This window comes from Rubritalea marina DSM 17716, from assembly GCF_000378105.1.
In the GTDB taxonomy this organism is placed as follows: Bacteria; Verrucomicrobiota; Verrucomicrobiia; order Verrucomicrobiales; family Akkermansiaceae; genus Rubritalea; species Rubritalea marina.
The window spans coordinates 113,406-227,482 of the sequence record NZ_KB899249.1; the positions used below are offsets into that span (position 1 = coordinate 113,406).

92 protein-coding genes and 2 tRNA genes (1 of these 94 only partly in view) are annotated in these 114,077 nt (G+C 50.4%); 52 read left to right on the forward strand and 42 right to left on the reverse strand.

All coding sequences use genetic code 11. The features are described 5' to 3' along the window. The 4 genes from rpsM to F454_RS0103235 form a co-directional block, all read left to right on the forward strand. Nucleotides 1-82, forward strand: the 3' portion of a protein-coding gene (gene rpsM / locus F454_RS0103220) for a 30S ribosomal protein S13 (protein ID WP_018969183.1). Its footprint begins 287 nt before the window's first position; only the last 82 of its 369 coding nucleotides appear in the window; the start codon falls outside the window, past its left edge; its stop codon occupies nt 80-82. Between the two features lie 19 nt (nt 83-101). Next, nucleotides 102-641 carry a 30S ribosomal protein S11 gene (rpsK, locus tag F454_RS0103225; RefSeq protein WP_018969184.1) on the forward strand — a complete coding sequence of 180 codons (540 nt, stop codon included), beginning with the start codon at nt 102-104 and terminating at the stop codon, nt 639-641. A 31-nt stretch (nt 642-672) separates the two neighbouring features. Continuing rightward, nucleotides 673-1,284: a 30S ribosomal protein S4 gene (gene rpsD / locus F454_RS0103230; RefSeq protein ID WP_018969185.1), complete on the forward strand. Its 612-nt coding sequence runs from the start codon at nt 673-675 to the stop codon at nt 1,282-1,284. 102 nt (nt 1,285-1,386) lie between these two features. Continuing rightward, the gene (locus tag F454_RS0103235) at nt 1,387-1,887 is read left to right on the forward strand and encodes a hypothetical protein (protein ID WP_018969186.1); all 501 of its coding nucleotides are present in this window, start codon (nt 1,387-1,389) and stop codon (nt 1,885-1,887) included. Nucleotides 1,888-2,004: 117 nt separating this feature from the next. On the opposite strand, the gene F454_RS0103240 is transcribed toward F454_RS0103235, so the two are convergent. Together F454_RS0103240 and F454_RS0103245 are read right to left on the reverse strand one after the other, a co-directional pair. After that, entirely contained in the window at nt 2,005-2,442 is a 438-nt protein-coding gene (locus F454_RS0103240; RefSeq protein WP_018969187.1) for a RidA family protein, read from the reverse strand. Nucleotides 2,443-2,664: 222 nt separating this feature from the next. Beyond that, nucleotides 2,665-4,197 carry a sulfatase family protein gene (locus tag F454_RS0103245; RefSeq protein ID WP_018969188.1) on the reverse strand — a complete coding sequence of 511 codons (1,533 nt, stop codon included), beginning with the start codon at nt 4,195-4,197 and terminating at the stop codon, nt 2,665-2,667. A 150-nt stretch (nt 4,198-4,347) separates the two neighbouring features. Here F454_RS0103245 and hisC point away from each other — a divergent pair, with 150 nt between their 5' ends. From hisC to F454_RS0103295, 10 genes are all read left to right on the forward strand, one after another. Continuing rightward, complete coding sequence (gene hisC, locus F454_RS0103250) at nt 4,348-5,442, forward strand: histidinol-phosphate transaminase (RefSeq protein WP_018969189.1); 1,095 nt, start codon at nt 4,348-4,350, stop codon at nt 5,440-5,442. Between the two features lie 35 nt (nt 5,443-5,477). Continuing rightward, on the forward strand, nt 5,478-6,827 hold the full coding sequence (gene mnmE, locus F454_RS0103255) for a tRNA uridine-5-carboxymethylaminomethyl(34) synthesis GTPase MnmE (protein ID WP_018969190.1): 1,350 nt from the start codon (nt 5,478-5,480) through the stop codon (nt 6,825-6,827). A gap of 112 nt (nt 6,828-6,939) precedes the next feature. Next, on the forward strand, nt 6,940-8,274 hold the full coding sequence (locus F454_RS0103260; protein WP_018969191.1) for a dipeptidase: 1,335 nt from the start codon (nt 6,940-6,942) through the stop codon (nt 8,272-8,274). 25 nt (nt 8,275-8,299) lie between these two features. Continuing rightward, nucleotides 8,300-9,325: an aldose epimerase family protein gene (locus F454_RS13970; RefSeq protein ID WP_018969192.1), complete on the forward strand. Its 1,026-nt coding sequence runs from the start codon at nt 8,300-8,302 to the stop codon at nt 9,323-9,325. A 46-nt stretch (nt 9,326-9,371) separates the two neighbouring features. Further along, a complete protein-coding gene (locus tag F454_RS0103270) occupies nt 9,372-9,806 on the forward strand; it encodes a DUF5069 domain-containing protein (RefSeq protein WP_026292675.1) in 435 nt (144 codons plus the stop codon). A 125-nt stretch (nt 9,807-9,931) separates the two neighbouring features. After that, nucleotides 9,932-10,948, forward strand: coding sequence for a dihydroorotase (gene pyrC / locus F454_RS0103275; RefSeq protein WP_018969194.1), 1,017 nt, complete (start codon nt 9,932-9,934; stop codon nt 10,946-10,948). A 79-nt stretch (nt 10,949-11,027) separates the two neighbouring features. After that, the gene (locus tag F454_RS0103280; protein ID WP_018969195.1) at nt 11,028-12,059 is read left to right on the forward strand and encodes a hypothetical protein; all 1,032 of its coding nucleotides are present in this window, start codon (nt 11,028-11,030) and stop codon (nt 12,057-12,059) included. A gap of 188 nt (nt 12,060-12,247) precedes the next feature. Continuing rightward, nucleotides 12,248-12,324: transfer RNA gene (locus F454_RS0103285), tRNA-Met, on the forward strand. 132 nt (nt 12,325-12,456) lie between these two features. Next, on the forward strand, nt 12,457-13,413 hold the full coding sequence (locus F454_RS0103290) for a SphA family protein (RefSeq protein WP_018969196.1): 957 nt from the start codon (nt 12,457-12,459) through the stop codon (nt 13,411-13,413). Nucleotides 13,414-13,434: 21 nt separating this feature from the next. After that, nucleotides 13,435-15,021 carry an arylsulfatase gene (locus F454_RS0103295; protein WP_018969197.1) on the forward strand — a complete coding sequence of 529 codons (1,587 nt, stop codon included), beginning with the start codon at nt 13,435-13,437 and terminating at the stop codon, nt 15,019-15,021. Here F454_RS0103295 and F454_RS16265 read toward each other — a convergent pair. Next, the gene (locus tag F454_RS16265) at nt 15,018-15,224 is read right to left on the reverse strand and encodes a hypothetical protein (protein WP_156817110.1); all 207 of its coding nucleotides are present in this window, start codon (nt 15,222-15,224) and stop codon (nt 15,018-15,020) included. The two genes, F454_RS0103295 and F454_RS16265, sit on opposite strands and share 4 nt — an antisense overlap. Before the next feature lie 137 nt (nt 15,225-15,361). Here F454_RS16265 and F454_RS13975 point away from each other — a divergent pair, with 137 nt between their 5' ends. The 3 genes from F454_RS13975 to F454_RS0103315 all read left to right on the forward strand — a co-directional run bounded on the left by F454_RS13975 (nt 15,362) and on the right by F454_RS0103315 (nt 19,964). Then, on the forward strand, nt 15,362-17,692 hold the full coding sequence (locus tag F454_RS13975) for a sulfatase family protein (protein WP_018969199.1): 2,331 nt from the start codon (nt 15,362-15,364) through the stop codon (nt 17,690-17,692). Next, complete coding sequence (locus tag F454_RS0103310; protein ID WP_018969200.1) at nt 17,689-18,486, forward strand: hypothetical protein; 798 nt, start codon at nt 17,689-17,691, stop codon at nt 18,484-18,486. The genes F454_RS13975 and F454_RS0103310 overlap by 4 nt, the downstream gene beginning before the upstream one ends. 122 nt (nt 18,487-18,608) lie before the next feature. Continuing rightward, nucleotides 18,609-19,964 carry a sulfatase family protein gene (locus F454_RS0103315; protein WP_018969201.1) on the forward strand — a complete coding sequence of 452 codons (1,356 nt, stop codon included), beginning with the start codon at nt 18,609-18,611 and terminating at the stop codon, nt 19,962-19,964. Between the two features lie 21 nt (nt 19,965-19,985). Here F454_RS0103315 and F454_RS0103320 read toward each other — a convergent pair whose 3' ends face one another. Then, on the reverse strand, nt 19,986-20,267 hold the full coding sequence (locus tag F454_RS0103320; RefSeq protein WP_018969202.1) for a putative quinol monooxygenase: 282 nt from the start codon (nt 20,265-20,267) through the stop codon (nt 19,986-19,988). Between the two features lie 194 nt (nt 20,268-20,461). On the opposite strand from F454_RS0103320, the gene F454_RS13980 reads away from it, so the two are divergent. Beyond that, nucleotides 20,462-21,325, forward strand: coding sequence for a ThuA domain-containing protein (locus F454_RS13980; protein WP_018969203.1), 864 nt, complete (start codon nt 20,462-20,464; stop codon nt 21,323-21,325). An 87-nt stretch (nt 21,326-21,412) separates the two neighbouring features. Here F454_RS13980 and F454_RS0103330 read toward each other — a convergent pair whose 3' ends face one another. After that, a complete protein-coding gene (locus tag F454_RS0103330) occupies nt 21,413-23,005 on the reverse strand; it encodes a SulP family inorganic anion transporter (protein ID WP_018969204.1) in 1,593 nt (530 codons plus the stop codon). A 208-nt stretch (nt 23,006-23,213) separates the two neighbouring features. On the opposite strand from F454_RS0103330, the gene F454_RS0103335 reads away from it, so the two are divergent. Further along, nucleotides 23,214-23,290 (forward strand) — tRNA-Arg (locus tag F454_RS0103335). 54 nt (nt 23,291-23,344) lie between these two features. Here the strand turns inward: F454_RS0103335 and F454_RS0103340 are convergent. The 12 genes from F454_RS0103340 to F454_RS15500 form a co-directional block, all read right to left on the reverse strand. Continuing rightward, a complete protein-coding gene (locus F454_RS0103340; RefSeq protein WP_018969205.1) occupies nt 23,345-24,103 on the reverse strand; it encodes an SDR family NAD(P)-dependent oxidoreductase in 759 nt (252 codons plus the stop codon). 193 nt (nt 24,104-24,296) lie between these two features. Continuing rightward, nucleotides 24,297-25,082 (reverse strand): hypothetical protein, encoded by a 786-nt coding sequence (locus F454_RS15495; protein WP_018969206.1) that lies wholly within the window; start codon nt 25,080-25,082, stop codon nt 24,297-24,299. Nucleotides 25,083-25,099: 17 nt separating this feature from the next. Next, the gene (locus F454_RS0103350) at nt 25,100-25,480 is read right to left on the reverse strand and encodes a VOC family protein (RefSeq protein WP_018969207.1); all 381 of its coding nucleotides are present in this window, start codon (nt 25,478-25,480) and stop codon (nt 25,100-25,102) included. A 40-nt stretch (nt 25,481-25,520) separates the two neighbouring features. Further along, on the reverse strand, nt 25,521-25,811 hold the full coding sequence (locus F454_RS0103355; protein ID WP_018969208.1) for a hypothetical protein: 291 nt from the start codon (nt 25,809-25,811) through the stop codon (nt 25,521-25,523). Nucleotides 25,812-25,841: 30 nt separating this feature from the next. Beyond that, nucleotides 25,842-26,657, reverse strand: coding sequence for a thymidylate synthase (locus F454_RS0103360; protein WP_018969209.1), 816 nt, complete (start codon nt 26,655-26,657; stop codon nt 25,842-25,844). Nucleotides 26,658-26,725: 68 nt separating this feature from the next. Next, nucleotides 26,726-27,655: a hypothetical protein gene (locus F454_RS0103365; RefSeq protein ID WP_018969210.1), complete on the reverse strand. Its 930-nt coding sequence runs from the start codon at nt 27,653-27,655 to the stop codon at nt 26,726-26,728. Between the two features lie 65 nt (nt 27,656-27,720). After that, nucleotides 27,721-28,953, reverse strand: coding sequence for a DNA polymerase Y family protein (locus F454_RS0103370; RefSeq protein WP_018969211.1), 1,233 nt, complete (start codon nt 28,951-28,953; stop codon nt 27,721-27,723). An 87-nt stretch (nt 28,954-29,040) separates the two neighbouring features. Further along, nucleotides 29,041-30,870: an acyl-CoA dehydrogenase family protein gene (locus F454_RS0103375; protein ID WP_018969212.1), complete on the reverse strand. Its 1,830-nt coding sequence runs from the start codon at nt 30,868-30,870 to the stop codon at nt 29,041-29,043. Between the two features lie 9 nt (nt 30,871-30,879). After that, entirely contained in the window at nt 30,880-32,832 is a 1,953-nt protein-coding gene (locus F454_RS13990) for a 3-hydroxyacyl-CoA dehydrogenase NAD-binding domain-containing protein (protein WP_018969213.1), read from the reverse strand. A 1-nt stretch (nt 32,833) separates the two neighbouring features. Next, a complete protein-coding gene (locus tag F454_RS0103385; protein WP_018969214.1) occupies nt 32,834-34,099 on the reverse strand; it encodes a thiolase family protein in 1,266 nt (421 codons plus the stop codon). A 16-nt stretch (nt 34,100-34,115) separates the two neighbouring features. After that, nucleotides 34,116-35,567 carry a phenylacetate--CoA ligase family protein gene (locus tag F454_RS0103390; RefSeq protein WP_156817111.1) on the reverse strand — a complete coding sequence of 484 codons (1,452 nt, stop codon included), beginning with the start codon at nt 35,565-35,567 and terminating at the stop codon, nt 34,116-34,118. Then, entirely contained in the window at nt 35,527-36,576 is a 1,050-nt protein-coding gene (locus tag F454_RS15500) for a patatin-like phospholipase family protein (RefSeq protein WP_018969216.1), read from the reverse strand. Before F454_RS15500 ends, F454_RS0103390 begins: the two co-directional genes overlap by 41 nt. A 267-nt stretch (nt 36,577-36,843) precedes the next feature. Here F454_RS15500 and rnr point away from each other — a divergent pair, with 267 nt between their 5' ends. Both rnr and F454_RS0103405 read left to right on the forward strand, forming a co-directional pair. Next, nucleotides 36,844-39,093, forward strand: a complete 2,250-nt coding sequence (gene rnr / locus F454_RS14000) for a ribonuclease R (protein ID WP_169334305.1) — start codon at nt 36,844-36,846, stop codon at nt 39,091-39,093. A 49-nt stretch (nt 39,094-39,142) separates the two neighbouring features. Next, entirely contained in the window at nt 39,143-39,583 is a 441-nt protein-coding gene (locus F454_RS0103405; protein ID WP_018969218.1) for a hypothetical protein, read from the forward strand. An 81-nt stretch (nt 39,584-39,664) separates the two neighbouring features. Here the strand turns inward: F454_RS0103405 and F454_RS16270 are convergent, their stop codons facing one another. After that, nucleotides 39,665-39,811 (reverse strand): hypothetical protein, encoded by a 147-nt coding sequence (locus F454_RS16270; protein ID WP_018969219.1) that lies wholly within the window; start codon nt 39,809-39,811, stop codon nt 39,665-39,667. Here F454_RS16270 and F454_RS0103415 point away from each other — a divergent pair. From F454_RS0103415 to F454_RS0103430, 4 genes are all read left to right on the forward strand, one after another. Next, the gene (locus F454_RS0103415) at nt 39,806-40,675 is read left to right on the forward strand and encodes a PEP-CTERM sorting domain-containing protein (protein ID WP_018969220.1); all 870 of its coding nucleotides are present in this window, start codon (nt 39,806-39,808) and stop codon (nt 40,673-40,675) included. The two genes, F454_RS16270 and F454_RS0103415, sit on opposite strands and share 6 nt — an antisense overlap. 214 nt (nt 40,676-40,889) lie before the next feature. Then, nucleotides 40,890-42,659: an assimilatory sulfite reductase (NADPH) flavoprotein subunit gene (locus F454_RS0103420; protein WP_018969221.1), complete on the forward strand. Its 1,770-nt coding sequence runs from the start codon at nt 40,890-40,892 to the stop codon at nt 42,657-42,659. A gap of 51 nt (nt 42,660-42,710) precedes the next feature. Beyond that, nucleotides 42,711-44,432 carry an NADPH-dependent assimilatory sulfite reductase hemoprotein subunit gene (locus F454_RS0103425; protein ID WP_018969222.1) on the forward strand — a complete coding sequence of 574 codons (1,722 nt, stop codon included), beginning with the start codon at nt 42,711-42,713 and terminating at the stop codon, nt 44,430-44,432. Nucleotides 44,433-44,540: 108 nt separating this feature from the next. Continuing rightward, nucleotides 44,541-45,269, forward strand: a complete 729-nt coding sequence (locus F454_RS0103430; protein WP_018969223.1) for a phosphoadenylyl-sulfate reductase — start codon at nt 44,541-44,543, stop codon at nt 45,267-45,269. 63 nt (nt 45,270-45,332) lie between these two features. On the opposite strand, the gene F454_RS0103435 is transcribed toward F454_RS0103430, so the two are convergent. From F454_RS0103435 to F454_RS0103450, 4 genes are read right to left on the reverse strand one after another with little or no spacing between them, the layout of a single operon-like run. Beyond that, complete coding sequence (locus F454_RS0103435; protein ID WP_018969224.1) at nt 45,333-45,596, reverse strand: hypothetical protein; 264 nt, start codon at nt 45,594-45,596, stop codon at nt 45,333-45,335. A gap of 41 nt (nt 45,597-45,637) precedes the next feature. Continuing rightward, on the reverse strand, nt 45,638-46,096 hold the full coding sequence (locus F454_RS0103440; protein ID WP_018969225.1) for a YchJ family protein: 459 nt from the start codon (nt 46,094-46,096) through the stop codon (nt 45,638-45,640). Beyond that, a complete protein-coding gene (locus F454_RS0103445) occupies nt 46,093-49,245 on the reverse strand; it encodes an efflux RND transporter permease subunit (protein WP_018969226.1) in 3,153 nt (1,050 codons plus the stop codon). The genes F454_RS0103440 and F454_RS0103445 overlap by 4 nt, the downstream gene beginning before the upstream one ends. Before the next feature lie 20 nt (nt 49,246-49,265). After that, nucleotides 49,266-50,477 (reverse strand): efflux RND transporter periplasmic adaptor subunit, encoded by a 1,212-nt coding sequence (locus F454_RS0103450; protein ID WP_018969227.1) that lies wholly within the window; start codon nt 50,475-50,477, stop codon nt 49,266-49,268. Nucleotides 50,478-50,858: 381 nt separating this feature from the next. Here F454_RS0103450 and F454_RS0103455 point away from each other — a divergent pair, with 381 nt between their 5' ends. The 10 genes from F454_RS0103455 to F454_RS0103500 all read left to right on the forward strand — a co-directional run bounded on the left by F454_RS0103455 (nt 50,859) and on the right by F454_RS0103500 (nt 61,503). Continuing rightward, a complete protein-coding gene (locus F454_RS0103455; RefSeq protein WP_018969228.1) occupies nt 50,859-51,698 on the forward strand; it encodes a hypothetical protein in 840 nt (279 codons plus the stop codon). Between the two features lie 92 nt (nt 51,699-51,790). Then, complete coding sequence (locus tag F454_RS0103460) at nt 51,791-52,438, forward strand: hypothetical protein (RefSeq protein WP_018969229.1); 648 nt, start codon at nt 51,791-51,793, stop codon at nt 52,436-52,438. A gap of 27 nt (nt 52,439-52,465) precedes the next feature. Next, entirely contained in the window at nt 52,466-53,533 is a 1,068-nt protein-coding gene (locus tag F454_RS0103465) for a hypothetical protein (RefSeq protein ID WP_018969230.1), read from the forward strand. Between the two features lie 15 nt (nt 53,534-53,548). After that, nucleotides 53,549-54,373 carry an aminotransferase class IV gene (locus F454_RS0103470; RefSeq protein WP_018969231.1) on the forward strand — a complete coding sequence of 275 codons (825 nt, stop codon included), beginning with the start codon at nt 53,549-53,551 and terminating at the stop codon, nt 54,371-54,373. Between the two features lie 228 nt (nt 54,374-54,601). Next, complete coding sequence (locus F454_RS0103475; protein ID WP_026292679.1) at nt 54,602-54,919, forward strand: HU family DNA-binding protein; 318 nt, start codon at nt 54,602-54,604, stop codon at nt 54,917-54,919. Between the two features lie 132 nt (nt 54,920-55,051). Further along, nucleotides 55,052-55,528: an arsenate reductase/protein-tyrosine-phosphatase family protein gene (locus F454_RS15505; RefSeq protein WP_018969233.1), complete on the forward strand. Its 477-nt coding sequence runs from the start codon at nt 55,052-55,054 to the stop codon at nt 55,526-55,528. Nucleotides 55,529-55,647: 119 nt separating this feature from the next. Next, nucleotides 55,648-58,314: a valine--tRNA ligase gene (locus F454_RS0103485; protein WP_018969234.1), complete on the forward strand. Its 2,667-nt coding sequence runs from the start codon at nt 55,648-55,650 to the stop codon at nt 58,312-58,314. Between the two features lie 97 nt (nt 58,315-58,411). Beyond that, nucleotides 58,412-59,398: a hypothetical protein gene (locus F454_RS0103490; RefSeq protein WP_018969235.1), complete on the forward strand. Its 987-nt coding sequence runs from the start codon at nt 58,412-58,414 to the stop codon at nt 59,396-59,398. A gap of 61 nt (nt 59,399-59,459) precedes the next feature. Continuing rightward, nucleotides 59,460-60,140 carry a hypothetical protein gene (locus F454_RS0103495; protein WP_018969236.1) on the forward strand — a complete coding sequence of 227 codons (681 nt, stop codon included), beginning with the start codon at nt 59,460-59,462 and terminating at the stop codon, nt 60,138-60,140. Continuing rightward, nucleotides 60,085-61,503, forward strand: coding sequence for a hypothetical protein (locus tag F454_RS0103500; protein ID WP_156817112.1), 1,419 nt, complete (start codon nt 60,085-60,087; stop codon nt 61,501-61,503). Before F454_RS0103495 ends, F454_RS0103500 begins: the two co-directional genes overlap by 56 nt. A 9-nt stretch (nt 61,504-61,512) precedes the next feature. Here the strand turns inward: F454_RS0103500 and alr are convergent, their stop codons facing one another. Next, nucleotides 61,513-62,631, reverse strand: a complete 1,119-nt coding sequence (alr, locus tag F454_RS0103505; protein WP_018969238.1) for an alanine racemase — start codon at nt 62,629-62,631, stop codon at nt 61,513-61,515. Nucleotides 62,632-62,689: 58 nt separating this feature from the next. Between alr and mutL the strand changes: the two genes are divergently transcribed. Further along, nucleotides 62,690-64,561, forward strand: a complete 1,872-nt coding sequence (mutL, locus tag F454_RS0103510; RefSeq protein WP_018969239.1) for a DNA mismatch repair endonuclease MutL — start codon at nt 62,690-62,692, stop codon at nt 64,559-64,561. A 28-nt stretch (nt 64,562-64,589) separates the two neighbouring features. Here the strand turns inward: mutL and F454_RS0103515 are convergent, their stop codons facing one another. Both F454_RS0103515 and F454_RS0103520 read right to left on the reverse strand, forming a co-directional pair. Then, nucleotides 64,590-65,240, reverse strand: a complete 651-nt coding sequence (locus tag F454_RS0103515; RefSeq protein WP_018969240.1) for a response regulator — start codon at nt 65,238-65,240, stop codon at nt 64,590-64,592. Continuing rightward, on the reverse strand, nt 65,230-66,957 hold the full coding sequence (locus tag F454_RS0103520) for a sensor histidine kinase (RefSeq protein ID WP_205618980.1): 1,728 nt from the start codon (nt 66,955-66,957) through the stop codon (nt 65,230-65,232). Before F454_RS0103520 ends, F454_RS0103515 begins: the two co-directional genes overlap by 11 nt. Nucleotides 66,958-67,500: 543 nt before the next feature. Between F454_RS0103520 and F454_RS0103525 the strand changes: the two genes are divergently transcribed. The 6 genes from F454_RS0103525 to murJ all read left to right on the forward strand — a co-directional run bounded on the left by F454_RS0103525 (nt 67,501) and on the right by murJ (nt 78,176). Beyond that, a complete protein-coding gene (locus F454_RS0103525) occupies nt 67,501-68,187 on the forward strand; it encodes a PEP-CTERM sorting domain-containing protein (protein WP_018969242.1) in 687 nt (228 codons plus the stop codon). 117 nt (nt 68,188-68,304) lie between these two features. Beyond that, entirely contained in the window at nt 68,305-70,890 is a 2,586-nt protein-coding gene (locus F454_RS15510) for a sulfatase-like hydrolase/transferase (RefSeq protein WP_018969243.1), read from the forward strand. 57 nt (nt 70,891-70,947) lie between these two features. Continuing rightward, nucleotides 70,948-73,506, forward strand: a complete 2,559-nt coding sequence (locus tag F454_RS14015) for a DUF7133 domain-containing protein (RefSeq protein WP_083912877.1) — start codon at nt 70,948-70,950, stop codon at nt 73,504-73,506. A gap of 27 nt (nt 73,507-73,533) precedes the next feature. Further along, nucleotides 73,534-75,411 (forward strand): ThuA domain-containing protein, encoded by a 1,878-nt coding sequence (locus F454_RS0103540; RefSeq protein ID WP_018969245.1) that lies wholly within the window; start codon nt 73,534-73,536, stop codon nt 75,409-75,411. Nucleotides 75,412-75,523: 112 nt separating this feature from the next. Further along, nucleotides 75,524-76,564 (forward strand): L-threonylcarbamoyladenylate synthase, encoded by a 1,041-nt coding sequence (locus F454_RS0103545; protein ID WP_018969246.1) that lies wholly within the window; start codon nt 75,524-75,526, stop codon nt 76,562-76,564. Between the two features lie 64 nt (nt 76,565-76,628). After that, nucleotides 76,629-78,176: a murein biosynthesis integral membrane protein MurJ gene (gene murJ, locus F454_RS14020; protein WP_018969247.1), complete on the forward strand. Its 1,548-nt coding sequence runs from the start codon at nt 76,629-76,631 to the stop codon at nt 78,174-78,176. 431 nt (nt 78,177-78,607) lie between these two features. Here murJ and F454_RS14025 read toward each other — a convergent pair whose 3' ends face one another. The 3 genes from F454_RS14025 to F454_RS0103565 are packed head-to-tail and all read right to left on the reverse strand — an operon-like array spanning nt 78,608 to nt 82,642. Then, entirely contained in the window at nt 78,608-80,695 is a 2,088-nt protein-coding gene (locus F454_RS14025; RefSeq protein WP_018969248.1) for a response regulator, read from the reverse strand. 5 nt (nt 80,696-80,700) lie between these two features. Further along, nucleotides 80,701-81,240 carry a heme NO-binding domain-containing protein gene (locus F454_RS0103560; RefSeq protein ID WP_018969249.1) on the reverse strand — a complete coding sequence of 180 codons (540 nt, stop codon included), beginning with the start codon at nt 81,238-81,240 and terminating at the stop codon, nt 80,701-80,703. A 46-nt stretch (nt 81,241-81,286) separates the two neighbouring features. Beyond that, nucleotides 81,287-82,642: a sigma-54-dependent transcriptional regulator gene (locus F454_RS0103565; RefSeq protein WP_018969250.1), complete on the reverse strand. Its 1,356-nt coding sequence runs from the start codon at nt 82,640-82,642 to the stop codon at nt 81,287-81,289. 376 nt (nt 82,643-83,018) lie between these two features. Between F454_RS0103565 and F454_RS0103570 the strand changes: the two genes are divergently transcribed. Then, nucleotides 83,019-83,849 carry a glycosyltransferase gene (locus F454_RS0103570; RefSeq protein ID WP_018969251.1) on the forward strand — a complete coding sequence of 277 codons (831 nt, stop codon included), beginning with the start codon at nt 83,019-83,021 and terminating at the stop codon, nt 83,847-83,849. Nucleotides 83,850-84,298: 449 nt separating this feature from the next. Further along, nucleotides 84,299-85,132, forward strand: a complete 834-nt coding sequence (locus tag F454_RS14030; protein WP_018969252.1) for a glycosyltransferase family 2 protein — start codon at nt 84,299-84,301, stop codon at nt 85,130-85,132. 132 nt (nt 85,133-85,264) lie between these two features. Here F454_RS14030 and F454_RS0103580 read toward each other — a convergent pair whose 3' ends face one another. Both F454_RS0103580 and F454_RS14035 read right to left on the reverse strand, forming a co-directional pair. Beyond that, the gene (locus F454_RS0103580; protein ID WP_018969253.1) at nt 85,265-86,734 is read right to left on the reverse strand and encodes a DUF1501 domain-containing protein; all 1,470 of its coding nucleotides are present in this window, start codon (nt 86,732-86,734) and stop codon (nt 85,265-85,267) included. A gap of 4 nt (nt 86,735-86,738) precedes the next feature. Further along, nucleotides 86,739-89,741, reverse strand: coding sequence for a PSD1 and planctomycete cytochrome C domain-containing protein (locus tag F454_RS14035; protein WP_169334308.1), 3,003 nt, complete (start codon nt 89,739-89,741; stop codon nt 86,739-86,741). 174 nt (nt 89,742-89,915) lie between these two features. Between F454_RS14035 and F454_RS0103590 the strand changes: the two genes are divergently transcribed. Continuing rightward, the gene (locus F454_RS0103590; RefSeq protein ID WP_018969255.1) at nt 89,916-90,776 is read left to right on the forward strand and encodes an AraC family transcriptional regulator; all 861 of its coding nucleotides are present in this window, start codon (nt 89,916-89,918) and stop codon (nt 90,774-90,776) included. Nucleotides 90,777-90,846: 70 nt separating this feature from the next. On the opposite strand, the gene F454_RS0103595 is transcribed toward F454_RS0103590, so the two are convergent. The 11 genes from F454_RS0103595 to F454_RS0103645 form a co-directional block, all read right to left on the reverse strand. Next, nucleotides 90,847-91,770, reverse strand: a complete 924-nt coding sequence (locus F454_RS0103595) for a beta-propeller domain-containing protein (protein ID WP_018969256.1) — start codon at nt 91,768-91,770, stop codon at nt 90,847-90,849. 130 nt (nt 91,771-91,900) lie between these two features. Beyond that, on the reverse strand, nt 91,901-93,316 hold the full coding sequence (locus F454_RS0103600) for a hypothetical protein (protein ID WP_018969257.1): 1,416 nt from the start codon (nt 93,314-93,316) through the stop codon (nt 91,901-91,903). Then, on the reverse strand, nt 93,309-94,643 hold the full coding sequence (locus F454_RS0103605) for a hypothetical protein (protein WP_018969258.1): 1,335 nt from the start codon (nt 94,641-94,643) through the stop codon (nt 93,309-93,311). Before F454_RS0103605 ends, F454_RS0103600 begins: the two co-directional genes overlap by 8 nt. Next, entirely contained in the window at nt 94,633-95,622 is a 990-nt protein-coding gene (locus F454_RS0103610) for a prenyltransferase/squalene oxidase repeat-containing protein (RefSeq protein ID WP_018969259.1), read from the reverse strand. The genes F454_RS0103605 and F454_RS0103610 overlap by 11 nt, the downstream gene beginning before the upstream one ends. Further along, a complete protein-coding gene (locus F454_RS0103615; protein WP_156817113.1) occupies nt 95,619-96,275 on the reverse strand; it encodes a hypothetical protein in 657 nt (218 codons plus the stop codon). Before F454_RS0103615 ends, F454_RS0103610 begins: the two co-directional genes overlap by 4 nt. Beyond that, nucleotides 96,272-98,905 carry a hypothetical protein gene (locus F454_RS0103620; protein ID WP_026292682.1) on the reverse strand — a complete coding sequence of 878 codons (2,634 nt, stop codon included), beginning with the start codon at nt 98,903-98,905 and terminating at the stop codon, nt 96,272-96,274. The genes F454_RS0103615 and F454_RS0103620 overlap by 4 nt, the downstream gene beginning before the upstream one ends. Nucleotides 98,906-99,099: 194 nt before the next feature. After that, nucleotides 99,100-101,628, reverse strand: a complete 2,529-nt coding sequence (locus tag F454_RS0103625) for an AsmA-like C-terminal region-containing protein (RefSeq protein WP_018969262.1) — start codon at nt 101,626-101,628, stop codon at nt 99,100-99,102. Nucleotides 101,629-101,640: 12 nt separating this feature from the next. Then, nucleotides 101,641-102,063, reverse strand: a complete 423-nt coding sequence (locus F454_RS0103630) for a hypothetical protein (RefSeq protein ID WP_018969263.1) — start codon at nt 102,061-102,063, stop codon at nt 101,641-101,643. Beyond that, nucleotides 102,027-102,479 carry a phage holin family protein gene (locus tag F454_RS0103635; RefSeq protein WP_018969264.1) on the reverse strand — a complete coding sequence of 151 codons (453 nt, stop codon included), beginning with the start codon at nt 102,477-102,479 and terminating at the stop codon, nt 102,027-102,029. Before F454_RS0103635 ends, F454_RS0103630 begins: the two co-directional genes overlap by 37 nt. 81 nt (nt 102,480-102,560) lie before the next feature. After that, complete coding sequence (locus F454_RS14040) at nt 102,561-102,968, reverse strand: ElaB/YgaM/YqjD family protein (RefSeq protein ID WP_018969265.1); 408 nt, start codon at nt 102,966-102,968, stop codon at nt 102,561-102,563. Between the two features lie 151 nt (nt 102,969-103,119). Further along, complete coding sequence (locus tag F454_RS0103645; RefSeq protein ID WP_018969266.1) at nt 103,120-105,084, reverse strand: ABC-F family ATP-binding cassette domain-containing protein; 1,965 nt, start codon at nt 105,082-105,084, stop codon at nt 103,120-103,122. Between the two features lie 132 nt (nt 105,085-105,216). Between F454_RS0103645 and F454_RS0103650 the strand changes: the two genes are divergently transcribed. The 7 genes from F454_RS0103650 to proB all read left to right on the forward strand — a co-directional run bounded on the left by F454_RS0103650 (nt 105,217) and on the right by proB (nt 112,688). Next, entirely contained in the window at nt 105,217-105,921 is a 705-nt protein-coding gene (locus tag F454_RS0103650) for an alpha/beta fold hydrolase (protein WP_018969267.1), read from the forward strand. An 11-nt stretch (nt 105,922-105,932) separates the two neighbouring features. Next, complete coding sequence (gene menA / locus F454_RS0103655) at nt 105,933-106,808, forward strand: 1,4-dihydroxy-2-naphthoate octaprenyltransferase (protein ID WP_169334309.1); 876 nt, start codon at nt 105,933-105,935, stop codon at nt 106,806-106,808. Between the two features lie 3 nt (nt 106,809-106,811). Continuing rightward, nucleotides 106,812-107,774, forward strand: a complete 963-nt coding sequence (locus F454_RS0103660) for an enolase-like domain-containing protein (protein WP_018969269.1) — start codon at nt 106,812-106,814, stop codon at nt 107,772-107,774. Continuing rightward, nucleotides 107,771-108,856, forward strand: a complete 1,086-nt coding sequence (locus tag F454_RS0103665) for an AMP-binding protein (protein WP_018969270.1) — start codon at nt 107,771-107,773, stop codon at nt 108,854-108,856. Before F454_RS0103660 ends, F454_RS0103665 begins: the two co-directional genes overlap by 4 nt. 73 nt (nt 108,857-108,929) lie before the next feature. Beyond that, a complete protein-coding gene (rsgA, locus tag F454_RS0103670; RefSeq protein ID WP_026292684.1) occupies nt 108,930-110,042 on the forward strand; it encodes a ribosome small subunit-dependent GTPase A in 1,113 nt (370 codons plus the stop codon). Nucleotides 110,043-110,226: 184 nt separating this feature from the next. Then, nucleotides 110,227-111,930, forward strand: coding sequence for a putative manganese-dependent inorganic diphosphatase (locus F454_RS0103675; protein WP_018969272.1), 1,704 nt, complete (start codon nt 110,227-110,229; stop codon nt 111,928-111,930). Further along, nucleotides 111,927-112,688 (forward strand): glutamate 5-kinase, encoded by a 762-nt coding sequence (proB, locus tag F454_RS0103680; RefSeq protein WP_026292685.1) that lies wholly within the window; start codon nt 111,927-111,929, stop codon nt 112,686-112,688. Before F454_RS0103675 ends, proB begins: the two co-directional genes overlap by 4 nt. Nucleotides 112,689-112,696: 8 nt before the next feature. Here the strand turns inward: proB and F454_RS0103685 are convergent, their stop codons facing one another. Beyond that, complete coding sequence (locus tag F454_RS0103685) at nt 112,697-113,575, reverse strand: YihY/virulence factor BrkB family protein (RefSeq protein WP_018969274.1); 879 nt, start codon at nt 113,573-113,575, stop codon at nt 112,697-112,699. Nucleotides 113,576-114,077: the final 502 nt, after the last annotated feature.

Sequence of the window (114,077 nt, forward strand, 5' to 3'; positions counted from 1 at the left end):
CCTTCCAGTTCGCGGTCAGCGTACCAAGACCAACGCACGTACTCGTAAGGGTAAGAAGCGCACAATGGGTGCAGCCAAGTAAACTTTGACCTGTAAATACAATGTCTGAAGAAATTAAAGAAACAGAAGTTGCTGATGAAGCAACTCCAGCAACAGAAGCTCCGGTAGAGACACCTGCTACAGAAACTCCAGCAGCAGAAGCTCCACAAAAGGAAGAAAAGAAGCGCGACATTTTTGCCGAGCTTGCAGGTGGTGAAGAAGAACTCAAGATCCACAAAGCGAAGAAGTCGAAGAATGTTCTCACTGGTATCGTTCACGTGACTGCTACATTCAACAACACTCTCGTGAGCGTCACCGACTACAATGGTAATGCAATCGGTTGGTCATCTGCTGGTAAGATGGGCTTCAAAGGCTCACGTAAGTCTACAGCATACGCTGCACAGGTTGTTTCCCAGGACGCATGCCGCCAGGCAATGTCCCACGGTCTCAAGACTGTTGAGGTTCGCGTAAAGGGACCAGGTGCTGGTCGTGAGTCCGCTGTGCGTGCTGCACAAGGTCTCGGCCTCGAAATCACTGCAATCAAAGATGTGACTGCAGTACCACACAACGGCTGCCGTCCTAAGAAAGCACGTCGCGTATAATCATATTTAACTTACAAACTACTTTTTTATTATGGCACGTTATATTGGCCCTAAAGATAAAATCAGCCGCCGTTTCGGTGTAGCTCTCTTCGGTCCTTCAAAGGCACTCGAGCGTCGTAACTTCCCTCCAGGTCAGCACGGTCTCCGTGCAGGACGTCGTAAGAAGTCTGACTACTCAGTAGCACTTGGCGAAAAGCAGAAGCTTCGTTTCCAGTTCGGTGTTCTCGAAAAGCAATTCCGCGCATACTATGCAGAAGCAGTACGTCAGCGTGGTGTTACAGGTGACACACTTGTGCGTCTTCTTGAAACTCGTCTCGACAACGTATGCTACCGTCTCGGATTTGGTAACACACGTTCCGCAGCACGTCAGTTGGTAAACCACGGTCACATCCTTGTGAACGGCACTAAGACAGACGTAGCATCCTACCAGTGTAAGCCTGGTGACGTGATCGCTATCAATGATAAGCCATCCTCCAAGCAGCTCGGTCTTCGCGCACTCGACCTCACGCAGGCAGTGCCACTCAAAGACTGGCTCACTCTCGATCGTGAAAAGATGGCTGGTACCATCGCTCGCCTTCCTGAGCCGGACGATGCAGACCACGGTGTGAACGTTCAGCTCGTTGTTGAACTTTACTCACGTTAATCTCACTCAGAGATTTCCGATTTCAAAAGGCACAGAGTCGTCACAGACTCTGTGCTTTTTTTATTGCTCATTACGGCTGCATCTCCTACAGAATCCGAAGTCATGAATGAAGCCTGGGATGTCCAACTAACCGCACGTCAACATTGGAACAGCGTGAGCTGGTTCAAGCCAATGAAATGGCCATCTGGTCACCAAGTCGATCTCGGTGATGCGTTGCTGGAATTTGACTTTGATGCCTGTAGAGTCACGGAAATTAGTGACGGGGTAGAGCGTGAGGTCGCACGCTTCCCTGATCAAAAGCGTGGGACGCATCTCGGTTCGCTAGCCGGAGCGTTCCGCTGTGGGGAATTCATCGTCGAGCGCCACGCCTCGGATGAGGGGGATCCACTCAAAGTGACAGTAAAGGCGGCAGGCGGCAATGACTCGGTAGAGCTCATGATGCGAAAGGTGCATCAGCCTGTCCTCTGTGAAGGCGCGTTCGAGTTGAACTTCCTCAATGACAACAAGGATAGCCGTGTGGAAATCAAGAGCAGCAATGAAGCACGCGATGTTGCTGTGCTCGTGGCGAGCCTCTTGTTGTTCAATCGCTTTGCCTTAGCGTAGGGCAAAAAAGGCGGCCTGTTCGGCCGCCTCTAAGAGCATGCTTGGCTAGCTGAGCTTCTGCCGGAATGATTGAATCGCGTTGATTCGCATATTCTACTGCATTGCTGACAGTATGTTCTAAGCAGTCGAGGGAGATTGATTATACTCACTCAAAACAGCCACGGCATCTACCTCAAAGAGCATGCCGTCGAGTGCTAATCGAGGAACAGGTACTAGTGTCTGAGCGGGCAGGGCATCGCCGAACATTGCAACCAAGGTCTTGGTCATTATTTCGAGTTTTGATGGATCGTAATTGACAACATAGGTCGTTAACTTTGTGACTTGTTGCGGTTCTGCTTCTAGGCTCTCTAGTACGCTCTGAAGGTTGCAATATGCTTGCTTCACTTGATCCTCGAAGCTTGGAGATAAATGACCGTTCTTGGCTTCTCCTCCTTGGCCTGCAATGTAGGCCGTTGCACTAGCTCCAGTAGCAACAACTGCATGGCTATAACCGTTGGAGCTTGGATCATAGAGATTCGGTGGGTTGATGATGGTGGTTTTTACTGATTCACTCATTGTTTTGTTGGTTGTAGCAGGTGAGATTAATTATTCTGATTATTATTCCATCATCATAGAGAAAGGGGAGTTTTAAATTGGTTTGATCCATTACTAGTTCTGGCTTTAGCTATCCACTGCTTCCTGTACGGTGAACGGCGACAATCCATGGTTGATTAGCCCAATCTTATGTTGTGCGGATTCGAGGAACCATAGCCTTGATAGGGGGGGATTCTAGCCAATTTAATTCAGCTCTATGTCACGTATGCCATTCTCAGCTTCGAGGATATTACTGAGTGTCTGCTGCATCGCCTCAGCTTTCTCAGGGTGCTTCTGTAGAATATTGTCTTGCTCGCTCGGGTCCTTGGCTAGGTTGTAGAGCTCCACATGTTTATTCTTTCGTTTGTGAATGAGCTTCCATTGGTTGTGGCGCAGGGCGATTTGTTGGTGTGCTGCTTCTTGAAACGAGTACTCAAGCCCGGAGGAGGCTTCACGTTGTTTTCCTAAGAATGCAGCGAGGGTGTTGCGGCTATCGATGGCTTCATTCGCTGGGACTTCAATGTCAAGTAAGTCGGCGAAACTCGCAAGTAGGTCGATCTGGTTGACCATGGCATCCGATCTGCCTGGTTGGATGGCTGCTGGCCATTTGATGATGAATGGCACTCGGGTGCCGCCCTCGTAGATTTGGTACTTCCCGCCGCGGTAGATACCTGAACCATCATGTCCTTGGTCTGTTTCTTTTTGAGAGGTGAGGGTGATGGTGCCATCCTTGTAGCCATCGTCGTAGACTGGGCCATTATCGCTGGAGAAGATGATGATGGTATTCTCCTCCATGCCTAGCTGTTTGACATGCTCTAGGATCGCGCCGGTACTCCAATCAAACTGCACCATGGCGTCCCCACGGAATCCGGTATCGGTTTTTCCGTGAAAACGAGGATGTGGGGCGCGTGGTACGTGAATGTCTTGTGAAGCGAAGTATAGAAAGAATGGGGTGTCCTTCTTCGCCTGAGCGTCGAGATACTTTTTTGTCTGGTTGACGAATTCGTCCGCCATGGTCTCGCCATTCCAAAGTGCTGACTTGCCGCCGACTTGGGTGCCAATGCGGCCAATGCCATTGATCACCGAATGGTTATGACCATGGGAGGATGGATAGTAAGTCATCGCCTCCGGTGTCTTTCTACCATCGGGATAGACCGTGCTATTGTGTTCCTTAGGGATGTTTCTTCCTACGAAGAGCGGGTCTTTTGGATCTAAATTTACCACGTGATGGTTTTCAAGATACACGCAGGGTACGCGGTCGTTCGTGGAGGGGAGTAGGAAGGAATAATCGAAACCAATTTCAAGTGGTCCCGGCTTCACTGCTCCATTCCAGTTGGTTTTTACTCCCTTTTTACCGAGCCCTAAGTGCCACTTTCCAATCACCGCAGTGTCATAGCCAGCACTCTTGAATAGCTTTGGTAGTGTCAGTATGTTTGTAGGGATCAGTAATGGGGCATCTGGTGGTAGGATATTGGCATTGTGACGGAAGCCGTAGACGCCAGTGAGTAATGAGAAGCGTGAAGGAGTACAAGTAGCCGCTCCACAGTGGCCATCGGTGAAGACTAGTCCCTCGCTTGCCAGCTTGTCGATATGCGGGGTGGGAATCTTCTCTGAACCATAGACGCCGACATCACCATAGCCGACGTCGTCGCCGTAGATGATGATAACATTGGGGCGCGGCTCCGCAAGGGTAGCCAGTGAGCTCAGAAGTAAGGTTGTGATTGTGACTATTTTCATGGATGTAATCCATTAGTTCGTCATCGCTGGGGTGAATCTTTCAAATGGAATTTGTGCGTCTTACTGTCACGATCAGAACCGCACAAAATTTGTAGGCATGCATTGGGTTTCGGGCTTGCGAAGCTATTGCAGCCAGCTAAGTTCTTGTGCATGTCGATTCAGCAATTCGCCAACCAATTTGTGTGTGACCTCGTGGCCTACGAGCCAGGTAAGCCAATCACTGAAACTGCCCGTGAGCTTGGACTCGATCCAGAAGCTATCGTCAAGGTCGCTTCCAATGAGAACCCGCTCGGCCCGGCGCCGATGGCGCTTGATGCGATCCGCAATGCGGCTACTGAGATGCACATTTACCCAGATGGTGGTGGTTACAAGCTTCGCACCGCGCTCGCTGAAAAGTACGACCTAGGTCTCGAGAATGTGGTTTTAGGGAATGGTTCCAACGAAATCATCGAATTGCTCTGTCATTGTTTCCTCAATCCTGAGGCTGAGTTGATCGCGGCGGAGCACGCATTTGTCGTGTACAAGCTCATGGCGACTCTCTTCGGCGCAGGCTATGTGGAGGTGCCAGATCCGAACTTCGTGCACGATCTCGATGCCATGGCGGATGCAATCACTGACAAGACTCGTCTTGTGTTCATTGCCAATCCAAACAACCCGACAGGTACCATCGTTGGTGAGGAGGCGATTGAGCGCTTCATGGCGCGCGTGCCAGACCATGTGGTCGTGGTGTTCGATGAAGCGTACTTTGAATTTTTGCACGACGCTCCAGACACGCTGAAGTACGTACGTGAAGGTCGTAATGTGGTGGTGCTTCGCACCTTCTCTAAGGCTTATGGTCTCGCAGGCCTGCGCATTGGTTACGGTCTCGCAGCTCCGCAGGTGGCTGCTATCCTGCAGAAGGCCCGTCAGCCATTCAACACCAACGAAGTGGCTCAGCGTGCTGCTCTGGCATCACTGGAAGATACTGCGCACGTGAAGGCGACCGTCGACAACAATTCTGAAGGTCTCGCATTCTACGAAGCAGCCTTCCAAGAGCGCGGTATGAACTACGTGCCATCTGTGGCAAACTTCATCCTCGTGGAAGTGGGTGACGGCGACGCTGTCTTTGACGGGATGCTCAAGCAAGGAGTGATCGTGCGCGCGATGCGCGGTTACAAGCTTCCGGGTTGGGTGCGTATTTCTGTTGGTACCGCTGAGGAGAATCAGCGATGTCTCGAAGTACTCGATGCTGTGCTTGCAAATTAATTTCTATCAGACTCTAACGCGCCCTAACTGACTCTATGATTCTGCACGATACCGTTGCCGCCATTGCTTCCGCACCGGGAGTGGGTGCGGTGTCATTGATTCGAGTGAGTGGGCCGGATGCGGTCGACATCGCCGACAAGGCGCTGCGCTGCAAGGGTGGGCTGAAATCCCAGCCAGACCGCTACGCCGCTCTTGCGAAGGTGGTGAATGCCGAGGGGCTGGTGGTGGATGAGGTGTTGGCTACTTGCTTTCAAGGTCCTCGTAGTTTCACTGGCGAACATGTGGTGGAACTTGCGTGCCATGGCGGCGTGTTGGTCACGCGCCGCGTGCTCGAGCGCCTACTGGAATGCGGGGCGCGCTCGGCCGATCCCGGCGAATTTAGCCGTCGTGCCTTTGAGAATGGGAAGCTCGACCTGACCCAAGCCGAGGCGATCATGGATCTGATATCGGCGCAGACTGACATGGCACTGCGAGCTGCGCATGAGCAACTCACTGGTCGCCTAGGCGATCAATCAGAGGCATTGCGTGAGAACCTGCTCGGGGTGGTTGCCCACGTGGAGGCATACATCGATTTTCCCGAAGAAGACATCGATCCGGACACGGGAGCCGCGATGCTGAAGCGTATTGACGAAGTTCTTAGCGGCATTCGCACGATGCTCTCAACAGCCGAGCAAGGACGCATCATCCGTGAGGGGGTGCGTACGGTGATTTGCGGCGAGCCAAACGTGGGTAAGTCATCGCTTTTGAATGCTCTGTTGGGCTACGAACGTGCGATTGTTTCTGATGTGGAGGGTACCACACGTGATACCGTGGAAGAGGTGATCAATGTCAAAGGAATCCCAGTGCGTTTGATTGATACCGCGGGCGTGCGGGAGTCTAGCGACCAAATCGAACAACAGGGGATCGTACGCTCAGAGAAGCAAATCGAACTCGCAGACTTGATTTTAGAAGTGGTGGACGGCAGTAAGCCAGGTAAGCGGCTGCTCACCGACGAACAGATTGGGGGGCGCCATCACTTGTTGGTGGTGAATAAGTCCGACCTTGGCGAGTCCGATGTGTGGGCTGGGCATCATTCCGTGCGTGTGTCTTGTCGTGAAGAACATGGACTGGATGCTTTGGCGGACGCGATTTCTGATGAGCTCTTGTTAAGCGAATCCGCATGGGGTGGGCACGCCATGGCGATCAATGCGCGCCACCAAGATTGCTTAAAGAAGGCCGCGGAGTCGCTTGGCCACGCCAGAGAGGCAATGGAGCTTGGTACTGGGGTGGAGTTTGCAGCCATAGACCTTCGCGAAGCTCTTGACGCGATTGGACAGATCGCAGGTCGAGTGGATACCGAAGAAGTACTTGGAGTCATCTTTGGTAGTTTCTGCATTGGTAAATAGTTGGGTGATCGAGGAGGTGCTCATGTTAGCCACGTTGTTCTCAGCATATTCATTGCTTGAGCGCACGCTTTTACCTTGCCGAGTACTGCCTAGTTACGGCATCACTTAGGACATGGATTCCCATCTCGAAGACCTTTTTTCCTTCCTCCGATTTCCGAGCATTTCCACAGCAAGTGAGCACGCTAGTGATGTGCGTGCCTGCGCCGAATGGCTCCAACAAAAGTTAACAAATATGGGGCTCAATACTGAGCTGCATCCGACCTCTGGTCACCCGGTAGTGGTGGCGCGCAATGCGCATAGGGCTGATCGCAAGACGGTGTTGATCTACGGTCACTATGATGTGCAACCAGTGGATCCGATCGAGCTTTGGGATACCGATCCATTTGAGCCAGTACTCAAAGATGAACGGATCTGGGCCCGAGGGGCCACCGATAATAAGGGGCAGATGATGGCGCATGTGCTCGGCGTTGAGAAAACACTGAAAGAGCAAGGCGAGCTGCCAGTGAACTTGATCTTCCTTTTTGAAGGGGAAGAGGAAATTGGTAGCCCGAATTTGGTTCCATTTTTAGAACAACACAGAGAGGAACTTGCGTGTGACATTATCGCAGTTTCTGACACCGGCATGGTGGCACGTGGGGTGCCTACCATGGGGTATGGCCTGCGTGGGATCACATGTTGTGAAGTCACCGTGCGGGGGCCGAAAGGAGATCTTCACTCGGGAGTCTATGGTGGTGCAGTCGCCAACCCAGCCACCGCAGTGGCGCGCTTGGTTGCCAGCCTGCATGACGCCGATGGTAGGATCGCGATTGATGGGTTCTACGACGATGTGAAGCCATTAGAGCAATGGGAGCGCGACATGTGGGCGCAGGTTCCTGGTGTGAGTGATGCCGACATTGCGGATCAGACCGGAGTGTGTGAGGTATTCGGTGAGCCTGGCTACAGTTCCGCCGAGCGTCTCTGGGCTCGTCCGACAGCAGAGGTCAATGGCATCGGTTCTGGCTACCAAGGTGAGGGCTCTAAGACGGTATTGCCTGCCGAGGCTATGGCAAAGTTTTCCTTCCGATTGGTCCCGAATCAAGACCCTCAAGATATAGCAAAAAAAGTGGAAGCACATCTCAACAAGCACGCCCCACAAGGAGTGTGTGTCGAGGTTGAAGCTGGCCATGACGGCAAGCCATACTACGCTGATCCCAATAGTCCATTTGGGCAGGCTGCCCAGGGGGCCCTCCAACAAGCATTCGGAGCCACACCTGTACTGATTCGTGAAGGCGGCAGTATTCCGATCATCAAAGACATGCAGGATGTCCTAGGCTCAGATACTTTATTGCTAGGGCTTGCGCTTCCAGATTGTCAAATCCATGCGCCGAACGAGAATTTTTGGGTGGAGAATTTTGAATCAGGAATTCAAATGAACCAGATTTTGCTCCAGGAACTGGCAAAGGTTTGATCGATACCATCCACTGCATATTGCCATGACTGAGTTTTTCAACCTCGTATCTGACGACCCCAGTGGGATTCGGATACGCGTCTCCAATCATGGCGCCAGCCTAATCTCAGTCTGGGTGCCAGACCGAGATGGGAAGGTGGCGGATGTTGTGATTGGGCCAGAAACGGCTAGGCAATTGGAAACCAATACCGCATACATGGGGGCAACCGTGGGGCGTTTTGCCAATCGCGTGGGGTTTGGTCGCTTTGACTTGGATGGTGAATCTTACCAATTGAGCTTGAACCACGGGCGGCACCACCTTCATGGGGGTACTGGAGGGGTCCACCATCGTTGTTGGGATGTGCTGGAGCTGACGGGCTCCGAAGTCCTCTTTGGGCTGCGCGCCGCTGATGGTCTGGATGGCTACCCAGGGAATCTTGAAATGACAGCACGCTACCGCGTTGTGGATGCTGCTACTTTCACCGTGGAGTACGAAGCTCAGACCGATCGAGCCACCCCAGTCAATCTCGCCCAGCACGCCTATTGGAATCTCTCGGGTGAGCCCCAGACCACTGTGGCCGAGCACGAGGTCTTGAGTGATGCAGTGTCCTGGGTAGTAGAGATTGATGAGGACATGATTCCTACTGGGCAATTGCTGCCAGCAGCTGATGGCCCCTTTGACTTTAGACAGGCTAAACCTTTGAGTGCGGGATGGGATAGTGAGCATCCCACCATCCAAATCGCGGGGGGCTATGATCACGCCTTGGTTTTTCATGGCGGCCTTTCTGAGGAGCTTCAGAATCGAGTCACCGTGCGCGACCCGCAGTCAGGTAGGCAAATGCAGGTGCAGACGAATATGCCATCCCTTCAGCTGTATTCAGGGAACTTCCTAGATGGCACTCAGGTCGGCAAGGGCGGAGCGATCCAAAGTCGTACAGGCTTGTGCCTAGAAACCCAACACCTGCCTGATTCGATGAATCATGAGCACTTTCCATCGCCGGTTCTCCACCCAGGGGAGCTCTACTCCCATCACATGCGCTTCAGCTTTGCGCTATTGAGCGAGATTCATTGATTTCATAGGCGTTACTAGCTTGACGATTTAGCGGCTCGGGTGAAGCATGTCGGCGATGCAAGTCGACACTGTATATCCTCGCAGTACGAAGGATGAAATTGATGGTCTCCCTTATTTTTTACGCATGTGCCACAAGGTGCGCTTGCATGCAGCTGGTGAGCTTGGTGATGACTACCAAGCGAATCTAGGGAAGGGGATGGATCTGTGGACTTGCCAGTTGCTACAGGTGGAATACCAGGAGCTGGTTCACTTCATCACCGCGTCTGGTGCCGACGATCGAGCCGCTCTCGACTGGTGTTACGAAAATGGAACCAAACCTGAGTCACCAATTAAAGACTGGTGGTGTAGCTACATGCGCAACTGCGGATTCCAAGACGGCCTCTCAGAGCGTTTGCTGATGCGTGTCGCTGAAGCCGGCCTACAAAATAGACCTGATATCCATACATTCTTCGACTTTATCGATGCCGAAGAGGGTCGATAACTGGGGCATCAACATGGCCCTGAATTCCCTTAATAATAATACACTCGTTTGTAGAAAAATTGTACAATCTTGCTCTTTTTACGTGACAGTTATGAGCAACAGACTTCATCATAGAATACTTACCCATGCCTAGAGAAATCCAACTTCGTTCACCACTCGACATGCATTTGCACCTTCGAGATGAGGAAATGCTCAAGCTTGTCACCCCTTTGACAACAGAGACCTTTGCTGGTGCTGTGATCATGCCTAACCTGGTGCCGCCAGTGGATCATCTTGAGCGCCTGCTTGCCTACCGAGAGCGTATCATGGCTGCGTCTGATGGGCATCGCTTTGACCCATTGATGACACTGTTCTTCCGAAATTATACGGAGCAGGAGCTCGCTGAAGCGCGCGATCACATCATTGGCATCAAGCTGTATCCAGCCGGAGCGACGACGAATAGTGAAGCCGGGGTGAAAGCAATCGATGCCGTAGAACCAACATTCAGAATGATGGAAGAAATGGGCATCCCATTGCTGGTGCATGGCGAGACCCACGGCTTTGTCATGGACCGCGAGAAAGAATTCCTCGAGAGCTACGACTACCTCGCTACAAAGTTTCCAAAGCTCAAAATTACGATGGAGCACATCACCACCGCGGATGCCGTAGCAATGCTCGACAAACATGAAAACCTTAGAGCCACAGTGACGCTCCAGCACCTTGTGATCACGCTCGATGATGTGGCTGGAGGTATGCTAGACCCGCACCTCTTCTGCAAACCGATTGCAAAGCGTCCTGAAGACCGTGAGGCATTAGTCAATGCGGCTGTGAATGCGCATCCTAAGTTGATGTTTGGTAGTGATTCTGCGCCACACCCGATTGAGAAAAAAGAATGTTGTGGATGTGCCGCGGGGGTCTTCACTGCACCGCTTGCGCTGGCAAGGTTGGCACAACTCTTTGACAAATATGGTAAATTGGATAACCTTCAAGCATTCATCAGTGATACTGCACAGCAACAGTATCAGGTGAGCCCCCCAGAAAAAATAGTGACTTTAAGCAACGAACCTTTCCAAGTACCAGAAGCATACACCGGCTATGGTCAGCACGTTATTCCGATGCACGCAGGAGAATCTCTCGAGTGGACGGTAAGCAAGGTGCAATAAATTTTCCCACACAAACTCCACTGAATAACCCTACCTCAACAAAAAAACTTAGTAACCTTAGATCAGTATACCTAGCGCAATGAGCGAAGACGTTCTCAAACAAAAAGTTCAAATCCTCCTTACAGCCATGGAGACTGTGTTCCACCAAGAATGGAGGAAGACGAAGTTGAATATGGATCATGAAATGATTGAGCATTTCATTGACGCCAAGGGGTCATTTTTGCAACCAGAAGGTCCAACCACGGTGATCCCATGGCACAGCCGGGATGCACTTCTTGCAGCCTACCGCAGCCTACAAGAAGAACTGGGTGAATCCACTTCGGGGGTTCCTCTGACCACGCGTCAAGTGGTGCAACAGCCAGCTTCACCGATTTCTCAAGCTCAGGCTGCCGCTCCGGCTCAGCCAGCAAAGCAAGCTCCGACCCCGCCAGACAATGAACCATTAGCGGACACCCAGAGTTACCTCGATATTGTCAATGGTGTGGGAGTGGATGATGATCTCTCTAAATCTGCACAGCCAAGTCCTCAGAATCCAGCTCCTACAGAGCAGTTGGATGATGTGAAGAAACCTGAGTCAGCACCGGTAGAGGCTAAAACTGCACCCGAGGAGCCAGCGGTTCCGAAACCGCAAATGCCTGCTTCTGAGAATACCGGGTCACAAGCGATTCCTAAACCAGGTGATGTGCAGTGGCCGGGCCCAATGACGGCTCCGATTGGTATCCAACCCGCTGGAGCAGGTGCGCCAGGTTTCCACAACCCATTTGCCGCCGCGGTCACCAAGAAGGAACCTAAAGCCCCAGCCAGCATGGTTGGTCCCGACACTGGGAAGCCGCAAGTGAAGGCCGATCCTGCTACATTGCGGGCAATTGCCTCAAAGGAAAAATTTAGTCATCTCCTCAAAGATGTGAAGCATGAGGTCGTTCGTGACTTTATCCTCGCCGAAGGGACTCATTCTGGTACCGACAAACCAACGATCATCATTTACACGCTGGAAAATATTTGGCTGGATTTCGCCTTCCCTTACGAAGAAGGCCACCGAATCCTCAATAAATACCCACAGCGTGACCCAGAACTCATCGAGTTCATGAAAGCTTCAGGGCAGTCAGAATAGATACGACTGATTCAGTTACAGTCGTCTAGGGTGTGGTGTCTAAAACGACAGAACTGTGACGCAAATTAAATCCTAAATTAGTGTAGAATATGCTTGCGCAAATACAGGATCAGGGCTAGCTTTCGCCCGCACCCGGAAGGGTTCACCACCACGAGTTTAACCACTCAGGTGACTGGCAAATTTTCAATCGCGGGATGGAGCAGCCAGGTAGCTCGTCAGGCTCATAACCTGAAGGTCACAGGTTCAAATCCTGTTCCCGTAACCAATCTAAAGCGCTGTAACTGTATAAGGTTACAGCGCTTTTTTGTTTGAGGGTGGGACCTTGATCATCCTCTACAGCTGGGTTAATGAGAAATGCATTGTTTGATTCTATCTCAGTGTGTTAGCATTTTTCACTATGAGGGTTGGTCAATCTTGGGTCTTTGGCTTGTTGATGTGTTTTGGCGGGGGATTGGACTATTCCCTAGCTGAAGAGGGTGGCTCTGGCCATTATATGCCGGGTTCGATGTCGAGCTTTGTCGACTCGGTGGCACCGAAACCAACATTCTTGGCGCGTTACAATTTACTCAACTATTCTGGTGAGCGTTCTTTGAGTATGCCGATAGCTGGATTGACTGCTGAGACGGTAGATGCTGATTCTTGGGCCAATGGCTTGACCTTGTTTTGGCGTCCCGACTGGGGAAGTATCAATGACACGTGGGGTTATGCGATGTCTGTATCGATTCCCTACGTGAATATGAAGGTTAGCGCAGATGTGGAGGGTGGTGGAGGAGCTGTTCTGCGTCGGACCGACAGAGAGCAGGGCTTGGGTGATGTTATTTTTCAGCCATTGATGTTTAACCAGCACCTGAATGAGTCGCTAAACATCAACTACCGTTTGAGTGTCTATGCTCCCACTGGCGACTATAAAGTTGGACGCCTGGCGAACCCAGGAAAGAACTATTGGTCCATTGAGCCGACGGTAGGAGTGATGTATTTTAATCCATCCAATGGACGCGAATGTTCATTTTTCACCGGTCTGACGATCAATACAGAAAATGCTGCGACCCAGTATCAAACTGGCACTCAGTTGCACTTTGAAAACACAGTGGCTCAGCATTTTCCTCTGAAGGGGGGATTGGCCGGTATCGGATTCAATGCATTCTTTTACCAGCAAGTTGAAGGCGATCGAGGTGCAGGTGCGAGTTTTGGAGACTTTAAGGGTCGAAGCTATGGCGTTGGCCCAGTGCTGTCATACAGTACCAAGGTAGATGATCACCCACTGACTGCTGAGTTTAAATGGTTGCCTGAAATTGAAACGAAGAATCGATTGAAAGGGAATTCAGTATGGCTCAAAGTTCTCTACACATTTTAACCTTAAAATACCCCAAACCCCATGAAATCGTTGATTGCCCGTACCTTTATTCAAGGTGCTCTCGCTGTTGTTGTTGGCTCAGCTCATCTATCTGCTGAAGGATTTGATCGCTCTGTGCGTGCCGCTCCTAATTTCGAGCCAGCCATTCCCCGAGACGAACAAGATAAGGCAGCTGAGGCAAAAATCGCAGCTCTCACTCAAAAAACTGGAAAGCGTCCAAACATCTTGTGGATTGTGGTAGATGATATGGGCTATGGCGATCCTGGGTGTTATGGTGGTGGTGCCGCGATCGGTGCAGCTACACCAAATATGGATAAGCTAGCAGCTGGTGGTTTAAAGCTGACTTCTTGTTATTCGCAGCACACTTGCACGCCCACGCGCTCTGCGATTCTTACTGGTCGCTTACCGGTGCGCACTGGGCTCACTCGGCCGATTCTTGCAGGTGATACAATCACCAAAAACCCATGGGATGGTGAACATAGTCTCGCAGCATTGTTGAGCGAAGCGGGTTACTACACCTTGCTAACTGGTAAATGGCACATTGGTGAACCCAAGGGCATGCGACCACATGATGTTGGCTTTGATGAATACTACGGTTACTACCCAGCTCAGAAGGAAATCTCTCAGAGTAAGGATGAACGTCGCTACCCGGATTTGGTCATGAATCCAGAACGTATGAAGGACTTCGAATCGATCAAACCTGAAGATCACCTGACTCATGGCTTCAAAGGTGGAGAGACAAAGCAACTCACGCAGATCAAAACGACTGAAGACATGGGGCGCGCCGATAAGGTGCTTGCGGACTTCACGATTTCAAAAATCAAGGAAGCTGCAAAAGGGGAGAAGCCATTCTTCATTGAACATTGTTTCATGAAGGTGCACTGCGACAACTTCCCGAACCCGGACTTGGCACCATTGAGTGCTGCTCGGTACTATTATAAAGAAGCTATCGCAGAGGTGGATTTGCACGTGGGAGAGCTGATCAAGGCTCTGGAAGAAGCGGGAGTCGCGGAGAATACCTTTGTCTTTTTCACCTCCGATAATGGTCCACAAATGGACGGCTGGCCAGATAGTGGCTACACACCGTTTCGCGGAGCCAAGGGCACAACCTTTGAAGGCGGACCGCGCATTCCGGGGATTGCCTATTGGCCGGGAATGATCAGCCCTGGGCGCCAGAGTGATGGCCTCTTTGACTTGATGGACCTCTTTGGTGTGGCCTTAAATCTAGGTGCCGTGTCCACCGATAAATTACCGTCAGACAAGTACTATGATTTTATCGATCAGACATCTTTTCTGCTGATAGACGATGCTGAATCAAAGCGTGAAGCGATCTACTATTGGTGGGGGAGTACTTTGATGGCCTGCCGCATGAAGGAATATAAGGCGCACATCAAGGTAGTGCTTCCGCAGTCCACCCACATGCATATCGACTTTGCGACGATCCAAGATGTGGGTTTGGCTCCTTGGCTGTACAACCTCTATATCGACCCTAAAGAGCAAATGCCTGTGGGGCACCGCCGCAATGCATGGTTGGCAACCTTGGGCCAGAAACTGAAACAGCACGGCGCCACCTTCAAAAAGTTTCCAGCAAAGAATATCGGACTCTAATTGTAGCCGAGCTCCCGTTGCTTTTCTAGGACTTCTTGGCGTACCTTTTCATCACTTTCCCATGGAGTATGCACCTCAGGTTCCTGATAAATTACCTTACCAGTGGAGTCTGTAACTGTGCGTTGAACCACGCAGGAACTGAGCAATGCCATGCAGAGAAGACTGAAGATTCCTACGGTTCTAGATGTTCGATGCTGTGCCATAATTCATTTGGGGTCATGCTTGATGCCTAAATGGAGTATGCTGCGATGCATTCCAAAAATCGAAACAATTCTTTTTTCAACCCTAAAACTAACCTAATCTAATCAATACAATGAAAACCCCAATTCTCTTATTATCAATGGCTGGGCTAGCTCTAGCTGAAGCTCCTCGTGATGGATCAGTGCTGCCATTCCCACCTGAGGCAATGGCTGGAGTTACTGAGGAACGACTCCAAGATTCAACCATGAAGTGGCCCAAATTCCCCGAACGCTTGCCAGAGGATGCGCCCAACATAGTCTTCATCATGTTAGACGACGTTGGCTATGGTCTCTCTGAAGTGTTTGGCGGGGAAATCAAGACCCCAGCGTTTGCGAAGTTGGCCGAAGAAGGAATCATCTACAATGCGTTTCATACAACATCCATTTGTTCTCCGACACGGGCCGCGACATTGACTGGCCGAAATCACACGCGAGTGGGGTCTGGCACGATTGCCGAACGGGCAGTGGCATTTGATGGCTACACGGGAATTATTCCTAAGTCTTCAGCGACGATTCCTGAAATCTTGAAACATTATGGTTACCATACGGCGGCTTTCGGGAAGTGGCATAATACCCCCGCAGTAGAGGCCACATCGATTGGGCCTAAAGACCGTTGGCCGATTGGTTATGGGTTCGAGCGATTCTATGGATTCTTGGGTGGCGAGACATCGCAGTGGGAGCCTCGTTTGACAGACGATTCGATCTTTGTAGAGCCACCTGAGCATGACCCTACCTATCACTTCTCAGTGGATATGAAGGATAAGGCTCTCCAATGGGTCGATGACCGTCAGGCCTTTGCTCCAGACAAACCATTCTTTATTTGGTTCACACCAGGTGGCGCCCATGGACCGCATCACGTGTTCCCTGAATGGGCGGATAAGTACAAAGGAAAGTTTGACGACGGATGGGATGCGTACCGTAAACGCGTGCATCAACGTCAGTTGGAGCTAGGAATAATCCCTGAGGGTACTCAGCTTACCGAACGTGATGAAACTCTAGTCGGCTGGGATAGTATTCCCGAAGAACAGAAAGTATTCCAGACGCGACTCATGGAGGTCTTTGCTGGGTATGTTGAGCATACGGACTACCAGGTGGGCGAGCTGCTGAATGGACTCGAGCAACGGGGGCTGAAGGAAAACACTCTCGTGTTCTACTTATTTGGTGATAACGGCTCTTCTGCCGAAGGTCAAAATGGTTCTATCAGCGAGTTGTTAGCGCAAAATAATATTCCAAACACAGTTGAGCAACAAATGGCGGCGTTGGAATCGATCGGTGGGATCGAAGTTTTGGGAGGCCCAAAGACTGACAACATGTACCACGCTGGATGGGCTTGGGCTGGATCGACTCCTTTCAAAGGCACCAAGCTATTAGGCTCGTATTTTGGCGGAACTCGGAACCCAATGGTGGTTTCTTGGCCTGCGAAAATCAAAGCTGATGGAGTGGTGCGCCAACAATTTACCCATTGTGTGGATATTGCGCCGACAATTTATGACATTCTTGAGATCAAGCACCCTGAGGAAGTGAATGGGCTGCAGCAAGACCCGATGGATGGAGTCAGTTTTGCCTCGAGCTTTGCGACAGCGGATGCTGATACGGGCAAGTCAGTCCAGTTCTTTGACAACAACGGTAGCCGAGCGATTTACAAAGATGGATGGATGGCCTGTACATTTGGACCATTCATTCCATGGAATACACCGGCATCCGTATCACGTGTTGAGAATTGGGATTCCGCAACAGATGAATGGGAGCTCTACAATTTGAATGAAGATTTCTCGCAGGCGAATAACCTCGCGAAAAAACATCCAAAGAAGCTAGAGCAACTGAAAGCTGAATTCACAGCCCTGGCAAAAGACAATAAAGATTTTCCAATTGGCGCGGGGAACTGGTTGCGCTTGCATCCGGCTGATCGGGTGAAGACTGATTACACCGAGTGGGATTTCACGCAGAACACGCGTCGCATGCCCGAGTTTGCTGCACCGGGTATTGGGCGTGAGAGCAATCAAGTATCGATGGAGATTGAGGTTTCGGATGAGGCCTCTGGTGTGCTCTATGCGGTTGGTGGTGCTGGTGGTGGGCTTGCTCTCTACATGGACCAGGGACATTTGGTCTATGAATACAATATGTTCATTATCGAGCGCTACATCCAGAAGAGTAGTGAGCCACTGAAGGCTGGAGAATACACCATCACGATCGACACTGAGATCACTGCGCCAGGCAAGTCCGGCGAAGTGTCAGTGAAAGTCGATGGGAAGGAAGTGCTCAATGTTGCACTCAAGCAATCGGTGCCTGTTGCATTCACAGCGACTGAATCCTTTGATGTAGGTATTGATTTAGGCTCTCCGATATCTGTGCACTACGCCGAGCGTCGACCATTCGCCTTTAATGGCAAGATTAAGCGTATGCACGTCGCCCTAACACCAATTCACAAATGAAGTTTACGATCTTTAGCATCACCTTATTGGCTGCTGGTCTGCTATTCGGCCAAAGTGGTGAACCCGCAGTAAGCTCCGATGCTCTGGGCGGGCAATCGTTAGGCCAAGCAGCGAGTGATCCCACGGCTTCTTTGATGAATGTTCAGTTAGGGGTCTGGAGTACGGTAAATTACCACAATCTTCCCAACGAGAGTTCGCACACATTGAATGTGCGCTCCGCAGTGCCATTTCAGTTAGGTGGTACCAATCACATCATGCGTGTCACCGTGCCAGTGTTGTTGGATGGTGGGCTTACGTCTTCAGGTCTATCTGATATCACTGTGTTTGACCTGATGGTGTTCGATCAATCTTGGGGCAGGTGGGGCCTGGGTCCAGTGGCATTGCTTCCGACTGGAGGTGAGACGCGTGGGTCGGAAAATTGGGGACTTGGTCCAGCCATCGGCTTCACGGCCAAGACCGATAAATTACTTGCTGGCTTGTTTAATCAGAATGTCTTTTCAGTGCATCGAGAGGGAGCTAGGCAAGCGGTCAACGTGAGTATTATACAACCGATTGTGAGCTACTCATTACCAAAGCATTGGTCGCTCGGAGCATCAGAAATGAACATCACCTACGATTGGGAGAATGACCGCTGGAAGTCACTACCGATCGGCGTGAAACTTGCCAAGCTGCTGCATTTTGGCGAAGTACCTTGCCAGGTAAACCTACAGTACGAACACGACTTCGCCGACGATGAGTTGGGTGCTCCTGAGGACATCATTCGCCTGACGTTCAAGTTTTTGTTTCCGAAGTGATCGAAACATCAGGAAAGAATCCACTAGTGGCCAGTATCTAGCGGATCCTAAAAAAGGTGGTGATTTTTTTGTATAATCGTGAGTGGTGCGCACAGTACCTTTAGGCGAGTATTGAATAATTTATGAAATTGAAAATATATTTGAAGCATATTGCCTATCTAGTCAGCGCTACTATCATTGGAACGGCCACGCTATCTGCAGCGGATAGTCGGCCAAATGTGGTGGTGATTCTAAGTGACGACCAATCATGGGCGGACTATGGATTTATGGGGCATCCTGAGATCCAGACGCCGCACTTAGATCAGTTAGCTGATGAGAGTTTAGTCTTTGAACACGGCTATGTGGCTTCGCCATTGTGTCGACCTTCACTGGCATCGATTGTGACTGGGCGTCAGGTATTCGAGCATGGAATTACTGGGAATGATGTCAGATTGGCGAAGAAGCGAGATATCTTGGATCGCCCGATGCGCGAGAAGTTTCACCAGCTTCCTAGCTTTGTGAAATCACTGCGTGAGGCTGGGTACATTTCACATCAATCGGGCAAGTGGTGGGAGGGAAGCTATCAAGATGGTGGTTTCACCTACGGAATGACTCATGCGGATCCAGAGCGGGGCGGTCGACACGGCGATGATGGTCTCAAGATCGGCCGTGAGGGGATGGAGCCGATTCGTGACTTCGTGGATCAGGCAGTGGAGGAACAGAAGCCCTTCTTAGTATGGTATGCACCATTCTTACCTCACACCCCGCACAACCCGCCGAAGCGTCTATTGGATAAGTATTCGAAGCCTGGTAGAGAGGAAGATGTGGCAAAGTATTATGCCATGTGTGATTGGTTCGATGAAACATGTGGCGAGCTTGTACAGATTCTCGAGGACAAAGAAGTGCGAGACAACACGATCATTCTCTATATCTGTGACAACGGCTGGTTGCCCAAGTCGATGAATCAGGATGACCCGAATCAAAAGCTATGGCGTGGCGACTTTGCGCAACGCACCAAGACATCACCCTTTGAAAATGGGATTCGAACACCCATCATGGTATCCTGGCCTGGCCATGTGAAGCCGGAGCGTTCCCCTGACTTGGCGCATGCGATTGACCTGTATCCTACAATCGCAGCGGCTGCAGGTTTTGAGGCTCCTAAAGAGCTCAAAGGCATCAATCTGATGGATGCTCAAGCACGTGCTGAGCGTGATATTGTCTTCGGTTGCGCCCACGCGAGCCACAACATTGATACCGAGCAAAGCCACAACACGCTGCAGTATCTGTGGGCGGTGGAAGGTGATTGGAAGCTCATCATGCGCTTCCAAGGTGAGGATCTCACGATCTACAAGGTGCTACACACCTGGGATAAAGAGCCATTCAGACTCTACAACATCAAGAGTGACCCACACGAAAAGAACAATCTCGCCAATGAGCATCCTGAAAAGGTGGAAGCATTGCGCAAGAAAATTGAAGCTTGGTACCCAGCTCAAGGCTAGGGACCAAGCCAAAATGTTGGATTAGATTTGGTCCAGGCTGATGGACGACTTAGTGTCGATCAGTGCTGGGCCTTTTTCTTTGAACACGAGGAAGTGCGGTGTGGTTTTGTGGGCATCGAGGCACTCGGCATTTTCCCATTCTTCGATGATGTAGATTGAACCAGTATTGGCTGAGTTAGCGTAGGCGTCGTACTTCACGCAGCCGTTTTCGGCACGTGATGGCTCGACGAGTGATTGAACGAGTTCGAGAAGCTCGGCTTCTTTGCCTGCGACTGCTTGCACTTGGATTAACTTACGGATCATAATCCTTGGGATGGTATGGATGCAGGCCAAACTGACAAGCCCTCATCGTTGGATTTTTGCTACGAAGCGGGAGGCTCACCAAAAAATATGCTTACAAACGAAAGATACTTGGTGCTTGGGCGGGTAGGTATTCTTTAGGACCTTGATCAACATGTTGATTCTGGAGTCCCCAAATAATCCAAAGACCATTGCCCATGAAACCGTTCCACCATCATTCCGCTACGATCATAGCCGCTTTCAGTACTTGCGCACTAGCCCAGGCTGAACCTGAGCCACTCAAAGCTCTACTCATTGCAGGTGGCTGTTGTCACGACTACCAGGCTCAACAGAAAATTCTCTCTGAAGGGATCTCGTCTCGAGCCAACATCCGCGTGGATGTGATTTGGACCAAGGAAGGTGGCCACAATCCAGAGTTCCTAATTTTCAAAGATCCTGATTGGGCAAAAGACTATGATGTGATCATTCATGATGAATGCGCAGCTCTGAAGAAGGATGAGACAGAGCTGAAGAATATCCTTAATGCGCACAAGACCGTACCTGCTGTGCATTTACATTGCGCGATGCATTCCTTTCGTGGTTCGGAGAACGATTGGGCCAAGCACCTTGGTGTGAAATCCGACCGCCACGGCCCACATGTGCCGATCACCGTGGAGATCGTGAATCCTGAGCACCCAATCACAAAGCCACTCAAAGGCTGGGTGAGTGAAAAGGACGAACTCTACAACAATGTGGATATCTACGGAGCAGACCCTCTGGCACTGGGGACCCAGACATACCGAGGCAAGGATGGAAAGGAAGTCACCGACTCCGCCCTGGTAGCCTGGACTAACACGAAGTTTGGAGCCCCATCATTTTCGACATCATTGGGGCACTTCAACCACAATGTGGAAGATCCACGCTATCTTGAGCTCGTCACACGTGGAGCTCTCTGGGTTTGTGGCAAGCTAGACAATCAAGCCTACCATCAAGCATACACAGGTGAGAATTCAGTGCTTGAGATAGAAGAGAAACATTACAATCAAAAGCCAAAGCCGAATAAAAAACAGCCTGCGAAGTAACTCTCTCAACGTAGGTTTCCTTAAATAAAAAATGCTCTCAGCCAATCATGACTGGGAGCATTGGTGATTTTTAGAGGCTGAAGCCGTCTAGCTTTCCTTGGCGTCTTCCATTGGCACGTCGATGCGCGCTACTGAGTAGCTTGGATCGTCTGGTAGCACCTCGATGTCGATGAGGGATCCCGCACGCTTGAGGATGCTTCGGCAATCCGCAGATAGGTGGCGTAAGCGAAGATTTTTACCGACTTTGCGGTATCGTTCGGACATCGCGTGGATCGCCTCGATGCCTGAGTAGTCGCTGATGCGCGCATTTTGGAAGTCGATGACGATGTTTTCGTTGTCGCTTTTTGCTTGAAAATGGTCCGCGAAGTCACTGACTGAGGCAAAGTAGATCATCCCTTCAACGGCATACACTTTTTCTTCTGGTGTGTCTTTTAGAACCTGCACATGGACATGTTGTGAGCTTTTCACTGCGAAGACGAGTGCTGAGAGCAAGATCCCGACGAGCACGCCAATAGCGAGGTTGTGCGTCACCACCGTGACGACTGTGACCACCGCAATCACAAGAATGTCCGCATTGGGGACTTTACCGAATGTCTTGAAGGTCGACCACTCAAAGGTGGCAATCACGATCATGAACATCACGCCCACGAGTGCCGCAATCGGAATGTTGAGGATCAATGGAGAGGCAAATAGTACGAAAACTGCTAAGGATAAAGCTCCAACAATTCCTGAAGTCCGGCCGCGACCGCCTGACTTCATATTGAGCAATGATTGACCAATCGTAGCACAGCCACCCATGCCGCCGAAGAAGCCTGAGGCGATATTGGCCGTACCCTGGGCAAGGCATTCACGGTTTGACTTGCCTCTGCTCTCGGTAATCTCATCGATGAGCTGTAAGGTTAACAAGGACTCGATCAAACCTACCAAGGCGATACTGATTGAGATTGGGAGAATAGCGCTCCAGAATGCCCAGTCCCATGTGATGCCTGAGAGGTCTGCTGGATTCGGAAAGGTCGTGGGTATAGTTGAGGAACCTGTGCGCTCCATCAACACGTCACCCACAGTGCGGCCATCAATACCCGGAATAAAATAAGCAGCTAAGCCAACACCCGCGATCGCAATCAACGAGGGAGGCACTGCCTTGGTGAGCTTGGGCAAGTACACGATAATCCCCATCGTGACCAATATGAGGCCGATCATCATGAATAAAGGGGTGCCTGAAATCCAATTGTCATTACCATCCATGAAGAAAGTGAATTGACCGATTGCAATCATGATGGCCAGACCATTCACAAAGCCCATCATGACTGGATGGGGGACCAGGCGAATCAAGCGCCCCATCTTCATCACTCCAAGGAGCGCCTGTATCACACCAGCCAAGATCAAGGATACAAAAAGATACTTGTACGCCATCGCCTCGCCGCCAGCGGCTTCACCTAACTGGAATGCTTTTGCTGCGACGGTGGCAATCGCACCCGTGGCACCGCAAATCATACCTGGGCGGCCACCAAAAGCCGCTGTGATGAAGCCTACAAAAACTGCAGACCAAATGCCTACGTCTGGTCGTACGCCAGCAATGAACGAGAAAGCAATCGCTTCAGGAACGAGTACCAAGGAAACGGTAAGGCCAGAGAGGAAATCATTCTTCAGTGAACCTCGCTTCTTTTTAAATTTAAACATGTGATCAGTCAGGTAGTTATGTGCTGACCTAATAGGAAATCACCCGCTGAGCAACACCGAACTCAGAATCGCCTTAAAAAGTTCTGACTGCAGAGGCTCAATCCATCCATGCATTCGTACGAACTTCTCCAAAAATCATCTTGCACATTCAATGAGCAAGCGGTAACTAACTCCCGCTGGCTGGCTACAGTCGGCCTTCACACATTGTGCTCCTATAGCTCAGCTGGATAGAGCAACGGATTTCTAATCCGTAGGTCACAGGTTCGAATCCTGTTGGGAGTACCATGTTGAAACCCACTCCAAGTGGTTATGTTTTGGAGAGGTAAGCTGTGATGAGGATCAGGAAATACAGCGTCCGCCATTCACACAAACTGTCTGGCCTGTGATAAATGAGGCTTCCTCACTTGCTAGCCAAGCAACGGTACTTGCGATATCCTCGGCCTTGCCCCAGCGACCCACGGGGATCGTTTGTTCGTAAGCATCGAGTTCATCTTGAGGCCACCCTTCGTGCCTTTCAGTTAGAATCCAACCTGGGGAAATGATATTCACGGTAATGCCTGAGGAGGCTAGCTCAGATGCCATGCTGTATGACCATCCTTTTTGGCCACCTTTGGCGGCGACATAGGCACTGAAATTTCCGACAGCAGTTTCGAAGACCTCACTGCCAAGATTGATAATTCTCCCCCAACCGCTGCGTTTCATTCCTCCAATAATGGCTTGGGTGAGTAGGAAGGGACTCTTAATAAAGAAATCAACCATGCTTTGGTATTCATCCCAGCTGTATTCCTCAATGGGTTTCTGGAGCTGCGGGCCAGTGGCATTGGGGACAAGGATTTGGATCACATTGCCAGCGTCCTTCTCAATCGCATCCACCATAGTTTTGATAGATTCCGCATCGGTAACGTCTGCCTGATACAGCCCACCCTTTAAACCTTCGGATTTGAGGAGCTCCAGCGCTTTTTCTCCGCGCGCTTGATTGCCTGCATAATTCAGAGCGACATAGGCGCCACAGCGTCCGAGTTGAAGTGCGATTTCCAAGCCTAAGCCCGTCGAACTACCGGTCACCAGGGCGACTTTATTCTCTAAATTTACTTTCATGATCAAATGATTACGTGGGTCTAACTAATATGTTTTCAGGTTTGAGTGACTTCTTTCTACATTTTATGAAATTCGCTCACAATCAAAGGTGTATTTTTTCAATGCTGCTACCTTGCAGAGATGGCCAAGTAGTGCGGACATCTTCATTTTTCTATCGGTGGCCTAAAGATGCTGGGATGCTAGGAGCTGGATGTTAGAACGGTTCACCTAGGATCCACTGTTGGATGGTGGGCTGGTGTGCGGTGAGGTTGCCTGTGACGCGGTATGTTGAGTGGATAATGGCCTTCGCTTCTGCGGGTGATTCGTTGACCACGCAGAAGGGGGGACGAGCGGAGGCATGGAAGAACTGCGGTGGGGTCATGCCATCGTGGACGAGGAATCCGACGTGCTTGTCTAGTCCGACGATGTAGATCCCGGGCTCTTTATCTTGGAAGTCTAGGTAGAAGGTATCTGAGGTGATGCCTGAGGTGATATGGATGTTTTGATGGGGGACAAATGTGGTGAGGATACTCTGTGAGGGTTGCTGCGCGAGCTTGATGCGCGAGAGTTGGAAGCCTAGGTCGCGGAGGACGGTGCAGACGTAATAGCCGCAAGCGATTTTGCCATTACCGGGTGTTTCGCTCATGCCATTGTAATCCCAGCTGGTGCCGATCCAGGTGGCCATCATGCTAGGGGCGGCGGATTCTAGGAGTGCGCGAGCTTGCTTGAGGATTTGTTGTTTTTCTTCTTCGTGGGTGCTGGCATTGAATTGCTCGGCAAGACGTTTGCGGCGGATGGCTATGTCTTCGACCAACTCGGCATGGAGCTGTGGGTCGGCGAGGTGGCGCATCGATTTGGCGTGGAGGCGATCGAGCTTGAGGTCGCCGCTGAAGAGCCAGAAGGTGAGACCCAGGGTGCAGAAGCTACAGAGCACAAAAAAGACGAGCAGTTCGGCGCTGATACGGCGCGCGGGCTGGCTCGTCTCTTGTTCGGGCTCCATGGTTGAGCGCGTTGGAATTACTTGTTCGGTAGGATCTCTACTTCATAACCATCGGGGTCGGTTACGAATGCCATTTGGCGGTTGGCGGGGTCGGCAAATTTCTCGCGCCAATTTCCTGGCCAGATTTCGATACCATCATTTTCGAGTTTATCGCAATAGGCGATGACGTCGTCGACACCGACGCAGGTGTGCATGAGGTCTTCTGGGAATTCGACCTTGAACTCTGGAGAATAGCAAAGTTCGAAGAAATGGTCGGAGCCGGGGATTTCGAGGAAGGCGAGTTTATTGCCTTGCGGTGAGTCTTTGCGGTCTTTGAGTTCGAAGCCTAGTTTCTGGTAGAAGGCAATGGTATTGTCGAGGTCGCTGACGCGCACGCGGGTATGAAGGAATTTGAGCATAGGAGTGGTATGTTTGAGTTAGTTGGGGTTTGGACGGAGCTTATTCGATTTCGTGGTCTTCGAGGACGCGGTAGGTTTCACGGTTTTTGCGGATGTAGTATGGCTCACCTGATTCATCGGGTTGCCAGTCATGGTCGAGGCCAAAGTCGATGATCGGGACGATCCATTTGAGGTTGAAGAGTTTCGGGACTTGGGCGACGAGGATTTGGCCACCTTCGATTTCATTGAAGGCAATGCGGACTTCGGTGCCTTTGGCGGTGGAATAGGCGCGCCAGCGGTACTGGACGTCGTCGAGGGTGATGACTTTACTGCCTTTTCGTGGAAGATTCACTATTTAGGATGTTTGTTATGGAATGAAAAATTAGACTGAGACGGCTGCTTTGATGTGTGGTTCTGCCACGTAGTCTCGGAGTTCGAAGTCCTCGAAGGTGAAGGCGTCGATGTCGGTGATCGCAGGGTTGATCCACATGGTGGGGAGCTTGTGTGGGCTGCGGGTGAGCTGGAGGCGCGCTTGGTCTAGGTGGTTTTTGTAGAGGTGGAGGTCGCCGAAGCTATGGACGAAGTCGCGTGCTTCGTAGCCGAGCACTTGAGCAATCATCATGGTGAAGAGTGCGTAGGAGGCAATGTTGAATGGCACGCCAAGGAAGAGGTCGGCGCTGCGCTGGTAGAGCTGGCATGAGAGTCCGGGTTTGCCGCCCTCAGTGGTGGGTTCGTGCACGTAGAATTGGAAGAGTAGGTGGCAGGGTGGGAGTGCCATTTCATCGACTTTCCCGACATTCCATGCGGAGACGAGGTGGCGGCGCGAGTGTGGGTTGTGCTTGAGATCGTGGATGAGACGAGCGATTTGGTCGATGGTGGAGCCATCGTCCTTTGCCCAAGAACGCCATTGTTGGCCGTAGACTGGGCCGAGGTCTCCATTTTCATCTGCCCATTCGTCCCAGATGCGGACGCCATTTTCTTTGAGGTAGGCGATGTTTGTGTCGCCTTTGAGGAACCAGAGTAGCTCGTGGATGATTGAGCGGAGGTGCAGCTTTTTGGTGGTGAGGCATGGGAAGCCTTGGCGTAGGTCGTAGCGGCTTTGACGTCCGAATACCGAGAGGGTGCCGGTGCCGGTGCGGTCGTGGCGCTCTTCACCATGATCCAGGACATCTTGCAAGAGGTTGAGGTATTGCTGCATGAGTCGTAGTGTGGGCAAATTCCGTGAGGCTGAAAAGCTCTAACTTGCTGAGATTCCGATCCACGAGATTAGATCCAATGGCGCAATTGGTTCTCAGCTAGTTGGGCAAATTTGAGGATGAGTGAGGTCCAATGTTCGGCGTAGGCACTGAAGGTGAGTCCGCCAGGGATGAGGCAAAGTAGGGTCACGAGGAGCAAAACATTGGCCATGTAGATGATGACGAGGGAAAAGAAGGTGCCATTTTCTTTGAGGTCAGGTTGGTCGCGCGGGATCATCCATAGCGTCCAAGTGAGGTGGAAGGTCCAGGATCCTCCTAGGACTGCGTAGAGTGCGAATTCGTGGTAAGGGATGGTCCAAAATTGTTGGATCATGGCGGAAATACCAATGAGGATGAAGGACCAGAATGGGATGAAGTATGGTGAGAGTGCGATGAGGATGTTGGTTTTATTGGTCATCACGTAGCCCCCGTCTAGGCTGACATTGAAGCCTGAAATCTTGCCCCCGCAGAGGAATATGAAGAAGACGTGGGTGAGTTCGTGCCCCAGCACATAGAGGTAGAGGAAGAAGTTTTTGAGCAGGCCGGACCAGAACCAAACGACCATCAGGCCGCAGCCGACGGCGAAGCAGAGGAATGGAAGAGAGGTCAGGGTGTGTCGCCAGAAGTGCCCTTGTTCGGGGTGTTCGGTAATGGTGAAGATCGCCAGTGTGCTGATAGAGGCTGGGAGCAAGAGCAACAGCGCAATCAGGCTGCGTAGAATGAGTTGTTTCGTCGGAAGCTGGTATTCATCGCTAGCTTCTTCTTCGGCGTAGGTTTCGGCAATCGCGGCGTGAATTGAGCGCGAGGTACGATAGTTTGGTAGCCGTTGGTTCGCCCGGTAATGGGCGCGTTGGTTTGCCTGTTCGATGGATTCCCAGAGGCTCAGCCGCTCGCGACCTGGTGCTGGGCGATGGCGCCTAGCGGGTCTGGGTCGGTTGTGTCTGGGACGACGGGCGGGCATACTTGTAGTTAGAGGAAAAAGTTCGGAAGGATAAAGTAAAAAGTGCAAAGTAGGTGAGCTTGTCTTTAGCGGTTTTCGCTTTCGGGGTCTGGGATGTGGGTGAAGGAGATGCGCATGGGGGCAGCGGAGCGGCCTTCTTGTTCGCTACCTAGAAAGATGGATTGTGCTCCGTGTTTGGCGCGGATGGAGTCGAGGGCCTTGTTGATGTTTTGTCTGGCGGGGTTTTGCTGAGAGAAGAGCGAGGGGGTGTAGTTGCTTTGCTCGAGGAGTTGCGTGAGGGTGACGCTGACATGGAGCAGCTGAGCTTGGTGCTGTGGGCGTTTCTTCCACAAGTTGCGCACGCAATGGGCGAAGTGGAGTGAGTCGTTGGAGTGTTCGAAGCGAATTTCTGCGCCCCAGCTGCCAAACTGCAGGTATTTTAGGTGCAGGTGAATGCAGCCAGAGAGGTAGCCTTCTTTGCGCAGGCGGATGCTGGCTTTTTGGGTGAGTTTGTGCACGACGGCGAGCGCTTTGTCTGGTGCGCGGTTTTCTGGGGGGAGCACATGGCTGTGGCCGATGCTGCTGCGTTGGCTTTTTTGCTCGGGTAGGACCACGCCGTGGAGGTTCATCCAGAAGCGTTCGCCCTCGATTCCGCCCCAGACGCTGGCCATTTGCTGGCGTGTGAGCTGGCAGAGTTGTGCTACTGTGTGGATTCCGCGAGCGTGGAGTCTGAGTTCCATTTGTCTGCCAATGCCGGTGAGGTCTGAGAGACCGAGCGGGTGGAGTGCTTCGGGGACTTGTTGAGCTTCGAGGATCAGGAAGCCGTTGGGCTTGTCCATTTTTGAAGCCATTTTTGCGAGCCAGCGATTGCAAGAGACTCCAATGGTACAGGTGATGAAGGGGCTGACGCGGCGATGAATCGCCTGCTTGATGTTCTCGCCAATGTGTTGCAATTGCTGAGGGTCTCGCAGGTTGTATGGGAGCCAACACCAGAGCTCGTCGATCGATAGCACCGCCTCGACGTGGATTGCGGACTCGATTGCTTCGACCAGACGGTGGTGGTATTGGACGTAGAGCTCCGGGCGTGCGGGTACGATTTGAATCTCGGGACAGAGCTGGCGAGCTTCACGGATCATGGTGCCGGTTTTGACTCCAAAATGTTTTGCTTCGTAGCTAGCTGCAATGCAGCAGGAGCTCTCAGCCATGACGGGGGCGATGCCGATTGGTTTGCCTCGAAGCTGCGGCTGTAGGTGTTGTTCTACAGAGGCAAAATAAGAGTCAAAATCGAGAAATAAGGCTGTTAGCTCTACTGGATCCACAGAGGTAAAGTGTGTTCATTTGAACAATCTGTCAATCGAGTAGTTGAAAAGAATCAGTTGTTGTGATTCTGGTTTGGGTGGGGTGAGCTAGGGGGCTGGGTGCTTGAGGAGCTCCTGGGCTAGCTTGTATCCGGATGTTTCTGCGACACTGTCTTTGGCGGTGAGGAAGTGTTGTTTGATGGTTTTTTTTGAACGTGCGCAGAGGTAGTGAATGGTGTGGAGTGGGTGCTTAGCGTCTTGGTCAATGAGTGCCTGGGTGCGGGCGATGGCGCAGGTCATGGCGAAGAGCTCGGTAGCGATATCAACAAAGGCGCCGAGGAGGATCTGGCGTTTTTCTAGGGCTGGTCCATTGAGAGCCATGGCGTGGAACATGCATCGGGCAAGTTTCTGCGAGGTTTTGTGCACCGTGTTGAGGTGTTGTGCCAATGCAGGCGAGATGTTCTTTGGCAGGTTGGCTGGGATTGGTAGCCAGCGGGCTGGGTACCAGAGGCTGTAGAAGGTGCCGGCTTTGGCCGCGGCGATGGCGCGTTGGCTCATGGGAAGTCGGCTATCGATGGCTGCGGCACCACGGCGGAGGTGTGGGTCGAGTGCTTCTCTGGCGATGAAGAGCTTCATGATTTCACTAGAGCCTTCGAAGATGGTGTTGATCCGGCAGTCGCGGAGCATGCGTTCGATCGGGTCTGGTGTTTCGCCACGGTTTTTGAGTGAGTCGGCGGTTTCGTAGCCACGTCCACCTTTGAGTTGCATGGTTTGGTCCACACTGCGCCAAGCGGCCTCGGTTCCCCAGAGTTTGGCCATAGCAGCCTCGATGCGGATGTCGGCTTTTTTGTCGTTATCGACGAGTGCTGAGACGTACTGTACCATGGATTCGGTGGCAAATTGATCGGCCCGGATGTCGGCAATTTTTTGTGCGATGGCGGCGTGTTTGCCGATATTGGAGCCCCATTGTTCGCGCTCGCGAGCCCAGCGTAGCGAGATGTCGAGACAGCATTGCATGGCGCCGGAGCAAGCGGCGGGCAGCGTGAGGCGGCCCGTGTTGAGGGTGGTGAGTGCGACCTTGAGACCTTTGCCGACTTGATGCACCACGTGGTCTTTAGGAATTTTGACATTGGTGAAACGTACGACGCCATTGTAGAGAGCTCTGAGTCCCATGAAGTGGCAGCGGGTAACGATTTCCACACCTTCCCAGCTGGTGTCTACGATGAAGGCGGTGGATGCGTATGGTTTTTCTGGGGTGGCAGTTTTGGCCATGACCACGATGTGTGATGCTTTGAGCCCATTGGTACACCAGAGTTTTTCACCATTGAGAGTGTAGTGTTCACCGTCTTGGTCGAGGGTGGCTTCTGTGCTCATTTTGGCGGGATCGGAGCCTACATTTTGCTCGGTGAGGGCGAAGGCTGAGACTTGGCCGTTGGCAAAGTAAGGGAGGAATTTTTGCTTTTGTTCCTCGGTACCGAAGACGATGAGTGGCTGGGGCATGCCAATGGATTGGTGAGCTGAAAGTAGTGCTGTGAGGTTGCCGCAATGGGCGCCTAGTAGCTTGGCGGCTCGGGAGTAATTTGACTGGGACAGGCCGAGTCCTCCATAGGGTTTCGGTATTTTGATTCCGAAGGCTCCGAGATCGGCTAGGCCCTGGAAGACGGAGTCAGGGATTTCTCCGTCGCGATCGATGGCATCGGGGTCGGTGTGTTGTTCTAGAAATTGGGCGAGTTTGCTGAGGAAGGCGTCTCCAGCTTCTTTGTCTTTTTGGCTTTGTTGGGGGAAGGGAAAGAGTCTAGAAAAGTCTGCTTGTCCCATGAAGAGTGCACCAGCGAAGCCTGAGATTTCTCTGGTGTCGCGTGAGTCTTCTGCCATTTCGAGCGCGGCGCGTTGGCCTTCGCTCATGTTGGATGTGTCGATGAGTGCGTTGTCTGGCATGTTGATTGATTAGCTTGGGGTTGTTGCGTGTGTGAGCGGGCCACCGCGGAATGGTGGGTAGCCGGTGCCCATGACCATGGCGAAGTCGATATCGGCGGCTGACTCCGCGATGCCTTCATTGAGACAGCGCTGCGCTTCATTGCTCATGAGGGCGGCGAGCTCGTCTTGGATTTTTTGTTTGGAGCTCAAAGGAGAAGTGCCAGGTTGGATTTCTGTGTTGGCTTGGATTTTTCCAGTTCGGTAATGGTAGAATCCCGAACCAGATTTCTTCCCGAGAAGCCCTTTGTCGTGCATGGTGGTGAGGATCTTTGGGACGCGCATGCGGTCGGGGTAGGCAGTGGCGAGGGTGGTGGCTACGTGAACGGCGACATCGATGCCGACGGTATCGATGAGGCGCAGCGGCCCCATCGGCATGCCAAAGTCTAGCATGGCTTCATCGATGAGCTCTGGTGCGTGCCCTTCCTCGAAGAGTTCACCTGCGCGTACGAGATATGGGAGGAGGATGCGGTTGACTACGAAGCCGGGTGAGTCGTTGACCACCACGGGGAATTTTCCCAGCTTCTGCACGAAGCAGAGTGCAGTGTTGAGTGTGGCATCATCAGTATGTTTTGTTTTGACAATTTCGACCAATGGCATCCGTGAGACGGGGTTGAAAAAGTGGATGCCGATCAAGCGTTTCGGGTTCTTGATAGAGTCTGCTAGTTGGGTGACGGGAAGGGCTGAAGTGTTGGTGGCGAGGATGGTGTCATCTCCTGCTTGTGTTTCTAGCTTAGTGAAGATCTTTTGTTTGAGTTCGAAGTTTTCTGTGGCTGCTTCAATGATGAGCTGGTAGCGACGCAGTGAGACCTGCTCAGTGGTGGCGGTGATGCGGTCGAAGCAATGTGCCGCGTCGACTTGGCTGGTGCGTCGCGATTTGACTTCGGAGGTGATGAGTTTTTCGATGTTAGCCATGCCTTTGGCTAGGGCCTCCTCGCTGACGTCTTTGAGAAGTGTGGGGCCATGTTTCTTCGCAATCCAATGGGCGATGCCGGATCCCATGATGCCGGCGCCGATGACTGAGCTGCGTTCGATTTTAAGTGGGGCGGCGTTGCCAATGCGGAGTTTGCGGTGGCGCTCGGTGGCGAAGTAGAGTTGGATTAGGTTTTTCGCTTTTATCCCTTGAGCTAGGTCGATGATGGCGCGACGTTCTTGGTCGAAGCTTTCTTGTTTGGTGCTGAGTACGCCTTTGCAGGCGACGTCGAGTGCTCGGAGGAGGGCGGGGTAATGGCCGCGTGTTTTTTGGTAGAGTGACTTCGAAGCCTGTGACTTGATGAAATGTAGGGAGAGGATATTATGCTGCGCAGCGAAGATGCGATGGCGGCGTTTGGGCTTCTTGGTGAAGCGATGGGCTTGTTGGTTTAATTGCTCAGGAAAGCAGACGCTGTCGATCAAGCCGCGTTTTTTTGCGACCTTGCTAGGGAGTAGGGTGCCGCCGAGGATGAGTGGGAGTGCGGCGCTCAAGCCGATGAGCTCAGGAAGTCTGGTGGTGCCACCCCAGGCTGGCAAGATGCCTAGCTTGGTTTCTGGTAGCCCGAGTTTGGTGCTCGGGGCATTGGTGGCGATGCGGTAGTCGCAGGCGAGGGCTAGCTCGTAGCCTCCGCCTACGCAGGCGCCGTGAATGGCGGCAATGGTGGTGATGTGGAGTTGTTCGATCTTTCTGAAGACCCGCTGACCTAAGCGAATGATATGGTCTAATTCTTTCTCTGAAGCGTCTGCTAGCACATTAAGATCGGCACCGGCGATGAAGATGTTGGGCTTTGCTGATACGATGATCAGGGCGTTGAGCATGGGCGATTTTTTGAGTCCATCGATAATGCTTTCCAGTTCTAACAGCACCTCTTCGTTGAAAGTGTTAGCAGATGTATGGGCACGGTCAAAGGTGAGGGTGGCGATGTATTGGTCTGATGTGAGCTTGAAGTGCATGTTAGCTGAGCCTTTCTATCCAGAGTGCAGCTCCCTGGCCGCCTCCGATACAGAGGGTGGTGAGTGCGTGTTGTTTGTTGTTGGCTTTGAGTTGGTCGAGGGCGCTGAGCACCAAGCGGGCACCAGTGGCTCCGACTGGGTGACCAAGCGCAATGGATCCGCCTCGGGGGTTGAGTCGATCGAGTGGGAATTCGGAGCAGAGGGGGCGTTCGAGGCCGAAGCGTTTTGAGAGCGAGTTTGATTCAGCGACTTTGGCGCAGGCGAGCACCTGGCTAGCGAAGGCTTCATTGAGCTCGATGAGGTCAGCTTGTTCGAGTTGAAGTCCCGTGTCTTTGAAGAGTTTTTCCATGGCGAAGAGGGGGCCAAGTCCCATACGTTTGGGGTCGAGGCCAGCGTAGGAATAGGCCCTGAGCCGTCCAATGGGTTCTAGCCCGATTTGTTGGGCTGAGGCAGATCCAACGAGCAGAACGGCGGCTCCGTCGGTGATTTGAGAGCTGTTTCCGGCGGTGACGGTGCCAGCACGGCGGTCAAATACTGGGCGGAGTTTGGCAAGCTTTTCCATGCTGGAGTCGGAGCGGATACCATTGTCGCGGTGGATACTTTTACCGTGGTGGTAGATTGGTGAAATCTCAGACTGTAGTGCATCGGCAGCGGCGTGAGCCTTGAGGTGCGAGTGCATGGCAAAGTGGTCTTGTTGCTCGCGGGTGATTTCGCATTCACGTGCTAAGAGCTCGGCGGTTTCACCCATGTTGAGTCCAGTGTAGGGGTCGGTGAGGCCTAGCTTGAGTCCGATGATGGGCGAGAAGTCCCGTGGTCGAAAGCTGAGAGCGGCTTGTAATTTGGTGAATGGGGTCTTGGCGCGCTGCAGGCTGGCGAACTTTTGGATCGCGCTGCTGCGGTAGAGGAAGGGGCAATGGGACATGCTCTCAGTACCGCCAATGATAAAGAGTGAGCCTTTATTGGCGCTCATGCGTTCGTAGGCGGTGGTGATGGACTCCATGCCACTGGCACAGTTGCGATGTACCGTGGAGGCGACCGTTTCTTCGCTGAGGCCCGCACGCAGTGAGACGACTCGGGCGATGTTGGCTGCGTGTGCAGGTTGTGAAACACAGCCTAGGATGACTTCATCGATACAGTTTGGGTCGATGTCCGCTTGGTTGATGAGCGAGTTGATGGCATATTTGCCGAGTTCGACTGCGTCGAGCGCTGCGAGCTGCGAACCCATTTTGGTGAAGGCGGTTCTGGTGGTTTTATAAAAATACAGCATGGTTTGTTAGCGTCTGTTAGCTTGGTCTGTTATCAACGATCTTGATTTCTTTGAGTTCCTTTCCGACTCCGTGGAGATGGAGCATCTCTTGCCAGCTATGGAATTGGATCGTGTTTGGGGTGATTTCGGTTTGATCGCGAAAGGTGCGCGTGACTTCGGCGCTGAGTGCGGCATGGTCGTCGGTGTTGCTGACGAGGTGGATGTGGACTTCGTCAAGTGCGAGTGGGTCATCGTTTTCTTTTCTAAGTTCGATCTGCCAGGCTCCGACTCCTTGAGTATCTTCAAGAAGGTGTTCGAGGGCATTGAGGTCGATGAGTGAGCCTTTCACCTTATTGATGTTGAGGCGTTTGATGTCGGAGACTCGGGAGATTTTTCCAATCAATCGAGGGCTGGTTCTGCCACAATGTGGGCAGGGGGCGTGGCTGATGCCTCCTTCGATTAGGTCGCCGGTACGATAGCGAAGTACCGTGGTTCCTCGGCTGTTGAGGGGGGTGAAGACGATCTCGCCAGGCTCTCTGTCTGGTACGGGGGTGCCGGACTCGGGATCGACGACTTCGACAATCGCAAGGTCTGGATACAAGTGGTAGCCACTGGGCTCATGGCCCTCGGGGGTGACGCATTCGCTGAAGGCGAGCTTTGCTTCAGTGAATCCATAGGTGGAGACGATGTCTACATGCCTGGCTCCAACCTTGGCACAAAGTTCGCGCAGCTTGCGACGCATGCCGAGTGGGACTTTTTCACCACCGAGTACGATCTTGTTGAGCTGCGGCCATTGCATCTTTTCTTCGATGGCGTGCTGGAGCAGGTGGTACATGAAGGTCGGCATGGCGATGATGCCGTTTGCATTGATTTTACTGAGCATCTGGGCATTTCCGTGGGTGCCCATGACCTTGCCACCTCCGGTGTGGAGGACGAAGCAGTTGTTGCCTAAAGAGGCGTACCAGGCTTGCCAGAAGGCGAGATGTGGAGCGAAGGGGAAGGCGTTAATGATCTTGGCATCTGAGTTGGTATTGGAGAGTTGCATTAGGCGCAGCCCTCCAGCCTCGAGATTGGCCAAGTCTTGTTTGGTATAGAGGAAGGGGACTGGCTGGGCTGAACGGCCAGTGGTGGAGGTGAGGTGGATCGGGCGGAACTCTTGTTCGAAGTATTGCGTGAGCTTACTTGGGCCGTGTCGGAGTAATTTCCACCACGATGCAGGCTGACGCATGAGTGATGACTTGTCCGGGATCAGGACGAAATCTTTCGGGTTTTCTAAGGTGGACTTTGAGGTGAAGGGCAGTTTGGCGAGGTCTTCAATGCTATGGAAGTCGTCGGCACTTAGCTTGTTTTCTTGAAACAGTTGGCTGTAGTATTTGGAAAATGGCAGCACGCGGTACTTGAGAAAGCGATGCAGCAGCATCCCTTGCTTTTCGCGTATCGTGTCTGTGCTAGCGTGTTGCCACCACGAGTTGGTTGGGGCGTGAATCATGGGGTGTTTCGGGGATGGGGGTGAGGAGTTGTTGTACTCTGGGGAGCGCTTTCAATGCCTCTTCGCGACCAATGCGAATGAATTCTTCGTATTGATGATAGGCGTGCCAGTCAGCGTGTTCGGCCACGGGGTAGATGGCGACACTGGCGCGCAGACAGGCATCGTGTGCTAGGCGTATTTGCGAAGCTCTGAGGGCACGGCGAAGGTTGTCTACCATGTTGCCAGGTGCTCCAGGGTTGATACTGGCGAGGGCTTTTTGCCACCAACTTTGAGCTTCGGATTGATCGTCTTCGCGGATGGTCAAGGTGGCGGTGTCGTGGGTATCGATATCCTGTAGGCGGGGCACGGTGCTAATTGCGATGACATGGTCGACATCGGTGAATTTTTTTAGAGCACCTACGGGAACGGGATCGACGACGCCACCGTCGGTGCAGCGAACTCCATCGAGCTCGACAGGGACGATGATTCCCGGCATGGCACAGGAGGCGTGAACTGCATCGACTAGCTTGCCTCTGCGGAAGACGATGCGTTCGTAGGTGTCGAGGTTCGCTGAGATAACGAGTAATTTACGTTGGAGGTCTTCAAAGTGTTGATCACCGATAGAGCGGGCGAGGTGTGCTTTGACTTTATTCCCGTAGAAGAGGCCCTTGAGGGGAGGCATGACTGGGTCTGCGAGGCGCTTCATGGTGAGTGGGTCTTGCATTTCTTCTGCTAATTCACGCATGGCTGCGGCATTGTGGCCAGTGGCCCAGAGTGCGCCGACGTAGGCGCCCATACTGGATCCAGCAATTGCGTGGATCGGAATGTTGTGTTCTTCAAAGACTTCTAACACGCCGATGTGAGCGAGGGATTTGGCGCCACCTGATGATAGAGCGAGGCCGATTTTGGGCATGCGTGTGGACGGAGCGCTGTGGTGTTTCTCATCGGAATTCCTCCAGGGTGTTAGCTTTTTGAGCAACTTGATTAATTGTTGCTTGCTAGATGAAGAGTTTGTCGAGATGGGTTCCATAAAGATATATAGTGAAAAGAAATGGCCAATACACACTATAATGCTGATGAGTCATTGGTGCAAGGTGTTTCGAACTCGTTCTGTTTGAACGTTTCGAGTGGGTTGTTTTTGTCGGTTGTGGATGTTAATGATAACTGGAAATATTTAGTTAGATAGGCGTGTGAGTTTTAATTTGTTGATATGTTAGTGAGGTGAATGAATGTGCCTGATGGCAGTTGGGAATGGTATTATCTTGCGGGTTTGTTGGGGATGCTCCACTCTAGCAGTATGAATGATTTGCGCGGTAGCTTGTTGAAGCTAATGGGAGGGAAGAATTACCACCCGATGGATGCCTCAGAACTGGCGCGAGCCTTGGGGATTCAAAGTTCTGAGCGTCGTGCATTGAGAGTGCTTTTAAGCAAACTTGAGGCGAAGGGGCGGATTTCGATTGGGGCGAAGCGGCGTTACAAATTACGCAACCGCGAGCAGGTTATTTTGGTGGGCGTGGTGCGTTTTCAGCAGAATGGCAATGGTTGGTTTTATCCGACGCAGACGGATGAGAAGAATGTAGCGACTGGCTTCGATATGAAGAAGTTTGACCGGATATTCGTGGATATTCGCGATCTTGCTGTGGCATTGGATGGGGACATGGTGACTCTGAGGGTGACCCGTGTTGGGGTGCCGCGATGGAAGAAAATTGCCAATGAGAAGCGAGACGAGAAGCCTAGAAGGCAGCATCGGGGTAAAGGAAAACATAAGAAGCAAGTGCCCGAGCCGAAGTCTACGGACTTGAAAGAAGAGGCTGCAGGGCGTGTGCTCAAGGTGATTGAGCGCACCAGTAAATCTGTGATTGGTTTTTACCGGGAGGAGGATGCGTATTGTTATGTGCAGCCTGAGGAGCGGGCTTTGCCGCCGATGATCGAATTGATTGAGCCGACGAGTGCCGAGCCCGGGCAGATCGTGGCTGTGGAGATTGTGCATTGGGCACATCGCAACGAGGATCCAGTGGGCAAGGTGGTGCGTGTGATTGGTCACCCATCTGATCCTGGCGTGGATATTATTTCAGTGATTCACAAGCACAAGTTGCGTACCGAGTTTCCTGATGATGTGCAGAAGGAGGCTGAAGCGGTGAATGAAGTGATTCCTGAGGAAGAGTTGGCGCGCCGAGAAGACTGGCGCGACAAGCCAGTGGTGACTGTGGATCCGGCGGATGCAAAGGATCACGATGACGCGGTTTACGTGGAAGAGCTTGATGACGGGTGGCGTTTGGCGGTGCACATTGCTGATGTTTCCCATTACGTGCGACCAGGAACGGCGCTCGACAGTGAGGCTCAGCAACGAGGTAATTCTACTTACCTCGTGGATCGAGTTCTTCCGATGTTGCCGGAAAAACTATCCAACAATGTGTGTAGTTTGCGCCCAGGGGTTGAGCGTCTCACAAAGTGCGCGGTGATGGAATTTGACCGCAGTGGTGAACGCCGCAAGGCATATTTTTGTGATGCTGTGATCAAGAGTCCAGCTAAGTTTGCATACGAGGAGGCCCAAGTCTTTATCAAAGAAGGTGGTGGTGGTTCGCTTGGCGATAACATTCGCACGGCGTGGGGATTGGCAGAAGTGCTGCGCAAGCGTCGCTTCAGGCTAGGAGCCTTAGATCTTGAATTTCCGGAGGTCAAGGTGGTCTTAGACGATGAGACAAAGTTGGCCACTGAGGTGGTGAAGCTGGACTATGATGAGAGCCACCAAATGATTGAGGAATTCATGCTCGCTGCCAATGAGGCTGTGGCTGTGGCACTCAAGGGTAAGCGCAAGAATGCGGTGTATCGTGTGCATGAAGAGCCGGATCCAGATCGACTCAATGAATTTGGCGAGATGGCGAGCATCATGGGATTCGCATCTGGCGACCTAAGCAATCCGAAGCACATCCAAGAATTGCTCAGAGCAGTGAAGGGGCATACCCTAGAGCAGTCGATCAAGCTTGGGCTGTTGAAGAGTCTGAAGCGCGCTGCATATTCTGTGGAGCCACTGGGGCATTACGGCTTGGCGAAAATGGACTACTGCCATTTCACCAGCCCGATCCGTCGCTATGCTGACTTGGTGGTGCACCGGGCCTTGCAAGGGCTTTTGGTGAACCCTCCAGCGAAACCAGCACAGGTACCAAAGCTCAACAAACTGGAAGAGGTGGCACAGCACATTTCCGACACTGAGCGCAATAGTGCCGAGGCGGAGAATGCGACCAAGCGCATGAAAATGATGGAATACCTTCACCGACTGGGACAAGGCGATGGCGAGCAGCAGACTTTTGAGGCTTTGGTATCGGATGTGCGTCGCATGGGCTTGTTTGTAGAGATCACCGACATGCAGGTGAAAGGCTTGGTGAAAAAGGAGCATTTACCGAGAGGTAAGTGGGTGTTTGAAGCAGGTGTGCATGCCTTCCGCGACATGGCTTCAGACCGCAGCTACCAGCTTGGACAATCGGTGACGGTGAAGATTCATAAAGTGGATCTCGACAAACAGCTGGTAGATTTTATCATATGTTAACGGTGTAGGGGGCTGACTGTCTCTGGTATAAATAGTTAAACAATTTGTGATGATGGTGATACGTATTCCTCAATTTTTGATCCTCTGTGGTGCTGCTGTTTGTCTGGCGGTGACAAGCTGTAGTAAGAAAGAGAGCATGGACGAGATCGGGATGGAGATGGTAGTGGAGTTGGAAAAGCTACCTGAGTCACTCAAGCGCTTTGATTCATCTGATAGCGAAGATTCAAGAGGGATCGAGATTGCAGAGATGCAGATGCTCAGTGAGGCTTTGCGTGATTTGACCGCGCGTACTGCCGAAGCCACACCGATGTCTAGAGAGGTGGAGCTAGCTGTGAATAAGCGCATCAAAGATGTGCAGGATGAGGTCGAGTTCCTACTGGTGCAGATGCAAGACAAACCATCCTTTGTGATCCGTTGCTCTCGCGAGATTGAATTGATTTCTCGCCACGTTCATCAGCTAGAGCAGTTGATGAAGCCGAGCGAAGAATAGCATGTGATTGATCGCTCTGGTCTCCAAGATACAGCATGCGAGGATGGCTTTTGTTTTCTCACTTATGTAGGTTTTCTCTTGTCATTGGGCTGCTGCCGTCGGTGCCGTCCATTGCATGCCATAGAGTTGCTGAGGCATGTTAGACTTGTTTTGGTTGTCTTCATAGGTAAGATTGCCTTGTTTTCCTTCGTATTCGTTTTCATCACCCCACCACGATTGACGATGCATCCCTTATCAACAATTTCGAATTCAGTTCACCTTTTGCTCACTGGAGCCTTGGTCATTCCTCTTTTATTGAGCCACTCCGGTGGAGCCGCAACCGTGACTTCATTGGACGTGACTGCCTCGACTTATGTTTCGAATTTGGTCCCACTGGAAGAGGTATTTAGTGATTCTCCAGACCCGTCTCCGAATGTGACTCCAGACCCGAATGATGCGGAGCCTATCACGCTGGTTCCTGATCCATTCCGGTCGCAGCGCATTGGTGACTTTAATGGAAATGGTGTGGACGCATTGGTGACTGGGCAGGTGGGGGCTCTGAGTTATGGGGAAGCCTCTGGGGGCTTCTATTACACTGGTACGAATATCTTGGAGTCTTCGGTCAAAGAAGATGTGGATAATGGTCGCACCAGCAGCGCTAAGCTCACTCTAGGGGCATTTGCGCAGTACGAGTTCGCCTTTACCATTTCAGGCACTGAGCAAAAACGTGCCAATCTTGATTTTACCTACAACATCCAGATAAGTAATGAGCAGAACAATTCTGCGACGGTTTTTTGGGAATTGCAGAGTGTGACCAATGGACGCATTGACGCTCTATCTGGAGAGATCACTCGATCGCACGATCCGGGAAACTCTGGAGTGGATGAAATTGCGGATGTGGTGCGAAGCGTCGATCTAAATGCGGGTGATTATGTGTTTACGATATATACCGAAGTGCCAGATCAGGAGTTTAATAATGGTAATAAGTCTGCGAGTGCTTCCATCATCGACTTTTATGGTGAGGTGGTTGATATTCCGATGGTGCCAGAACCGTCTGCGGTCTCATTGTTTGGGCTTGCTAGCTTGCTCGGCTTGATGCGTAGGAGAAGGTAGCTGATGCATCAGCTCGATGCGCCCAGATCAGCCGGCCGCTTGGCTAGCTGATGAGTTGTTTTTTGAAGCGGCTACTTCGTTCAATTGTTTGATGTTTCTGGCGAAAGCTCTTGCGTGATTCGCGTTCCGAGTGTTTACTGCGCTCAAGGTAAACATAATAATACTTAGCAAGTTTGTAAGGTATTAGTAGCGAATAGCCCATTTCACAACGATTATGATCCCATCACACGCACCATTTGATCCGAACCAAAGCGCGGCATTGTCGTCTTTGCTTCCGACCTTTTCACCAGAGCAACGCGCTTGGCTAAGTGGCTTTTTGGCCCAGGCTGTAGGTGCGGCAGCAGCTCCGGCTGCAGCGGCATCAGTGCCATTGACCGTTCTTTACGGTACTGAATCCGGAAATGCAGAGTCATTGGCTGACAAGACCGTGAAAGAAGCTAAGAAAAAAGGCTTCAAGGCGGTGATGAAGAACATGGCTGATCTCAGTGTGGCTGATCTCAAAAAATTTGAGAATGTGGCTGTGATTGTCTCCACATGGGGCGACGGTGAGCCACCAGAGGCAGCGGAAGCGTTTCATAAAGAATTTTTGGAGGCATCGATCGACCTCAAGGGTGTGAAATTCTCGGTTTGTGCCTTGGGTGACACATCGTATGACAAGTTCTGTCAGACCGGTAAGGAATTTGATTCTCAGCTGGAGAAGCTTGGTGCTGAGCGCGTGGCGGATCGAGTTGATTGTGATGTCGACTTTGATGATTCATACGCAGCTTGGAAAGACGCACTCTTTGGTGCCTTTGATGCGCCTGCAGCGGCTGCGCCAGTAGCCTTTGACGCATCAGCCTTCGCCGCAGCTCCGGCAGTGGAGTACGGCCGCAAGAACCCGTTCCCATCAGAGGTGCTTGAGAATTTGGTGCTTAATGGTGAGGGATCCGCCAAGGAAACCATCCACCTTGAGCTCGATCTTGATGGATCTGGTCTCGAATACGAAGCTGGCGACGCACTCGCAGTAGTTCCTGTGAATGCTGACGATGTGGTTGACGCCTTCCTCAAGGCATCCGGCCTCAGCGGCACGGAGCAGGTAGAACTTAAGGGTGAAGAAAAGGGGGACCTCAAAGAGGCTCTCAAATACAAACTCGACATCACTGGGCTTTCGCGTGCAGTGGCCAAGAAGTACTTCGAACTCAGCAAGAGCGATGAGCTTGGTGCGATCGTTTCTGACGAGAAGAAAGCAGACTTTAAGAATTGGGCATGGGGACGCGAAATCGTGGATCTTCTGGAACTATTCCCAGTGCAGAAACTTGAGGCCCAGGCTCTGGTAAATATTCTTCGCAAGCTTCCACCGCGACTCTACTCGATCGCATCTAGCCCGAAGGCGCATCCTGGTGAAGTGCACCTCACGGTGGCAGCAGTGCGTTACGAAGGACACGGCAAAGCGCGCAAGGGCGTGGCTTCGACCTACATAGCAGATGAGGCTGGCACTGGTGAGAAGGTGCAAGTCTACGTGCACAAGAACAAGAACTTCCGTCTTCCTGAAGACACCAACAAGCCTGTGATCATGGTTGGTCCTGGTACTGGTATCGCTCCATTCCGCGCCTTCATTGAGGAACGTGGTGAGACTGAAGCGAAGGGGGAGACATGGCTCTTCTTCGGCGATCAACGCTACACTTACGACTTCCTCTACCAGCTTGAACTTCAGGATCACCTCAAGTCAGGCGCATTGAACAAGCTCGACGTGGCATTCTCCCGTGACCAACCAGAGAAAGTCTACGTGCAAGACAAGATGCTTGAGCAAGGTGCAGAGATATACAAGTGGCTTGAAGCTGGGGCTTTCTTCTACGTCTGTGGTGATGCTGAGCGCATGGCTAAAGATGTAAACCAAGCACTCATCGATATCGTGTCAGAACACGGAGGTAAGTCAGCAGATGACGCGGCTGCCTACATCGAAGCACTCAAGAAAGACAAGCGCTACCAGCGTGATGTGTACTAAGAGGCTTCGCCTCAATTACGAATTAGAAATTACAAATTAGAAATTTTAGTTATGAGCGAAGAACAAAAACTATCAGCGAACGAATACCTCAAGATTGAGTCGAACTACCTTCGTGGTACGCTTGCTGAAGAACTCGCCGATTCATCCACTGGTGGTATTTCCGAAGGGTCTGCCCAAATGGTTAAATTCCATGGTTGCTACGTCCAAGACGACCGCGACCTCCGAGCCAATCGCCGCAAGCACAAGCTCGAGAAGGCCTACAGCTTCCTCATGCGTGTCCGCCTTCCCGGTGGTGTGGTGACTCCTGAGCAATGGCTCCACATGGACTGGATCTCAGAGAATTTTGCCAACAACACACTCAAGCTTACCACACGTCAGGCATTCCAGCTTCATGGCGTGATCAAGAGTCAGCTCAAGCGCACCGTTCAGGAAATGGACAAGGTGGCGCTCGACTGTATTGCTGCTTGTGGTGATGTGAACCGCAACGTGATGTGCAACCCGAACCCGCACCTCAGCAAGTCCCACGCTGAAATGGTGCAGCAGGCGAAAGACATTTCCGAGCACTTGCTACCGCAGGGTGGTGCTTACCACGAGATCTTCCTCGACCAAGAAAAGGTGATCTCATCTGAAGAGGTGGTGGAGCCAATCTATGGCAAGACCTACCTTCCACGTAAGTTTAAAATTGCAATCGTGATCCCACCGTCAAACGACTGTGACATCCACGCCAATGACCTTTCCTTCATTGCCATCCAAGAAGGTGACAAGATTGTGGGCTACAACATCGCTGTTGGCGGTGGCATGGGCATGACTCATGGTGTAGAGACAACCTACCCACGCCTAGCAGACATCATCGGTTTCTGTACTCCAGAGCAAGTGGTCGACGTGGCGGAGAAGGTGATCCTGGTGCAGCGCGACTTCGGTAACCGTTGTGACCGTAAGCAATCACGTGTGAAGTACACCATCGATAGCCGTAGCGCCGAATGGTTCACTGAGAAGCTCAACGAATACCTTGGTTACGACATTGCTCCTGTGCGTCCGTACGAATTCACCACCAATGGTGACAACTTCGGCTGGCACGAAGACGAGACTGGCAACTGGCACCTCAACCTCTTCATCGAAGGTGGTCGTGTGGTCGACTCCCCAGCATTCCCAGTGAAGACTGGACTTCGCGAAATTGCCAAGGTGCTCAAAGGTGAGTTCCGTCTCACAGCAAACCAGAACCTTGCAATCTCCAACATCCCAGCGGATCAGAAGGCAGAGATCGAAGCAATCCTCGACAAGCACAACATCCTCAAGAGTCATGAGCGTTCCGCGCTGCGCCTCTTCTCGATTGCTTGTGTGTCCCTTCCTACTTGTGGACTCGCCCTCGCTGAAGCGGAGCGTTACCTCCCAACTGTAGTCACGGACCTTGAGTCAGTGCTCGAAGAATGTGGTCTCCGTCACGACGCGATCACCATCCGCATGACTGGTTGTCCGAACGGTTGTGGCCGTCCATTCCTCGCAGAAATCGGTTTTGTCGGTCGTGGTCCTGGTCGTTACAACCTCTACCTCGGTGGTGGCCACGCTGGCCAACGTCTCAACAAGCTCTACCGCCAAGACATGCTTGGTAAAGACGCGAAGGAAATCCTCAAGCCTCTCATCGAAGACTATGCAAAGAACCGCCATGACGGCGAGCGCTTTGGCGACTTCGTGATCCGTGCGGGTCATGTGGCTGCCACAGAAAATGGCAAGGACTTCCACAAGAATATCAAGCCTGAAGCAATCCCTTCCTAAGGGCTGTTTCGAATGACCCTAGGTTTTAGAAATGAACCTAGGGGTCTACCAACTTACTGAGTGGCGAGAGGGCTAGATGCCTTCGCGACTCACGACTCTCTATTTTTAATGAGTGCAGCAGAAACACAATTATCAGACGCAGAAATCATCGCGCTTGAACTCGGCTCCAAGAAGGCTGGCGAGCGCATCAAGTGGCTATACGACACCTATGGTGATCGCGTGATGGCGAGCACCAGTTTTGGTCTCCAAGCTGCTGTGATGTTGCATTTGATCAGTGAGAATGCACCCAAGATGCCTGTGGCATTTGTCGACACTGGCTACTTATTCCCTGAAACATACAAGTACATTGACACCTTGACGGAAAGGTTCGATGTTGATCTCCGCGTCTACAACCCCAAGCTCACCGCAGCGCGCCAAGAGGCGCTCTATGGACAGCTTTGGGAGCAAGGCGAGGAGGGGAACCAGAAATACGGTATCATCAACAAGGTGGAGCCGATGGACCGCGCCATCAAAGACATTGGCGCTGATATCTGGCTCAGTGGCCTACGTCGGTCGCAGTCGAGCACGCGTAAAGATCGTGCTTTTGCTGAGCAACAAAGCGCTACGATAAAAGCCTATCCAATCCTCGATTGGGCAGATGCTCAGGTGAATGTGTATTACAACATGCATGAGCTACCGCGTCATCCGCTTGAAGCAGAAGGGTACGTCACCATGGGTGATTGGCATTCGACCGTACCTGTGACAGAGGGGATGAGTGCTGAGGATACCCGCTACGGTGGGCAGAAATACGAGTGTGGGCTTCACCTCGATAATAAAGTCAGCGACTTCCAGATTTAAGATCAATGAAAAACCAGGCTTGTCGGCCTGGTTTTTTTGTCGTTGCTTGAGTTGAAATCAGTCCTACTCGGGCAGTTCAGGTAGGGCATTGAGGAGTTCTTGGTAACGCAACTCATCGAAACTACGTTTGTCGATGAACATTCTGTTGCTTTCATCAGCCAGGCACAGGGCAATCATCTTTTTAGCGAGCGCTTCATCGATCACTTCACCTTCGTCTTCAGTCTTGAGCAAGCGTTGGTATGTTTTGCGAACGTAGGTGGTGTCTCGTGAGTTGAGCTGTTCTTCTACTGCGGGGATGAGTGAGCTTACGAGTTCTGATTCTTCCATAATGATATTGCGGAGATTGGACCGAATGCTGGTGGGATTGTCTAGCCTTTCCCGTCTAGGTATTTCCAGACGCCTTTGTGGCGAAGGAAGCGCGAATATTCGTACATTTCGAGGAGTTCGCCGTTTTCGTGAAATTGAGCGGAGAATTCGACCTTCCCTTTTTTGTCATTGGGCCCACCTTTGCTGGTGGAATGGATGTTGAGGCTACGCCATTGCACGTTGTGGATCATGGTTTCTAGCTCCTGCTTGAGCTTTGGCTCGCGGGTGTTTGGGTGCTGTGAGAATACCAAATAATCGACTAGGCGGAAAAAGTAGGCGCTGTAGCGCGAGCGCATCAGTTGCTCTGCAGTTTGCGGACTGGCCTTACCAATATGGAAGTCGCGACAACACTCATTGTAGGCAGTTTTGCTACCACAGGGGCAATCACTGCGGAGGCGAATGCGCAGTGGGCGGTCTTCCTCAGAGTCAGAGGAGTATGCTGGAGTGGTCTCATCGTTCATGACGGATCTTCTGTAGTGGCTGTGTCTGCTTCGTTATTTGCACTTTCTTTGGTGCTCACTTTTTCTGCAAGGGTCTGCACCACGAAATAGAGCATTGGCACGACGACCATACCCAAGATGGTAGCTGCCAGCATGCCACCTAGCACAGCGGTACCTAGAATCTGGCGTGATTGAGCGCCTGCTCCAGATGCAATGACTAGCGGGATCACACCAAGAACAAAGGAGAGTGCCGTCATGAGAACCGCACGGAAGCGAAGCTTCACGGCCATCCATGCTGCATCAAAGATATTGTGGCCGGCTTTACGTTGTTCGGCAGCGAATTCGGTAATCAGGATGGCGGTCTTGGCCGAGAGACCAATGAGAAGCACAATGCCCACCTGGGTGTAGATGTTGTTGTCCATGCCGCGTAGCATGACTCCTGCAACCAGGCCAAGCAGGGCGATTGGTACAGCCAAGCACACTGAAAGTGGTAGGGTCCAGCTTTCATATTGAGCCGCAAGAACCAGGTACACCATCAGCAGGGAGAAAGCAAAGATTGCCATCATGCCACCAGATGCTTGCTTTTCTTGGTAGGAGAGGTCGGTCCAGCTGTAGCCCATGCTTGGCGGCAGTTCGTTGTCTGACATGTCTTCTAAAATTTCCATTGCTTGACCGGAACTGAAGCCAGGCGAAGGATTCGCCATGATTCTTACGGATGGGTACATGTTGAAGCGGGTGATGGTCTGTGGGCCGAGGATCTCACGCAATGAACAGACCGAGCCAAGTGGGATCATCTGGCCATTGCTACCGCGAATATTGAGTTTCATGATGTCATCTGGGCTGGCGCGGTAGGGGCCATCCGCCTGCGCATTGACTTGGAAGACTCGGCCAAACTTGGTGAAGTCATTGATGTAGACCGAACCTAAATAGATTTGGAGTGTGTCGAAGACATCGGATAATGAGGTGCCGGTGCGTTTGATTGCTTCGCGATCGATGTCGATGAAGATCTGGGGAACTGAGGCTCGGAATGTGGATCGCATCTGAGATAACCCAGCCTGCGAGTTGCCGTGCTCAGAGAGTAGGCCGGCCATCGATTGAAGTTGTCCTAAGCCTGAACCACCTTTGTCCTGAAGCATGTAGGTGAGACCACCCGAGACACCGACGCCGGGAAGCGATGGCATGGGGAATGCGAAAGCCTGAGCGTCGCGAATTGCCATGAGCTTCATGTTGATGTTGCGGATAATTGCTTCTTGGCTGAGCCCAGGTTCATTACGATCCTCCCATGGCTCGAAGGTGATGAGGCAGAAGCCGGTATTTGAAGCTACCGCTCCGTCGACCACGGAATAGCCGTTCACAGCGAGTGTGTTGTCGACGCCTGGGACGCTGGAAATTTCGTTTTCAATGCGCTTCATCACTTCATTGGTGCGCTCGAATGAGGCTCCATCTGGGAGCTGAAGGTTCATCATGCTCCATCCCTCGTCTTCTTGAGGCACAAAGCCAGAGGGCAGTTTACCTAGGCCAAAGATGGCCATCGCAGTCATGCCAACGAAGAGGACTAAGCCAACAACAACAAGTCGCAGTGCTTTTTTTACGATCGAAACGTAACCTGAATTAGCGCCTTCAAGTGTCTTGTTGAAAAGTTTGAAGAAGCCCTTGGGCTCACTCGGGGTTTTAGTGAGTAAGACACCACAGAGGGCGGGGCTGAGGGTGAGAGCGCAAATCGAACTGAAGACCGTGGCTACGGAGATGGTGATCGCAAATTGTTTGAACATGGTACCCGTGATGCCGCTCATCATGGTCATTGGAACAAATACCGAGAGCAGTACGAGGGTGGTCGCAATTACCGGGCCAGATACTTCCTTCATCGCCGCTGTAGCAGCTTCTCTACCTTTGAGGCCTTTGCCTAGGTGTACGAAGGTGTTCTCTACCACAATGATGGCATCATCCACCACAATACCAATCACGAGGACCAGACCAAATAGGGTGAGCTGGTTGAGCGAGTATCCTAAAAGCTGAAGCACAAAAAAGGTGCCAATCAAAGACACGGGGATGGCTACTGATGGGATGATGGTGGCTCGGACGTTTTGTAGGAAGATGTACACGGTGAATACCACGAGGGCGAGTGTGGCGAAGAGGGTGACAATAACCTCTCTGATGGAAGCTGTGATCACTGCAGTGGAGTCATAGATGATACTGTATTCAACTCCTGCAGGGAAGCTGCGGCTCAGTTCCTCAAATTTTTCGAGCACGCCATCTGCCACTTCCATTACATTGGATCCTGGCACCTGGAAAATCGCCAGAGTGGCAGCAGGCTGACCATTGACGCGCGAGGCAAAGTTGTAGGTGTTTGAACCAAGTTCGACACGAGCGATATCGCGCATGCGTACGGTGCGTCCATCCTTGTCAGTCGCCACAATGACGTCTTCAAATTCTTTCACGTCTTCGAGGCGCCCAAGAGTACTGAGTACGTATTCATTTGGTGTGCCGCTGGGGGCAGGGGAGGCGCCCACCTTACCGGCGGCGACCTGGATGTTTTGCTCTTGGATAGCAGCCAAGACATCGCTGGCTGCAAGGCCGCGTGCTTGTAGTTGGTCTGGGTTGAGCCAAAGGCGCATGCTGAATTCGCCCACACCATAAACTGTCACATCACCCACGCCGGCAACACGGGCGATTTCATCACGGATTCGGAGGTTGGCATAATTGCTCAGGAAGGCATCGTCGTAGGTGTTGTCTGGTGATGTGATACCGACGTACATGACGGTGTCCGTCGACTTCTTTTTGACCGTAACGCCCGTTCTTTTGACCTCTTCAGGAAGTCGAGCTTGGGCGATTGAGACACGATTTTGAACCAAGACGTTTGCGATGTCTAGGTCTGTGCCGGGTTCAAAGGAAACGGTGAGCGTCATACTGCCATCGTTGGCGCAGACGCTGGACATGTAGATCATGCCTTCCACTCCGTTGACTTCTTTCTCAATAGTCGCAGCGACGGTGTCGGAGACTGTCTGAGAATTGGCTCCGGCGTAGGTGGCTGATATCGTGATTGTTGGGGGGGCTAGGTCTGGGTAGCGGGCCACCGGTAATGCCACCAATGCCACGGCTCCGAGTACGACGATGACGATCGAGATGACCGATGCGAAGATCGGGCGATCGATGAAAAACTTACTAAACATAGTGGGTGAGTGGGCTAGCGTTACTTGCTGCTGGGCTCTTGCTTGCTAGCTGGTTTTTGCTGCTGCGCTGGAGTCTGTGGGGGAGTTTCGCCTTCCATTTGAGGAGTAACCTTTGCTTCTTCACGAACCCGCTGGACCCCACGTGTGATCACGCGGTCGCTTGCTTGTAGTCCCTTGAGAATAATGGTTTCACGTATTGGTACTGCGTCTGGATCTTCTTGAGGTTTATTCACTGTAGGCCCAGTGACGACGCCCACACGTTTGACTGTGTTTTGTTCATCCACAACCCACACGAAGCTACCGCCAATGTCCCTGAGTACCGCAACTGCTGGCACGAGTATTGCGTCCTTGAAGTTGCGAGGATAGCCGACTTCTGCAAACAAGCCTGATGAAAGCTCTCCATTAGGGTTGGGAAATACCGCGCGCACTTGAGCGGTGCGTGTGCTGGCATTCACCTTGTTCTCAATGTAATCCAGTGTGCCCATTTGACTGTAGACGGTACCATCAGCTAGTTCGAGGTTCACCTGATTGAGTTTCTTTCCAAAGTCATGATCAGCAGCCCGCTTGCGGTAGAACTCAAGCATCGTGCGTTCAGGGACTTCAAAGTATGCTCGGATCGAGCTTTCATCCACTACCGTGGTCAGCAAGGTGGGCTCAGAATTTCCAACGAGGTTTCCTCGATCCACAAGGGTGCGAGAGGTGCGGCCAGAGAGTGGGGCCTCAATGTTTGTGTAGGACAGGTCAATTTCGGTGCTGAGAAGTTGTGCTTCCGCCAGCTTGAGTACCGCCTTGGCATTGTCTACGTCAGCATGTGCCTTTTCTAAATCTAGTTCAGATACTGCTCGTGGCCCGGCTTTCTCGAGTCGGCTCAAGTTTGCGATAGAGAGCCTGAGTTGGGCTTTTGCCTGATCGATGTCTGCAAGAGCGCCTTCTTTGTTGGCCTTGTAAATATCAGGTTCAATGGCGAAGAGTTTGTCGCCTTCTTCGATCACCGTGCCTTCTTTAAAGTAGATTTCTTCGAGGATTCCTTTGACGCGAGCGCGAACCTCGACTTCAGCGATACCTGTGAGGGTGGCTGGATATGTTTCGTATACGATTTGGTCGCGCTGAGCAGGGTTGGCCACCGTTACTGTTGGCGGCGGCGGCGGAGCAAATTCGTTTTTGGGGCCACAGCTAGTGAGTGAGATAGCTCCAGCCATTGCTGATGCCAAGAGAGGTTTTGTGAAGTTCATGGGATGTGGAACGTGACAGTTCTGAATGTTGGTAGACCATTGATACTGGGTTCTAACCAAATATACAACTTAGAATACTCTGAATCTAGCAATGATCAAGGATCTTGCGCTAGCGATTTCTTGTAATACTAGATGCGCAATCTACGTAGCTGGAGTATAATGAGAAGTCACGCGATTTGAAGATGAGTCGTTCACTGATCACATTGCTGTTGTTATCTGACGTGTTGTAGACGGATGATGCAATCGGCGGTGCTGGTTACCGAGAGTATCGGTGGTGAATCATCATCTCATGGAGAGTGTCTTGTATGAAAATAATTCTATTGTGATCAGTGTGCTTGCAATGGAAATAGATAATTGTTATATCTGTACTATCTACCTAGTATGAATACCCAAAGCCTAATCGACCAATCAACCCTGAATGCGAATCCCAACGACTGGCAGGAGCGTAAAAAAGTTGCAGTACAAATGTATCAACAAGAGATGTATTTGGAAGCAGCTGACTTGGTGTGGAATGCACCTGAAATTCCATCGACCGATCTCGATGTCGCATTCACTCTGAAGATTGTATCCCGTGCTCGTGCGAACAGAGCCATCCGCTTGACCTATGAGGTGATCAAGCGCAACCGGGATAAGCCAAAGAAGAACATGGCCTTCGCGAAGGCTTTGAATGTGATAGGGATGCCGATGCTTGCTTCCAGGTTCTATGGTGCAGCGATGGCGGCAGATGAACAGTTTTTTGACCTTGGCTTCGAACAGCAAACGATGTGGTGTGATGAATCGGAAGCGCTGCTAGAGGCGTGGTCGAAATCATCTCAGGGCATTGAGCAACCATTTAAACTGACACTAGAGCAGACGTTTGGAGATCCCATTCACTTGGCGAAACTCGTACGCGATCAAGGTGCTATTTCCGAACCGTTGCAGAATGATGCTCCAGCTAAGTTGAAGCCAGTGCTCAAGCCTGCGCAACCTACCGGTAGTCTGCAGGCGAAGCCCGTCCCGCCGAAGCCATCTATCGGGCGTCCGCCAACGGCCAATCCAGTGAGCGGCACGGCGCCACTCCGACCATCTGTGCCAATGACTGGGCCGCTCGGTGCCAAGCCAGTCGGTTTGAGAACCGCGACAACTCAGCTAGACACAGGGAGTAACGGTGAAGATTCAGCTGACTTGAAGCATCCGCCAAAGCCGATGCTCCCACCTGTAGCTCCTCCAGCTCAAATATAAGCGCTTGCTTGCTTGACGAGCATCGAGTGTCTGTCTCATGATGTGATAGAAACAATAATCTCACTACGAGATCACCCTTTGCGTTTGCTATCATGTCATTATTAAAAGAGTTACTGGACGATATAGTTTTTCCCCCGAATGTTTACGGCGCCTTAGTAGATTTACAAGTCAGCGCCGATGACTGGATTTCACGTAAATTACTTGTCGAGTATCTCTATGAGAATGGTCACGAGAATGAAGCGTGTAAGGTGCTATTAGAGAGCCCCAAGGTACCATTTCAAGCCCTGGACATCTTGCTCGTGGTGCGTGTGTTAGGAGAACATGAAACATCCAAAGCGATTTCATTTATCAACCACGTGTTAGAGCGCGTATCTAAGGATAAAGATGCCTGTATGAAGCTGGCACAGGTGTTTTGTGGGAGTGGCCATCACCTGTTATCATCTAGGTTCTACGGAGCTGCTAAGGCTGCGGAAGCAGAGTGTTTTGATTTAGGCACGGAAACGGCGTGTCTGTGGCTCGATGATCAGGGAGTTTTCGAAAAATTTTGGCATGAAAGTGGCTACAAGCCTCTGCCTCCGGAGAAGATGCCCATGGAGGATTTCTTGGGCAAGGCGATGAGTTTCCTAGAATACACAAGCCGTATCACCGCTCAGGCTTTTCCAACGATCGAGGCGCCGCCTAAGCTTGATGATGCTAGCACCCAAGCTAAGCCCAAGTTGTTGATCCCGAAATCATATTAATCTAAAAGGGAATCCGATTTTTCAGACATGTCATTGACTAAAGATATTGAAGGTATGTTAGAGCTGGTGGAGCAAGACCCGAGCAATTGGGTGCTTCGCAAAGATGCGGCTCTAAAGTTGTATGAGGCGGGGGAGTTTGAGCAGGCAGCCGACATGGTTTGGCTTTGCCCTGAAATTCCATCGACTGATATGGATGTGGCATTTGCCGTTAAAATGCTATCGCGTGCGAAGCCGAACAGATCGATTCGTATGTTGTATGAATTGGTTGAGCGCAATGCGGGCAAGACTGAGCAACTACTGGCCTTGGCCAATGTGTTCAACCTGATTGGTTACTCGATGCTTTCGCATCGTTGTTATGGTAATGCGGTGGCACATGATCCAAGTCTGATCGATATGGGATTTGAATTGGAGGGCTTTATCTCTGACTCAGAGCATGTGTTGGCCAAAGAATTTGCTACAGCCAACACCGACAAGCTGGTGGTGTTGCAGGGGGATTTTGCTGAGCTTGAGGGAGACGATATCGTCTGGGATGATATCGTTGAGCGTGATGCTAATGAATTTTCCTTGAAGAAGGCCACGCAGGACGCCATTGGTTCTAAGAAATCTTCCATGCACCTTACCGCCTTGCATGATGCTATTCAGCTTCATGTCAACAAAGTAAGAGAGGTGGATGAAGCAAATCGTACGGAACTTGTTGAATCAGCTCCTTTGGGAGAATCGAAAAAAGTGGCGACAGTGCCGGGTATTGCCACGCCACAAATTTCCGCTCCTGTTCTCACAAAAGCATCAGCTCCAAAGGCGCTCCCTAAGTTGGTGGCTCCGACTTCGGGTGCATCGGCGGTGAAAGAGCGTGAAGAGTTGGTGGCAACACCGACGATGCCTTTGGATGCGGATTATGGAGATCCTACAGGTGCGGAGGACGAGACTCCTACGGTTTCAGGGGGGCCTAAGCTCCACATTCCTGGCGCTTCTCCGGGCAAGCTTATTGCACCGAGCACTGCTGACGTCGATTCAAGTGCTCCCAAGGCGCTTAATTTGGATACGGAGGCGAGTGGCAAGAAGCCGAAGTTCAACCTTCCTGACACATCATCGTAACACCTACATTTTTCCGTGTCTGAAATTGATCAATGGATTTGGTGTGATGGGGCATTGCGGCCATCCACAGAGGGCGTTCTTGGAGCTTTCGACCCAGGCTTAACCATGGGCTTGGGGTGTTTTGAAACTCTTTGTTATGAGGAAGGAAAGGCAGCGCATCTTACGATGCATTTGAAGCGCCTTCGCAAAGCTGCCAAACAGATTGACGTGCCGTTGATCGGTGAGGGCGATATTGCGGCTGCGGTGGATGAACTGCTTCGAGTTAACGAGCTTCTTCGTTGTCGTGCGCGCGTGCGCATCAGTCTATACAAGCAATTAGCGGGAGCTGCAGCATTGGTAATCACAGCGCAGCCGATTGATAAACCATCAGGACTGCCCGTTACGCTGGCATTGTCTACCTACACGGTGAATACCAAGAGCCCCATGGCTGGAGTGAAGTCCACGAGCTATGCTGACAATTTATTGGCATTAGAATGGGCCCGATTGCACGGTGCGGATGAAGCATTGTTACTGAACAATCACTCTGACCTGTGTGAGGGGGCCACAACGAATCTCTTCTGGATAGCTGGTGGCATCTTGTTCACTCCATCCAAAAAGACCGGCTGCTTGCCAGGTATCACGCGCAAAGTCATTTTGGAGCTGTGCAGTGAGCATGGCATTATTGTGGAGAAGGTAGAGGAGGGGATCGAAAGTTTACTCCGAGCCGATGCGGTGTTTGTCTCTAATTCGGTGCATGGTATACGCATGGTGACTCATATGGGTGAGTTTAAGTTCCCTCAATCTCAGCATCCCATGGCTCAAAAACTTGCTCGCCTGTATACCGAGGTCACTGGTTGTTAGCGGGTAGAGTCATTTTTTCTGCAGGTTTTAGCATTCATTCGATTGTTTTGTTAGTGTGAAATAAAGCAGTCACAAATGGTAATTATTTGTTAATTGTTAACATTTTTTACCTTTGATAGAAAAAATCGCTAGATAGGAGCATTTTTTTCGGGACAATTAGTTCAAGTTGTGGTCTCCATCGCTGCCAAGCAACCCCAACTAAAAATTCACATTACCCACGTAAAAACAATGGTTACAATTACGAAGCGCGATCTCGTTATGAAGTTGAGCAACGAAACTGGTTTGACTCAGCAGGAAGTATTTGCAGTGGTGCAGGGCACCCTCGATTCAATCACCGAAGAATTAGCTAAAGGCAATTCTGTAGTGATGCGTAATTTTGGAGCGTTTCAGGTTCGCGAAGTGAAGGGCAAGATTGGCCGCAATCCTAAGGATCCATCCAAGGATGTGCCAATCCCACCACGCGCAGTGGTGAAGTTCAAGCCAGGGAAAGAGATGAAAGAGAAAGTGGCTCGCATCCTTCCTTCCTTGCAAGAAGAACAAGTCTAATTGGACTGAGCATACCGAACAGCATAGCAAGTTTATACAAGCGTCTGGCCTTCATTGGTCAGGCGCTTTTTTGCGATTAGGAGGTGGATAATGATTCTTGCAAGATGTGTTGGTAGCTGTGAAGGTGCGGACATGAGCGACTCAAAGCGCATTCTTTTCGTCTGTACTGGGAATACATGCCGCAGCCCGATGGCTGAGGGTATTTTTCGTAAGCTTACTGCTGATACAGCTGGCATAGATTCCTTGGGGTCTGCTGGAGTCGCAGCTTATGATGGAGATCGCATTAGCCCAGAGACTGCAGATGAATTGGCTCGCCGTGACTCCTCCATTGAAGACTTTCGAAGCCGCTCGGTGAATAAGGCAATGCTCGAGTCGGCAACACATGTCTTCGCCATGACTGGAGCGCACCTTGCAATGTTGGCGGGACAATTCCCGGAATACCAAAGGAAGTATTATTTAGTGTGCGATTTTTTGGAAATTGATGGGCAAGTGGGGCTCGATGTTCCAGACCCGATTGGGATGGGGCGCCGAGCTTATGAGCAGGTAGGTGAGGTTTTCGAGCATGCTATACCAGCCTTGGTCGCGAATATCGTGGATGGAGAAATCTAAGCGCGCCGTATATCTCTGATTACCAGCTCTTGAACCATTACCGTTTTTGACGGAAATGTTGCTTTGCGGGTGACACTTAGCTTTACAAATGTTGCGTAGTCTGGCATTTCCAGCTCGCTATGTCAGAGCTGCCAAAAGCATACGAACCACAGGAAGTTGAGAAAAGTTGGTATCAACAATGGATAGATAACAAATGTTTCCATGCGGACCCGTCGTCTAGCAAGGATGCCTATTCGATTGTGATCCCGCCACCCAATGTGACAGGGATTTTGCACCTTGGTCACGTACTCAACAATTCCATTCAAGATATTTTGGCTCGTCGTGCACGCCAGCAGGGCAAAGAGGTTCTCTGGCTGCCTGGTACGGATCACGCTGGTATCGCTACTCAAACGAAGGTTGAGAAGCAAGTGCGTGAGGAAGAGGGCACGACGCGCCGTGAATTAGGGCGTGAGGAGTTCCTCAAACGCGTGTGGGATTGGAAAGACAAGCACGGTGGCATCATCATCAAACAGCTCAAGCGCCTTGGTTGTTCCTGCGACTGGGATCGTGAGCGATTCACGATGGATGAAGACTATTCTCAGCAAGTTTCTCAAGTATTTGTAGACCTATTTAAAGAAGGTCACATCTATCGAGGCAAGCGTATGGTGAACTGGTGTCCAGTCTCGCTTACTGCTCTTTCTGATGAGGAAGTGATCATGAAACCAAAGCAATCGAAGCTCTATTTCATGAAGTACGCGCTCGTTGATGAGCCGGGCAAGTATCTCGAGATTTCTACCACCCGCCCAGAGACTCTCATGGGTGACATCGCTGTGGCGGTGAACCCGAGCGACGAACGCTTTAAGCATCTTGTTGGTAAAAAAGTGCGCCGACCATTTCCGGAGGCGGACATTCCAGTGATTGCGGATGACCACGTGGATGTGGACTTTGGTACAGGGTGCCTTAAAATTACTCCAGCTCACGATAAGGCTGACTTTGAGATTGGCCAACGCCACGACCTCGAGATCATTGATGTGCTCCATCCGGATGGTCGTATCAATTGCCCAGATGTGCCCGCACTCGACGGACTCGATCGTTTTGAAGCGCGCCGCAAGGCCGCTGAGATGCTTGAAGAAAAAGGCTTGTTGATCAAGGTAGAGGAGTACGAGAACAACGTGGGGTTTTCTGAGCGTGCTGATGTGGTGATCGAGCCGCGTATCTCGATGCAGTGGTTCTTGAAGTACCCTGCGATTGAAGAGGCTACTGACGCGGTAGCGAATGGTGAGATTACCTTCCGCCCTGAACGTTGGCAGAAAACATACGCTCACTGGATGGGGAACCTTCAGGATTGGTGTATTTCTCGCCAGCTTTGGTGGGGGCACCAAATCCCAGTGTGGTACAGGAAGGAAAAAGCATTTGCTCTCCGTGAGAAGGAGAGCCTCGATCTTGCCGATCTTGAATCTGGTGATATCTATGTGGGGACTGAAGCGCCAAGTAATGGTGAGTGGGAGCGCGACGAGGACGTTATGGACACATGGTTCAGTTCGTGGTTGTGGCCATTTGCTACAATGGCTGGTGAAACTAAGAAGAAGTTCTACCCCACTGGAGACCTCGTCACTGGTCCCGACATTATCTTTTTCTGGGTGGCACGAATGATCATGGCTGGATACCGTTTTGAGGGGCAATTACCATTCAAGAATGTGTTCTTCACCTCCATCATTCGTGACCTGAAAGGACGCAAGATGAGCAAGTCCTTGGGGAACTCTCCAGACCCGATTGACCTCATGGACAAGTATGGAGCTGATGGGCTTCGCTTTGGTCTGATGCGAATTGCTCCAGTCGGGGCAGATGTGAAGTTCGATGAATCACAGGTCGAAGAAGGGCGTAACTTTGCCAACAAGATCTACAATGCTTGTCGCTTCCGTCAGATGCAGGAAAGCGATGGTTCCACGCTGGTAGTCGATGCTTCGCTTCCGAGTTATTCTATCGATATCCTAGCGAAACTAGACAAGCTAGGTGCCGACCTCGAAGTGGCCTACAGTAAGTACCGATTCAACGACCTCACACAACATCTCTATGAGTTTTTCTGGACTGAATACTGTGACAAGTTCTTGGAGGCTGCCAAGCTCGACTTCCGCTCAGATGACGCTGCTGCGAAGCAAAAGACTCTGGGAGTGATCGATCTTGTGATGAGCCGTTACCTTGCTTACCTTCATCCATTCATGCCGCACATCACTGAGGAATTGTCATCCAAAATGGGCTACCTCACTGAGGGCGACTTTTTGATGAACAAGGCGATCGAGACGACACCGGTACTGGATGCTCTTGATACAGAGCTCGTGGCTCAATCGCAGGATGTTGCTCATGCGCTTTATGAAACCGCAGGAAAGTTGCGTAACTTGAAATCCGAGTACAACCTTGCTGCTAGCAAGGATGTGAAGTTTGTGGTTAAACCAGTCGCTGATTGGGTCGCGGCAGAATGCGATGTGCTGCTCACTCTCGTTGGAGGTAAAGGTATTGCATTAGAAGCTTCTTATGAGGCTCCACAAGGGACTCCAGCTGCTGTTACTGGATTTGGTGAAGTCTACATGCCATTGGATGGCCTCATCGATCTAGATGCTGAGAAGGCTCGCCTCGATAAAGAAATCGAAAAGGTAGAGAAAGAGGTGGAAAAAGCGGGTAAAAAATTGAACAATCCAAATTTTGTCGAACGAGCAAAGCCTGAGGTGGTAGCGAAAGAAAAAGAACGTCTCTTGGAATGGGAAGGGAAGCTCGAACAGCTGAGAACGATGCGTGGCGCATTGGCTTAAGAATTTCTGCCCTAACACATTAAATGCTTGCTAGTCCTAGCTCTCGATGGCTATCTAATCTTGGATAACCCTAGAGAGTGTAGTGACATCGTGTGAATTGAAACAAGAAGACATCCAGCGTGTATTAGAGCATACAGGCTTCGATTTGGATCGGCTCATCGATGATCTATCTGAGGAGGTGCTTCGCGATCAATTTGTTTCGGCAAATGATGATCTGAAGATTTGGCAAGAAGTGCCAGATGCGAGTGAGATTGTTTTGATGTTGAAGGACATGCGAGCGCGTTCCGAGATTAGAGATAGTGATCATGTGCTGGCTCAATATCTCAGTGACGAATACTTGAACTCCTTGCAGGTTGATAAAGAGCATTTACCAGAGGCTCAGGTTCTAGAGGTAGAGCATACGCAGCTTGAAGGTGCTCAGGCTGTGGACCGAGTTTTAGACTCTAGTAAAGAGTCTGCAGACTTTTCTAAAGAGGTGACACCATCTGCGCCGACGGGTCCCACAATGGCGTTCAACCCATCGACTGCGGTTGTCTCTAAGGTTGCTATTACTGAAGTGTCCCCGCACCGTAAGCCATCGACTGAGCGTGAGTTTCGAGCCACCCGGAAGCTAGAAGAGATACTAGAACAAGAAGAGATTGAGCCGCACCATACGGCGCGGACCATGAGTACTTCTGATCGGAATGAGGGAATTAGCCCTAGTTCTCCTAAATTCATTCGAGGTGTGTTGCACCGGAATGCAGATCGCATGATGCAGGGTACATCGGCCTTTATCTTGGTCTTGATCCTCAGTGTTGTATCTATTTTCCCCGTGGTTTACGCCTTCTTTTGGAGTGATTATTACTATGCCTTGCTGTGTCCGGCTTTGTTGTTCATCGCCATTTGTTTGCAGTTCACGATTGTGCGCCACAGTAATTGCCCTGTGTGCCGTCAGCGCCAGTATGTGACAAAGCGATGTGCAAAGCACAAGCGTGCGCATTTCAGCCCAGTATTCGGGCACCGCATCCCTACGGCGATTCACTTGATGCGTTTCAAGTGGTTCCGTTGCATCTACTGCGGGACAGCTGTGCGTGTCAAAGAGTAGGCGGTAGAGTTCTGAGTTCGCCGCTTGATTTGAGAGTATGTGCTGCTAGGCTTTGTCTTCAATGAAACGATCTGGAGCTTCTATTATTAAGATTCTTGTCTACATTGTGGTACTGACATCTTTGGGCACCTTAGGTGTTCAGGTTGCATTGGCATGGATTCCACGCACCGTGGCAGTGGATGAGTTGACCCAGGCAACTGAAGAGGCTGCTACTGTGGATTTGGTGAAGCGCATGGAGTCATCGCTCGAGAAGGATTACACGATCACCATCACTGAAGCTGAGCTGAACCAATACTTGAAGCAGCATATGCAGATAGGCCATTCCTCTTTGGTGGGTGAATTTGTCACGATCACTGACATCCGAGCTGACCTAAAAGATGGAGAAATCGATCTGACGATTGAGCGTGAGTTCGATCTTCCTGGCAATGCACGTGACGATGGAAGCAAGCGTGTTTCAGCCTTGCCGATCGTGCACACCTGTTCCATGACGATGAAAGTCTTTAGCGAAGCGACTGCCGAGGGGATTGATGTCACCGTGGTGGAGTTTCCTGGTGGCCATTTGGGGCAGGCTCAGCTGCCTGGCCTCTTGGTTTCGATTGTGAAGCCAAGCTTCGACGCCTTAGCTGATTCTTTGGTGCAGGAAATCGATTTGGGTTTCCATGATATGGCGAAGGTAAAGGTAAGTGATGGGCAAATTGATTTGGATCCAAGACTCAGCGAGACCGCGTCAGCTCAGCAATAAGATGCAATGGGTACGTAATATCTTGGCGAGTTTGGCCTTTGGCTCTATTGCCATTGGGCAAGTTGCTGATGATCGCCGGGTCGAGCAAATCAAAGATGATGCCCAGCGCCGGGTTTCCAATGATGGTGCGATGGGCTTGATTGTCAGGGGTCGTAGTAACCCGATGCGGATGTCCGTTTCGAGTTTAGCCAGTGTCAGGTTACGTGAACTTCGACAACTATTAGAGGAATCACCTGATTACGAGGGAGAGCGCCCGATATTTATTGAGCTTTTCGAGCGTGGAACCGCGCGTGATGGAGCTGACAGGGTGATGACTCGTGTGTCATCTTTTGAAGGTTCTGAGATTGTGATCGAAACGATTGTTGATGTGCGGTCGCAGGTCGATCGCGAGGAGGTTGCGTTGGGGATCACCGAGTCTTCATTATTTAGGCGTGGCCTTGAGGGGCTGCAATCATTGGAAGCTGGTCAGCATGTCGAGGTGCCGCATTGGCTCGTGATCGGACTGGATGAGGTGATCAAGTGGAAGTCTGATTCTACAAATCGTCGCATCTACGAACATTTGATGGCCAATCCAGAAGTGTTACCACTCGAGGCTGTTTTCACGTTGAGCAAAGCCGAAGCGCGATCCTTAGATTCGGTGAAGCGCAGCCTGTATCGTGCATCTTCTTGTGCTTTAGTCCTTAGTCTGCTCAGCCAAGATGCTGGACCTACGGCACTCTCTGAATTTCTACAAGATGTGGTCACTTTTGAAGGGGAAGTGGATATCTTACTAAGAAAGCACTTCCCAGATATGGCAGTGGGGGCGAATGCGATTGAAAAAGTGTGGAGCTTGCAGCTAGCTATTATGGCGGCTCCCAAGATGATAGACACCTTCAGTATGGCTGAGACCGAGAAGAACTTGGCTCAAGCTTTGACCTTATTGATGGGGGGGGAAGAAGGTCATACGGTGATGATTCCATTGAGTGAATTTCAACGGGTGTACGCAATGGAGGAAGTGGGTGTTCGTCAGTCTGTGAATGCGATGGTGGCCAAACTGATGCAGCTCTCCAATCGCTCTCACCCAGTCTACCGCCCTGTGATTTATGGATACCTTACAGTTGCTGACGATATCACTGGGTATCGAGCCGATGAGATTGATACAAAGTTAATGAATTTGCAGAAGGAGCGTGACCAAATGCTAGCGGCTGACCTGCGGTGCCGAGATTATCTGGATTGGTTTCAGATCACACGGGCTCGGCAGGTGACCGGAGATTTCTCAGGCTACATGAAGCTCAAAGATCAACTTAAAGCCGAGCGCGAGGAGAGCAAAGATGAAGACATCGATGTGTATCTTGATCGTGTGCAAGCATTGATGGTGCGATAGAATTCGCGCTCAGTGCCATCGATGCACGCGGGTCACGCGTGGGCTGATTCCAGTAAAGATTTCCCAAGCGATTGTGCCTGCTTTTTTTGCAATTTCTGTAACTAAAATATGGGGGCCAAAAAGCTCGACCTCATCACCAGCTTCGACATGTTCAAGGTCAGTAACATCAACCATGATTTGGTCCATTGTGACGCGCCCCAATACGGGGCACCTCGTGCCGCGTATGAGTACCTCAGCGCCTTGATTTGACAGGGAACGAGGGTAGCCGTCACCGTAGCCAGCACCGATCGTGGCGACCTGAGTGTCGCGCTGGAGCAACACATCACGACCATAGGAGACGCTGTGACCTGCTGGTAAAGTGCGGACGATAGAAACGTGTGACTTCAGTGTCATTACTGGTTTGAGCTTGGATTGGAACTCTGCTAATGGCGAGGCACCATAGAGCATGAGGCCCGGTCTCACGAGGTTCGCGTGGGTGGAATGATATGCGAGCAGTCCTGCGGAGTTTGCAATGTGAATAAAAGGTAAGTGCTTGTATGGAGCTACCGCTTCATCGAAACGAGCAATTTGATTGATGGTGAACTCTGGGTCTTCATCCGCGCTGGGGAGATGGGAACCGATACCCACGAGCTTCAGATGCGGGCAGGAATGTTCGAGGAAGTCCACTAAAGTAGGGAGCTGTGTTGGTAGAATGCCACCGCGACCCATGCCTGTGTCCAGTACGATGTGGGCTTCGAGTGCTGGCTTTCCCGTATTTCTGAGCTCAAAATCATGGGCTTCCTCGATAGACGAGAGACACGGAACCCAACGTTGATCGATGATCTCATCACGTTCACCTGGAAAGGTAGGCCCGAGTAGATAGATCGGTGTCTGAACGTCTAGCGCGCTGAGCTGTCGGGCTTCAATCACACTGGCGACACCAAAGTATGCGAGCCCAAGATGATCAAGGAAGTTTGCAAGTTCCTCGATTCCATGACCATAGGCGTTGGCTTTCAGGATGGCCATGGTGAGAGGTGCCGGTTGATGTGCTTGGAGAAAGGCAAGGTTTTGCTCGAGGGCAGTGAGGTCGATTTCAGCCCAAGTCCTGTGGGGTGCTGCGTGCGTGGCAATGGTCACGCGTTCCATCATTCGCTAATCCTATCGATCTGGAAAGCGAGAATTTTGAAAGTTCTGAGTTGAGTTCAGGATGGCTAGTGGCATGCTCTTGGGGATGCAGAAGATTGCGGTATTACCAGACATTTTGGCAAGCCAAGTGGCAGCGGGTGAGGTTGTGGAGCGCCCAGCCAGCGTGGTCAAAGAAATGGTGGAAAATGCGATTGATGCTGCAGCTCAGTCGATTGAGGTTGAGATCGCCAAAGGAGGGGCCAACTTAATCAAGATCACCGACGATGGATCCGGCATGGGGAAAGACGATGCTCTGATGTGTCTGGAGCGCCATGCTACGAGTAAGCTCAAAGAGGCATCTCAGCTTTCATCAATCGCCACCATGGGCTTCCGTGGTGAGGCTGTTCCGAGTATCGCCTCAGTATCCAAGTTCCGCCTCTGCACACGAGAGCATGAGGCGATCGAAGGGACTGAGGTGTTTGTCGATGGCGGGGTGGTGAAGGATGTACGCGTGACTGGGATGCAGGCGGGGACAATCTTCGAAATCCGCAACCTGTTTTTTAATGTTCCCGCGCGGCGTAAATTCATGCGCACCGAATCTACAGAAAGCGCGCATGTTGAGCATCAGGTGAGGCTGCACGCACTTGCGTGGCCATCGATTCGCTTCACCTACCGTAAAGATGGTCGCCAGGTGTTTGATGTGCCTGCTACCGTTGACAAACGCATGCGTATTGCTGCTTTGGTGGGGCAGGAGATGGGGCGCAAGTTGCTTGAGGTGGATGGGCATGAGCAACATGGTATGCAAGTCCATGGCTATGTTCTACCTGCTGAATTTGCCCGAAAAGGCAAACGCCAACAGTATATATTTTTGAATGGTCGGCCGATTGAGGACCCTGCGATCAGTCGTGCACTGAAGGACGCCTACAAGGGGCGCCTCGCTGAGGGGCTGAATCCATCTGCCTGGCTGTGGTTAAGCATGAAACCACAATGGGTCGATGTGAATGTGCACCCAGCTAAGAAGGAGGTACGGTTTCACCGTCCACTTGAGGTGCGTCAATTGGTGTTCACTGCTGTAGAGGCTGCGCTTGATCAGGCAGAGGCGGCGCCGACACTTACACGTGGCCAGCCAGCCATCGTCTCCAGAAAGACTGGCGACGTGGCTCCTGTGAGAAAACCATTTACAGATTCCACCTTGCGTGTGGAGGCGACATCTGGCGAGTCTACTGTAGCACTGGCTAGCCCGCAAGAAACGCTCAGTCCATCATCGGTGGCATCCGCTCAGACAACGGCAATAGGGAAACCCATGAAGCTGGCTCCAGCCGCTGAGTTGCGGGTGACTTCTGAGGCGCAGACCAAGGACCTTCAGTTAGAGGATCCCAAGCAGGAGCTGCCTCGCTTTGAGGTCATTGGTTCCTTGCACGACCGTTATGTTCTGCTGCAAGGAGAGGATGGGCTGGTCTTAATGGATCCTAAGGCTGCGCAGGCGCGTGTGATTTATGAAGCCTTTCTTGAGGGTGATGGGCCACAAGTTGCTAGCCAGGGATTGTTGGTCCCCGAGCTTATTGAATTAGATGCGGGTGATTTGGATGTGGTGATGAGCAACTTGGAGAATTTTCAGGAAGCTGGTTTGGACATTGAGCCCTTTGGCGGTCAAACCGTGCAGATCACAAGCGTGCCGAGCATCCTCCAGGGCAGGGAAGTCCGCGGTTTCATCACCGAGTTCATTGACGAATTGATTGAAACGATCGGAGCCAAGCGTGGCAAGTCGCTCGCATTCGAGCAATTTGCTGAGGGGTTGGCCAAACGTGGAGCGCAATGGACGGAGTGTAAGCTTGGTGAGGCGGAGCCCTTATTAGAGCAATTGATGGCCTGCGATCTCCCATACTGCACGCCTGAGGGTAAGCCAACTCTGGTGCATCTCTCGATGAATGAACTCGAGCGCAAGTTTTCCTAGTGATCTAGCTAATTGTTCGCTAGAGAGCTTAGATGAGGTTTTTCCGTATCGCAGAGGCGACAGCCGCTGTGATGTTGGGAACCTGAAGTTTCTGATAAATGCGTTCGGTGTAGTAGGCGACTGTGCGCTCACTGAGTCCTAGTTGGTGGGCCACTTCTTTTTTCACATATCCCATCGACATGAGTTTCAATACCTCTGATTCACGTTTACTAAGTGCGCCTTCTGGGTCTGGGTCTGCATCGCCGTCGAGAGTGTCGAGAATGAGCTTGGAGAGTTGAGGGTCGATCAGGCAACCGCCATCGATGGTTTCTTGAATGCCACGTCGGATGTCTGCGATGTGCGCCTCTTTAAGTAGATAGCCCGAGACGCCCAGTCGGATGGCTTCGAGTGCGGTTTGGTAGTCACTTTCTTGGGTGAGAACGAGTATTTTAGCATCGGGAAGTTCGTTGCGAATGACCGGTACGAGGCTGAGTCCTCCCATGTTTGGTAGCTTAAGATCCAACAGGAAGATGTCGGTGCTCACCAGCGCCCCTTGTTGGAGAGCTTCAAGGCAAGATTCCGCATTCTCGTGAATACTCAAGCATTCGAGCTTTGGGCTCATGCTGATCAGGTCCCTCAGGGATTGGATGTAATTGAGGTTGTCTTCGACGATGGTGATCTGGATGTCTTTATCGCTCATGGTGGTCGCGTGGTGTGGAGTGGATGCTCAAGGAAACCGTGGTCCCTTGTTGGGGGTTACTTTGGACGTTGAAGGTTCCTCCAAGACGTTTTGCTCGGTGGCTGAGGGTGCGAGGCTGGGTTTGACTAGCTGAGAATCCAATGCCGTCATCTTGGATATTCATCAAGAGTTGTCCGTGGGACACTCGTGATACTGAGAGACTTACTCGCTGCGCATGCGCGTGTTTGTAGGCATTGTGTAGTGCTTCTTTGATGAACAAAAATAGGTGCCATTTTTGGTTGGGTACGGCGCGGTCTAACCTACGGAGATCGCTCTGTTTGTAATCGAAGTGGATGTGACCGAGAATATTAGCGGCCATCACTGGGATCGTCTCTTCTAGGGTGCTTCCTTCCTTATTGGTCTGTAGAAATTGAATGAAATTTCGAGTCTCCTTTGCGGTGCTACGTGCGACATTATCGGCACGACTTAGAAGGTCGCTTTGGATTTTACTGGGCTCGGTGAGAGTCTCACCAAGAAGCTGTGTGGTGTGGGCGATGGATGTTAGGTTGGCTCCGACTTCATCGTGAAGATCTGCGGAAATTTGCTCGCGCATGGTGAATTCCCGTTGCTGGGCGGATAGGCGAACGATCCATAGCAAGAGAACGAGCAAGGCTACCGCCCCCAAGCAAGTGACACCAAAAAACTGAAGTTGTGCGCGTTCACGTGCGATCGAGAGTGAGAGCTTGTCCTGTAGTTGCAGGGTCTTTCGTTCTAGTGCTGCGCGTGTGGCGAAGTCTTTGAGCCATTGTTTGAGAGGCAGGATTCTGCCTTCGGGCACCCTCCCATCTGAGAGTTTTTCGGTGAGCTCATAGGTGCCAGATCCGTGAGGTTCGCCAGTACTGCTGAGGATACGAGGTAGGGCTTCCGGTTGATGGACTTGTCCCATTCCAAGAAGTTGGAACTCAGCAATGGCGGTCCTCTGCCTTTGCATATTAGAAATACGGAAGTCCTGAAGTGGATCACTGACTGTGAGACGGTAGAAGCGCCCGGTACTAGTAGGGAGTGCCTTCATCAATGGTGTGTTCCCCGGGCGAGGCAGCTTGCTTTGACTGTCGTAGATCAGGCTGCCTTCAATGGAGCCTGGATGCTCGAGCCGCTCGATGATAATCCTGCGGGGGAAACTCGTGCCATTGGCTAGGGGGAAGTTCTCCTGAAGCCCGATGGCCACCGGCCAAATGCGAAATTCATCTACCGTTTTTTCAGAGCCTAGGTCGTAGAGTAAGGTGGTTTCTTTGGCTCCAGTGAGGAAGCCGTCATAGGAGCTTGAAATGTCCCAATCGAGTGGTGAGAAAAAACTAAAACCATCAACTAAGCAATGTGGTTGGTAGGTGTATCCAAATCGCACTAAATTGCCTTCATAGGTCTTCACCGGAGCATTTAATGCGATATTCTGAGGACCACTGAAGACATAAAGTTCTGAGAGCCCGGTAAAGTAAGGTGTCTCCCACCAAATCGGGTTCTTGGGGAATTTATAAATGGTGATTCGGACGCGGGTGCTGAAGAGTGGGCGAGAGCATTCAAAGATTTGCGGTTCAATACCGTGGATAGGGTAATCTTCCTTGCTGAAGTCTGCAACGATGTGAGCCTCTCCGGATGAATCAACACACTCGATTTTGAAACGTTGAGGGAATCCGAAGGGGTGAGACTCGCTGTGGTCATCACTGTGAGTCAATGGCATCAACACAATACTGTCAATCTGCGCAGGGGGGTGAAGGACTTCAAAGTGAACTTTCCTCTCTGCTTTCAAAGATTTGTAGCCCATCCCAATCGTCCACGGAGCCATGGATTGGACAGTTTTTGGGAGTGAATCTAACGTTGCCTGATTGCTATCAATCTGGGCCTTCAGCGCTGTGCTCGAAAGCTTGAATGGTGAAAAAGGTGCGATGCGAAAAAGGAGCGCTAGAAGGGCAATGAATACGCAGGCGATAAGATAGACCATCCATTTCGATTTTCGCTGCATTGATACAGAGTAAATCCAAGAAGTAGGGGGAGACAACTCCTTAATTAAGTTCATGGATACGGCTATTTGGCCGTATTGGAGTGATGCTGTTAGTGGAGTATGAATGACAGGGATCTACCACTCATCTCGAGCTCTTCGGTACTAGCTGCATGCTACAAAGCCAAGGGATACGGTTGTTTGACCGTATTGAAAAATATTCGAGAAGTTGTGAAGATTCAGAACCCCTAAGAATTTACTCGGGAGGGAATAAGATAGCGAAATATGAAAAAAAATATCCTTATAACAAGTTGTGCGATTAGTGCTCTCCTAGTGAGTGGTGCTCAAGCAGTGACTTTGATTAGCAGTGATTTCACTGGTGATCATACGGGCACCTCAACGAGTGTGACATGGACGACTGATGCCAATGTTACTGAGTTGAATAGTGGTACCATTGCTGCAGTAGGTGACGGCTTCCGTAATGTTGGTAATCCAGCTGCTGCGGTTGATCTTACCAATGTGATTTCCACTAGTGGTAATCTGAGTGGTGTGAGCCCACAGGGTTTCTCGTTCGATTTTAGCCTCAGCGCTGGCTACGACCTCACCAGTTTGGTTGTCGATACTGGTCATGTGAATGGTCAGGGTCTTGATCAGGCGTATATGTCCGATTTGACTATCTCCATCAATGGAATCAACGGCACAGTGTACTCATATTCTGATGAGAAGATGCAGGTGGATTACACCAGTGGTGCAAGGTTGCTCACGCAAACATTTGATCTCAGCAGTGAGTCTCTTGTCGCAGGTGATTACCGTGTGACTGTTTCTATGGATAACCTCGATGAGGGGGGAGCCTTTGCTGAGTATGATAACTTCTCGCTTAGTGGTGCCGCAGTCGCAGCAGTGCCAGAGCCAAGCTCCGCTTCTTTGATTGCAGTAGGTGGTCTCACCTTTGGTCTGCGTCGTCGTCGTTAAGCTAGCTGATTATTCATAGCTAAAATTTGGGTCAACCATTATGAATAGGGTGGTTGGTCCTGTCATTCCAGATTTTGTTTTGTCTTCATGTATCTACTAGATAGGGTGTCTTCATCCATGTCCAATTCTCACTGTGCCTCATGGTTAGGTGTCACCTCGTTCCTGGTTTTGGGAGGACAAGGGGCGCTGGCGACAGACTTGTTAAGTTCTAACTTTGATGGTCACGATGTGGCGGTCAATGTGCCGACATATGAGAAGGACGTCTCGGGTCAGGGTTCCGCGACGGTGACATGGGTGAAGGACGCCTCAATTTCTGGAATGACACCTTTAGCTGCCATCACAAGCGGTGGCGGTTTTGTAAACCAAGGGACAAGCTTGTCCAGTGGTGATAACTTAAAGCTCAATTATAATTTGAGCAATGGAGCGAACCAAGGGTTCAGCTTTAATTTTACCTCTAGCGCCTCATGGGATCTCAGTTCCTTGGTGATCGAGGCGGCCCATTTGAATGGGACTGGTGGAGGGCAAGTGTATGCATCTGACCTCAATTACTCGATTAGTGGTGGGACATTGGTTTCTCCTGTCACTGGCTCCAGCGAGGTCACCTACAGCAATGATTACCAATCGGTTTCATTCGATTTGAGTGGTGCAACGATCGGTGCGGGTACCTACACGGTGCAAATTTTTATGAACAATCTTTCCACGGGCGGCGCGTATGCTGCCTTTGATGGAGTGACTTTAAGTGCTGCTGCGTCCGCTAGAACTCCATCCAGCGGTCCTAACGTGCTATTCATTTTGGTCGATGATCTTGGGTGGACCGACCACAGTGTGGACGCCCTCGCTAAGGGAAATGCTTCTGATTATTACCAGACGCCGCATTTAGAACGGCTAGCCAGCGAAGGGGTGTCATTTACCTCAGCCTATGCGCAGCCAAATTGCGCTCCTAGTCGTGCCGCATTTTTCTCCGGCCAGTATTCCTGCCGTTCCGCTAATGGGGTGTACAATGTGGCTTCGTTGAGCCGTCAGGGCGGGATTACGAACTACACGAACCCAGCCACTCAAGTAGATGCATGGGTCGATGGTTCCTCAACAACAACCACGATCGCAGAGGCGATTTGGAATGCGGGTTATGTGACTGCGCATTTTGGAAAATACCATGTGGGATCTGGGAGTTCTTCGCATGCGACTCATCCGCTGAATCAGGGCTATGATTACAACTATGGTGGTGGGAGTAGTGGAGATCCATCAACCTTCTATGCTAGTGGGGGGGCTGGTAGCACCTTTGCTGGGCCAGTTGGGGTAGAGCTTGATGCCTATGCTGCGGATTACACCCTCGACTACATCAATGAACATTTGGTGCCAGTGGCCAATGGTAACGACCCTACAAGTTTGGTCGGGGTGGAAAAGCATCTTACCGATGCCATGGCTGACGCTTTTATCGACTTTGCGGACAATCATCGATCCGGATCAATGTCACATTTTCCATTTTATGCGCAACTCAATCTATACGCTCCTCACACCCCGATTGAGCCACGTGCGGATTTGAAGACAAAATACGATGGTATCACCAAAGGTGTTGAGCACGATCGCGCGGATTATGCGGCGCTCGTTGAGGGAATGGATCAGACGATTGGCAGAGTATTGAATTACTTGGACGACCCGAATGGTGACGGCGACACTTCGGATTCCATTGCCTCAAATACCCTGGTGTTTTTCACCTCAGACAATGGCGGCGTGATCGGCGTGACAGAAAATACCCCATTACGCGGATACAAAGGAATGCATTATGAAGGGGGGCTTTGTGTGCCCACCATTGTACGCATGCCAGGTACGGTGCCAGCTGCAAAGTTGAGTGATACGATGATTCACGTCACTGATTACTATCCGACCGTTCTCGATGCTATTTCAGGAACTTACCCAGATTCCAGTGTGTATCCCTTGGATGGTGAATCATTCTGGGCGCACACGCTGGACCCTGACAATGTTTCGCGCAGCAGATCCCCGATTTTCTTCCACTTTCCTGGTTACATGGATTACCGCGCTTACGCTTGCTCTGCCGTGATTAAGGAAGTTGAGGATGTACGCTATAAGTACATTTACGCTTATGACCCGTATTATGACCCTCAGGGATACACAACCCAGGGCTTTGACCAATACCAACTTTACAATGTCACGGACGATCCGAGTGAGACTGTAAACCTGATGGACTATATCGATGAGGAGAATGCTTCAGATGTCGACGATCCATCAGCAAGTCGTGAGTATTGGGATTACATCTTGTACAAAGACATTGCGGGGCAGTGCGCCAGCGACTTGAATGCTTGGTTGGAGGGAGATCCTGCTGATAGCACTTGGACGCCAGTTTATGTGACCTACAAGTCGAATTATCCAGACATTGATCCCGCACAGGTAGGCCAAGAAACAGGTCCCGCACCAGCCACGATTCCTGAGGTGTCAGTCCCAACTGATCAAAGTTTTAGAGTGATGGAAGAATCATGGCAGAGTGCCGACACCCTCAGGATTAGATTCAATTCCGAGCTTGGTTTTACTTACCAAATTGAGCGTAGTACCACCTTGGATAGTAATAGCTGGACTTCTGTGGGAGGGACGGTGACTGCCAGCGCGAGCGAGACGCAAGTCGATATTTCTAATGTCGTAGACAGTAAAGCATTCTTCCGCGTCAAACTCATTGGCAACGGCCTGTAGCTTTCACATAATACTTTTATTGGTGAGCTCCTAGTGGGGCTCGACCAATTGCTTGTCATGAAGAAACAATACTATTCAATTCTTGTATTCATCTTAAGTGTGGCGGTGTCATCTGCTGCATTACAAAGTAACCGTTTTGCTACATCTGAGCAGAGCCCATGCCCTGCAGTGATAGCCGCCGCACCTACTGGTGAAGTGTTTGTAGGTGTTGATCAACAAGGCTCACTTGGAAAAGAAGTTGGAGCTGGAAAAGTCGTTAGACTTGTCGACAGCAATCACGATGGGCAGGCTGACGAAGTCACTGATTTTACGATCATTGACAACCCACGTGGTATCACCGTGCTGGGCAATCAGGTCATCATTCTTCATACCACCACAGAGAATGGTGAGTATCTTAACCAACAACTTACTTTGTTCGAGGATCTCGACTGGGATGGTGTCGCCGATGGTCCCGGAAAGCCATTGGTCACAAACCTAGGCAATTCAAAATTCATCCGCAGTCGGGGCCTCGACCATTGTACCAATAATATCCGATATGCCATTGATGGCTGGATTTATATTTCAGTGGGTGATTTTGGTTTTGTGGATGCTGAGGGAACTGATGGGCGCACGTTGACCATGTACGGAGGAGTGGCGCGCGTACGACCAGATGGAAGCGGACTTGAAGCCTTCGTGACAGGAACTCGCAATGTGTATGATGTGGCGATTGACCCATTTCTTAATGTGTTCACCCGAGAAAATACCAATGACGGCATTGGGTGGTGGGTGCGTGCATCACATTATATCCAGTCTGCAGACTATGGTTACCCGAACCTCTACACCCATTTTCCCGAAGATATGCTTCCCGCTATGGGGGAGTATGGCAATGGCTCTGGAGTTGGTGCTTTGTACTTGGATGAACCTCAATGGGAGGAGCCTTTTAATAAGGTGCCTTTGCTCGCGGACTGGGGAGTGAGCAAAGTGTTTGTGCACAAACCGATCCCTTTTGGAGCCACCTTCACCAATGCCGTCAGCGAATTCAAGACGGTGACGCAGGTTTCGGATCTAGATGTGGATGGCTCTGGGCGCTTGTACATTGCTGCTTGGGCTGGTGCTGGATACATGGGGACCTGGGGTAAGAAGGCTAGAGGTTATGTGGAGCGCGTTGTGCCAGAAGGGTGGCAATATGAGCCGTTTCCAGAACTGAAGGAAGTGACTACTGAGGCGCTGATTAGTTTGATGCAATCAGAAAGTATGGTAGCGCGTACCCATAGTGCTTACGAACTCATCCAGCGCGGAGAAGGCACAGAAGAGCTTAGTACACTCGCTGCGTCTGCCAGCGCTAGGCTTGAGTCCCGTGTTGCTGCGATTTTTACAATGCTTCAAATTCAAGGTGAGCAAGCCTTGCCAACACTAGAGAGCTTAGTACGCGATCCTGATGTGCGCGAATTTGCCATCAAGGCGATGGGGGATGATCTTAAGGTTGCGTCGCATGCCAAAGCTGGCATTTTGAAATCTGCGCTTCATGACTCGAATCCACGCGTTCAGGTGGCAGCAGCTATCGCACTAGGACGTACAGGTTCATTGCAGGGGGTGGCCGCACTCTTAAGAGCTGCAGCACAAGAACCATTGGGTACGGTAGACTCTCTTAGAGAGAATCTTGGTGTTGTGAGTGGAGACATTGAAGCAAGTGACTACCAACTTCATTCAGTGCCAAGAAAAGACGTGCTATCGCATGTTGCTCAAAAGTCATTGGTAAACCTCGGAGCTCACGACGCTGTAGCGGCAACCATTCGAGCCGGAAAAGGTAAGGGCTTAGCAGGAGCTCTAGCCACAGCCAAGCAGATGTATTCTACCTCCGTCGTCGATGCGTTGATTGAGCGTTCTTCCTCAGCAGATGCCCCACTTAAGGCGAAGATTCTTGAGGTGTTGATGCGCATGAGTCATCGCGAAAAAGTGAATGACGGTAAGACCTGGTGGGGAACACGCCCCGATCCACATGGTCCATATTTTGCTGCAGTTTCCTGGGAAGGGACTGCAAAAGTGCAGGAGTACCTCAAATCATATATCGATCAAGCTGAAGATAAGGCGCCACTGATTGCACAATTGAGAAAACACAAAGCATTCGTGAAGCCATACCATCAACGTCACCAAAATCAAAAGAAGAAGGTCAAACGTGTAGGAGGTACCGCTATCGAAGATATTGTTCTCCATTTAGAGAAATATCAGGGAAAACCTGAGAATGGGGCGAAGGTGATTCGGAAAGTTGGCTGTGCTGGTTGCCACAATGTGTCCCACGATGGCGTAATCAAAGGTCCCGACCTCACGAAACTCGGCAACATGACTGATGCTGACCTTGCGGAAGCAATTATTCAGCCAGCTGCCACCATCGCCAAGTCATGGGTGACCCTGACCACTAAAGATGGAATGTCACATCTCGGAACTGTGGTGAAAGACACGGAAACTGAAATTGTATTGCACAACATTGCAGGGGTGGCAACGCAGCTCAAGCCTGAGGAGCTTGTCTCTAGAGCACCTGGCTTGAATATGATGAGTCTGCATTTGTGCGATGCCCTAACTTTAGAAGAATTTGGTGATTTAGTGGCTTATATCAAGTCACTGGATACGAATCAATAAGCCCTCGAATCAATAAGACTCATCATCATGAAGCAAACATTACTACTTATTTTCAGCATGTGCAGCATGCTGAGTATTCTGCAGGCAAAGGAGATACGATTCACCAGTGTGCCAGATTTGTTCAACTGGAATATTAAGAATCCTGAGGCAGGATGGGAAGATTCGCTCGATTGGTTTTTTAAGACACTCAAAGCAGAAGGGCCTGATTTCACCCTCAATGCAGGAGATCTCATGGATGCTCGCTGGTTTGAAACATCTTTGATTGAAACCAAAACAGAGGAATACTGGCCAGGGCTCCTCCAGCGCTACGCGGCTCACGATCTTCCAGTCTACATCGCCCCGGGAGACCACGAGTATGGTGATGATCAAGGGTTGAAAGATAGTAGGGTGGCTCGAGTGTTTGGTGAGCAAATGACCAAACTATTAGGGATGCCTACCAATGGTCCAGACGGGCATGAAGGGAGAGCGTATTGGGTGCGAGAGGGCAATTTGCTATTGATCACTCTCGATACTTTTGAGGATGAAGGCAAAGCTTTTGGCTACACTGTTGGGGAGGCTCAGCTTGAGTGGTTTGAGCAAGTGGTCGCTCAGCACCAAGATGCTGAGTTCATTATAGTTCAAGGGCACCTTCCGATTGTTGGGCCAGTAAGAAGCCAAAATTCCAGTGCGAGTATGCTTCGCGGTGGCACGGACTCGAAGATTTGGAAAGCTATGGTGGCCGCTGGCGTGGATGTGTATCTATGTGGCGAGCATCACCGCATTACCACCCATAAAAAAGACGGTATATGGCAAGTAGTGCATGGCGCGCTATGGGGTACGCAAAAGGATCTCAATTACCTCAAAGGGCTGGTGAAGCCTGGCTCTTTGGAGCTAGAGCTGCGTGAGTTTCGAGTTGATTACAGCGGCGGGTATATTCAAGACCACCCACACCGTGAAGCGAAGAACAAGCCTCGTGAGATTGTCACGTTGAGCGAGGAGACCATGACAAAGGGACCAAAGTCATCTGGCACTTTGGTCATTCAAAACAATGGAGGGATCAAGAAAGACCGCGTGGTCAAGGGGTGGTTCGCCCGAGCACTCAATGCTGTTCCAGCAAAGATTGAGACTTTCAGAGAGGTAGATGGAGCTCCCAAAGTTCTCTATGTGACCCATGAGCCAGGTACCTACCATGACTATATCGGGCAGCGTGAAGAATTTGAAAAGCTTGCCTCCGAAAACGCTTGGAACACCGACATTCTCAGTGGTGGATTTGATGGTCTTCTAGACTACTTGAGCAAGCAGGCTGACTTTGCGAAAAGCTATGATGTTGTCATCTACAATGTTTGCATGGCAAACACCAAAAACTTGGAGGCCGCCTACAATATGATACGCCAAACTAAAGAGCACGGAGTGGATACCTTGCTCATCCATGGTGCTTTGCATACCTTTTGGCATACCTTTAGTGAGCGTGTTGTTAAAGGAAGTGAGAAAAAGAATGTGATAGAGATCGGGGAGGCAGGAGCTGTTGTGCACCCGTCAGTTCTTGAAGACTGGGAGCGCAAGCATCCTAACAAGGAGTTTCCAATTTGGGGTGATCTTTGCGGTATTGCAAGTCACTACCATGTACAGGTGTCACCCATCTACGTCTCAAAAGCGAAGGAGCACGTCGTTGTGGATGGTGTGGCATCTAAGTACAAGACAGGAAATGATGAACTCTATATGCAGTACTATCGCACGAAGGCTGCAGAGGATATCTTGTTTGGCGAAATGGCTCGTGATCCGAGCAAAAAGGCCACCATATTATGGGAGTCAGAATACGGAAAAGGCAGAGTCATGGGCTTCACTTTGGGCCACTTCACGCATGAGTGGAAGACTGCTAATTTCCGTTCGGTTTTGCGAGGCTGTATCGAATATCTAGCGCATTGAGTTTGAGCGCTTCCATTGAATTGATTTCTCATTTGCCGAGCTCTTATGGGCTCGGCTTTTTCTCATGAAAATTAGTGTGTTCAAATTGGCAATCATACGCTAGGCAGGGGACGTGAGCACATTCGACACAGAGATTTTATACGCCGACCCTGAGGAGTTTGACGGAGCGGTAGCAGCAGCAGTGGAGCAACTTCGCGCTGGTGAAGTAGTGGCTTTGCCTACTGAAACTGTTTATGGACTGGGCGCGAATGCCCTTGACGAATCTGCGGTGGCCAAAGTGTTTGAAGTGAAAGAGCGTCCTAGCTTTGACCCTTTGATTGTGCATGTAGGGAGGAACGAACAAGTGCGTGAGATCTGCGACTTGAGCCCCGAGCTAGGGGATGTTGTGGATCAATTGATCGCCGCGTTTTGGCCGGGAGCTCTCACTTTGGTGCTTCCGAAGAAGGACAATATTTCTGATTTGGTAACGAGTGGTCAGCCGACTGTGGCGGTGCGTATGAGTGGGCACCCGGTGATGCGTGCCATTTGTTGCGAGCTAGGCCAGCCAATAGCAGCACCAAGTGCCAATCGTTTTGGCCGGATTTCTCCCACATCAGCGAATGCCGTAGAGAAGGAATTGGGCGGGCGTATCCCATTGATCATCGATGGTGGTGCTTGTAACGCCGGTGTCGAAAGTACAATTATCCGCGTTGAATTGGGTGAGAAACGTCCTGAGTTGCACCTTTTACGTGCTGGTCCCGTGGTGAAAGAAGATCTTCAGAAAATTGGCAAAGTGATCCGGCCTAAAAAAGTGCGCAAGCTGGAAGAAGCGCCTGGGCAACTTGAGAGCCATTATGCTCCTGCAACGCCCTTGTATTTCTTCGATAAACCAGAGGATTTTGTGCCAGATCCTAATCTCAGTTACGGCCTTTTGTCCTATCGCGGTTCAGAAAAAGAGGGCTACATCAATCTTCATGATTGGGATGTGGTGGAAGAACTCTCACCAGGGAAAGGCAAGCTTCCCGAGGCTGCTGTTCGCTTATTTTATGCCATGCGCCAATTGGACGAGAGTGGCGTAGATGTTATTGTTGCTGAGCCAGTTGCTGAGGCTGGGGTTGGGGTTGCCATTAATGATCGCTTGAGGCGAGCTGGGGCGAAAACTCGCATGGCCTAGTTAGGTTCTATCTGATAGAGTGACTTTTAAGCTCCATGTGGGAGCGTCCTATCCAGAGCATGTTATGTTAAAATCCCTCATGACCGTCAGTGGCTTCACCTTGTTGAGCCGGATCACAGGATTTCTTCGAGACATGCTCACTGCGCACTATCTTGGTGGTGGTGCTACGGGTGATGTGTGGGTTGCAGCGTTTCGCTTTCCTAATCTATTTCGACGTGTGTTAGGTGAGGGTGCCTTCAACTCAGCATTCGTTCCTCTTTACAGTGGGAAGTTAGCAGAAGAAGGGGGGGAGTCAGCCTGCCGTTTCTCTAGCCGTGTGTTTATTCTGCTGAGTTTGATTCTCTCGGTGATCTGCGTGGTCAGCTACATTTTCATGGAGCCTATCACGCATGCACTGACCAAGGGGTTTTCACCTGAAAAGCTGGAGCGAGCCGTGGAGCTCTCTAGGATCACCGTAAGTTATTTGTTTTTTATCTGCCTTGTGGCGGCGTTTAGTGGTGTGTTGAATAGTCATAAGAAATTTGCAGCTCCTGCTTTTTCCTATGTTTCGCTCAACCTAGTATTTTTGGCTGGTTTGGTCGGCGTGGTTCCCTTTGTAGCAGATCCTGTGGAGGTGCTGGCCTGGGCATTGCCAATCGGAGGGGGGGTGCAATTGGCCATTGTGATGATTTCTGCATGGCGAACCGGAATTCGATTTATCCCACAGATACCAAAGTTAGATCGCGATGTGATTAAACTAGGGCTATTGATGGGACCAGGACTTGTGAGTGCCGGAATTCAGCAGCTCAATTTGTTAGTGGGGCAGTGGGTGGCAGCCTTCCAAGACGGAGGGATGAGTGCGATATTTTATGCCGACCGCATCAACCAACTCCCCTTGGGGCTCATCGGTATTGCATTCAGTGTGGTTTTACTTCCGGATATCACCCAGAAGCTGCGTAAAAAGCAGGACTCTGAAGCGCAGCAAAGTATGGAGACTGGCATGACGATGGCGATGTTGATCGCCTTGCCTGCGATGCTGGGAATGATGGCTCTTGCTGAGCCGATTATTTACGGGATTTTTGTCAGTGGGGAATTTACCGCGGCTCAAGCTCAGCTGGCCGGAACGGCGCTCTTCGCCTTTGCATTCGGCTGTCCTGCTTACGTCATGAGTAAGGTGCTGCAGACTGCCTATTTTGCGAGAGAGGATACCAAGACACCGATGAAGTTCACTTTGGTTTCGGCTCTGGTCAATAGTGTGCTGTGCGGAATCGCCTTCGTTTATCTTGGCAAGGGAGGGAATCTCGCACTGGGCTGTGCTGCGGCTACCTCGGTAGCTGGTTGGGTCAATGTGAGTCTCCTCCTAGGCGGGCTGAGGAAGTCAAAGTTTCTGCAATTGAGTGCCCAATTTTGGAAGCGACTCGGCAAGATGCTTATCGCTTCTGTGGCGATGGGGGCGATCGTCTGGGCTGGTGCCTATTACCTGGATGCGCCATTGCACCATGAAGAACGTTGGTTGCGCATTCCAGTTCTAGCAGCAGTAGGCGGTGCTGGAGTGGCGGTCTATTTTGTACTCGCTCACATCACTGGGGCAATGCGCTTTGGTGAAATCAAGCGCGGCTTTCGTAGAAGCTAAGAGCCCACGCAGCTCTCCTGTACAGTTTACGGCTAGGGAATTACGATCACTGTAAATTTTACGCTATTGTCAGCACGCCTCAGTGGTTATGATACGGGCAGATCCTATATGGTGCAATAGATCCGTTGGTTTTACCGTGACTTGGCACTAGTTGTGCAACCAATGATGTAGGATGAATACAGTAAACATCACAGCTAGCACATCAGCACCACAGTCAGCTACGCAGCAGCAACGTTTGCCACTCGTCCAAAATTTTGTGTATAGGGCAGGGCTTACCAACGAAGCCAAATACGGCGTGCTCAAACAGCGTCGTGTGAAGCATCTTGGTAGGCCCTTTATACTCAGATCTTTGAACGATGTTTAATACGTTCAGAGATTTTCAAGCATTTGTGTATAGGGCGAGCTTATCAAGATGACTCCAAGAGTTGAGATCAAATGATCTTAAGTTGTGTGAGTAGCTTGGTAAGCTCTTTTACGTTGATAGGCTTGGTGAGATAGTAATCCATCCCTGCGTCCAGGCAGCGTTGCTTGTCTTCGGCTAAGGCGTTGGCGGTCATTGCGATGATGGGCACCTTGACATAAAGCGGCCCACCTGCACCTTCTCGGATTTTTGTGCTGGCGATGAGACCATCCATAACTGGCATTTGCATGTCCATGAGAATGGCTGTGTAGACATCGTTGTTCTTGAGGGCTGCGAGCGCTTCTTCACCATTGTGCGCAATGTGGGCAACCAGTCCCATACGTTCTACCAGGAGCTTGGCTAGCTTGGCATTGATTGGGTTGTCTTCTACGATCAGAACGTAAGCTTGGCTCTTCTTTTTCGCTGAGACGGTCACGCGCTGCGTATTCATCATCGGAATCTCAGTGGTGAGGGCGGCATTGATGTGTCTGACCAACTCACGTTCGCGAGCTGGCTTGTAGATCACACTTTTGTAGCCGGCCTTCTTCGCTTCGGTTTTTTCTGATGAATAGCGTGATGATGTGATGAGAATCATTGGTGGAGTATTCACACCTAGCATCTCTTTAAATTTACGAGCGAGCATGATGCCATCCATCTCAGGCATCAACATATCAGAAAGGATGAGATCGTATTCCGCGAGGCTAGTTGCGCTGATCGAGGAGGCGTGGGTGCTTGATGCCATCGTGGTAACGATACAACCCCATTTCGATAGGCGTGCCTTAAGGAACTCGAGGTTGATAGGGTAATCATCGATGGCCAAGACGCGAAGTCCTTCCATTTTGGATAGGTCGGTTTGGTCAAAGTTGCGTTCAACCGGGGCTTGGGCGTGAATGATGGGTAATATGACGGTGAAGGTGGCTCCCTCGCCAAGTACTGATCTAGCAGAGATCGACCCTCCCATGCATTCCATCAGCTGCTTACAAATCGCAAGACCAAGCCCTGTGCCACCGTATTTTCGAGTCGTTGAGGCGTCTGCTTGGATAAATGGTTTGAAGAGTTGTTCCGCAATCTCAGGTTTGAAACCGATGCCACTGTCTTCTACCTCAATTTTGAAGAAGCCGGTATCGTGGTTTGAGACACGAACGATGACATTACCTTCGCTGGTGAACTTGAGTGCGTTTGAGACAAGGTTGAGCGCTACTTGTTTGATGCGTCCGATGTCTCCATTGAGGTCTTGCGGCACATCATCATCAATGTGGTAGAGTAATCCAACATCTTTAGCTGCAGCGGTTTGAGCATGGATTTCAAGCGTCTCTTCGATACAATCGGTGAGATTGTAGTCAACCATTTCCAATTCGATCTGCATGCTCTCAGCTCGGGAGAAGTCGAGGATGTCATTGATGATCGCCAGTAGGATATCACCACTTCGTTTGATTAATTGCAGGTGTTGTCGTTGCTCATCGTTGGGTTCTGAGTCTAATAAGATGTCAGTGAAACCAAGGATGCCATTGAGAGGGGTCCGGATTTCATGGCTCATTGTAGCCAAGAAAAGGGACTTGGTCTTGTTGGCTTTAATCGCTGCAGTGGAAGCTTCTTCGAGGTCGCGCTCGATTTGCTTGCGTTCGGTAATATCACGGATGATTCCTTGCACGATGGTTTCACCACCCACATCGAATTTGGATGAGGTTATTTCGGTTGGTACTAGGGAGGCATCGGCACAGATCATTTCGACCTCAAATCGGCTGTGCCCGAGTTGCTTCATCTGGTGTTTCGCTTTATTGGCGAGCTCTTGAGAGCCATCTGGGAAGTAATTGAAGAGATTGTCTCCGATAAGGACAGAGGCTTCTTTTTGGAGCAGCTTACAGATACTTGGGTTTGCATCCAGAATCTCACCAGAGAGTGTGTAGAGGAGAATCCCATCAACAGATGAATGGAAAAGAGCAGTGAACTTTTTCTCTTCAATACTTAGTTTTGAAGATTGGACCACTACCTGCTCTTCCAGCTTCGAATTAGCTTCGAAGAGCTGGGAGCTTTTTTCTTCCAGCAAGGCTTCAGCTTGTATGCGCGAATTTTTCTCGCGCTCGTAGCGCTTCTGCCACTTGTTGACTTCCTCAGACACGAGAATTAGTTGGTGAGTGTGATGATGAAGAGTTCAGAATCGTCGTCGACACTTTGTCTTTTGATATCGGCTGTGCGGTTGAAGTGTTGAAGACTACCACGGATGAGTCCCTCACACACGTCTTCCATATGACGCACAGAATGGTAGGTCATGTGTAATTCATTTGGGCTGTTTGGGCGAGAGCATTCAAATGACGGGAGCTCGGCGTCCGGATACAACTTGCGTACTTCAACGTGGATGTAGGTTTCTACCTGTTCTAGGAAATCGAGAGGTTCTTTGGTGTTGTTGACAAAGTCTGGGTAGGATGAGGAGAGGAAGTGGAAGAGGTGGATTCCGTATGCTTTGAGTAAGTCAGGTACTGGGGTGTCGATTTCCTGGCTCAAGTTGATGACCAGCGAGACAATCTCAGTGTGCGGGTAGGTGCCAACAGCCGTGTATGAGCCGCCGGAGGGAAGGTCACTCTTTTCGATGATTGTGTCGACCATATCGAGGCCATGAGCTGTTTCGACCATGCTGAGAAATTCAGTGAAGATAACGCCTTTCATAATGTGGGATGTTTAATTGGGGTTGGGTGTCTTTGTTATTGTTTGCCTAAATTCCTAGGCGGTTCATCTTGTTATAGATAGATTTTTCGCTAATGCCGAGGGTTCGTGCTGACTCAGCTTTGTTGCCACTACAGAGCTCGAGAGTTTGTTCGATCGCCAATTTTTCGATTTCGGCAAGTGTCATGCCAGCAATATGTTGTGAATTTGATTTCACACTACCATCGGTGAGGTTGATATCGCCCATGAGATCATCGCTTGTGATGGTATTGTTTTCACAAAATGCAGAAGCTCGTTCGATAAGGTTTTCAAGTTGGCGCACATTACCTGGCCAGCTGTAGGTCATAAGCTTCTTCATCGCTTCGTCATTCACGGCGATTTCATGACATCCTCGCTGTGCTGCAATGCGTTCCAGAAAATGTTTGGTTAGAGCTGCAATCTCTTTGGGGCGCATCCGTAGAGGTGGCAGCTCCATAGGAATCACGCTGATGCGATAGTAGAGATCTTCACGAAATTCTTTAGCTTCTATTTTTTCGTGAAAGTTAATGTTAGTAGCTGTGATTATTCTAACATCACAATCGAGTGATTTTTCTCCACCGACTCGCTGGAATTGTCGATCTTGCAGGACATTTAAGAGCTTTGGTTGCAAATCGATGGGGAGATCACCAATTTCATCGAGGAATAAGGTTCCTCCTGCAGCAGCTTCAATTTTACCGATCTTCTTTTTTAGAGCGCCTGTGAAAGCACCTTTTTCGTGACCAAAAAGCTCGCTTTCGAGTAGTTCTCGTGGGAGGGCTGGGCAACTCACGGTGACAAAAGGTTTGGCTGAGCGTGGGCTTTGCGTGTGGATGTAGCGAGCCAGTACCCCTTTACCTGTGCCACTCTCTCCAGTGAGTAGGACTGATGAATCCAGCTGGGCAATTCGCTTGGCTTGGTTCAAGAGTTTTTGCATCGGCTCTGAGTAGGCTACCACATCGGTGGTGGTGGCTACTGGGCTAATACTGTCCTTAAGGGATTGGTTCTCTCGCTGGATGTTACTCAGTTTCTTCGCGTTTCTTAGAATCGTGAAGAGGTTGTTGAGATCGAATGGTTTGGTGATGTAATCGTGGGCGCCTAGTTTGACTGCACGCATGGCGGCACTGGCATCGTTTTCACCACTTAAGATGACCACAGGGATTTGTGGGTGGCTCTTGGATAAGGCTTCCATACACTCAAACCCATCCATTTCAGGCATATGCAGATCGAGTAGCACGATGTCGACACTATCATGGATCAACTCAATCACATCTCTTCCGTGTTCAGCAGTCACTGGATGGAAACCATAGTGGCTTGCTTTCAAGCTCAAGAGATCGCGGATCGTTCTGTCGTCGTCTGCGATGATGAGGTTGTAAGATGGGTCGGACATGAAGCAGTAGGTGGCTTAGAAAATCATTGAGACAGGTCTCATTCTGTTAGTTTATAGAAGTGCCATTAAAATGCAAGTTAAGGAGCTGAATAAAATAGTCTATCTGATAGAAGCTTAGGTTTGAGGCTCGTCCTAGATTACATGAACCATTTCAGTGGGGCGGGGTGGGGATGGCAGAGTGAGGGGAATACATACTGGAACATATACAGGAATAAATTGTTTTTGGCTGTAAAAAATTCAGTATTTTTTTGTTAGGTGGTGCGTCTGCGCTAAGGGTGAATATTTTCAATCTCTTATTCTATATAGGATTGATCGTTTCTGTGAGGACCTTGGCACGGTGCTCGCATAAGTAGATGGCACACAGCCCAACACCACAATGAAAGCCCTTCCAACACTTCCTAACCGCCAGCTCGTGAGCTTTGTGATTCCTGCGATGAATCAGCAAGACGCACTCGAGCCTCTCTTCAAGGGTATTCGCCATAGCATGCGTGCATCTGGTTATGATTGGGAAATTATTTTTATCGACGATGGTTCTACTGACAGCACATGGAGTGTGATGCAGGAACTGTCATACCGTGATGCTCGTCACATCACATCGTACAAACTTCCAGCTCATCAAGGTAAAGATGATGCGCTTGCTCTCGGATTCGAAGTAGCGGGTGGTGACATCATTTTTACCATGGATGCAGGCTTGCAGGCTGGCCCTGAGGATATCCCCCGATTCCTCTCGGCCATCGAGCAAGGTAGCGACATAGCGATTGGTTGGAAAAGTGAATGTGGTGATAGCAACCACAGAGCATGGTTCACAACTGTTTGTACAGCAGTGCTCAATTTAATGACGAGCGCGACGCTCCACGGTCACGCATTTGGCTACAAGGCTTGTACAAAGGAGGTAATCAAGTCTTTACCAATGTGTGACAACCATCAGGTGGCATCAGCCATCGCTTCACAGCAGGGATTTCGAATCACTGATGTCGAAGTCTCGCACCAGACCCTTGGGTCAGGTGTGGTGTTGGGTGGCGTTGAGCGCTCAGTCATTGGAGCATGCAAGGTCATCGCATCTATCGCTCGTCAGCGCCACGTTTCTAGAAATGATCATTCACGTCATTTCACCGTAGAGGAAACCGTGAACGGATTCTTAGACCACCCATTCATTTTAGTAACCATGCAGCCAACTAGCCCGTCCAACATACTGGAGGCTGCCTAACATTTCACCCCACCAATCACAACCGGGGTGTTACCCCTAGCTATTGATAGCACACCCCGGTTGTGAGACATTTTACTAGCAGGTATTCATACATCAACTGCGACAGTTTACAGCACCCCTACTGGTAGTAGCCCATGGATTGGTATCCGTGGGCTACTTGTTTTTTGCGGTAGAATGATGGTGAGAGGGGCGCTCTATTGCGATTGATGAGAGGATGACGACTTGAGTGATGCTGCACCAGGCTGGTGCGTGGCGCTGCTCCATCACTGTATTATTTACACGGTTCTGCACACGATTCCTGTAAAATATTCATGATTTGGTCTTGGGGTGATCAGGGGGAGAAGAGTGATTTAGGCTCTCTAACCTTTTATATATATAGGTTTAGGCATTTTGTGTGTGTAGTTGGCACGGTGTTCGCATTAGAATAAATACACAAAGCCCTCACACTCATGAAAGCCCTTCCAACTCGTCCGAACCGTAAACTTGTAAGCTTCATTGTCCCAGCAATGAACGAACCCAACGCACTCGAGACGTTGTACAAACAGGTTCGCCAAGTGATGCGTGCTACTTCGTACAACTGGGAAATCATTTTTATCGACGAGGGATCCACTGACCGCACATGGGAGTTCATGGTGGACCTCGCATTCCGTGACTCAGGTCACGTTTCATCTTACAAATTACCAGGCAATCACGGGAAAGCTGATGCCCTCGCACTTGGATACAAAGTAGCGGGAGGTGACATTATCTTCACCATGGATGCAGACCTGCAAGACGACCCCAAAGAGATTCCAAGCTTTTTGAATGCGATCGAACAGGGCAGCGATATCGTGAATGGTCGGGAGACCGAGCGTAGTGAAGCCATTCACAGAGCAGCGCTCAAACAGATTTGTAATACAATGCTTAATTTAATGACTGGCGCGAAGCTCAGCGACCATACTTGTAGTTACAAGGCTTGTACTCGGGAGGTAATCAAGTCTTTGCCACAAGATGGTGATGTTCAAGCAATGGTAACTACCATCGCAACGATTCAGGGGTTCAAAGCCACTGAAATCGAAATCAAGCATCACGCTCGAAAGTATGATGTGAACAGCAAGCGAGCTGAGCGCTTAGTCATTGGAGCATTTCAGACTTTCACTACTGCAATCCGTCAAGCATTCCACGCTGACGAGCAGTTCGAACGCAGCTTCCTCGTAGAGGCTAGCGTCAATGGTAATCCGAGTGACCCGTTCATCAGGATACACCACCATGCTGGTGTCGGAGCTGGGAAGCTAGGAGCTGCCTGACACACTCACCCCACCGATCACAACCGGGGTGTTTTCCCCTTACCTTTAGTATTACACCCCGGTTGTGAGACCCACCCCAAGTCAAAGAATCTCTCTAAACTTTGAGCCATGCGATGGGAGATGGATGATCAATTAGGCCAGGATCTTGCGTATCACGTGGCCGTGGACATCTGTCAGTCGAATATCACGTCCGGAGAATCGGTATGTGAGCTTTTTGTGATCGATTCCTAATTGATGAAGTATGGTGGCGTGTAGGTCATGGATGTCGACTTTCTTGTCAGCCACGCGATAGCCCCATTCGTCAGTGGAGCCGTAGCTCATGCCGCCTTTGATGCCGCCACCGGCCATCCACATCGTGAATCCGGAGGGATTGTGATCTCGGCCATTGGCTCCCTGAGCAAATGGTGTGCGGCCAAACTCACCACCCCAAACCACCAAAGTTTCATCGAGGAGCCCGCGTCGCTTGAGGTCTTTGAGCAAGCCTGCAATACCTTGGTCGACAGCACCGGCATTGGCCTCATGCCCCTTTTCAAGGCTACCGTGTTGGTCCCAACGATCCGAGGTGACAGGCGGGCAGGTGAGTTCGATAAATCTCACCCCTCGCTCGACCATGCGACGAGCCAATAAACATTGACGTCCAAAAGTGGCGGCGCCTTCGCGCTTGGAGTCGAAGCCATAGAGCTCCTTACATTCCTCAGTTTCTTGACCAAAATCAAGAAGCTCTGGCACTGCTGATTGCATGCGGAATGCCATTTCGTAGTTCTGAATGGCTGAATCGATGGCATCCACTTGTCCGCCCAAGCTTTCTGAATATGCAGCATCTACTGCTGAGATCAGATCGAGTTTCTTGGTCTGTAAGGAAGCAATTTTCTCTACTGGGTTGATATTGGAAAGGTAGGGAGCGCTAGGCGCAAAAATGTTGCCTTGGTAGGTGGCGGGTAGAAACCCGGAACCAAAGCAATCGACACCGCCTGGGGGAATGAGTCCTCCATTGAGAACGACGAACCCTGGGAGGTCTTGATTTAGGCTACCTAGGCCATAGCCAACCCAAGCACCCATCGATGGGCGGCCTTGGAGACCGTGTCCCGAGTGGAGAAAATAGTTTGCCTGTGTGTGCTCGGGGAATTTGGCGACCATGGAGTTGATGACGCAGAGGTCATCCGCCATTTCGGCGACTTTTGGGAACAATTCTGAAACCCAGAGTCCACTCTGACCGTGCTGTTGGAATTCCCATGGGGAGCCGTAGATTGTTCCGTTGTTACCAAATTGGGTGGCATCAATTTTACCGATGACCTTAGCTGGATCTTGACCGTGATACTTCCTGAGAAGCGGTTTGTAATCAAAGGTATCTACCTGTGAGGGACCACCGTCCATATAGAGGAAGATCACTGACTTCGCTTTTGCTGGAAGGTTGCCTGGGCGAGGTATCATGTCCCGGCGTCCTTGACCGACGATGGGCTCATCTGCTTGGCCGAGGACATTCCCAAAGGCTTTGTCTGACAATAAACTTGTGAGTGCTAGTCCTCCAAAGCCGTTAGCGCATTTCGCCAACATGTCGCGGCGACTCATCATTTGTTTGAAGTTGTTGCAGTGGTGGCTCATGGCTTTATGGGATGTAGATGAATTCTTTGAGGTTGAAAATGGTGTGTGCTACTGCAGTCCATCGTTCCTGTGGGCTACCGTGGTGACCGGCCAGGTAATTGAGATACGCTTCCTCCTCTAGCGGTTGAATGGGACGTCCTAGGGCTAGTTCGAAGGCTAGGTTCAGACGTTCTTGATTGTTTTGTATTTCACCGTGTGAGAGCAGTTTGGTGGCGAAGCGTTCTGAGAGTTGGTGAACGAATGGATCATTCATCATGATCAGAGCTTGGCTTGGGACGTTAGTCATGTTTCGTCTACCAACGGTGGAGACAGGAGTCGGGCGGTCAAAGGAGAGAAGGAATGGAGACATGAAATTGCGTCGGACACTGAGGTAGATGCTGCGCCGGTTTTTGCCGTCAATAGTGCCCTGAGCGGGCTTCCCTCTGCCACTCATGAAGGGTGTGAGGTGGATGTCTACGGGAGGGCCGTAGAGCGTGGCGTCCATGGTGCCAGTGAGCTCGAGCATAGAATCACGGATTACTTCAGCGGTGAGGCGGCGACGATTTTGTCTGTGTACCCACTGGTTGGTTGGGTCTTTGGCCTCCGCATCTTGATTCATCGGAACGGACGATTGCTGATAGGTTTCGGTGAGCATGATGGTACGGATCATTGTCTTGATAGACATGCCATCGCGTACAAATTGATTTGCAAGGTGGTCGAGTAGCTCTGGGTGGCTGGGTTCGTCCCCAAGTACACCAAAGTTGTCAACTGTGCGTACGATTCCGTGACCGAACAGGTGGTGCCATAGGCGGTTCGTGATGACTCGATAAGTCAAAGAGTTGTCTGGAGATAGGATTTGCTCAGTGAGGTAACGCCTACCACTCTCATTCGTGTCGAGCTCAGCTGGTGTCTGACCTACGAATGCTTCTAGGTATCGACGTTGTACAGTTTGACCTAGGCTGTGGTGATTACCTCGAAGGAAGATGGGGCTATCTTTGCCTGTTCCCTCGGCACTGCCGATCATCCACTCAGTGTCAGTTTGCGTCGATTGATTGGCTATCACGTGGTGCAATGATGATACGGGGAGTTGTCTGTTGTGATAGAGCGTGTTGAGCTTGGTGCCGTGCTCAGTTAAAAAGCTGCTTGGTGAGCTAGGTGGTTGGCGTACGTTGGTGAGCAGAACTTGGTAAATTTGGAAATGTCCTCGTAGGTTTTGATGGATCTGAGTTTTTAACCCACCCAGGGCAGGGCCTAATACTTTAGAGTCACTGAACTCGAGGTAAGCGTGATGAATCCCGTCTTGATGGCGCTTGCCGTGCATCCAAGTACCTTCAAGATCAAATGTGACCCAATGGAGACCTTTGTTGTCCTTGGTGGTGAGTTTTTTCACAAGCTTGCCATAGATCGGGTCACGAATGAGTTTGAAGCCATTGAGTACCAAGTATGCATTGGATTCTGTGCCGTCGATGAGCACGTGGACATAGCGGTTTTTGACGGGGAATGTAGGGCTGCGTAGAATCAATTCGTGATTGAGGCCTAGCTTACGTGTGTCGATGCCTGCGGCGCTGCTTTGGATAAGCTTGGGACCTTGAGGAGAATCATAGGCTAGGTATTCATTCGCTTCGACGACGAGTGATCTTGGGGGCAAGCTATCCGTGCTCCATCCTTTGTCATCATTGGGCGTAGGAAGTGCAAGCTCGGTCGCTTGTGGACCTGACGCTGGGATGCTTTTAGCTGGGTCAAGTGGGGGAGATGGATGGGTGCCGAGTTTGTTGATATCGATGTTGAGTTGCTTTTGAGCTTTCAAAATCGACTGGACTTCACTCTCTAGGAGTTCTGGGGACTTCGTGGGGTTAAGTCCATAGCGTGTGCTTTCGAAGATCCCATAGAGGGCATGGTAGTCGGCGTGGGAGATTGCGTCGAACTTGTGATCGTGGCATTTAGCGCAGGCGATTGTCAGGCTTTGAAACGTCTTACTGACGACATCGATTTTGTTGTCGATACGTAGTGCTTCAGCTCCCTTGGAGTCTACGGGGCTGTGGGTTTGGTCACCCAACCAAATGCCGGCGGTGCCGATGATTGATTCGTTGGTGCCTGAGGCTTGATCGATGCGTGGTTGTTCGATGATGTCACCCATGAGGTGCTCGCGAACGAGTTGATCGTAGGGAATGTCTTGGTTGAATGCACGGATCAGGTAGTCGCGGTATTTCCAGGCGTTGTGGATGCTGAAGTCGAATTCGTGACCATAACTTTCTGCGTAACGCATCAAGTCCAACCAATGCTGAGCCCACTTTTCACCAAAAGCAGGTTTGCTCATGAAGCGATCGATGAGAGAGGCTAGGGCCTCTGGGGTGTCATCAGTAAGAAAAGAATCGATCTCACTGGGAGTGGGGGGGAGGCCAGTGAGGTCGTAGCTGACGCGTCTTACGAGTTCACGCTTGCTCGCTTTAGGGCTCGGGGTGAGTTCGTGTTCACGTAGTTTAGCGTCGATCCACTGGTCGATTGCATTGGTGTTGTATTGCGGGTTGGGTGAGCTAGGGGCCTGATGGTTTTGAACGGGTTGCCAGCACCAGTGGGCATCGCGTCTTGCTTCTAGGTCGAACTTTTCAACCTCAGGTAACTTCGCATTTGCGGCGAGCGGGGGAGCATATGCTTGGTATTCATTAATCCATGTTTCCAGGGTGGCGATGTCTTGGTCAGGTAGACGCTTTTTTGGTGGCATGGAGAGTTCTGCTGACTCTTGGTGCACTGCTTGAATGATCAGGCTTTGTTTGGCTTTTCCTGCGATCAGGGCTGGTCCACTGATACCTCCTCGGAGAATACCTTCCCAGCTATCTAGAAATAGATGCGCCTCACCTTTGCCATCACTCATCGAGTGACAGCTGAAACAATACTTTTCTAAGATTGGTTCCACTTGTTTGTGGTAGAACGCCTTTGAATCATCACTCAATTCAGCAGAGCCAGATTCAGCCCAAGCTGCACCCATGAGACTCAGGCTGACAATGCATGCCCACGTCGTGGGTATCATGGCATTGGCTGACTTCTGCTGAATTGAGTGATGATTCGGAAATTGCATGTGTTTATACTATACTGCGCTTTGAGAGACTTTATGATCAATGATGTTCACCAAAGTATACTCGATATTCACATTTTGTGGTAAAATGATAGAGAGTATGAGGTACTTTTGTATTAAAGGTAATCTATGGCAAAAGCACAACTCGTCCACCTACAACATCTAGAAAATCGTCTTTTCGAGTATAAAATCGATCAGGATATGTGGCCTGTGTACCATTTTCATCCTGAGATGGACTTATTATTGGTACTCAAGAACACAGGAACTTTCATTTCTGGAGATTATATGGGGACAATGGAGCCAGGTACATTGATTTTGAATGGCCCGGGGATTCCACATGCTTTGAGACCGGTAGAAGAGGATGAAGGTGACTCGGATCGTCCGTCGGTTGTTGTGTTGCATTTCTCGTATGACACCTTGCTCTCATCATTGTTGCATTATGAGGAGATGATGGAAGTCAGGAAGTGGTTTGAAGATGCTTCGCGGGGTTATGAATTTAAAGGGCTCACTCGCAAGAAACTTGCAGAGATGATGATCAGCATGCAGGGGAAATCTGAAGTCCAGCAATTTGCTATTTTTATTCAAATGATGGAGGTGATGGCTAACAGTGAGGAGCTCGTACCATTGGCTAGTGAGGGGTTTTCTCCAACGGCGCGTCAGGGGCATATGAAACGCGCGAACCGTGTCTTTGATTACTTGCATCAAGAATTTCGAGACCCGCTAACTTTGGCTCAGGTGGCGGAAGTGGCCTGCATGAGTCCGAAAGCATTTTGTCGCTTTTTTAAGTCTATAACTGGCATGACGCTGGTGCAGTACATCAATCACCTTCGTATTGCTGAAGCTGGTCGCTTGCTGGCTGAGACTGAGCTTGGAATATTGGATATTGCTTTAGAATGCGGTTACCGAAGTACTGCGCACTTCAATAAGAAGTTCCGTGAATTAAAAGAAGACTCGCCAAGTCAGTACCGCAAAAAAATGCAGCTGCTTTAGCGAGCCTTCAAGTGGAGATGGGTTGTGGGCAACTTAGGGAGAGACCAATGTTGGCCTCCCCCCAAGGAACTCATTTTAATGTAGTGTTGGTGGTTTCTTTGTTGGTGGAAATGACGTGGATTTCGTGAGCTTGAACACCCGGGTGGTAAAATTCCCAGACGACCTCTCTCGATGGAGTGACTTCAATAATCTTGGGTTTACTGCCGTCATGCTGCCCGAAGCTACTGATGATGGTGTTGCCGTTATCAAGGCGCTGAGCCCCGCAAGGGTCAGCGAGTTGCGCGCTGGAGTTTTCGTTGTCTAGCTTCCAAACGACTTCGCCTGACGGGTTGAACTCAACCACCTTATTGCCATGGGTGAGGGTGCTTAGTGTGTTGCCATTGTCTAGTCTGATGGCGGTGAATGGCCAGTTTTTCGCTGCTTTGCCACCGAGAGCTTCGGTGTCGGTTTTGATTGTTTTCACCACTGAACCGTCTGGCTTGTACTCTTTGATCGCGAAGGCGAGTAGGTGTGGGACGAGGTAGTTGCCGTTACCGAGTTTACGAGCCATGCGTGTTTGCATGTGTGAGTTATCTGTTTCTGGCTGTAAGGGCACGGTGATCGCAATCTTGCCTTCTGAGTCGATTTCTAAAAGTTGTGGTTTCTTGCCGCACTCCACCACGAGTGTGTTGCCATTCTTGAGTGGCTGGGCAGTGCTGAGTTCTGCATTTTCAGGGCTGAGTGTGTAGATCGTCTTGAAGCTGCCATCAGCTTGATACTCACGCACGTCCTTTAGGTTGCAGATAAGCACGTTACCATTTTCTAAAACAAAACCATCACGTGAGCGTCCAGTAGTTTGCCATTTGATGTGACTATCCTCATCGACGATAGCGGTTGGATGCCCGGCGATTAGGAAGCTATGGCGAATTCCTTGGGTACTTTTTTGTTCTCCAAATGGAGCCGCAACAAGCTGGCTGATTCCTAGGGAAAGCATGAAGGCAAATGAACGTGTCATGGGCTTACCCTAGAAGGATCTCTCCTGAGAGAGCTACCTACATATTCACAACAGTGTGTTCAATATTCACCATGATAGAAGATGTAGTCTTGTTACAATGGTGTAAATCGAGTGTGTCAGTCCCACTGAGTTACCAATTTTCGCTGTAGCGAGTGGCATTGATTCGGTCGTTGTAGATGTTAAATTCTACTTTTCGGAGCGAACTCGTATCGATTTCAGTCACACCAAAGGCTTTGTTCGTGACGTGCAATTTGCGCTCATCGAGTGAGTTGATTTGCACAATCCATTGATCGTCGTTTTTGAAGATGAGACGACAATCGTGTTGCTCAGCCTTGGGCTGATTTTCTTCTGCGTGCTGGTCAATTTTGTGTACGCGTTCGAGTGGTATGTTGAGTGATGGTGAAAACTGGGTATTCAATTGGAGTTGTTGGCCGCCAACCCCACTGATGATGCCAGGCACGATATCGCCATTGATTAGGTGAATCGATTCACGGCTTTCCTTGATCGTTGATGGGCTCGCAAACTGCTTTTGGGTGGCGTCTGAATTGCCATTCCAATGTTCGATATTGAGTTGCTTGAAGCGGATTGGCTCATTGTATCCATTGAGGATGTAGATTGCCCCGCCCATGACTCCAGGCGTGGGATTAGGATCCTGAAAGGTATGGACAAGTGTGCCATTCAGAAATGTGATGAAGCTTCCCGTCATGCGGTTCATCAAAATCTCTATGTGTGTGAGTTGAGATTTGTGTGAGTAGTTGGTATGTTTGATGCGATGTGGTTGAGCGACTTGCACACCATTCACGGTTTTTGACATGTACATGTAGCTGTGCTGCAACCGCAGCTCATAAGCATTGAGAGGGGTGGGGCGGTCTGCTGAACTGGCAAATAAGTAGAGGGAAACTCCGAGGCGTTTTTTCCAATCGATCTCTAGACTCAGTCTGACGAGGTCAGGGAGTTCAAATTCTTTGGCAATCCGTCCGTCTTGATTACGTGAGATCACTCCCTTGTCTGTCTCTACCCAGCCGGTGGGATCACCAAATGATTGCCATTCGTCGAGGTCGATGACCTGTGAGTAGATCCGTGACTCGGGTCTGATGACGTGGATGCTGTGGATCAGGCTACGGTCGATCTTGATGCTTTCAGCGTACTGCGGTTTGATCGTGATTAGGTGGTCATCAATTTGCTGAATACTACCACTCACAGTTTCATGCTCGCCCTCAAAGCCGTAGCGGTGTTTGAGTTGGACCTTGGCCTCATGGCCAGTCAACGAGTCGTCATTGTAGCCATGTTTATTCTTGGGTTCAAGATAGAGGATCTGGGAATGCTGTAACTCTATGGCTTGCTTGGTATAGCTAGGTTTAAGCGTGATTGCATGTTCGTTGACTGAGGTGCAATGGCCGCTGATAGTATCGCCATTGAGGCAATACGCTACCATCTTAGTATCAGGGGTTTGCTTATTCTCAGTCTGAGCTTCAGCGATGGTGCATGTCGTGATTGCAAACGCCATGAGGCTCGCCCAGGTGAAGTAATCACGCAGTCTAGTCATGGGCTTCAGGTGAGTGTAGGGTGATGGAGTTGACCAATTCAGCACCGAGGAGGAATTTACCAATAAGTGGGTGTTCCACGGTGTAGGTACCATCGGCAAATTCCAGTGACTTGCTACTGAGCCTACTAGAGTCGAGCAGGTGGAAGATGTATTGAGGAACCTGAGAGCTGGCAGTTGCGCGATGCTGGAAGGTGAGTGCTTGAAGTTCTTCGAGATCGATCGAATGCCTTTGGCTTGAATCTAGGTCGCGATACTTCAATGCACCTTCTTGGATGGAGAATGAACTGATCTTTGCTTTCAGCTGGGGAAAGCCATCGGCGATGATACGGTCGCCATCATGCGGGAGTTCCTCATGATGGGGATGGGCGGTGCTGGATGACTCCACCAAGATTTTTGTGATTCTCGCTGGGTGCGCTGAGTTGTGGATGTGTGAATGGACGACAAGGAACCTACCGCGAACATCGCGCGCGTCGGGGTCGATGACGCTGCGGTGCAGTGATTCGTCAACGTTGATAGATATGCTGTGACTGTCGCGGTCAACGCCGATCACGAGGCTGCGGGAAGTTTGGGATGACTTTGGGAGCGCAAATTCATCGAGAACTTTGCTTGTGCCATCACTGTAGAAGCGATGAATTTGCAGGTGATCATCGCCGACTTGTAGTGCGTAAAAGTTGAATTGAGTATCCTCGAGTTCTGATCGAGGCGCGCCTAGGATGATAATCATGTTGGGGGTTTGGCGTCCCCATGAGTAATCTAAGCTGAATTGGTATTTTGCGGGAAGTTTGAGCTTCAGTGAAAGCTGAGCGTCTTGACTGCAGTAGAGCGCCTTAGGTTCAAATTCCCAATTTTTGATGGAGTGGAAAATGTCTCCTTCCTCGGGACCATCAAAGAGAGTGGTTTGGAAGGGTTTGAAAGTGACAGCACTCAGGTGCTCTCGGGCTATTGTGAGTTGTTGGTTTTGTGTGAATGCAACTTTAGCTGACTCGTCGTCGAGTTGGAGCAAGGTGGAGGCGAGCACATCTTCGTTGTTTAGCATGATGATGTGTTGCTTGCTTGCAGTGTCTTGTGGCTTGGTGGTGAATTTGATGGAATGAAAAGATGCTGGGTCGATCTGGAGCGGTTCATCGACAAGGTCGCTGCGGAATTGAATCCCACCTTTAGCTGACATCGAGAGCACCTCGCCATGAAGCGAGTCGGAGACATCGAGATGGATCTTAGCGGGGATGCCAAGCTTAGCTTCCTCAGCTACAAGCATGGAGGAATATGCCGAATACAACGCTGCCACAGCAAGAAAGGCCCGGGTGAGGTGCATGACATTATTTTTCATAGATGGGTAGGTATCTAAAGTTAAGGGCAAGTGAGAGTAATGCACTAGAAGTGCTGAAAGAAGAGCCTCGATTTCCTAGCCAAGAACCGTTGCTTTGCTGAGTGGATGAGAGTAGTCTGATATTTTGTTTATTCCAGATTTCCCAGGTGTCTAGATCTGCTTGGAATAGAGCCTGCGACATGTAGTACTCGAAGTAATAAGTGTAGTGAGGGTCACGGTAGGTGATTTTATTTTTAAGGAAGTCGAGGCTTTGAACCATTTCGGGACTGGAGCCTTTTTTTTGCAGTTGGTGGCACAACAAGGCGATAGCTGTGAGTGTCACTTTAGCACCATTTTTTGAGGTGTAACCATAGGCTCCGGAGCTGTCTCTACAGGTTTCTAGGTACTCGAATGCTTTGTAAAGGGCACTTTCTGGAACATCAATCCCCGCATTTCTAGCTGCAAGCAGGGCAACAATTTGACATCCGGAGATGGTGGTGTCGGCGTCTGAGCTGTCAGGGTTGTAGCGCCAAGCTCCGTAGGAATTCTTACTCTGTGCTTTTAGAATCAGACGTACGGCCTTGCGCAGTGATTGTTCAATGCGCGGGTTTTGCACCATTCCATACGCTTCGGCGAGAGCGAGGGTGGAAAAGCCATGATTGTACATGCAGGTGCCAATGTAGCCGGTGCTTATTTGCTGTGATTTAATGATGTAGTCGATACTACGGTTGATGTGTTTCGCATATGGACCATGGTTGGGATCTTCACCGCTGGCGAGGAATGCCAAGATGGAAAGCGAGACGGCGCCGGGGAGGTGGCCTGAGCTATCATCCCAACAACCATTGGAGAGTTGGCTACTGGCTAGGTATTTGAGGCCCCGCTGGTACATGCTCTCTACTTTGACTGGAACCTCTTTCCCATAATGAGTGTTAGCAGCTTGAGTGCTAGGGAGTAGTCCAAGTATGCTTGTGACGGCAAGAGTGAGGGGGAGTAATCTCATTTTTTCATCTCCCTGTTGTATTGTTCAAAGAGGGGTTGGAATTCACGCGGTAAGTCGGTGAGTGCGCTGCCAGACTTTTTAATGACGCGGCGTTTTTGCGTTTTTGTTTCAACATTTGGTTCCGCTGATCCTTGGCTTTGCTGGCCTTCACCTCCGGCATTCTTTGTTTCTTGTTGGTTGTTTCCTGCTTCGTCTTTTTCCTCAAAAGCACCCTCCATCATGCGTTGCATCATCTGTAGCAGGGCTTCGCTTTGTTCTTTTGATTTCCCGGGGCCTTGGGATTTTGCTTTTGCTGCCCCGTAGAGTTTTTCAATGATTTCATTTTCGATCGCGATTGTTTCATCACCCGTGATTTGTTGCTCAAGCATGTCGGTGGCCTGCGCCATCAGCGATTCAGCTTCGTTGAGGTAGTCAATGACTTTCTCGCTAGTTTCTTGCTGAGTGAGCTCCTGAATGTCTGCAGAAAGTTCATCTTGGAGGTCGGTATTGAGTGCCACTGCATCGGTGTAATTTAGCGTTTGCTCATCAAAATTATCAGAGCTGCCTTGCTGGTGGCGGTCTTTGTAGACTTTTTGGAATTCGCTTTCAGCATGCAATGCCTCCAGGCAACACAGGATAACGAGACACGCGAGAAAGAGGTGTTGTAGCCTCACGGTTGAACCTCCTCACTTTGGGTACGCAGTTGGTTGATTGAACGATTTGCCTCCCGGATCTGTTGCTGTTCTTTGACGATTTGCATGATTTGCAGCATGAATTCCAAGTCTTCATCACTGAGGTTGGAGCTGGAATCCCCCGCACCACCGGCTCCAGCACCGGAGGGAGCGTTGGAGAAAAGGAGCTGCTGAGCCCAGCGCTCGAGTAGCTTCGCATTGTCTTGAGCCCTGAGGCTAGCGAGGACATTGTGATTGTTCTCTAGCTCATATGAGAGAGACTCAAGCCGGTTTTCTACATCGATTGCTTCGATTTCATCTACAAGGTTGAGGTATTCTTTTTGCTGAGTCCGATTGGCATAATTTTGAATATCTTTGAGTAACTCACGTACTTTCTCAGAGACATCTTGATGCAGTGCGTAGAGGCTCACGAGCTGCCTTTGTTGGGCTGGGTCGAGCGGTTCGAATTCACTACCAATGATCGGGGTGTTGGCCAATTGTGAATCTAGCAATGACTGAACGAGCGATTGGCTAATCTGGTTTTGATTTTTTGAAGCTTCTTTGAGTCGGTTCACAAATGAGCTAACTTCCAAGTCTCTTTTGGCGCTGTGCATCAGGTCAATCGTACGTTCTAGATTGTAGATGCTTTTATTTTGCAATTCGATCGAGCGTTCGAGGTGAACTATAGATTCTTCGACTTGGTGTGCTTGTTGCAGCGAGTAGCTCATTTCACTAAGCACGGCGGGCATTTCCTTCGTGCCAAGGATGTGGGTGTTGTGGGTGGCTTTTGCAAAGGTGGTGAGTGTCTTACGCTTGAGGCTTGTATTACGGTTTGCTTCTTTGAGGAGTTTATCGAGTAGCAGCTGCGCTTGGTTGATGAGGTTTTGGTTGCGCGCTGCATCATCCCGCAGAGCGTAGTGGTCGATCCGTTGTTCCTTGGCTAAGAATGCGACAGGGTCCAATTTGATTAGCCGTCTCATACTGTCGTAACTGGCTAATTCGTTTTGCAGGCATTCTTCCAAGGCGATGATGATGTCATCGCTCAGTTGGTCGATAACATCGCGATGTTCAGCGATGGAGAGCACTCTGATTTCGAGTGGGGATGAATAGGATTTTTCATTTTTTGGCTGCTGGTCCTTGCTCCAGCTTCGAATGGTGAGTGACTGAGGTCGAATGTTGAAGTTTGCCAAAGAGAAGTTAAATGGCAGCGACTGCGATTGGGCCTTGGGCCTTTGATTTGGAAGCACGATGTTACCTCGTGATGGGCGGTACGGTTGTGAGTCATCAACCTGTCCAGACCATGAGATGCCTGTTTGTGCGAGCCCGTAGTCGTCGCTAAACACCAAGTCTAGTGCTAGGTGGTCCGATTCAAGGATGTATTCAGGAGCATTATGAAGCTGAAGTTGGGACATGGGGGGGCGATCAGCACTCCCAATGAGATGAATTTTATAGGGTGTGGTATTCTTGAGACCGTAGACGTCTGTGAGTTGGATATCGATGAATTGGTCTTTAGCGGCGAGATCGATGGTGTCTAGGGTGAGTGTGTCTTTGTTGAGGGCAACGCTCAACAATGTGCCAGTAGATGATTCTGAAGACTCCCTGATTGTCGCGGATGCTGCGCTGATTTTGCGGTTTGGATTGAGCTCTATCTGGATGCGAGATCCTAGAAGTGTTTTCAAGTTGCCAGCCTTCAGGGTGATAATTTCTGTAGTGCGTTTGAGATAGCTTGGGTATTGCAGCTCCGCTGTGGCTGAAACGATTTTAGGACGTGAGTAGGGCTGAACCTCAAGCTTATGCTGGGCATCACCCACTTGGATTTCTATGGTTGAGGTGCTGATGATAGGAAGGAAATCAAAGGAGAATTGTTTGTCTGTGACTGGGCTCTCAATCCATGAACCTCCATTGATGCGAGCTCGAGCAGCGGTGGGAATCGAGGATTTTTCTGTCAGGCGAAAGGTGAAAGAAAAAGGTTCATTGATGGGGCAGTACTTCTGACCGGGAAGGTCGCTGGAGCGAATTTGTGTGCTAGTGTAGCGGGTGATCTCAGCAAGAGGCATGGCCCATCGAGCGAGTGCGTTGCTTAGGGTGTTGAATGAAAGTGCCGCAACAACGATGATGATGATGCCACAGGATCCCAAGCCGAAGGCCCAGTATTTGGCGCGCGATTGGGGAAGTGCTTCTTCTAAGTTGCGTGCTGCAATTTCGTTGGCGACTACTACGACAGCTGCTTTTCGGAGGCTGGCGGATTCAGCCTCATTGTCCAAATGGTGGGTTTGCAGCTCGATGATTCCCAATAGTCGATCACCCATGCGTGGGTAATGCTTGGCGATGAGGTTGGCAATTTGGTCTGGAAGTGAGTAAGGAATCACCCAGAAATAGAGCCAAAGTGGTGCCGCGCTGAGTATGGAGATGGCGCTGATTCCAAAGAAGATACCACGTACGAATGGGCTGCAATCCATCCAGCGGTCGAGAGCTAAAAATAGAAGAAAGCTCAGTGCGGATAGTAAGAACGCCGCTAGCCCAAATTCCCATGCTTTGCGATGGCGAAGATGCTGACGAAACAGAGCCAATCGCTCTACCAAGCTCTTCGGTAGTTCGCTATCTTGGTTGTGCTGGTTTTCGTCTTGGGTCATGACTTGAGGTGACCAACATCCCATTCGTGGAGGAATCGTTCTACAATCAAACGATTCACGGATGAAAGATCACGCTAGTATTAACCAAAAATTGGCGTGATAGCGATAAGAAATCTTGGTGAAGCTAAAGATGAGGTAATGCGAAGTGGTCACTTGCTTTGTGCAGGATTTTATTCGACCTAGTGTGCTAGGCACTAGTTATTGGGAGTCGAGAAAATGGGATCATTTTTCCGATCACGAGGTGGTTGAAAGGGCGTGAACTGCCATTGCGGAGATTTGATTTTTCCAGTACCTCTAAATTGTTTGAGACCTTCGACTTCTTCACCGGTAAAGAGCGTTTTAAGCGCTTGGAAGGGGAGCTCGATCACCTTGAGTGGAATCTCAGCCAATCCCATGAGACCTCGGAAGTTCATGCGGATTGTGAGGTCTAGGTTTTGATCCGCCAGGTCTACCCAACCAGATCCTGTGAAGGTGGTGCTTGCTGTGCTAGAGATCAGACTGTCGGTGTAAATACGACCATTCTTGATCTGGAAATTACAGGCGACGTCGCGCGCCTGCTGATGAACCACACGTTTCTTGGTGATGGGAGTCAGTACGGAATCGATCAAGGGGGAGAGAGGCCCGAAGAGTGGAACTTGGAATAGATCACCGTCGCGCAGATTCACGGTGCCATTACCTTGGAGTTTTCTGGCTTCAGCAGATTCCCCGTTGAAGGTGAAATTGCCAGACAAGTAGCCTTGGTCGACGCTCTTGATGTTGTACGCTCGGCACAAATCCGCGAGCTTTACATTGCTCCATCTCACGTCCGCATTGTACTTGAGGGTGTCTGGAGTGACGTGCACATAACCAGACACTTTGCCATTGTATGCACTCCCATTTAACTTCTCTATTAAGACGCGTTTTGGAAGGATTCGGACTGAACCTTTGATGTCATTGAGTGCCACATCGGCATCGAGAAAGTTGTAATTTGTGACTCCTGTGGTGGTGAAGCCGACCGTTAGGTCCATGATGTTATCCTTACCCGACGCCCAGCAAACTAGGCCGTTACAATCGACGGTTGGGGGGAGGTTGAATTCATAGAGTTCGAGGTGATCCGCGATGCTTGGGGCAAAAAGCTGCAACACTGGAGCAGGCCAGGCAGTGCCTCTTAGCGTGGTGACTTTGGTTGTCTTACTTGGCCAATCGAAGTGCACTTCTTCAGCCTGTAAGGTGCCGGTTTCAGGTCCTTTGAACTTCTTTTTGAGGCCGTACTTTGCGTAGTCGAAGACTGCCGTAAGTTTACCAAATGTGGCGAAGGTGCCGTTGAGCCGATAATTGCCTGTGGCATATTTGACTGGTACGTCGTTGTGACTAAAACCTTTGAGGACAGCATGGCCGTAGGATACCCAATCTTTGGCATCGTTGAGATTCATGCGACCATTGGCGTGGACATCAATATACGAATCATTGGTGAAGTTGAGTTTCCCCAAATAATGCTTTAGGTTCTCTCCCTTAATGAAAGGAAAATATACCTCGACTGGTAAGCTTGAAACCATTTTATATTTCACCATCCTGTCCTTGATGATGAGCCTACCAATCACTCGGCCCAAGGGGTGCTTGAGTAGGAGGTCGTCGAGGTATAGGTCACCATTGTTCCATGCAAAGTCAGTCTTCAGGTGATCCACTGGTGTGCCCTTAAAGCTGAAGCTTTTGCTTTCGATCGAGCCTGTCATTTCGAGTGATAGTTTCTCTACGGCAGTCTTAGGTAGAACAAAGAAACCTTCTGCTGAAAGGCTTGTCTTCCCTGCTGAGCGAAGGTCGGTTGCAACACGTTTTTCGAAGACTTCGTATGCGAACTCTTGGAGGTGGATACTGGAATCTATGCGGAATCTACCAGCGTGCTGGGTCAGGTCGTAATCCGCGGTGAGGGCACAAGAATCACCTTCGTGGCTAAATTTAAACTGGTCGATCGTGACCAAGTTTTGGTGGAAATCACCCACTACGATGAGATCATCCATGGAGTAGCGCTTGTAGTCAATTTCCTGCGCTTCCAAGGTGCAATCGATCTCGATTTGCTCGGGTTTCGACGCATTACCTTCAATGAAAAACTGGAGTTTTGGGGGAGTGGATTCGGACCACTTGAAGCGTTGGATGAAATCTAAAACCTCTTGGTATTGTCTGTAGCGCTTTTGCACCTGCTCAGGACCGATTGGTTTCACCTCTGTAAGACCATCACTCCAGATGTTGCAGCTGACTTCGATATCAATGCCTTGGAATTGACCAACGAGGCTGGTAGTTCGTAGTGATCTTGCACCCGGTAGATCAATTGAGCCAGTGACATTGGCTATATTGATTACTGGCGAGTCATCGGCTCCAATCGCCAGAGGGACTGACAGTTGAGCATCAGACAAGGATACTGTGGTCACTTTCAGCTTTCCACGCATTAACTTTGATTTGTCAACGTGGATGCTTAAACTAGGTAGTTCGGCGACCTTAATTTCTCGTTTGGGGCTTTTGTAAACGGTGACATTGTTTGCTGTAAGGCCCTGGAGTAGGTAAAAGCTGAGATGGTCGAATTCGAGGTAGATGCCATAGCGTTCCATCTCACGAGCGAGGCGGTCTCCGACTTCATCAGAAAACCCATACTCATGCAGGTAACTGAGTCCAGCCATCACGGCCACCACCATCATGATGATGCAGATGGAAAAGAAGTGCTTCAGCCGTGATAGGTAGAAAATCTTCATGATTGTGCCTAGTTACCCTCTCATTCGAGGGCTAGGCTGAGCGTGCTGCTTCTCCATGTATTTGGCAAGCCACACTCTCGATTTTTCTAGAAGAATGCGTTGGATCATTGGCTTGAGAAGAATCAGTACCAAGGACTTGAGAATACTTGAGCTTGGCTTGCCGCTTGGTTGCTTGGCTTTAGCGTGTTTCTTCGAACGCATGACGGTGCTGAGAGCGAGGCCTCCAGCAGCAGCAACAATTGCTTTTTGCATAGGGCCTTGAGAGAAGAAATCACCGATTTTTTTAGGGAACTGAGCGCACTTATCGACCATGCTACGCTTTTCCTTCACTTGTTCATCCAGGAGGATGAGCGAACCAACCATGGATTGGCGCGCTTCATCAATCTGATGGCATAGCTCTAGTTTTCTTCTTTCGATGCCATCTGCTGGATCCATAACTTATCTTTTTCGAGTTCTTCTTTGCTGTATTTGAAGAGTTCTTTCTTCTGAGACGATTTCACCTTATCGAGCAGGATAAAGAGACCAAGTAGATGCACCAAGAGGACAAGGAAAACAGCAACAGGCCAGGTGCCAACGTACTGTTCAACATTGGCCAACTTTCCCTCCAATAGTTTGGTCACCACACCAATCAAGCCAGCGATGAATAACGCGTAGGTGAAAAAGCCAATGAATGCTAGCTTGATGAATAACCCGACTCTGTGAGCCATGATCTCGGCAGCTTCTTTGGCTTCGATACTGGCAAGCTCTGACTTGGCACTCAGATAGTTTCCTGAAGATTCTTTCAGGAATTGAATGAGCTCCTTCAGTGAAAACTTCACTGGAGTGTCCTCGGTTACTTCTGAGTCGGGCATGGGTGATTAGTCGGTAGATGAAAATAGGCTCATCTTGGAATCAATTGAGCCTATTTTCTGTAATTCTGATGTTTGGTTTGCTTAGCGTCTACGGGCTAACAAACCAATGAGCAAGCCTGCTCCGAATGCGGCAAGCACACTCTTCGTAGGATTCTTGCGAATGTAATCTTCTGTTTCTTCGTGAGCACCTTTCACGCGTGTGACGCTGCGCTCGTATTGGTCGCTGGCCACTTGCTTCACCGCCTGAGCTTTTTCAACTGCTTCGGTCTTAATCTCACCAGCTCTCAATTCAGCATAACTTTTGAATTGTTGTGCTTTCTCACTGGCCACTTCCTTGAGCTGAACAGCTTTTTCTTGAACGTCTTGAGCGGCAAGTTTTGCCTTTTCTGTGGCAATGCTTTTGATGTCTTTACCTGGCACTTGAGGAGTCTCTGTTGGGTCAGTCTCGTCCTTTTTGAGTGGTTCAGGGTTTGGTGTTGCGTAATCCATAAATTTAATAGGTTTTTGTTGGTACTGTCATTCTACAGCAGCACGCCTGAATAGCAAGGAGTCGATGCTCCATATGCTAGATTATTTTTAATGCAACTTGTTAGCATAATTGCTTCATTATTATCGTTGAATGAGTTGTGTGTTCTGTTCTTTATGAATCAGTGGCAAGTTGGCTTTCTAACTCATCAATCTCTTCACTGAGTTTAGACCATTGAGAGTAGGCGTTCTCTAACTTATGATTGACCTTCTCATAGGCTTGAGAGGTCTCCTGCATTTTTATTGGGTCAGCAGTGACTTCTGGGCTTGAGAGGTGTTGTAGTAATGTGGCTTGCGCCGCTTCTAGCTCGCCGATACTGGCTTCGACGGCGACGAAGGCTTCTTGCTTTGGCTTCAGCACCTGGGTGCGTTTCTGGCGCTTTTGAGCCTCAATTTTCCGTTGTTCCTTACGTGAAATCTTCTGTGTGTTGTTCTCGACTTTAGTATGTTGGGTAGCGCTGTCTTGATTGGCTTCCTCGGATTTTTTATCGAGATAATAGGAAATGTTGCCGTGATAGATTTGTGGAGAAGTGTCTGGCCTGAATTCGATGGTGCGGGTGACAATCGGGTCGAGGAAGGATCGGTTGTGCGAGACTATGAGGTATGAACCGGGATAATCGGATAGAGCTCTTTGCAAGACTTCTTGTGATTGCACGTCGAGGTGGTTGGTAGGCTCATCCAAAATGAGAAAGTTCGCTGGACGTACGAGCATGCATACCAAGGCGACGCGTGAGCGCTCTCCTCCTGAGAGTACGCCTACTTTTTTGAAGACATCGTCACCTCTGAAAAGAAAGCAACCTAGAATATTACGCACCAAGGGCGCATTCTCTCTGGAGGCTGCGGCTTCACAGGTTTCTAGGACGGAGCGGTCAGGGGCGAGTTCATCCGCATGGTTCTGCGAGAAGAACGATATTGCGGATTTGGGACCGAGTTCGAAGTGCCCACTATCGGGGGCTTCCTGGCCAGTGATCAGACGGCAGAATGTGGATTTTCCAGCGCCATTTGGGCCAACGATAGCCATGCGCGTGCCCTTTTCTACCGTGAGGTCGAAGCCTTCAAAGATGTTTCTCTGACCATAGGATTTACTGGCATTTTCGAGTTTTGCCATCATTTGGGTTGATGGCGGAGGGCTCGGGAAGGTGAATTGCATGACGGCGTCGTCTTGCTCGATTTCGATGAGTTCCATCTTTTCGAGTTGCTTGAGCCTTGATTGTGCTTGGCTTGCTTTGGAGGCTTTGGCGCGGAATCGATCGATGAACTGCTTGGTCTTTTCGATTTCCTTTTGCTGAGATTCGTATTGTTTGATGAGAATCTCTTTTCGGAGTTTGGACTCTTTGAGGTAGAAAGAATAATTTCCCGCGTATTCTTCAGCGCGTCCGTGAGCGAAGGCAATGGTGCGCGTGGTGAGCGCGTCGAGGAGTGCTAGGTCGTGGGAAATAATGATGATGGCGCCGGGGTAGGCGAAGAGGTATTGCTCCATCCAGGTTTGAGAGTCGATGTCTAGGTGGTTGGTCGGCTCATCGAGTAGTAGGACTTCAGGTTCTTGGAGAAAGAGCTTAGCCATTGCGATCCGCATCTGCCAGCCACCTGAAAACTCGCTGCAGTCTCGCTCGAAATCGCTGCGTTTGAATCCCAGACCTGTCAGTACTGATTCGACGCGGGGTTTGATCTTATTGGGGTCGAAGTGTTCCAGTTTGAGTTCAAGTTCGCCAATTCTGTCCAGCGTGTCGAGGTACTTGGTGCTTTTTGAATCGAGCTGAATAAGTTCATCTGAGAGCGAGTCAATGGTCGACTGAATGGCTTTAACTTCACCGAAGGCGGATTCCGTTTCATCCCAGAGAGTGACGCCCCTGATGTGGATGCCTTCCTGGGGCAGGTAGCCAATCTTGCATCCGCGCGGTTTTGAGAGTTCGCCATCGTTGGCCTCGATCACTCCGGCAATACATTTCATCAAGGTGGATTTTCCTGCACCATTGTGTCCAGCAAAGGAAATACGTTCCTTGGCATTGACGGTGAAGGATAGGTCTTTGAATAAGACTCGTGGGCCGAATTCTACGCGAAGCTTGTTGATTGAGAGCACAGGCGATGGGATACTTGGTATTTCATAATGTGGCAATCGATAATTCCCTTAATCCAGCACTGGCTCTCGAGAATGGGAATAAGCGATAATGACTTTGACAACATTTGAGATTCTCAGCACCTTTTGCCTTAGATGATTTACGCACTGCATGGCGCCGTTGGTGAGGCGAGCGATTGGACAGCATTGTCCCATAAGTTCAAGTCTGAGGGTTTCGCGCTTGCTCGTGTTGATCTATGGCAATACTTAGCGTGTTGTCCTATGCCGTTGCAGGATTTTGGTGCGGCATTTAATCGAGAGGTGAAGGCGTCCTCACCAGTAATTTTAGGCTATTCGATGGGAGGGAGGCTGGCACTTCATGCATTGTTGAATCAGCCGCAGAAGTGGGATAAGGCTGTGATTGTTTCTGCTCACACTGGGCTGGAGGACAAGGCGGTGAAAGGGCAAAGAGCTGGGCGTGATGCGATGTGGGCGGCACAGGCTCTGAACGGGATGTGGGATGATTTTATCCGAGAGTGGAACGCCCAAGGGGTTCTCGATGGTGGGGATATGCCTCAGCGGGCGAGTTTGAAGCACCGTAGAGAGCAGGTGGCGCGTTCTTTCATTGATTGGAGTGTGAGTCAGCAAGATGATTTGCTTCCTGAATTGGCGAAGATTACTTGTCCGGTGCTCTGGATTGTAGGGAGCAAGGATCAGAAGTTTGTGGATGTGGCTCGACTGGCCGCTGCGCAACAGCCATTGATACGGCTTTGTGTGATCGAGGGGGTCGGGCACCGCGTGCCATGGGAGGCTCCGGAAGCATTTGCTCGTGAGGTGTTAGAATTTATCACAGAAGCATAATGGAGAAATCGATGATTCAATCATGTGTCTTGGCCGCCAGGCCGAAGACCTTACCGGCGGCGATTGTGCCTGTGGTTCTGGGGTGCAGTCTGGCTTGGGAACTTGAGGGTGTGGTGGACTTCGGTCTGGCATTTGCCACATTGATGGGGGCAATTTGGATCCAGATTGCCACAAACTTTTTTAATGATGCCATCGATAATGATAAGGGAGCGGATAATGAGAGGAGGCTTGGGCCGATGCGGGTCACGTCTTCTGGATTGTTGAGTCGTGGGCAAGTGTATTTGATTGCTGGTCTTTGTTTGTCGATTGCTACTTTTTTTGGAGTGTGGCTTTATTTGGCATGTGGTTGGCAGATCATTGCGATAGGATTACCATCTTTGTACCTTTGCTATGGCTACACTGGGGGGCCAGTGCCTCTGGCTTACCGAGGACTCGGCGAGTTGTTTGTTGTGGGTTTTTTTGGAGTGATTGCAGTCTCAGGCACAGTCTTTGTTCAACTGGGGACTTGGCCACCTGAGGCCATGGTGTTGGGGGTTCAGGCTGGGCTTCTCAGTGCGGTGCTGATTTCGATCAATAATTTGAGGGACGCGAAAGAAGATGTGTTGCACGGCAAGCGTACTCTTGCCGTGAAGTTAGGAGTTTCAGGAGGCAAGGCTATTATTGTTATTGAGTTGGTAGCAGCCTTGGCCATGGGATTGGTTTGGTGGAGCATGGGGTACGCGTGCTATGCGCTGGCGTCCCTGGCGATTGTTCCTTTGATGCTACCTATCTTGTATAAAGTCTTGCGCGAAGAACCCTCAGCGAAATTCAATGCGTACTTGGCCCTGGGTGGCATGCAATTGTTGTTGTTTGGGGTCGCATTTGCCGTAGCATCTATCATTGAATAAGGCATGTCGGACGACCTGAGCATCCATCGTTACCATTTGCGGAGCCGAGCAAGCTTGAATGCTAAAAGTGCTCAGGGTGACTATGAGGGGGTTTTGGTTCGTCATGCTGGAGGCTACGGGAATATACACCCGTGGGAGATGTTTGGAGATCCCTCGCTCGATACTCTCATCGATATGTTAAAAGCCAGAGATTTCTCAGCACTCCTGATTCGCAATGCAATGCATTGTGCCGCTTTGGATCGAGAAAGCCGACAGGAACATCGTTCAATATTTGATGGTCTGGATGTGCCACCTAGCCACGCAAGTTCGAGCTGCTCACCGAGTGAACTCCGGAAGTATGGTATTGCGGGTAGGAAGGTCGTGAAGGTGAAGGTTGGCAATGATCTAGAGGCTGAGTCGCAGGTGCTGCGGGCAGTCCATGAGGAATTCCCTGACCTGCGTTGGCGCCTGGATTTCAACCATGCGTGCCATTCTCTCAGTGTCCTAGAGTCTTTTCTGCATGCGCTTGGCGAAGCATTTTGTTCCCAAACCGATTTTGTGGAGGATCCCTGTCTGGACATCAAGGAAATGCTTGCGCACCGCGACGGCTTACCGATGGGGGTTTCATGGGCTGTGGATCGTGTGTTAGGAAATGAAGCGGCATTTGGCCACTTCCGCGTGTTGAAACCGGCAGTGGATGACATGGAGGCAGAGTTAGCGCTTGTGGCCGGAAGGGACGTTCAGCTGGTGCTTACCAGCTACATGGATCACCCTCTAGGGCAGAGCTATGCAGCTTGGTATGCTGCGAAGTTGCAGCGTGATCAGGTGAGGCTTGCTGACTGTATGGGCTTGAAGACGCACCACTTGTTTGAGCAAAACGCTTTCACTCGAGCACTTGGTGGGGATTCCTCTGCTTGGTTGGCGGCCGAAGGTTCTGGCTTTGGCTTTGATGAAATGTTAAGTGCTATTCCATGGGATCAGGTATGAGCAGTTGCCATTGCCGCTTTTTGGAGCCTGAGTTCTGGCATAGTTCAGAAGTCACCGTGCTCTATGCCCCAGGGGGCTCGGCACCTCAATCTACATTGTTTGATTGGGTGAAGGGGCAGAAGGAATTGCAGTCTCACATTCTCTTTCAAACTTCTGGTTCAACTGGACGAAGCAAATGGGTGGCGATTTCTAAAACTGCGATGTTGGCATCGGCGCGCATGGTCAACCGTCACATCGGGCTTACTGATTCTGCACGTTGGGGGCTTGTGCTGCCGCATTATCATGTTGGTGGCTTCGGGGTTCTTGTTCGTTCATTCCTCACCGGAGCAGATTGTGCGGTCTATCATGGGAAATGGGATCCAGTACGTTTTTCTGCCTTTGTTTCCAAGAACCGCTGTGAATACATCTCCTTGGTTCCTACTCAAGTGGTCGACTTGGTCAGAGCGAGGTGTGTCGTGCCGCCTTCAGTAAAGTCGGTGATTGTAGGAGGAGGAGCACTTTCTGACAAAGTCTACCAAGGCATTCTAGAGTTAGGGTGGCCTGTGCTTCGCAGTTACGGCATGACTGAATCAGCTTCTCAGATTGCAACTGGCGATGTGGATGGAGGTTTAGAGGTGCTCGACGCTTGGGAATTACGCACTGGGGATGATGGTGTGTTGCAGTGGAAGGGAGTGGCTGGAATGACGGCATATCTTTATGAGGGTCATGACGGATTTAGCTTGGTGGATCCATACCGTGATGGATGGTTTACCACCAGTGATTTAGCTGAGATTCATGGTGGGGCATTGAATGTGGTCGGGCGCGCTGACCAACGTGTCAAAATTTTGGGGGAATTAGTCGATCTCGCCTCATTTGAGACAGAGCTCAGCGAGACGATGGGTACTGAATGCGTGATCATCGCTGTGGATGATGAACGGCGGGGCAAGTTGCTTTTTCCCGTGGTAGAAGGCGAGGATAGTTATAATCTGGACGCTTACTCAGGTCTGAAGGCGCTGGAGCCGCTTACCAAAGTCGAGCGATTTCCACGATCATCATTGGGGAAAATTCTCAGAAAACAATTGCAGGAGGGCTTGAATTTGTAAGGTGGTGTGCGTTGAGGTATCGGATTATTTCTGTTGTCGGGTATGCTCCACTGTGTCATGTGGTGGATAGATTATGAATATGTCGCTCGAAGATATCGGCTGGAATGCACAATTTGCGAAGGAGTTTAAACCCTACGCAAAGAAGGGCCTAGTGCCTGCACGGTTGATTCGTGACAATAAAATCAGCTACGGAGCCTTGCTAGAAGGCCCCAAAGAACTGGAAGTGATCATGAGTGGGAAGGTTTATCATGATGCTGATTCAGATGCTGAGCTTCCAGCGGTTGGCGATTGGGTGGCTTTGGAGTTAGGTGATGAGGACTCTGATCATATGATTCGTGCACGCCTGTCTCGTCAGACTTGTTTCTCAAGAAAAGCCCCGGGTAAGACGAGTGAGGAACAAGTGATGGCAGCCAATGTGTCAGTTGTGGTGGTGGTGACTGATGCCGGGGCTGACTTTAACCCACGCAGGATGGAGCGTTATTTCACCCTGATCGACCGCAGTAAGGCGAAGCCAGTGGTTCTGGTGAACAAAAGTGATCTATTCCCAGAGGAGTTGAATCAGTCAGCAAAGGAGGAGATCGAAGCGCTAAATAACGAAGCAGACGTCCACATTACGAGTGCCGCATACAACGAGGGTCTTGAAGTGTTGAAGACGTACTTGCGTCGTGGCGTGAGTATCATGCTCATCGGCTCCAGTGGCGTAGGGAAGTCTACGCTGGTGAATCAGATTCTAGGGGAAGAGTGGCAATGGACTAATGAAGTGAATGAACTCACGGGGAAAGGGAGGCATACGACCACCGCACGCGAGCTTATCGTTCTAGAAGAGGGAGGGATTTTGATCGACAACCCAGGAATCCGAGAAGTTCAGATGTGGACAGATGAAACCACATTGCGCGAAAGTTTTGCGGATGTGGAGCTAATAGCCTCTCAGTGTTTGTTTCATGATTGCAAACACGGCTCCGATAAGGGCTGTGCCATTCGCGCTGCCGTAGAATCAGGTGACTTGTCTGTAGACCGTTATGAGAGCTACCTTAAGCTAGAGGATGAGGTGAAGGAGCTCAACAAGCGCCGAGAAAAACGCCAGATGGTGACAGAGCGGAGAGCGAAACGTGACCACCGTATCAAAGCGAGAAATCTGGCTGATCGCATCGATCACCAGAAGAGGCAAAATCCACACAAGTATTGACGCTTCGACGCCCTAGAGACTGACGTTATGCAATCATATGAGCCAGAGTGTGGTAGCATTTATCGCTGTGTTCTCGATGGCTCTGGGACGTGGACATTATAGCTGGGTTGAGTAAGAATCAATGAACTCAGTGTTGCATTGCATCGAAAATCTGTTGAATGTAGCTGTCTAGTTTTTGATAAAGATGACTTTAGATAGCCAAATTCCCACATACGTAGTAGGTCACCTCAACCCTGATACCGACGCAATCTGCGCCGCCATCGGTCAAGCTGAGTACTTGAGAAAAGCTGAAAATATAGATGCTGTGCCTATCCGTTGTGGCGAGGTTCCTACGCGTGTTTCTTGGGTTTTAGAGCAAGCTGGGATGGAGGCTCCAAAGTTAGTAACAGATGTTAGGACTACTGCTGAGCTTATCTGCGATAAAGATTTTGTTTCCGTATCCGAGAGCGACACCTTCTACTCAGTTTACCGCGCAATGCAGACGACAGAGGTGAAGTCGGTGCCTGTCGTGAGTGAGTCCGGAGAAATTCGCGGTATTCTAAAGTTCACCGAATTGATGCAATTACTCATGCCAGATGAAATGAGCTCTCGCGACAGTGTGCGATCGATTCAAGCGTCTCAGCGTAATATCTGTGCAACACTCAGCGGTGATTCTGTAGGTGCTTTATTGAGCGATGAAGAAGAGGATTTGGTGATGTTCGTTGGAGCTTCCAGCAAACAAACAACGAAAGATAGTATTCTGGAAAGCAAGGAGGCGGGGATCAATCACAAGCAAATCGTGATCTGTGGTGACCGTCAGGATATCCAGCTTGCGGCAGTTCAGACAGGCGTGCGTTCTTTAATTGTCACTGGGGGGTATAGCGTCAGTGATGAAGTGATTGTAGAAGCAAAAGCCCATGGGGTGGTGGTTATCCTCTCACGCTTCGACACCGCTACCACAGTCCAACTAGTGCGTTGCTCTCGCTCTGTTTCCAACGCGCTTGGGGATGAGTTTTTATGTGTCCAAGCTGGTGATGCTGTATCCGATATCAGAAAGTGCCTTTCTGCTGCGCAGCAGGATCTTTTTCCTGTGGTGAAAAATGGCCGTCACTTAGTGGGAGTATTCAGAAAAGCGGCCTTGGTAGATCCCCCAGCAACAACATTGGTTTTGGTGGATCACAATGAATACGCTCAAGCAGTGAAGGGTGTAGAGGAAGCCAATGTTGTGGAAGTGATTGACCACCACAGACTGGGAGGTGATATCACTTCTCGCGAGCCGATTCGCTTTTTGAATGAACCAGTGGGTTCCTCCTCTACTCTTGTCGCGCGGAAGTTCCGCGACATGAATGTTGAGCTTTCGGAATCAGTGGCGATGTGCCTCTGCGCTGGTTTGATTTCAGACACCTTGAACCTGACTTCCCCGACAACAACGGAACTCGATCGCTTGATGTTGGCTTGGCTCTGTGAGATCGCCGGAGTTGATGCCGCGAAGTTTACCCACGACTTCTTTGCCAGTGGCTCGCTCTTGATGAAAGGAAGTGCAAAAGACCTGCTCTGTACTGACCGAAAAGAATTTAATGAAGGTGGTAAGTTTTTGAGCATCTCTCAGGTTGAGGAGATGGGCTTGCCTCGCTTCGAAGAGCGCATTGAAGAAATGCGTGCAGAGCTACAATCATTGATCGATCAGAACGGCTATGACTTTGCGATCGTTGCCGTTACGGATGTGACTCAGCACTTTAGTAAGATTATCGGAGTAGGGGATGACCGAGTCATGGCTGCACTTCCGTTTGACGCGGACGATCATGGTGTGCTCAATGCACCTGGCGTGGTAAGCCGCAAGAAGCAAATCTTCCCAGCGGTGAGTTCTGCGATTCAAGACGCAGCAGCTACCGCGCTCGAGACTATATGAAACCTTTAGTTATTAAGATTGGAACTGGTGTTCTCACTCGGGAGAGTGACAGGACGCTCGATCGTGCCACACTGACCAAATTAGTTACTGCTGTTGCTGACATTATTCAAAGTGGACAACCTTGTATATTGGTCTCCAGTGGGGCGGTGGGAGCTGGGATTTCTAAATTAGGCTTGAGTGAATATCCCAATGATGTGAAAGGGCGCCAAGCCTGTGCTGCTGTGGGGCAAACAATCCTGATGCACATCTACGAGTCATTGTTCAGCCACTTCGGTCTCAGCGTCGCACAACTATTATTGACCTCAGAGGACTTCGATCATCCCGATCGACTCGGTCGAGTGGAAGACACACTTAGCAATCTTTCTCAATTTCCTAATGTGGTGCCTATCATCAATGAGAACGATTCTGTATCAATAGCTGAAATTAGCTTCGGCGATAACGATATGCTCTCGGTGAGAGTGGCTCGTCTGATGGATGCCGAGACCCTTATTTTACTCTCTAATATTGATGGCCTGTTATTGCCTGATAGTGATGAGGTCATACCGCAGGTGGAGTGTGTAGATGACGTTTTGAAGTTTATTCGCGATGAAAAGGGTAAGTTCTCCACTGGAGGGATGGAGTCAAAGTTGAAGGCTATTTCAGTGGCTACTGAATCAGGGATTCCCACAGTAATCGCACACGGAAAACACCCTGAACGACTCTTGGAAATCGTCCAAGGGACAGGTCTCTGCACCAGATTCTCACTCCCTCAATCATAGCGATTGAGCTATTTTTCTTCTTCTGAGAGTCGATCTCTCATCAGTACCGCTGTGAATTCAGCGCTATAGAGTACAAGCTGCATTGCAAAATAGATCCAAATAAGCAGGACGACCAAGGTGACAGCACCCCCAAACATACTGCTCATGCTGCTGTTTTTGAGGAATACGAGTAATCCAAATTTGAGGACGAAAAGTAAGGTCGAGCAGAGCACGCTACCGATGATTGCTTCCCTCAGTTGTGGTGGGTTCTGAGGTAGCCACCTTAGAGCCAAGGTCCCGAGAAAGCAGATGGAAATATAGGACGTAGCTCCAGAAAGGTATTGGATTGCCTGAGCTGCATACATTTTTGATCCGCCATCCAGAAAGTTTGTGACGCTCGCTAGCATGCTTTCAGCCATTACCGACATCGCGATACAACACCCAAGGGCGATGATGGCAAGAAGTGACACGCCTCTGCTAACCAATAATGAGAGTGCTGCTGAACGTTTACTTGTCTTCGGTGGAGCTGGACCAAAAATGTTGCTCAGCGACATCCTGAGCTCATGAATCATTTTTGTTGCAGAGATTGCCATGAGGATGAAACCGACGATGGGGGAGTACTTATTCTCCACCCACTTCAAATCATGTTCAGTGGCAACTTGTAGAAAATCGACGCTATTGATGCCAGTGACTTCGGTTGCTTGTTCAATCAGTTCACTGGTGGCAGTTTCTTCTCCCACGAGTATTGTGGCCACCAAGAGCACAATCACCAGAATTGGGATTAAAGAAAATAATGAATAAAAGGCGAGCGCCGCCGCTTCGTTTGCGTGACGGCTACTCCACCAACGGAGACCGGCAATGTAAAAGCGATGCCCCCAGAGTTTCATCACAGAGATTGAACCATCCATAACCAGATGCTAACAGAGCATGCTTGTGCTGGAAACGATGAAAAATAGAACGTTCATGTGATCGAATTCCCACTACTTCCAGCGAACTTAGATCCCCGGCTCCAGTCCGTCACAATTTTGTGGAATGGGGGATTTATTGAAAATGCAGTGGTTTATGGACGGGCTTCAATAAAAAGTGAAAAAAGGTGCCGAAATGACTTGCGTGACTCTGAGTAATATGTAGATTGCGCCCCGCCTCACCCGCCAAGGGGAGCGCAGGAGAAACTCGCTAAGTTGATCCGGAGCACGGCTCCGCAAGTTACCAAGTTTCCCTGAATCGAGATCTTTAACACATCATGGCTTGCTTAGAATGCAGAGTTTGACTCTGGAAGGTTTAAGTAAGTGGAAGAGGAAAGACTGAATTGTGCGCTGCGGTTCTAGAGATAGAGACGCAGGCAAGATTGAAGATCTTAAACGGGTTTTCAATCGCACTTGTCAATTTAGTATAAACGCAAAATTTATA

What these genes read in the sequence shown, in the direction of transcription:
- F454_RS0103375 (WP_018969212.1), bottom strand. Translation starts at nt 30,870, where the DNA reads ATGCCAGACAACGCACTCATCGACACATCCAACATGAGCGAAGGCCAA.
- F454_RS0103270 (WP_026292675.1), top strand. Translation starts at nt 9,372, where the DNA reads ATGTCGGCGATGCAAGTCGACACTGTATATCCTCGCAGTACGAAGGAT.
- F454_RS15500 (WP_018969216.1), bottom strand. Translation starts at nt 36,576, where the DNA reads ATGGAACCCATCTCGACAAACTCTTCATCTAGCAAGCAACAATTAATC.
- F454_RS0103315 (WP_018969201.1), top strand. Translation starts at nt 18,609, where the DNA reads ATGAAATTGAAAATATATTTGAAGCATATTGCCTATCTAGTCAGCGCT.
- F454_RS0103260 (WP_018969191.1), top strand. Translation starts at nt 6,940, where the DNA reads ATGGATTCCCATCTCGAAGACCTTTTTTCCTTCCTCCGATTTCCGAGC.
- hisC (WP_018969189.1), top strand. Translation starts at nt 4,348, where the DNA reads ATGTCGATTCAGCAATTCGCCAACCAATTTGTGTGTGACCTCGTGGCC.
- F454_RS0103600 (WP_018969257.1), bottom strand. Translation starts at nt 93,316, where the DNA reads ATGACTAGACTGCGTGATTACTTCACCTGGGCGAGCCTCATGGCGTTT.
- pyrC (WP_018969194.1), top strand. Translation starts at nt 9,932, where the DNA reads ATGCCTAGAGAAATCCAACTTCGTTCACCACTCGACATGCATTTGCAC.
- F454_RS0103590 (WP_018969255.1), top strand. Translation starts at nt 89,916, where the DNA reads ATGGCAAAAGCACAACTCGTCCACCTACAACATCTAGAAAATCGTCTT.
- F454_RS0103570 (WP_018969251.1), top strand. Translation starts at nt 83,019, where the DNA reads ATGAAAGCCCTTCCAACACTTCCTAACCGCCAGCTCGTGAGCTTTGTG.
- mnmE (WP_018969190.1), top strand. Translation starts at nt 5,478, where the DNA reads ATGATTCTGCACGATACCGTTGCCGCCATTGCTTCCGCACCGGGAGTG.
- F454_RS0103290 (WP_018969196.1), top strand. Translation starts at nt 12,457, where the DNA reads ATGAGGGTTGGTCAATCTTGGGTCTTTGGCTTGTTGATGTGTTTTGGC.
- murJ (WP_018969247.1), top strand. Translation starts at nt 76,629, where the DNA reads ATGTTAAAATCCCTCATGACCGTCAGTGGCTTCACCTTGTTGAGCCGG.
- F454_RS0103595 (WP_018969256.1), bottom strand. Translation starts at nt 91,770, where the DNA reads ATGACACGTTCATTTGCCTTCATGCTTTCCCTAGGAATCAGCCAGCTT.
- F454_RS0103500 (WP_156817112.1), top strand. Translation starts at nt 60,085, where the DNA reads ATGGGCAAATTGATTTGGATCCAAGACTCAGCGAGACCGCGTCAGCTC.
- F454_RS0103420 (WP_018969221.1), top strand. Translation starts at nt 40,890, where the DNA reads ATGATCCCATCACACGCACCATTTGATCCGAACCAAAGCGCGGCATTG.
- proB (WP_026292685.1), top strand. Translation starts at nt 111,927, where the DNA reads ATGAAACCTTTAGTTATTAAGATTGGAACTGGTGTTCTCACTCGGGAG.
- F454_RS0103340 (WP_018969205.1), bottom strand. Translation starts at nt 24,103, where the DNA reads ATGAAAGTAAATTTAGAGAATAAAGTCGCCCTGGTGACCGGTAGTTCG.
- F454_RS0103630 (WP_018969263.1), bottom strand. Translation starts at nt 102,063, where the DNA reads ATGGATCCAGCAGATGGCATCGAAAGAAGAAAACTAGAGCTATGCCAT.
- F454_RS0103460 (WP_018969229.1), top strand. Translation starts at nt 51,791, where the DNA reads ATGTCATTATTAAAAGAGTTACTGGACGATATAGTTTTTCCCCCGAAT.
- F454_RS0103415 (WP_018969220.1), top strand. Translation starts at nt 39,806, where the DNA reads ATGCATCCCTTATCAACAATTTCGAATTCAGTTCACCTTTTGCTCACT.
- F454_RS0103320 (WP_018969202.1), bottom strand. Translation starts at nt 20,267, where the DNA reads ATGATCCGTAAGTTAATCCAAGTGCAAGCAGTCGCAGGCAAAGAAGCC.
- F454_RS0103405 (WP_018969218.1), top strand. Translation starts at nt 39,143, where the DNA reads ATGATGGTGATACGTATTCCTCAATTTTTGATCCTCTGTGGTGCTGCT.
- F454_RS0103450 (WP_018969227.1), bottom strand. Translation starts at nt 50,477, where the DNA reads ATGAACTTCACAAAACCTCTCTTGGCATCAGCAATGGCTGGAGCTATC.
- F454_RS0103330 (WP_018969204.1), bottom strand. Translation starts at nt 23,005, where the DNA reads ATGTTTAAATTTAAAAAGAAGCGAGGTTCACTGAAGAATGATTTCCTC.
- F454_RS0103310 (WP_018969200.1), top strand. Translation starts at nt 17,689, where the DNA reads ATGAAGTTTACGATCTTTAGCATCACCTTATTGGCTGCTGGTCTGCTA.
- F454_RS0103660 (WP_018969269.1), top strand. Translation starts at nt 106,812, where the DNA reads ATGTCGGACGACCTGAGCATCCATCGTTACCATTTGCGGAGCCGAGCA.
- F454_RS0103625 (WP_018969262.1), bottom strand. Translation starts at nt 101,628, where the DNA reads ATGAAGATTTTCTACCTATCACGGCTGAAGCACTTCTTTTCCATCTGC.
- rnr (WP_169334305.1), top strand. Translation starts at nt 36,844, where the DNA reads ATGAATGATTTGCGCGGTAGCTTGTTGAAGCTAATGGGAGGGAAGAAT.
- F454_RS0103295 (WP_018969197.1), top strand. Translation starts at nt 13,435, where the DNA reads ATGAAATCGTTGATTGCCCGTACCTTTATTCAAGGTGCTCTCGCTGTT.
- F454_RS13975 (WP_018969199.1), top strand. Translation starts at nt 15,362, where the DNA reads ATGGCTGGGCTAGCTCTAGCTGAAGCTCCTCGTGATGGATCAGTGCTG.
- F454_RS13980 (WP_018969203.1), top strand. Translation starts at nt 20,462, where the DNA reads ATGAAACCGTTCCACCATCATTCCGCTACGATCATAGCCGCTTTCAGT.
- F454_RS15505 (WP_018969233.1), top strand. Translation starts at nt 55,052, where the DNA reads ATGAGCGACTCAAAGCGCATTCTTTTCGTCTGTACTGGGAATACATGC.
- F454_RS0103565 (WP_018969250.1), bottom strand. Translation starts at nt 82,642, where the DNA reads ATGTCCGACCCATCTTACAACCTCATCATCGCAGACGACGACAGAACG.
- F454_RS0103485 (WP_018969234.1), top strand. Translation starts at nt 55,648, where the DNA reads ATGTCAGAGCTGCCAAAAGCATACGAACCACAGGAAGTTGAGAAAAGT.
- F454_RS0103685 (WP_018969274.1), bottom strand. Translation starts at nt 113,575, where the DNA reads ATGGATGGTTCAATCTCTGTGATGAAACTCTGGGGGCATCGCTTTTAC.
- F454_RS0103675 (WP_018969272.1), top strand. Translation starts at nt 110,227, where the DNA reads ATGACTTTAGATAGCCAAATTCCCACATACGTAGTAGGTCACCTCAAC.
- rpsD (WP_018969185.1), top strand. Translation starts at nt 673, where the DNA reads ATGGCACGTTATATTGGCCCTAAAGATAAAATCAGCCGCCGTTTCGGT.
- F454_RS0103455 (WP_018969228.1), top strand. Translation starts at nt 50,859, where the DNA reads ATGAATACCCAAAGCCTAATCGACCAATCAACCCTGAATGCGAATCCC.
- F454_RS0103465 (WP_018969230.1), top strand. Translation starts at nt 52,466, where the DNA reads ATGTCATTGACTAAAGATATTGAAGGTATGTTAGAGCTGGTGGAGCAA.
- rsgA (WP_026292684.1), top strand. Translation starts at nt 108,930, where the DNA reads ATGAATATGTCGCTCGAAGATATCGGCTGGAATGCACAATTTGCGAAG.
- F454_RS0103280 (WP_018969195.1), top strand. Translation starts at nt 11,028, where the DNA reads ATGAGCGAAGACGTTCTCAAACAAAAAGTTCAAATCCTCCTTACAGCC.
- F454_RS0103635 (WP_018969264.1), bottom strand. Translation starts at nt 102,479, where the DNA reads ATGCCCGACTCAGAAGTAACCGAGGACACTCCAGTGAAGTTTTCACTG.
- F454_RS0103560 (WP_018969249.1), bottom strand. Translation starts at nt 81,240, where the DNA reads ATGAAAGGCGTTATCTTCACTGAATTTCTCAGCATGGTCGAAACAGCT.
- F454_RS0103360 (WP_018969209.1), bottom strand. Translation starts at nt 26,657, where the DNA reads ATGCAGCAATACCTCAACCTCTTGCAAGATGTCCTGGATCATGGTGAA.
- F454_RS0103425 (WP_018969222.1), top strand. Translation starts at nt 42,711, where the DNA reads ATGAGCGAAGAACAAAAACTATCAGCGAACGAATACCTCAAGATTGAG.
- F454_RS0103580 (WP_018969253.1), bottom strand. Translation starts at nt 86,734, where the DNA reads ATGAGCCACCACTGCAACAACTTCAAACAAATGATGAGTCGCCGCGAC.
- F454_RS0103605 (WP_018969258.1), bottom strand. Translation starts at nt 94,643, where the DNA reads ATGAAAAATAATGTCATGCACCTCACCCGGGCCTTTCTTGCTGTGGCA.
- F454_RS13970 (WP_018969192.1), top strand. Translation starts at nt 8,300, where the DNA reads ATGACTGAGTTTTTCAACCTCGTATCTGACGACCCCAGTGGGATTCGG.
- F454_RS0103650 (WP_018969267.1), top strand. Translation starts at nt 105,217, where the DNA reads ATGATTTACGCACTGCATGGCGCCGTTGGTGAGGCGAGCGATTGGACA.
- F454_RS0103240 (WP_018969187.1), bottom strand. Translation starts at nt 2,442, where the DNA reads ATGAGTGAATCAGTAAAAACCACCATCATCAACCCACCGAATCTCTAT.
- F454_RS16270 (WP_018969219.1), bottom strand. Translation starts at nt 39,811, where the DNA reads ATGCATCGTCAATCGTGGTGGGGTGATGAAAACGAATACGAAGGAAAA.
- F454_RS16265 (WP_156817110.1), bottom strand. Translation starts at nt 15,224, where the DNA reads ATGGCACAGCATCGAACATCTAGAACCGTAGGAATCTTCAGTCTTCTC.
- rpsK (WP_018969184.1), top strand. Translation starts at nt 102, where the DNA reads ATGTCTGAAGAAATTAAAGAAACAGAAGTTGCTGATGAAGCAACTCCA.
- F454_RS0103435 (WP_018969224.1), bottom strand. Translation starts at nt 45,596, where the DNA reads ATGGAAGAATCAGAACTCGTAAGCTCACTCATCCCCGCAGTAGAAGAA.
- F454_RS0103440 (WP_018969225.1), bottom strand. Translation starts at nt 46,096, where the DNA reads ATGAACGATGAGACCACTCCAGCATACTCCTCTGACTCTGAGGAAGAC.
- F454_RS15495 (WP_018969206.1), bottom strand. Translation starts at nt 25,082, where the DNA reads ATGGAGCCCGAACAAGAGACGAGCCAGCCCGCGCGCCGTATCAGCGCC.
- F454_RS14015 (WP_083912877.1), top strand. Translation starts at nt 70,948, where the DNA reads ATGAAGAAACAATACTATTCAATTCTTGTATTCATCTTAAGTGTGGCG.
- F454_RS0103235 (WP_018969186.1), top strand. Translation starts at nt 1,387, where the DNA reads ATGAATGAAGCCTGGGATGTCCAACTAACCGCACGTCAACATTGGAAC.
- alr (WP_018969238.1), bottom strand. Translation starts at nt 62,631, where the DNA reads ATGATGGAACGCGTGACCATTGCCACGCACGCAGCACCCCACAGGACT.
- mutL (WP_018969239.1), top strand. Translation starts at nt 62,690, where the DNA reads ATGGCTAGTGGCATGCTCTTGGGGATGCAGAAGATTGCGGTATTACCA.
- menA (WP_169334309.1), top strand. Translation starts at nt 105,933, where the DNA reads ATGATTCAATCATGTGTCTTGGCCGCCAGGCCGAAGACCTTACCGGCG.
- F454_RS0103540 (WP_018969245.1), top strand. Translation starts at nt 73,534, where the DNA reads ATGAAGCAAACATTACTACTTATTTTCAGCATGTGCAGCATGCTGAGT.
- F454_RS0103430 (WP_018969223.1), top strand. Translation starts at nt 44,541, where the DNA reads ATGAGTGCAGCAGAAACACAATTATCAGACGCAGAAATCATCGCGCTT.
- F454_RS0103515 (WP_018969240.1), bottom strand. Translation starts at nt 65,240, where the DNA reads ATGAGCGATAAAGACATCCAGATCACCATCGTCGAAGACAACCTCAAT.
- F454_RS0103525 (WP_018969242.1), top strand. Translation starts at nt 67,501, where the DNA reads ATGAAAAAAAATATCCTTATAACAAGTTGTGCGATTAGTGCTCTCCTA.
- F454_RS14035 (WP_169334308.1), bottom strand. Translation starts at nt 89,741, where the DNA reads ATGATACCCACGACGTGGGCATGCATTGTCAGCCTGAGTCTCATGGGT.
- F454_RS14040 (WP_018969265.1), bottom strand. Translation starts at nt 102,968, where the DNA reads ATGGATTACGCAACACCAAACCCTGAACCACTCAAAAAGGACGAGACT.
- F454_RS0103365 (WP_018969210.1), bottom strand. Translation starts at nt 27,655, where the DNA reads ATGCCCGCCCGTCGTCCCAGACACAACCGACCCAGACCCGCTAGGCGC.
- F454_RS0103445 (WP_018969226.1), bottom strand. Translation starts at nt 49,245, where the DNA reads ATGTTTAGTAAGTTTTTCATCGATCGCCCGATCTTCGCATCGGTCATC.
- F454_RS0103350 (WP_018969207.1), bottom strand. Translation starts at nt 25,480, where the DNA reads ATGCTCAAATTCCTTCATACCCGCGTGCGCGTCAGCGACCTCGACAAT.
- F454_RS0103390 (WP_156817111.1), bottom strand. Translation starts at nt 35,567, where the DNA reads ATGATTCACGCCCCAACCAACTCGTGGTGGCAACACGCTAGCACAGAC.
- F454_RS13990 (WP_018969213.1), bottom strand. Translation starts at nt 32,832, where the DNA reads ATGCACTTCAAGCTCACATCAGACCAATACATCGCCACCCTCACCTTT.
- F454_RS0103385 (WP_018969214.1), bottom strand. Translation starts at nt 34,099, where the DNA reads ATGCTGTATTTTTATAAAACCACCAGAACCGCCTTCACCAAAATGGGT.
- F454_RS0103245 (WP_018969188.1), bottom strand. Translation starts at nt 4,197, where the DNA reads ATGAAAATAGTCACAATCACAACCTTACTTCTGAGCTCACTGGCTACC.
- F454_RS14030 (WP_018969252.1), top strand. Translation starts at nt 84,299, where the DNA reads ATGAAAGCCCTTCCAACTCGTCCGAACCGTAAACTTGTAAGCTTCATT.
- F454_RS0103520 (WP_205618980.1), bottom strand. Translation starts at nt 66,957, where the DNA reads ATGCCATTGACTCACAGTGATGACCACAGCGAGTCTCACCCCTTCGGA.
- F454_RS0103475 (WP_026292679.1), top strand. Translation starts at nt 54,602, where the DNA reads ATGGTTACAATTACGAAGCGCGATCTCGTTATGAAGTTGAGCAACGAA.
- F454_RS0103495 (WP_018969236.1), top strand. Translation starts at nt 59,460, where the DNA reads ATGAAACGATCTGGAGCTTCTATTATTAAGATTCTTGTCTACATTGTG.
- F454_RS0103620 (WP_026292682.1), bottom strand. Translation starts at nt 98,905, where the DNA reads ATGACCCAAGACGAAAACCAGCACAACCAAGATAGCGAACTACCGAAG.
- F454_RS0103665 (WP_018969270.1), top strand. Translation starts at nt 107,771, where the DNA reads ATGAGCAGTTGCCATTGCCGCTTTTTGGAGCCTGAGTTCTGGCATAGT.
- F454_RS15510 (WP_018969243.1), top strand. Translation starts at nt 68,305, where the DNA reads ATGTCCAATTCTCACTGTGCCTCATGGTTAGGTGTCACCTCGTTCCTG.
- F454_RS0103610 (WP_018969259.1), bottom strand. Translation starts at nt 95,622, where the DNA reads ATGAGATTACTCCCCCTCACTCTTGCCGTCACAAGCATACTTGGACTA.